Annotated in this window: 106 protein-coding genes, 3 tRNA genes, 1 pseudogene and 1 riboswitch (2 of these 111 cut by a window edge); of the genes and pseudogenes, 68 read left to right on the top strand and 42 right to left on the bottom strand. The window is 59.3% G+C overall.

Annotated elements, in window-relative coordinates:
- From OC605_RS09265 to OC605_RS09245, 5 genes are all read left to right on the top strand, one after another.
- Positions 1 to 497 carry the 3' portion of a carbohydrate ABC transporter permease gene (locus OC605_RS09265; RefSeq protein ID WP_016773533.1) on the top strand. 412 nt of this gene lie to the left of the window's left edge, so only the last 497 of its 909 coding nucleotides appear in the window; its start codon lies beyond the left edge, outside the window; it ends in the stop codon at positions 495 to 497.
- Positions 490 to 1335, top strand: a complete 846-nt coding sequence (locus OC605_RS09260) for a carbohydrate ABC transporter permease (protein WP_039758116.1) — start codon at positions 490 to 492, stop codon at positions 1333 to 1335. Before OC605_RS09265 ends, OC605_RS09260 begins: the two co-directional genes overlap by 8 nt.
- Before the next feature lie 2 nt (positions 1336 to 1337).
- Positions 1338 to 2498, top strand: a complete 1161-nt coding sequence (locus OC605_RS09255; RefSeq protein ID WP_262136735.1) for an ABC transporter ATP-binding protein — start codon at positions 1338 to 1340, stop codon at positions 2496 to 2498.
- A gap of 194 nt (positions 2499 to 2692) precedes the next feature.
- The gene (locus tag OC605_RS09250) at positions 2693 to 4042 is read left to right on the top strand and encodes a carbohydrate porin (protein ID WP_262136734.1); all 1350 of its coding nucleotides are present in this window, start codon (positions 2693 to 2695) and stop codon (positions 4040 to 4042) included.
- Between the two features lie 323 nt (positions 4043 to 4365).
- A complete protein-coding gene (locus tag OC605_RS09245) occupies positions 4366 to 5220 on the top strand; it encodes a D-hexose-6-phosphate mutarotase (RefSeq protein ID WP_262136733.1) in 855 nt (284 codons plus the stop codon).
- Positions 5221 to 5346: 126 nt separating this feature from the next.
- Here OC605_RS09245 and OC605_RS09240 read toward each other — a convergent pair whose 3' ends face one another.
- Positions 5347 to 6207, bottom strand: a complete 861-nt coding sequence (locus OC605_RS09240) for a MurR/RpiR family transcriptional regulator (protein ID WP_169842436.1) — start codon at positions 6205 to 6207, stop codon at positions 5347 to 5349.
- A gap of 226 nt (positions 6208 to 6433) precedes the next feature.
- Here OC605_RS09240 and zwf point away from each other — a divergent pair, with 226 nt between their 5' ends.
- The 4 genes from zwf to OC605_RS09220 all read left to right on the top strand — a co-directional run bounded on the left by zwf (position 6434) and on the right by OC605_RS09220 (position 10027).
- Complete coding sequence (gene zwf / locus OC605_RS09235; RefSeq protein WP_016773537.1) at positions 6434 to 7900, top strand: glucose-6-phosphate dehydrogenase; 1467 nt, start codon at positions 6434 to 6436, stop codon at positions 7898 to 7900.
- Positions 7887 to 8600 carry a 6-phosphogluconolactonase gene (pgl, locus tag OC605_RS09230; RefSeq protein WP_024014058.1) on the top strand — a complete coding sequence of 238 codons (714 nt, stop codon included), beginning with the start codon at positions 7887 to 7889 and terminating at the stop codon, positions 8598 to 8600. The genes zwf and pgl overlap by 14 nt, the downstream gene beginning before the upstream one ends.
- Positions 8601 to 8617: 17 nt before the next feature.
- Positions 8618 to 9283, top strand: a complete 666-nt coding sequence (locus OC605_RS09225) for a bifunctional 4-hydroxy-2-oxoglutarate aldolase/2-dehydro-3-deoxy-phosphogluconate aldolase (protein WP_016773539.1) — start codon at positions 8618 to 8620, stop codon at positions 9281 to 9283.
- Between the two features lie 171 nt (positions 9284 to 9454).
- Positions 9455 to 10027, top strand: coding sequence for a hypothetical protein (locus OC605_RS09220; RefSeq protein ID WP_262136732.1), 573 nt, complete (start codon positions 9455 to 9457; stop codon positions 10025 to 10027).
- Here the strand turns inward: OC605_RS09220 and OC605_RS09215 are convergent.
- Positions 10024 to 11205, bottom strand: coding sequence for an aminotransferase class V-fold PLP-dependent enzyme (locus OC605_RS09215; RefSeq protein WP_262136731.1), 1182 nt, complete (start codon positions 11203 to 11205; stop codon positions 10024 to 10026). The two genes, OC605_RS09220 and OC605_RS09215, sit on opposite strands and share 4 nt — an antisense overlap.
- 30 nt (positions 11206 to 11235) lie before the next feature.
- Positions 11236 to 11472, bottom strand: coding sequence for a DUF3820 family protein (locus tag OC605_RS09210; RefSeq protein WP_003227425.1), 237 nt, complete (start codon positions 11470 to 11472; stop codon positions 11236 to 11238).
- A gap of 206 nt (positions 11473 to 11678) precedes the next feature.
- Here OC605_RS09210 and OC605_RS09205 point away from each other — a divergent pair, with 206 nt between their 5' ends.
- Complete coding sequence (locus OC605_RS09205; RefSeq protein ID WP_016773542.1) at positions 11679 to 12146, top strand: ferritin-like domain-containing protein; 468 nt, start codon at positions 11679 to 11681, stop codon at positions 12144 to 12146.
- Between the two features lie 292 nt (positions 12147 to 12438).
- On the opposite strand, the gene OC605_RS09200 is transcribed toward OC605_RS09205, so the two are convergent.
- Positions 12439 to 12909 carry a MaoC family dehydratase gene (locus OC605_RS09200; RefSeq protein ID WP_003227420.1) on the bottom strand — a complete coding sequence of 157 codons (471 nt, stop codon included), beginning with the start codon at positions 12907 to 12909 and terminating at the stop codon, positions 12439 to 12441.
- Between the two features lie 42 nt (positions 12910 to 12951).
- A complete protein-coding gene (locus tag OC605_RS09195) occupies positions 12952 to 13896 on the bottom strand; it encodes an alpha/beta hydrolase (RefSeq protein WP_262136730.1) in 945 nt (314 codons plus the stop codon).
- A gap of 225 nt (positions 13897 to 14121) precedes the next feature.
- Between OC605_RS09195 and fadD2 the strand changes: the two genes are divergently transcribed.
- Positions 14122 to 15810 carry a long-chain-fatty-acid--CoA ligase FadD2 gene (gene fadD2 / locus OC605_RS09190; protein ID WP_024014054.1) on the top strand — a complete coding sequence of 563 codons (1689 nt, stop codon included), beginning with the start codon at positions 14122 to 14124 and terminating at the stop codon, positions 15808 to 15810.
- 347 nt (positions 15811 to 16157) lie between these two features.
- Positions 16158 to 17855 carry a long-chain-fatty-acid--CoA ligase FadD1 gene (gene fadD1 / locus OC605_RS09185; RefSeq protein ID WP_024014053.1) on the top strand — a complete coding sequence of 566 codons (1698 nt, stop codon included), beginning with the start codon at positions 16158 to 16160 and terminating at the stop codon, positions 17853 to 17855.
- Between the two features lie 162 nt (positions 17856 to 18017).
- Here the strand turns inward: fadD1 and OC605_RS09180 are convergent, their stop codons facing one another.
- Positions 18018 to 18395 carry a hypothetical protein gene (locus OC605_RS09180; RefSeq protein WP_016775519.1) on the bottom strand — a complete coding sequence of 126 codons (378 nt, stop codon included), beginning with the start codon at positions 18393 to 18395 and terminating at the stop codon, positions 18018 to 18020.
- Between the two features lie 194 nt (positions 18396 to 18589).
- Here OC605_RS09180 and OC605_RS09175 point away from each other — a divergent pair, with 194 nt between their 5' ends.
- The 3 genes from OC605_RS09175 to def all read left to right on the top strand — a co-directional run bounded on the left by OC605_RS09175 (position 18590) and on the right by def (position 20437).
- A complete protein-coding gene (locus tag OC605_RS09175) occupies positions 18590 to 18781 on the top strand; it encodes a CsbD family protein (RefSeq protein WP_042607250.1) in 192 nt (63 codons plus the stop codon).
- 163 nt (positions 18782 to 18944) lie between these two features.
- Positions 18945 to 19901 carry a YihY/virulence factor BrkB family protein gene (locus OC605_RS09170; protein ID WP_123443670.1) on the top strand — a complete coding sequence of 319 codons (957 nt, stop codon included), beginning with the start codon at positions 18945 to 18947 and terminating at the stop codon, positions 19899 to 19901.
- Positions 19898 to 20437, top strand: coding sequence for a peptide deformylase (gene def / locus OC605_RS09165; protein ID WP_041479189.1), 540 nt, complete (start codon positions 19898 to 19900; stop codon positions 20435 to 20437). The genes OC605_RS09170 and def overlap by 4 nt, the downstream gene beginning before the upstream one ends.
- Positions 20438 to 20552: 115 nt before the next feature.
- Here the strand turns inward: def and OC605_RS09160 are convergent, their stop codons facing one another.
- A complete protein-coding gene (locus OC605_RS09160) occupies positions 20553 to 20975 on the bottom strand; it encodes a GNAT family N-acetyltransferase (protein ID WP_186567678.1) in 423 nt (140 codons plus the stop codon).
- 721 nt (positions 20976 to 21696) lie between these two features.
- Here OC605_RS09160 and OC605_RS28145 point away from each other — a divergent pair.
- A pseudogene (locus OC605_RS28145) lies at positions 21697 to 22470 on the top strand (PAS domain-containing protein); the annotation flags it as partial.
- A gap of 6 nt (positions 22471 to 22476) precedes the next feature.
- Positions 22477 to 23016: a methyl-accepting chemotaxis protein gene (locus OC605_RS28140; protein ID WP_223259141.1), complete on the top strand. Its 540-nt coding sequence runs from the start codon at positions 22477 to 22479 to the stop codon at positions 23014 to 23016.
- A 65-nt stretch (positions 23017 to 23081) separates the two neighbouring features.
- Here the strand turns inward: OC605_RS28140 and OC605_RS09145 are convergent, their stop codons facing one another.
- Both OC605_RS09145 and OC605_RS09140 read right to left on the bottom strand, forming a co-directional pair.
- Positions 23082 to 23510, bottom strand: coding sequence for a hypothetical protein (locus OC605_RS09145; RefSeq protein ID WP_186567679.1), 429 nt, complete (start codon positions 23508 to 23510; stop codon positions 23082 to 23084).
- Between the two features lie 299 nt (positions 23511 to 23809).
- Complete coding sequence (locus OC605_RS09140; protein ID WP_262136729.1) at positions 23810 to 24247, bottom strand: PACE efflux transporter; 438 nt, start codon at positions 24245 to 24247, stop codon at positions 23810 to 23812.
- Between the two features lie 122 nt (positions 24248 to 24369).
- Between OC605_RS09140 and OC605_RS09135 the strand changes: the two genes are divergently transcribed.
- Positions 24370 to 25242, top strand: coding sequence for a LysR family transcriptional regulator (locus OC605_RS09135; RefSeq protein WP_262136728.1), 873 nt, complete (start codon positions 24370 to 24372; stop codon positions 25240 to 25242).
- Between the two features lie 139 nt (positions 25243 to 25381).
- On the opposite strand, the gene OC605_RS09130 is transcribed toward OC605_RS09135, so the two are convergent.
- Entirely contained in the window at positions 25382 to 26413 is a 1032-nt protein-coding gene (locus OC605_RS09130) for a LacI family DNA-binding transcriptional regulator (RefSeq protein WP_186567682.1), read from the bottom strand.
- Between the two features lie 216 nt (positions 26414 to 26629).
- Here OC605_RS09130 and OC605_RS09125 point away from each other — a divergent pair, with 216 nt between their 5' ends.
- On the top strand, positions 26630 to 27163 hold the full coding sequence (locus OC605_RS09125; protein WP_016773550.1) for a gluconokinase: 534 nt from the start codon (positions 26630 to 26632) through the stop codon (positions 27161 to 27163).
- A gap of 82 nt (positions 27164 to 27245) precedes the next feature.
- The gene (locus OC605_RS09120; RefSeq protein ID WP_016773551.1) at positions 27246 to 28598 is read left to right on the top strand and encodes a GntP family permease; all 1353 of its coding nucleotides are present in this window, start codon (positions 27246 to 27248) and stop codon (positions 28596 to 28598) included.
- 186 nt (positions 28599 to 28784) lie between these two features.
- Here OC605_RS09120 and alaC read toward each other — a convergent pair whose 3' ends face one another.
- On the bottom strand, positions 28785 to 29993 hold the full coding sequence (gene alaC, locus OC605_RS09115; protein ID WP_016773552.1) for an alanine transaminase: 1209 nt from the start codon (positions 29991 to 29993) through the stop codon (positions 28785 to 28787).
- A 138-nt stretch (positions 29994 to 30131) separates the two neighbouring features.
- On the opposite strand from alaC, the gene OC605_RS09110 reads away from it, so the two are divergent.
- The 3 genes from OC605_RS09110 to OC605_RS09100 all read left to right on the top strand — a co-directional run bounded on the left by OC605_RS09110 (position 30132) and on the right by OC605_RS09100 (position 31926).
- Positions 30132 to 30794, top strand: coding sequence for a LysE family translocator (locus OC605_RS09110; protein ID WP_016773553.1), 663 nt, complete (start codon positions 30132 to 30134; stop codon positions 30792 to 30794).
- 69 nt (positions 30795 to 30863) lie between these two features.
- Positions 30864 to 31349: a GyrI-like domain-containing protein gene (locus tag OC605_RS09105; RefSeq protein ID WP_186567683.1), complete on the top strand. Its 486-nt coding sequence runs from the start codon at positions 30864 to 30866 to the stop codon at positions 31347 to 31349.
- An 88-nt stretch (positions 31350 to 31437) separates the two neighbouring features.
- Positions 31438 to 31926 (top strand): GNAT family N-acetyltransferase, encoded by a 489-nt coding sequence (locus OC605_RS09100; protein WP_024014042.1) that lies wholly within the window; start codon positions 31438 to 31440, stop codon positions 31924 to 31926.
- Between the two features lie 131 nt (positions 31927 to 32057).
- On the opposite strand, the gene OC605_RS09095 is transcribed toward OC605_RS09100, so the two are convergent.
- Entirely contained in the window at positions 32058 to 32663 is a 606-nt protein-coding gene (locus OC605_RS09095; protein ID WP_110602454.1) for a pyridoxamine 5'-phosphate oxidase family protein, read from the bottom strand.
- A gap of 18 nt (positions 32664 to 32681) precedes the next feature.
- Positions 32682 to 33167, bottom strand: a complete 486-nt coding sequence (locus OC605_RS09090) for a GNAT family N-acetyltransferase (RefSeq protein WP_262136727.1) — start codon at positions 33165 to 33167, stop codon at positions 32682 to 32684.
- A gap of 142 nt (positions 33168 to 33309) precedes the next feature.
- Here OC605_RS09090 and OC605_RS09085 point away from each other — a divergent pair, with 142 nt between their 5' ends.
- From OC605_RS09085 to OC605_RS09075, 3 genes are read left to right on the top strand one after another with little or no spacing between them, the layout of a single operon-like run.
- The gene (locus tag OC605_RS09085; RefSeq protein WP_262136726.1) at positions 33310 to 33735 is read left to right on the top strand and encodes a YybH family protein; all 426 of its coding nucleotides are present in this window, start codon (positions 33310 to 33312) and stop codon (positions 33733 to 33735) included.
- 40 nt (positions 33736 to 33775) lie between these two features.
- The gene (locus tag OC605_RS09080) at positions 33776 to 34120 is read left to right on the top strand and encodes a YciI family protein (RefSeq protein ID WP_110646584.1); all 345 of its coding nucleotides are present in this window, start codon (positions 33776 to 33778) and stop codon (positions 34118 to 34120) included.
- The gene (locus OC605_RS09075) at positions 34113 to 35348 is read left to right on the top strand and encodes an RNA polymerase sigma factor (RefSeq protein WP_262136725.1); all 1236 of its coding nucleotides are present in this window, start codon (positions 34113 to 34115) and stop codon (positions 35346 to 35348) included. Before OC605_RS09080 ends, OC605_RS09075 begins: the two co-directional genes overlap by 8 nt.
- A gap of 232 nt (positions 35349 to 35580) precedes the next feature.
- Here OC605_RS09075 and OC605_RS09070 read toward each other — a convergent pair whose 3' ends face one another.
- The gene (locus OC605_RS09070; protein WP_262136724.1) at positions 35581 to 36435 is read right to left on the bottom strand and encodes a LysR family transcriptional regulator; all 855 of its coding nucleotides are present in this window, start codon (positions 36433 to 36435) and stop codon (positions 35581 to 35583) included.
- 89 nt (positions 36436 to 36524) lie between these two features.
- On the opposite strand from OC605_RS09070, the gene OC605_RS09065 reads away from it, so the two are divergent.
- On the top strand, positions 36525 to 36962 hold the full coding sequence (locus OC605_RS09065) for a multidrug/biocide efflux PACE transporter (RefSeq protein ID WP_016773561.1): 438 nt from the start codon (positions 36525 to 36527) through the stop codon (positions 36960 to 36962).
- Between the two features lie 119 nt (positions 36963 to 37081).
- Here the strand turns inward: OC605_RS09065 and OC605_RS09060 are convergent, their stop codons facing one another.
- The gene (locus tag OC605_RS09060; RefSeq protein ID WP_076563899.1) at positions 37082 to 37840 is read right to left on the bottom strand and encodes an SDR family NAD(P)-dependent oxidoreductase; all 759 of its coding nucleotides are present in this window, start codon (positions 37838 to 37840) and stop codon (positions 37082 to 37084) included.
- A 121-nt stretch (positions 37841 to 37961) separates the two neighbouring features.
- Between OC605_RS09060 and OC605_RS09055 the strand changes: the two genes are divergently transcribed.
- A complete protein-coding gene (locus tag OC605_RS09055; RefSeq protein ID WP_024014036.1) occupies positions 37962 to 38858 on the top strand; it encodes a LysR family transcriptional regulator in 897 nt (298 codons plus the stop codon).
- A gap of 137 nt (positions 38859 to 38995) precedes the next feature.
- Here OC605_RS09055 and OC605_RS09050 read toward each other — a convergent pair whose 3' ends face one another.
- Positions 38996 to 40018 (bottom strand): transporter, encoded by a 1023-nt coding sequence (locus OC605_RS09050; protein WP_262136723.1) that lies wholly within the window; start codon positions 40016 to 40018, stop codon positions 38996 to 38998.
- A 276-nt stretch (positions 40019 to 40294) separates the two neighbouring features.
- On the opposite strand from OC605_RS09050, the gene OC605_RS09045 reads away from it, so the two are divergent.
- Positions 40295 to 41917 (top strand): methyl-accepting chemotaxis protein, encoded by a 1623-nt coding sequence (locus OC605_RS09045; protein WP_262136722.1) that lies wholly within the window; start codon positions 40295 to 40297, stop codon positions 41915 to 41917.
- A 301-nt stretch (positions 41918 to 42218) separates the two neighbouring features.
- On the opposite strand, the gene OC605_RS09040 is transcribed toward OC605_RS09045, so the two are convergent.
- Positions 42219 to 42524, bottom strand: a complete 306-nt coding sequence (locus tag OC605_RS09040) for a PepSY domain-containing protein (protein ID WP_016773566.1) — start codon at positions 42522 to 42524, stop codon at positions 42219 to 42221.
- A gap of 156 nt (positions 42525 to 42680) precedes the next feature.
- Positions 42681 to 43808, bottom strand: a complete 1128-nt coding sequence (locus OC605_RS09035) for a glycerophosphodiester phosphodiesterase (RefSeq protein WP_262136721.1) — start codon at positions 43806 to 43808, stop codon at positions 42681 to 42683.
- 220 nt (positions 43809 to 44028) lie between these two features.
- Here OC605_RS09035 and OC605_RS09030 point away from each other — a divergent pair, with 220 nt between their 5' ends.
- On the top strand, positions 44029 to 44355 hold the full coding sequence (locus tag OC605_RS09030) for a DUF2025 family protein (protein ID WP_262136720.1): 327 nt from the start codon (positions 44029 to 44031) through the stop codon (positions 44353 to 44355).
- A gap of 147 nt (positions 44356 to 44502) precedes the next feature.
- Here OC605_RS09030 and OC605_RS09025 read toward each other — a convergent pair whose 3' ends face one another.
- From OC605_RS09025 to OC605_RS09015, 3 genes are all read right to left on the bottom strand, one after another.
- Complete coding sequence (locus OC605_RS09025) at positions 44503 to 45207, bottom strand: CTP synthase (RefSeq protein WP_262136719.1); 705 nt, start codon at positions 45205 to 45207, stop codon at positions 44503 to 44505.
- Positions 45208 to 45306: 99 nt separating this feature from the next.
- Entirely contained in the window at positions 45307 to 46626 is a 1320-nt protein-coding gene (locus OC605_RS09020) for a methyl-accepting chemotaxis protein (protein ID WP_133339658.1), read from the bottom strand.
- Positions 46627 to 46858: 232 nt separating this feature from the next.
- Entirely contained in the window at positions 46859 to 47467 is a 609-nt protein-coding gene (locus OC605_RS09015; RefSeq protein WP_016773570.1) for a TetR/AcrR family transcriptional regulator, read from the bottom strand.
- Between the two features lie 210 nt (positions 47468 to 47677).
- On the opposite strand from OC605_RS09015, the gene OC605_RS09010 reads away from it, so the two are divergent.
- Entirely contained in the window at positions 47678 to 48733 is a 1056-nt protein-coding gene (locus OC605_RS09010) for an MBL fold metallo-hydrolase (RefSeq protein ID WP_262136718.1), read from the top strand.
- 10 nt (positions 48734 to 48743) lie between these two features.
- On the opposite strand, the gene OC605_RS09005 is transcribed toward OC605_RS09010, so the two are convergent.
- The 4 genes from OC605_RS09005 to OC605_RS08990 all read right to left on the bottom strand — a co-directional run bounded on the left by OC605_RS09005 (position 48744) and on the right by OC605_RS08990 (position 50639).
- A complete protein-coding gene (locus OC605_RS09005) occupies positions 48744 to 49061 on the bottom strand; it encodes a helix-turn-helix domain-containing protein (protein ID WP_186567694.1) in 318 nt (105 codons plus the stop codon).
- Positions 49051 to 49398 carry a type II toxin-antitoxin system RelE/ParE family toxin gene (locus OC605_RS09000; RefSeq protein WP_262136717.1) on the bottom strand — a complete coding sequence of 116 codons (348 nt, stop codon included), beginning with the start codon at positions 49396 to 49398 and terminating at the stop codon, positions 49051 to 49053. The genes OC605_RS09005 and OC605_RS09000 overlap by 11 nt, the downstream gene beginning before the upstream one ends.
- A 62-nt stretch (positions 49399 to 49460) precedes the next feature.
- A complete protein-coding gene (locus tag OC605_RS08995) occupies positions 49461 to 49778 on the bottom strand; it encodes an XRE family transcriptional regulator (protein WP_262136716.1) in 318 nt (105 codons plus the stop codon).
- Between the two features lie 93 nt (positions 49779 to 49871).
- Positions 49872 to 50639 (bottom strand): AraC family transcriptional regulator, encoded by a 768-nt coding sequence (locus OC605_RS08990; protein ID WP_262136715.1) that lies wholly within the window; start codon positions 50637 to 50639, stop codon positions 49872 to 49874.
- 112 nt (positions 50640 to 50751) lie between these two features.
- On the opposite strand from OC605_RS08990, the gene OC605_RS08985 reads away from it, so the two are divergent.
- The 4 genes from OC605_RS08985 (at position 50752) to OC605_RS08970 (ending at position 53946) form a co-directional block, all read left to right on the top strand.
- Positions 50752 to 51567: a sulfite exporter TauE/SafE family protein gene (locus OC605_RS08985; RefSeq protein ID WP_262136714.1), complete on the top strand. Its 816-nt coding sequence runs from the start codon at positions 50752 to 50754 to the stop codon at positions 51565 to 51567.
- 59 nt (positions 51568 to 51626) lie between these two features.
- A complete protein-coding gene (locus tag OC605_RS08980; RefSeq protein ID WP_039758005.1) occupies positions 51627 to 51989 on the top strand; it encodes a hypothetical protein in 363 nt (120 codons plus the stop codon).
- Between the two features lie 31 nt (positions 51990 to 52020).
- Positions 52021 to 52740, top strand: a complete 720-nt coding sequence (locus OC605_RS08975; protein ID WP_262136713.1) for a DUF6933 domain-containing protein — start codon at positions 52021 to 52023, stop codon at positions 52738 to 52740.
- A 66-nt stretch (positions 52741 to 52806) separates the two neighbouring features.
- Complete coding sequence (locus tag OC605_RS08970; RefSeq protein ID WP_262136712.1) at positions 52807 to 53946, top strand: hypothetical protein; 1140 nt, start codon at positions 52807 to 52809, stop codon at positions 53944 to 53946.
- Between the two features lie 3 nt (positions 53947 to 53949).
- Here the strand turns inward: OC605_RS08970 and OC605_RS08965 are convergent, their stop codons facing one another.
- The 5 genes from OC605_RS08965 to OC605_RS08945 all read right to left on the bottom strand — a co-directional run bounded on the left by OC605_RS08965 (position 53950) and on the right by OC605_RS08945 (position 58896).
- Complete coding sequence (locus tag OC605_RS08965) at positions 53950 to 54936, bottom strand: hypothetical protein (protein ID WP_262136711.1); 987 nt, start codon at positions 54934 to 54936, stop codon at positions 53950 to 53952.
- Between the two features lie 184 nt (positions 54937 to 55120).
- A complete protein-coding gene (locus OC605_RS08960) occupies positions 55121 to 55837 on the bottom strand; it encodes an HNH endonuclease (RefSeq protein ID WP_262136710.1) in 717 nt (238 codons plus the stop codon).
- 113 nt (positions 55838 to 55950) lie between these two features.
- Positions 55951 to 56484: a Bro-N domain-containing protein gene (locus OC605_RS08955; protein WP_186567701.1), complete on the bottom strand. Its 534-nt coding sequence runs from the start codon at positions 56482 to 56484 to the stop codon at positions 55951 to 55953.
- A 350-nt stretch (positions 56485 to 56834) separates the two neighbouring features.
- Complete coding sequence (locus OC605_RS08950; RefSeq protein ID WP_016773579.1) at positions 56835 to 58085, bottom strand: ribonucleotide-diphosphate reductase subunit beta; 1251 nt, start codon at positions 58083 to 58085, stop codon at positions 56835 to 56837.
- Positions 58086 to 58635: 550 nt separating this feature from the next.
- The gene (locus OC605_RS08945; RefSeq protein ID WP_016773580.1) at positions 58636 to 58896 is read right to left on the bottom strand and encodes a DUF2790 domain-containing protein; all 261 of its coding nucleotides are present in this window, start codon (positions 58894 to 58896) and stop codon (positions 58636 to 58638) included.
- A 423-nt stretch (positions 58897 to 59319) separates the two neighbouring features.
- On the opposite strand from OC605_RS08945, the gene acs reads away from it, so the two are divergent.
- From acs to argR, 7 genes are all read left to right on the top strand, one after another.
- Positions 59320 to 61275 (top strand): acetate--CoA ligase, encoded by a 1956-nt coding sequence (gene acs, locus OC605_RS08940; protein ID WP_262136709.1) that lies wholly within the window; start codon positions 59320 to 59322, stop codon positions 61273 to 61275.
- A 708-nt stretch (positions 61276 to 61983) separates the two neighbouring features.
- Positions 61984 to 62757, top strand: a complete 774-nt coding sequence (locus OC605_RS08935; protein WP_024014020.1) for an ABC transporter substrate-binding protein — start codon at positions 61984 to 61986, stop codon at positions 62755 to 62757.
- Positions 62758 to 62848: 91 nt separating this feature from the next.
- Positions 62849 to 63538: an ABC transporter permease gene (locus OC605_RS08930; protein ID WP_016773583.1), complete on the top strand. Its 690-nt coding sequence runs from the start codon at positions 62849 to 62851 to the stop codon at positions 63536 to 63538.
- Positions 63535 to 64233 (top strand): ABC transporter permease, encoded by a 699-nt coding sequence (locus OC605_RS08925; protein WP_122507650.1) that lies wholly within the window; start codon positions 63535 to 63537, stop codon positions 64231 to 64233. The genes OC605_RS08930 and OC605_RS08925 overlap by 4 nt, the downstream gene beginning before the upstream one ends.
- A 1-nt stretch (position 64234) precedes the next feature.
- A complete protein-coding gene (locus OC605_RS08920; protein WP_262136708.1) occupies positions 64235 to 65347 on the top strand; it encodes a succinylglutamate desuccinylase/aspartoacylase family protein in 1113 nt (370 codons plus the stop codon).
- Between the two features lie 27 nt (positions 65348 to 65374).
- Entirely contained in the window at positions 65375 to 66139 is a 765-nt protein-coding gene (locus OC605_RS08915) for an ABC transporter ATP-binding protein (protein WP_007912705.1), read from the top strand.
- 250 nt (positions 66140 to 66389) lie between these two features.
- A complete protein-coding gene (gene argR / locus OC605_RS08910) occupies positions 66390 to 67370 on the top strand; it encodes a transcriptional regulator ArgR (protein WP_024014018.1) in 981 nt (326 codons plus the stop codon).
- A gap of 7 nt (positions 67371 to 67377) precedes the next feature.
- Here argR and OC605_RS08905 read toward each other — a convergent pair whose 3' ends face one another.
- Complete coding sequence (locus OC605_RS08905) at positions 67378 to 75165, bottom strand: dermonecrotic toxin domain-containing protein (RefSeq protein WP_262136707.1); 7788 nt, start codon at positions 75163 to 75165, stop codon at positions 67378 to 67380.
- Positions 75166 to 75468: 303 nt separating this feature from the next.
- On the opposite strand from OC605_RS08905, the gene OC605_RS08900 reads away from it, so the two are divergent.
- The 7 genes from OC605_RS08900 (at position 75469) to astE (ending at position 83351) form a co-directional block, all read left to right on the top strand.
- Positions 75469 to 76689: an aspartate aminotransferase family protein gene (locus tag OC605_RS08900; RefSeq protein ID WP_071173305.1), complete on the top strand. Its 1221-nt coding sequence runs from the start codon at positions 75469 to 75471 to the stop codon at positions 76687 to 76689.
- A 246-nt stretch (positions 76690 to 76935) separates the two neighbouring features.
- Complete coding sequence (gene aruF / locus OC605_RS08895) at positions 76936 to 77955, top strand: arginine/ornithine succinyltransferase subunit alpha (protein ID WP_016773587.1); 1020 nt, start codon at positions 76936 to 76938, stop codon at positions 77953 to 77955.
- Between the two features lie 51 nt (positions 77956 to 78006).
- Complete coding sequence (gene astA, locus OC605_RS08890; protein WP_024014014.1) at positions 78007 to 79032, top strand: arginine N-succinyltransferase; 1026 nt, start codon at positions 78007 to 78009, stop codon at positions 79030 to 79032.
- Positions 79029 to 80498, top strand: coding sequence for a succinylglutamate-semialdehyde dehydrogenase (astD, locus tag OC605_RS08885; protein ID WP_262136875.1), 1470 nt, complete (start codon positions 79029 to 79031; stop codon positions 80496 to 80498). Before astA ends, astD begins: the two co-directional genes overlap by 4 nt.
- A 139-nt stretch (positions 80499 to 80637) precedes the next feature.
- Complete coding sequence (gene astB, locus OC605_RS08880) at positions 80638 to 81984, top strand: N-succinylarginine dihydrolase (protein WP_262136706.1); 1347 nt, start codon at positions 80638 to 80640, stop codon at positions 81982 to 81984.
- 56 nt (positions 81985 to 82040) lie between these two features.
- Positions 82041 to 82331 carry a hypothetical protein gene (locus OC605_RS08875; protein ID WP_016773591.1) on the top strand — a complete coding sequence of 97 codons (291 nt, stop codon included), beginning with the start codon at positions 82041 to 82043 and terminating at the stop codon, positions 82329 to 82331.
- A 12-nt stretch (positions 82332 to 82343) separates the two neighbouring features.
- Positions 82344 to 83351: a succinylglutamate desuccinylase gene (gene astE, locus OC605_RS08870; RefSeq protein WP_262136705.1), complete on the top strand. Its 1008-nt coding sequence runs from the start codon at positions 82344 to 82346 to the stop codon at positions 83349 to 83351.
- A 156-nt stretch (positions 83352 to 83507) separates the two neighbouring features.
- Here astE and OC605_RS08865 read toward each other — a convergent pair whose 3' ends face one another.
- Positions 83508 to 84017 carry a 6,7-dimethyl-8-ribityllumazine synthase gene (locus tag OC605_RS08865; RefSeq protein ID WP_016773593.1) on the bottom strand — a complete coding sequence of 170 codons (510 nt, stop codon included), beginning with the start codon at positions 84015 to 84017 and terminating at the stop codon, positions 83508 to 83510.
- A 103-nt stretch (positions 84018 to 84120) separates the two neighbouring features.
- Positions 84121 to 84292: riboswitch (FMN riboswitch) on the bottom strand.
- Between the two features lie 276 nt (positions 84293 to 84568).
- On the opposite strand from OC605_RS08865, the gene ltaE reads away from it, so the two are divergent.
- The 6 genes from ltaE to OC605_RS08835 all read left to right on the top strand — a co-directional run bounded on the left by ltaE (position 84569) and on the right by OC605_RS08835 (position 90380).
- Positions 84569 to 85573: a low-specificity L-threonine aldolase gene (gene ltaE / locus OC605_RS08860; RefSeq protein WP_206421708.1), complete on the top strand. Its 1005-nt coding sequence runs from the start codon at positions 84569 to 84571 to the stop codon at positions 85571 to 85573.
- A gap of 146 nt (positions 85574 to 85719) precedes the next feature.
- Complete coding sequence (gene alaS / locus OC605_RS08855) at positions 85720 to 88335, top strand: alanine--tRNA ligase (protein ID WP_262136704.1); 2616 nt, start codon at positions 85720 to 85722, stop codon at positions 88333 to 88335.
- Positions 88336 to 88425: 90 nt separating this feature from the next.
- Entirely contained in the window at positions 88426 to 89667 is a 1242-nt protein-coding gene (locus OC605_RS08850) for an aspartate kinase (RefSeq protein WP_016773595.1), read from the top strand.
- A gap of 187 nt (positions 89668 to 89854) precedes the next feature.
- Positions 89855 to 90043 carry a carbon storage regulator CsrA gene (gene csrA / locus OC605_RS08845; protein ID WP_002554426.1) on the top strand — a complete coding sequence of 63 codons (189 nt, stop codon included), beginning with the start codon at positions 89855 to 89857 and terminating at the stop codon, positions 90041 to 90043.
- Positions 90044 to 90105: 62 nt separating this feature from the next.
- Positions 90106 to 90196 (top strand) — tRNA-Ser (locus OC605_RS08840).
- Between the two features lie 107 nt (positions 90197 to 90303).
- Positions 90304 to 90380, top strand: a tRNA-Arg gene (locus tag OC605_RS08835).
- 19 nt (positions 90381 to 90399) lie between these two features.
- Here OC605_RS08835 and OC605_RS08830 read toward each other — a convergent pair.
- Positions 90400 to 90912 carry a cell envelope protein SmpA gene (locus tag OC605_RS08830; RefSeq protein WP_186567706.1) on the bottom strand — a complete coding sequence of 171 codons (513 nt, stop codon included), beginning with the start codon at positions 90910 to 90912 and terminating at the stop codon, positions 90400 to 90402.
- A 321-nt stretch (positions 90913 to 91233) separates the two neighbouring features.
- Between OC605_RS08830 and mgtE the strand changes: the two genes are divergently transcribed.
- A complete protein-coding gene (mgtE, locus tag OC605_RS08825; protein WP_016773597.1) occupies positions 91234 to 92676 on the top strand; it encodes a magnesium transporter in 1443 nt (480 codons plus the stop codon).
- Positions 92677 to 92811: 135 nt separating this feature from the next.
- Here mgtE and OC605_RS08820 read toward each other — a convergent pair whose 3' ends face one another.
- On the bottom strand, positions 92812 to 93138 hold the full coding sequence (locus OC605_RS08820; protein WP_003178899.1) for an Arc family DNA-binding protein: 327 nt from the start codon (positions 93136 to 93138) through the stop codon (positions 92812 to 92814).
- A gap of 388 nt (positions 93139 to 93526) precedes the next feature.
- Between OC605_RS08820 and phnN the strand changes: the two genes are divergently transcribed.
- Complete coding sequence (phnN, locus tag OC605_RS08815; RefSeq protein ID WP_262136703.1) at positions 93527 to 94096, top strand: phosphonate metabolism protein/1,5-bisphosphokinase (PRPP-forming) PhnN; 570 nt, start codon at positions 93527 to 93529, stop codon at positions 94094 to 94096.
- Here the strand turns inward: phnN and OC605_RS08810 are convergent.
- Both OC605_RS08810 and OC605_RS08805 read right to left on the bottom strand, forming a co-directional pair.
- On the bottom strand, positions 94071 to 94250 hold the full coding sequence (locus OC605_RS08810) for a PA3371 family protein (protein WP_016773599.1): 180 nt from the start codon (positions 94248 to 94250) through the stop codon (positions 94071 to 94073). The two genes, phnN and OC605_RS08810, sit on opposite strands and share 26 nt — an antisense overlap.
- A gap of 20 nt (positions 94251 to 94270) precedes the next feature.
- Complete coding sequence (locus OC605_RS08805) at positions 94271 to 94504, bottom strand: hypothetical protein (RefSeq protein ID WP_041479268.1); 234 nt, start codon at positions 94502 to 94504, stop codon at positions 94271 to 94273.
- A gap of 298 nt (positions 94505 to 94802) precedes the next feature.
- Here OC605_RS08805 and OC605_RS08800 point away from each other — a divergent pair.
- Positions 94803 to 94879 (top strand) — tRNA-Arg (locus OC605_RS08800).
- Between the two features lie 74 nt (positions 94880 to 94953).
- On the opposite strand, the gene OC605_RS08795 is transcribed toward OC605_RS08800, so the two are convergent.
- Together OC605_RS08795 and OC605_RS08790 are read right to left on the bottom strand one after the other, a co-directional pair.
- On the bottom strand, positions 94954 to 99090 hold the full coding sequence (locus OC605_RS08795) for a CheR family methyltransferase (RefSeq protein ID WP_262136702.1): 4137 nt from the start codon (positions 99088 to 99090) through the stop codon (positions 94954 to 94956).
- 185 nt (positions 99091 to 99275) lie between these two features.
- The gene (locus OC605_RS08790) at positions 99276 to 100628 is read right to left on the bottom strand and encodes a lysozyme inhibitor LprI family protein (protein WP_186567708.1); all 1353 of its coding nucleotides are present in this window, start codon (positions 100626 to 100628) and stop codon (positions 99276 to 99278) included.
- Positions 100629 to 100845: 217 nt separating this feature from the next.
- Here OC605_RS08790 and OC605_RS08785 point away from each other — a divergent pair, with 217 nt between their 5' ends.
- The 4 genes from OC605_RS08785 to OC605_RS08770 all read left to right on the top strand — a co-directional run bounded on the left by OC605_RS08785 (position 100846) and on the right by OC605_RS08770 (position 106032).
- Positions 100846 to 102450: a tetratricopeptide repeat-containing response regulator gene (locus OC605_RS08785; RefSeq protein ID WP_262136701.1), complete on the top strand. Its 1605-nt coding sequence runs from the start codon at positions 100846 to 100848 to the stop codon at positions 102448 to 102450.
- The gene (locus tag OC605_RS08780; RefSeq protein WP_262136700.1) at positions 102447 to 103139 is read left to right on the top strand and encodes a sensor histidine kinase; all 693 of its coding nucleotides are present in this window, start codon (positions 102447 to 102449) and stop codon (positions 103137 to 103139) included. Before OC605_RS08785 ends, OC605_RS08780 begins: the two co-directional genes overlap by 4 nt.
- Before the next feature lie 199 nt (positions 103140 to 103338).
- Positions 103339 to 104580, top strand: a complete 1242-nt coding sequence (locus tag OC605_RS08775; RefSeq protein ID WP_262136874.1) for a glutamine synthetase family protein — start codon at positions 103339 to 103341, stop codon at positions 104578 to 104580.
- 69 nt (positions 104581 to 104649) lie between these two features.
- Positions 104650 to 106032, top strand: a complete 1383-nt coding sequence (locus tag OC605_RS08770; protein WP_262136699.1) for an MFS transporter — start codon at positions 104650 to 104652, stop codon at positions 106030 to 106032.
- Between the two features lie 73 nt (positions 106033 to 106105).
- Here the strand turns inward: OC605_RS08770 and OC605_RS08765 are convergent, their stop codons facing one another.
- From OC605_RS08765 to flgA, 4 genes are all read right to left on the bottom strand, one after another.
- Positions 106106 to 106852: a flagellar brake protein gene (locus OC605_RS08765; RefSeq protein WP_041479276.1), complete on the bottom strand. Its 747-nt coding sequence runs from the start codon at positions 106850 to 106852 to the stop codon at positions 106106 to 106108.
- Positions 106853 to 106944: 92 nt separating this feature from the next.
- Positions 106945 to 107412: a flagella synthesis protein FlgN gene (locus tag OC605_RS08760; protein WP_262136698.1), complete on the bottom strand. Its 468-nt coding sequence runs from the start codon at positions 107410 to 107412 to the stop codon at positions 106945 to 106947.
- 48 nt (positions 107413 to 107460) lie between these two features.
- On the bottom strand, positions 107461 to 107787 hold the full coding sequence (gene flgM / locus OC605_RS08755; RefSeq protein ID WP_133339606.1) for a flagellar biosynthesis anti-sigma factor FlgM: 327 nt from the start codon (positions 107785 to 107787) through the stop codon (positions 107461 to 107463).
- Positions 107788 to 107949: 162 nt separating this feature from the next.
- The gene (gene flgA / locus OC605_RS08750; RefSeq protein ID WP_073472167.1) at positions 107950 to 108711 is read right to left on the bottom strand and encodes a flagellar basal body P-ring formation chaperone FlgA; all 762 of its coding nucleotides are present in this window, start codon (positions 108709 to 108711) and stop codon (positions 107950 to 107952) included.
- A gap of 82 nt (positions 108712 to 108793) precedes the next feature.
- On the opposite strand from flgA, the gene OC605_RS08745 reads away from it, so the two are divergent.
- The 6 genes from OC605_RS08745 to flgE form a co-directional block, all read left to right on the top strand.
- A complete protein-coding gene (locus OC605_RS08745; RefSeq protein ID WP_016773611.1) occupies positions 108794 to 109726 on the top strand; it encodes a chemotaxis protein CheV in 933 nt (310 codons plus the stop codon).
- Positions 109727 to 109772: 46 nt separating this feature from the next.
- Complete coding sequence (cheR, locus tag OC605_RS08740) at positions 109773 to 110600, top strand: protein-glutamate O-methyltransferase CheR (protein ID WP_016773612.1); 828 nt, start codon at positions 109773 to 109775, stop codon at positions 110598 to 110600.
- Positions 110601 to 110969: 369 nt separating this feature from the next.
- Positions 110970 to 111380, top strand: a complete 411-nt coding sequence (gene flgB / locus OC605_RS08735; RefSeq protein WP_016773613.1) for a flagellar basal body rod protein FlgB — start codon at positions 110970 to 110972, stop codon at positions 111378 to 111380.
- A gap of 3 nt (positions 111381 to 111383) precedes the next feature.
- On the top strand, positions 111384 to 111827 hold the full coding sequence (gene flgC, locus OC605_RS08730; protein WP_016773614.1) for a flagellar basal body rod protein FlgC: 444 nt from the start codon (positions 111384 to 111386) through the stop codon (positions 111825 to 111827).
- 15 nt (positions 111828 to 111842) lie between these two features.
- Positions 111843 to 112571 carry a flagellar hook assembly protein FlgD gene (flgD, locus tag OC605_RS08725; protein WP_016773615.1) on the top strand — a complete coding sequence of 243 codons (729 nt, stop codon included), beginning with the start codon at positions 111843 to 111845 and terminating at the stop codon, positions 112569 to 112571.
- Between the two features lie 31 nt (positions 112572 to 112602).
- Positions 112603 to 112760, top strand: partial view of a flagellar hook protein FlgE gene (gene flgE / locus OC605_RS08720; protein WP_125926494.1) — the beginning only. Its footprint extends 1177 nt past the window's final position; only the first 158 of its 1335 coding nucleotides appear in the window; it begins with the start codon at positions 112603 to 112605; its stop codon lies off the right edge, out of view.

The raw sequence follows: 112760 nt of genomic DNA, 5'->3' as shown, positions 1-112760 counted from the left end.
CGGGCATGGGCCTGGACAAATTGTTGCGTGACTGGGGCTGGGAAGGCTTCCGTCTGGACTGGCTGATCGACCCTGATCGCGTGGTCTACTGCCTGGTGATCGCCGCTGTGTGGCAAGCCTCGGGCTTCATCATGGCGATGTTCCTCGCCGGCCTGCGCGGCGTCGACCAATCGATCATCCGTGCCGCGCAGATCGACGGCGCGAGCATGCCGCGCATCTACTGGAAAGTCGTGCTGCCAAGCCTGCGTCCGGTGTTCTTCAGTGCGGTGATGATCCTCGCGCACATCGCGATCAAGAGCTTCGACCTCGTTGCGGCAATGACCGCCGGCGGCCCGGGTTATTCCTCCGACCTGCCAGCGATGTTCATGTATTCCTTCACCTTCAGTCGCGGCCAGATGGGCATGGGCTCGGCCAGTGCGATTCTGATGCTCGGTGCGATCCTCGCGATCATCGTGCCTTACCTGTATTCCGAGCTGAGGACCAAGCGTCATGACTAGTCTCGCTGCCAAACCTGCGATCAGCTTGAGCCGCATCGCGATCTACGCGGTGCTGATCCTCGCGGTGTTCCTCTATCTGGTGCCGCTGGTGGTGATGTTGCTGACCAGCTTCAAGACCCCGGAAGATATCAGCACCGGCAACCTGCTGAGCTGGCCGACCGTGGTCAGCGGCATTGGCTGGGTCAAGGCCTGGGCCACGGTTGACGGCTACTTCTGGAACTCGATCAAGATCACCGTACCGGCGGTAATCATCTCCACCGCCATCGGTGCGTTGAACGGTTACGTGCTGTCGATGTGGCGCTTCCGTGGTTCGCAGTTGTTCTTCGGTCTGTTGCTGTTCGGCTGCTTCCTGCCGTTCCAGACCGTGCTGCTGCCAGCCTCGTTCACCCTCGGCAAGATGGGCCTGGCGAGCACCACCACCGGCCTGGTCTTCGTGCACGTGGTCTACGGTCTGGCGTTCACCACGCTGTTCTTCCGCAACTACTACGTGAGCATTCCCGATGCGCTGGTCAAGGCTGCGCGTCTGGATGGCGCGGGTTTCTTCACGATTTTCCGCCGCATCATTCTGCCGATGTCGACGCCGATCATCATGGTCTGCCTGATCTGGCAGTTCACCCAGATCTGGAACGACTTCCTCTTCGGGGTGGTGTTCTCCAGCGGTGATTCGCAACCGATCACCGTGGCGCTGAACAATCTGGTCAACACCAGCACCGGCGCCAAGGAATACAACGTGGATATGGCAGCGGCGATGATCGCCGGCCTGCCGACCCTGCTGGTCTATGTGGTCGCAGGCAAGTATTTCGTGCGCGGGCTGACGGCCGGCGCGGTCAAGGGGTAATCATGGCTACGCTTGAACTTCGCAACGTAAACAAGACCTACGGGGCCGGCCTGCCGGACACCCTGAAGAACATCGAACTGTCGATCAAGGACGGTGAATTCCTGATCCTCGTCGGCCCGTCGGGCTGCGGTAAATCGACCTTGATGAACTGCATCGCCGGGCTGGAAACCATCACCGGCGGCGCGATCATGATCGGTGATCAGGACGTCAGCGGCATGAGCCCCAAGGATCGCGACATCGCCATGGTGTTTCAGTCCTACGCGCTGTACCCGACCATGAGCGTGCGCGAGAACATCGAGTTCGGCCTGAAAATCCGCAAGATGCCGCAGGCAGCGATCGACGAAGAAGTCGCCCGCGTCGCCAAGCTGTTGCAGATCGAACACCTGCTCAACCGCAAGCCGGGCCAGCTCTCCGGTGGTCAGCAACAGCGCGTGGCGATGGGTCGTGCTTTGGCGCGGCGGCCGAAGATCTATCTGTTCGACGAACCGCTGTCGAACCTCGACGCCAAGCTGCGCGTCGAGATGCGCACCGAAATGAAACTGATGCACCAGCGCCTCAAAACCACCACGGTCTACGTGACCCACGACCAGATCGAAGCGATGACCCTGGGCGACAAGGTCGCGGTGATGAAGGACGGCATCATTCAGCAGTTCGGTACGCCGAAAGACATCTACAACAACCCGGCCAACCTGTTCGTGGCGAGCTTCATCGGTTCGCCGCCGATGAACTTCATTCCCCTGCGTTTGCAGCGCAAGGACGGTCGTCTGCTGGCGCTGCTCGACAGCGGCCAGGCGCGCTGCGAATTGCCGATGAGCATGCAGGACGCCGGGCTTGAAGACCGCGAAGTGATCCTCGGCCTGCGCCCGGAGCAGATCGTGCTGGCGAACGGCGAGGGCAATGGTCTGCCGAGCATCCGCGCCGAAGTGCAGGTCACTGAACCGACCGGTCCGGACACGCTGGTGTTCGTCAATCTGAACGACACCAAGGTCTGCTGCCGACTGGCGCCGGATGTGGCACCGCAGGTAGGCGAAAGCCTGACGCTGCAGTTCGATCCATCGAAAGTGTTGTTGTTCGATGCCAATACCGGTGAGCGTCTGGGCGTTGCGGGCCAGGTGCAGGCAGAAAACCGGTCGGCGAATGTGGCGCAGTTCAAAGGCCGCTGAAGTACAAAATGTGGGAGCGAGCCTGCTCGCGAAAGCGGTCTGACATCCAGCATTGATGTCGCCTGATACACCGCATTCGCGAGCAGGCTCGCTCCCACAAAGGAGCACGCGGTGTCCGGCCTGTCGAGCACCGCACTTTATGTAAACCGCGTAAGATAAAAACAGTTAATAACAATAAAGACGAGGATGTAGGGATGAAAAAGAAACACGTCAATGCCCGGTTGATCTGCCAGGTTTCTGCGGCAGCTGCACTGGTGCTGGCCGGCAATGCGATGGCGGCGGATGCGTTCAGCTCCGACTCCAAGTGGATGACCGGCGACTGGGGCGGCGAGCGCACCAAGCTGATCGAGCAGGGTATCGACATCAAGGCCGACTACGTTGGCGAGATGGGCGCCAACCTGAACGGCGGCTACAACGACGACAAGACCGCGCGTTACGCCGACCAGTTCGGTCTCGGCGTGGCCCTCGACCTGCAGAAACTGTGGGGCTGGGACAACACCCAAGCGAAGATCCAGCTGACCAACCGAAACGGCTACAACATCTCCAACGACCGCGTTGGCGATCCGCGTGCCGGCACTCTCAGCTCGTCGCAGGAAGTCTACGGCCGTGGCCACATGGTGCGTCTGACCCAGTTGTGGATCCAGCACCAGTTCTTCGACAACAAGCTCGACGTCAAGGCCGGTTACTTCGGCGAAGGCGAAGACTTCAACACCTTCCCGTGCGACTTCCAGAACCTGGCGTTCTGCGGTTCGCAAGTGGGTAACTGGGCGACCAACATCTGGTACAACTGGCCCGTCAGCCAGGCCGCGATCCGTGTGAAGTACAACATCAACGACGAGCTCTACGCGCAAATCGGTGCGTACAACCAGAACCCGTCGCAACTGGAACACGGCAACGGCTTCAAGCTCAGCGGCAGCGGCACCAAAGGTACCGTGCTGCCGGTTGAGTTGGTCTGGTCGCCGAAGGTCAACAGCCTGCCGGGCGAATACCGCGTCGGTTACTACAAGAGCACGGCCGATGCCGACGACGTTCGCGAAGACGTCAACGGTCTCGATGCGGCAACCACCGGTGACGACTACAAGTCGCACAACAGCAAAAGCGGTTACTGGTTCGTCGCGCAACAGCAACTCACCAGCCACAACGGTGATGCGACTCGCGGTCTGAACATCGCCGCCAACGCGACCTTCCACGACAAGGACACCAACTTCATCGACAACTACCAGTCGGTGATGTTTGTCTACAAAGGCCCGTTCGATGCGCGTCCGAAAGATGACATCGGTATCGGCGCTGCGCGTATCCACGTCAATAAGGACGTCAAGCGCAACGCTGAACTGCTGAACGCTGCGAACGGTGTGTCCGACTACGACAACGCCGCGTTCTCGCCGATTCGTGAAACCGAATACAACTACGAACTCAACTACGGCATCCATATCACCAACTGGCTGACCGTGCGTCCCAACCTGCAATACATCACCCATCCGGGCGGTGTGGATGAAGTCGATAACGCTTTGGTCGCTGGCCTGAAAATTCAGTCAACGTTCTGACGCGTCTGCGATAAGCTCCTCTCTATGTGCGCATTTTGCGGACAGCCAAGGCTGTCCGCTTTTTTTTGTGACACAGGTCAGATGTGTTGCTTGATGATTTTTTGTGGCTGGAGAGTTTTTTGTGGCGAGGGGATTTAGCGAAACGTCGCACCGCCCCGCTGGGCTGCGAAGCGGCCCCAAAGCCATCCACTGAGGTGTATCAGCGAGAGGCCGTTTTCCAGGTTTGCGACTGCTTCGCAGTCGAACGGGGATAAATCCCCTCGCCACAGTATTCAAGGGTCACAAAGGTAATTGTACCCCCATGATTTTCAGGACCGTAGCCAATGCATGAGCATCCGCTGCAACGCTTCTTCAAATCCCTGCGCGAGCGACCGGTGTTCGCCTGGGAGCGCTATCAGCTGCGCGACGTGTTGGTGATCGATCATCCGCTGTGTCAGGCGGTGTTCAGTCGGCAGGGCGCGCAATTGCTGCACTTTCAGCCGCGCGGGCAGAAGCCGTGGTTGTGGTGCGCGGCGAAGTGGCCGCATGTCGGCGCGATTCGCGGTGGCGTGCCGGTGTGCTGGCCGTGGTATGGCCGTCATCCGAGCGAAAACGCGTGGCCGTCCCATGGTTGGGCGCGACTGCTCGATTGGAAACTGCTCGACAGCAGCAGCGCCGAAGACGGCGTGCGCCTGCACTGGCAATTGCAGCTGTGCGACTGGCAGGTCGACCTGCACGCGCACCTTGGCGAACGCATGGAATTACGCTTGAGCACCGAGCATCAGGACGACATGCCGTGCCAGTTGAGTCAGGCTTTGCACGCTTACTGGCGTATTGGCGATGTTGGTGAGATAGCGCTGTCTGGGCTCGAAGGCGCGCAGGGTTATGACCAGTTGAATCGTCAGGTTTGCCAGCAGGAAGGCGAGTTGCGCGTTGATGGCGGCTGTCAGCGGGTGTTCCAGCATGACGGCGAATTGCAGCTCAAGGATCACGCCTGGCAGCGCGAGTTGTGCATCGATACCGGTGACAGCGGCGACACCGTCGTCTGGCATCCCGGCGCGCGGCCGTTGCTGGGGGTGAGCTGGGACGAGGTATCGGAATTCGTTTGCGTAGAAGCAGCAGCGGGCGGCACCGACAGCCTGCACCTGGCGCCGGGGGAGAAGGCGCATTTGAGTTTGCAGGCGTGGGCGGCGGCCTGATCGAAAGCCCTACGGCAAGTCGGCTGGCCCTTTCGCGAGCAGGCTCGCTCCCACATTTGAACTGCATTCCCCTGTGGGAGCGAGCCTGCTCGCGAAGAGGGCCGAACAGTCAGCCGAGATCTGGCATCAATTGAATTCGTCACCCACCGGATACCGGCTGGCATTCAAACTCTCTTTGATCTTGCGCAAATGCGGCTGGAAATCCACCCCGCGGCGCAAGGTCATCCCCGTCGCCAGCACATCCAGCACCGTCAACTGAATGATCCGCGACGTCATCGGCATATAAATGTCGGTGTCTTCCGGCAACGGAATGTTCAGGCTCAAGGTACTGGCCTTGGCCAGCGGCGAATTCTCCGCCGTCAGGCCCAGCACCGAAGCACCGTTCTCGCGAGCGATCCGCGCCACTTCCACCAATTCGCGCGTACGCCCGGTGTAGGAAATGATCACGAACAGCTCGCCGGTGTGCGCCACCGAAGCAATCATCCGCTGCATCAGCACATCGGCGTGCGCGGTAACCGCTAGGTTGAAGCGGAAGAACTTGTGCTGAGCATCCAGCGCCACCGGGGCAGAGGCGCCGAGGCCGAAAAAGTGGATCTGCCGGGCCTGAATCAACAGGTCGACGGCGCGGCTGATCAGGTTCGGGTCCAGCGCCTGGCAAGCGCTATCCAGGGAGGCGATCGCGCTGCCGAAAATCTTCTGCGTGTACGCCTCGGGATTGTCGTCAGCCTCGACCGCGCGGCTGACATACGCCGCGCCACTGGCCAGGCTCTGCGCCAATTGCAGCTTGAGTTCGGGGTAACCGCTGACACCGAACGAACGGCAGAAACGGTTGACCGTCGGTTCGCTCACCGAGGCGGCCTGGGCGAGGGCGGCGATGCTGAAGCGGGTGGCCTGCTGCGGGTTGAGCAGGATCACCTCGGCGACCTTACGTTCGGCCTTGTTCAGCTCTTCAAGGCGACTCTGGATCTGTTCCAGTAAATTTCGCACGCGGTCCATATGGAATTCCTGATTCACCGACGCAGAGTTGCGTCGGGCTATGCAAATTGGGCCTTTGATATGGCCCGTGACGGTGGCCTATCCTACTGATGCGTCCGGGCGACCACCACTCGGATTGAGTATTCTGCGAAAATGTTGTGGTTATTACTACATTTTCCCTTGAGTGATGCCTTGAAAAAAGGTATTTGTAGCTTAACTTGATAAAAGAACAAACATCATGCCTTCCATTACGGTTGAACCGTGCACCTTTGCCTTGTTCGGCGCGCTGGGCGATCTGGCCCTGCGCAAGCTGTTTCCTGCCCTGTATCACCTTGACGGTGCCGACCTGCTGCACGAGGACACGCGAATCATCGCGCTGGCCCGTGAGCCCGGCAGCGAGCAGCAGCACATGGCGTTCATCGCCGCCGAATTGCGCCGGTACGTCGGCAAAGAGCTGAACGAAACCGTGGCCGAGCGCTTCCTCGCGCGCCTGACCTATCTGCACGTCGACTTCCTCAAGGCTGAAGATTACGTGGCGCTGGCGGAACTGGCCGGCAGCAGCCAACGCATGATTGCCTACTTCGCCACTCCGGCGGCGGTCTACGGCGCGATCTGCGAGAACCTCGAGAAAGTCGGTCTGGCCGAGAACACTCGCGTGGTGCTGGAAAAACCGATCGGCTCTGACCTGGAATCGTCGCGCAAGGTCAACGACGCCGTCGCGCAGTTCTTCCCGGAAGACCGCACCTACCGCATCGACCACTACCTGGGCAAAGAAACCGTTCAGAACCTGATCGCCCTGCGTTTCGCCAACAGTCTGTTCGAAACCCAGTGGAACCAGAATTACATCTCCCACGTGGAAATCACCGTGGCCGAGAAGGTCGGCATCGAAGGCCGTTGGGGCTATTTCGACAAGGCCGGCCAGCTGCGCGACATGATCCAGAATCACCTGTTGCAGCTGCTCTGCCTGATTGCCATGGACCCCCCGGCCGACCTGTCCGCCGACAGCATTCGTGATGAAAAGGTAAAAGTGCTCAAGGCGCTGGCGCCGATCAGCCCGGAAGGCCTGACCACGCAAGTGGTGCGCGGCCAGTACATCGCTGGCCACAGCGAAGGCAAATCCGTTCCGGGATATCTCGAAGAACCGAATTCCAATACCCAGAGCGACACCGAAACCTTCGTCGCCCTGCGTGCCGACATCCGCAACTGGCGCTGGGCCGGCGTGCCGTTCTACCTGCGTACCGGCAAGCGCATGCCGCAGAAGCTGTCGCAGATCGTCATCCACTTCAAGGAACCGTCGCACTACATCTTCGCCCCGGAGCAGCGTCTGCAAATCAGCAACAAACTGATCATCCGCCTGCAACCGGACGAAGGCATTTCCTTGCGCGTGATGACCAAGGAGCAGGGCCTGGACAAGGGCATGCAACTGCGCAGCGGCCCGCTGCAATTGAATTTCTCCGACACCTGGCGTAGCGCGCGGATCCCCGATGCCTATGAGCGGTTGTTGCTGGAAGTGATGAACGGCAATCAGAACCTGTTTGTCCGTAAAGATGAAATCGAAGCCGCGTGGAAGTGGTGTGACCAGCTGATCGCCGGGTGGAAGAAATCCGGTGACGCGCCCAAGCCGTATGCGGCCGGGTCGTGGGGGCCGATGAGCTCCATTGCTTTGATCACGCGGGACGGGAGGTCGTGGTATGGCGATATCTGATGTGCAACTGCCGACGGGCGTGACTGCCCGCGAATTCAACAGCCCGGTGCTGCTCGCCGAAGGCCTGGCGCTGAACGTTGCCAAGCAACTGAGCGACGCCATCGCGGCGCGCGGCAACGCGGTGCTGGTGGTGTCCGGCGGACGCAGCCCGGTAGCGTTTTTCCAACACCTGGCCAAGCAGGAGCTGGACTGGTCGAAGGTCGTCGTGACCCTCGCCGACGAACGCTGGGTACCGGTTGAACATGCCGACAGCAATGCCGGCCTGCTCAAACAGTATCTGCTCAAAGGCCCGGCAGCCAAGGCACAGTTCCTCAGCCTCTACAGCGCGGCGGCCAATGTCGAGCAGGCTGCGGAACAGGCCGATCGTCTGCTCGGCGAACTGCCGCCGATCGACGTCCTGGTATTGGGCATGGGCGATGACGGTCACACCGCGTCGCTGTTCCCCGACAGCCCGAACCTCGCCGAAGCCCTGCAAGCCGATGGCACACGCCGTTGCTGGCCGATGCTGGCGCCCAGCGTGCCGCGTCAGCGCCTGACCATGAGCCGCGCGCTGCTGGCCTCGGCCCGGCACAAGATTCTGTCGATTTCCGGTCAATCGAAACTGACCACCCTGAATGCCGCGCTGGCATCCGATGACGTTGCGGCCATGCCGGTGCGCGCGTTTCTGCAACCTACGTTAGAGATTTACTGGTGCCCATGAGCCAAGGAACAGCCGCTATGACAACCCCATCCCCGACCGTTTCCATGGCGGACAAAGTTGCCCTGATCGACAGTCTCTGCGCCAAGGCGCGGATCCTGCCAGTGATCACCATCGCCCGCGAACAGGACGTGCTGCCACTGGCCGACGCCCTCGCCGCCGGTGGCCTGACCGCGCTGGAAGTGACCCTGCGTTCGCAGTTCGGCCTCAAGGCGATTCAGATCCTGCGCGAACAGCGCCCGGAACTGATGACCGGTGCCGGCACCGTGCTCGACCGCAACATGCTCGCAGCGGCGGAAGCGGCAGGCTCGCAATTCATCGTCACCCCGGGCATCACCCGCGACCTGCTCGAAGCCAGCGTCGACAGCCCGATTCCGCTGTTGCCGGGCATCAGCAACGCCTCGGGGATCATGGAAGGCTACGGTCTGGGCTATCGCCGCTTCAAGCTGTTCCCGGCGGAAGTCAGCGGTGGCGTGGCGGCAATCAAGGCGCTCGGCGGCCCGTTCGGCGAAGTGAAATTCTGCCCGACTGGCGGCGTCGGCCCGGCCAATATCAAGAGCTACATGGCGCTGAAAAACGTCATGTGCGTGGGCGGTAGCTGGATGCTTGATCCGGAGTGGATCAAGAACGGCGACTGGGCGCGCATTCAGGAATGCACTGCCGAAGCCTTGGCGCTGCTGGACTGATCTTTACCCCTACACCTCGTTGTGTGCTTTACGGCTTTATGGTGCGCTTGGTCGGCGCACCTTTTTTTTGCGCCGAAGAAAGTAAACATACATGCCGCGATACATAGTTAACGCACGCGGTCCGTTTGCCGGGGTTAACCTGCGTTCTTCTTATGGAAGAGAGAACGCCTCATGGACGACCGTCAGTCTCTGACCCTTACACCACAATCCCGTTATCAACCGCAGCAACTTTCCCTCGGCCGCCCCGCAGCCGATTCCCAAGTGCGCAATATCAGCCAGGGAGTCGAAGGCCTGCCGCTGATCCTGCGTCTGTCGCTGGTCGATGCGATGACCAGCGAGCCGGTCATCGGCGCGCTGGTGCGCATTCAACAGCGTGTCGATGGCGACACCAGCCTGGGCGGCAGTCAATCGACCGACAGCCATGGCATCGTCCGTTTCACCAGCGTCTATCCGGATCGGCCGGCGCACGGCGCTGCTTGCCTGAAGCTGAACGTATTCATTCCCGGCGACGAAGCAGGAGCGCAAGCTCACCACGAGGCCTGGGCCGGCACCTTGCACCTCCCAGGCCGCTGCGGCTGTGAAGCTGCCGCCGAGGACGCCTTGCAGTTGCTATTGCAGCCGATCGCCGGCGCCGATCTTGAAGACGGCGCCTTCGCCAGCCAGACCCTCGGCATCGACACGTTCGCCGTGTCGTCGCAGCTTGGTCTTGAAGGCTACGAAAAAAACTCCGGTGTGCCGTTCTAGCGCAGCTGGTTCAATGCGTGGACCAACTGCTCCATCTCGCCAGCCGTGGTGGTCAGCCCCGGGGTGATGCGAATGCACGGCCCGCATGCGGCGCCGGTGCGCACCACGGTGAACAGGTTGAATTCGCTGAGCAGCCGCTCGGCCATGGCCTGTTGATCGGCATGCCGGGTGAAGCGCAGCGCGGTGATCCCGCAATACAGTTGCGGGTCGTCCGGCGTCAGCACCTCGATGCCCGGCAGGTGTCGCACGGCGCTGACCCACAGGTTGCGCAGGTAATTCAGGCGTGGGCTTTTGGCTGCGGCGCCGCCGAGCGCGTCGTGCTCTTCGAACACCAGCGGCAAGGTCATCAGCGCCGGGATGTTCGGCGTGCTGTACGAGGTGCGCGCGCGAATATCGCTGACCGGGTAATGCATCTCGCCCATGTCCGGATCGATATCAGCCAGACGCTGCGGGGCGATATAGATGAAGCCAAGGGTCAGCGGTGCGCCGATCCATTTGTGCAGGTTGTAACCGGCGAAAGCGATGCCCAACGCTTGCAGGTCAAATTCAATCTGGCCGAGGGCGTGGGCACCGTCGAGGATGATGTCGACGCCGTGCTCTCTGGCCAGCGCGGCGATGGCTTGCACCGGCATGACCAGGCCGGTGCGATGGGTGACATGGGTCAGCGCCATCAGTTTGAGTTTCGGGTGGCGGATGAAAGCTTTGCGGTAGCTTTCCAGCAGGCTGTCGAAACTGGCGGGATGGTGGTGGGTAATCTCGATGACCTCAACGCCACGCTGTTGCGCCAGCCAGCGCATGGCGCCCTTGACCGTGTCGTACTCGAGGTCACAGATCAGCACCTGATCGCCCGGTTGCAGGCGATTGTAATTGCGGATCAGCGACTGCAGGCCTTCAGTGGCATTGCGCGTCAGCGCCACGCTTTGCGCGCGCACGCCGATCAGTTCGGCCAGTTGCGCGCGGATCTCAAGGTTGTCGTGCTGTTCAAAGCGCTGGCGCACATAAATCGAGTTGCTGGTGTTGATCAGCTCGATATTGCGCTGGTACTCCTCGATCACCGTTCGCGACATGCGCCCGAAGTAACCGTTTTCCAGATTGACCGGGCCGGGCTGCACGTCGTATCGGTCGGCGAATGTCTGCCAGAAGGCTTCGTCACGGGCGCGGCGGGTGTTGTCAGGCATGGTCGGCAAGGCTCAAGAGGGAAGGGCGCGTCAGTGGCGCGGGGCGGGTTTGCCGTGTTTGGCGCGCAGCGGTTCGAGCAGGTCGGACAGGCCGTTGTGGTCGATCTCCTGCATCAACGCCAACAGGCCACCGAGTTCACCGTGGGGAAAGCCTTCGCGGGCGAACCAGTTCAGATAGGGGCCAGGCAAGTCGGCAATGATCCGCCCTTTGTATTTGCCGAAGGGCATCTCGCGGGTGATCAGCAGTTCGAGTTTTTCCGGATTCATCAGCACGCTTCATCGATTCACAGGACAGCCTGGAAAATACAGGCATTCTGCATGCAGGCCAAATGACAGATCATGCAAAAAACCAGCATACAGATGGTTCAATCTTTCTTAACTCATTGAAAATAAAGATATTTTTTCGTAAAGCGAAGCTGGCACGCACACTGCAATATCCCTTGCATCTTCAACCCATCGCAAGGAATTGAAAAATGACCGACATGAATAAAGAAGCCATTTCTGTACTCAACGACCTGATTGAAACCTGCAAGGACGGTCAGGAAGGGTTCAAGACTTGCGCCGAAGACATCAAGCACCCAGAACTGAAAACCCTGTTCGTGCAGCGCTCCGCCGATTGCGCCACCGCAGCAGCCGAGCTGCAGGCTCAGGTACGTTCGCTGGGCGGTGATCCGGAAACTTCGACCAGCGTTGCCGGTGATCTGCACCGTCGCTGGGTCGACGTCAAATCCATGTTCACCGGTAAAGACGAAGAGGCTGTCCTGAACGAAGCCGAGCGCGGTGAAGACCATGCGCTGAAGGCTTATCGTGAAGCGATCGAGAAGATCAACAAGCACAATCTGGTTGGCATCAAGGATCTGGTTGAGCGTCAGTACCACGGCGTACAACGCAACCACGACCAGGTGAAAGCCCTGCGTAACCAGGCTCGTGCCAACTCGTAAGAGTTAGTCGGCTGATAAAAAACGCCAGCTTGTCTGGCGTTTTTTTGTGCCCGCAGGAAAAGCCCCTCACCCTAGCCCTCTCCCGGAGGGAGAGGGGACTGACCGAGGTGAATGCCGGAGTTACGCCGACTTGAGCGATCTGAGTTGAACTCTGGTTCTGGAAGGTCTTGAAGATCGCCCGCGCCGAGCGCAGGATTTGAATCCGATGCAGATCAGCTCCCTTTTCCCCTCGCCCCCTTGGGGGAGAGGGCTGGGGTGAGGGGGTAGCAATCTACCTGACACTTCCCAATCATCAACCAATACTGATCGCCGGCAATGTCGGCAACGTCACCGTCTGCTGTTTGCGCGGTGCGAGAATTTCGGCCTCGCCATCCACTACCAACTCATCACGCTGATTGAATACGCGAGTGGCAATGCGCACGCGGAATTTCGGCAGTTTCTCCAGAATCTCCAGGCGCACCGTCAACGTGTCGCCGATCTTCACCGGCTTCTGAAAGCTCATCTGCTGACCGATATAAATAGTGCCCGGCCCTGGCAGTTCGCAGGCAACGGCGGCGCTGATCAGCGCACCGCTGAACATGCCGTGGGCGATGCGTTCCTTGAACATGCTGGCGGCGGCAAACTCGGCGTCCAGGTGCACCGGGTTGTGGTCGCCCGACATCGCGGCGAACAGCTGAATGTCGCGCTCTTCGACAGTCTTGCTGTAGCTGGCGGTCTGGCCGACTTCAAGGGCTTCGTAAGGGATGTTGGTAACCTGGGTCATCGGTCTCGATTCCTGTGACGGATTTCAGTCAATCCACAAAAATTATTCGCTGCGCTGTGGGCGCCGGTGGCTCAGGGCCTGGTCGATCCAGGCGAGCACATCGGTAGTCACTTCGTCGCGATTGCTTTCATTGAACAATTCGTGCCGGGCCTGCGGGTAGATCTTCAGTTGCAGGTGCTGGCCGCCGGCCCTGCGCAAGGCATTGGCCAGATCTGTCAGACGCTTGCCCTCGCTCACCGGATCACATTCGCCGCCAATTACCAGCAGCGGCAGGCCCGGATCGATCTGCGCGAGATTGGACGCTTTGCTGATTTGCTGCAAGCCGCCGAACAGGTCGATCCACAGCTGATTGGTGCAGCGAAAGCCGCACAACGGGTCGGCGGCGTACTTGTCGACCTCGGCCGGGTCGCGGCTCAGCCAGTCGAAACGGGTGCGCACCGGTTTGAATTTATTGTTGAACGAGCCGAACGACAGCCACTCGATCAATGCACTGCGGCCCTTGCCGCCCTGGCGCAGTTTTTCCAGCCGGGCAATCTGCCGGGCGACGCGATACAGCGCCCCTGGCTGGTAATTCGAGCCGCTGAGAATCGCCCCGTGCAGACTGGCGCTGTGGTGCAGCAGATAGGCCTGGGCGATGTAGCTGCCCATGCTGTGGCCGAGCAGGATGATCGGCACGCCGGGATGTTGCTGGCCGATGTGCTGGTTGAGGCTGGCCAGATCGCCGACGACCTTGCACCAACCGTCGTCATCGGCGAAATGGCCGAGAGTGCCGTTGTCGGCGGTGCGACCATGGCCACGCAGATCCGGGGCGTAGACGCCATAGTCTTTGTCGCAAAACGTGTCAGCGAGCCGCGTGTAGCGAGCGCTGTGTTCGGCCATGCCATGGGCCAGCAGAATCACCGCTTTCAATGGCGTGGCCGGCAGCCAGCGGTTGACGTACAGGCGGCTGCGGTCACTCGCGTCCAGCCAGAAGGTGTCGTGGGTCATGGCGCTTCCTTTGCTCAGCATCGCCACAGTGTATAGCGCGTCTGATCAGCTCACGCCACGGCAGGAAGATTCACGGGATCAATGAGGGCTTGCGTCATATTTGCCTCAATGGCCATAGCTGCTAGTGTCCGTGAAGCTCCGCTTTGTGCTTTTCGCCTTCCATGGACGAAGCAGAAACGACAGAAAGCGGCTCCCGGATCGGCTCAGGTAACGAGGACAAGAACAATGCAACCTGATTTCTGGAATGACAAACGCCCGGCCGGCGTACCGCTGGACATCGACATGGGCGAGTTCAAGTCGGTCATCGAAGTGTTTGAGCGTTCCTGCAAGAAGTTCGCTGACCGCCCGGCGTTCAGCAGCATGGGCATCACCCTGACCTACGCTGAACTCGAGCGCCAGAGCGCGGCGTTCGCCGGTTACCTGCAGGCCCATACCGATCTGGTGCCGGGGGATCGCATTGCGGTGCAGATGCCCAACGTTCTGCATTATCCGATTGCCGTGTTCGGCGCCCTGCGCGCCGGGCTGATCGTGGTCAACACCAACCCGCTGTACACGCCACGGGAAATGCGCCACCAGTTCAAGGATTCCGGTGCACGCGCGTTGGTCTACCTGAATCTGTTCGGGCAGAAAGTCCAGGAAGTGCTGCCCGACACCGACATCCAATACTTGATCGAAGCGAAGATGGGCGACCTGATGCCCACCGCCAAAGGCTGGCTGGTCAACACCGTGGTCAGCAAAGTGAAGAAACTGGTTCCCGAGTATTCGCTGCCGCAAGCCACTTCGTTCAAAAGCGCGCTGCGCATGGGGCGTGGTCTGGGCATCAAACCGCTGAACGTCGGCCTCGATGACATCGCCGTGCTGCAATACACCGGCGGCACCACCGGCCTGGCCAAGGGCGCGATGCTCACCCACGGCAATCTGGTGGCGAACATGCAGCAGGTGCGCGCCTGTCTGGCTCAGCTCGGCCCGGACGGTCAGCCGCTGTTGCGCGAAGGCCAGGAGGTGATGATCGCGCCGCTGCCGCTGTACCACATCTATGCCTTCACTGCGAATTGCATGTGCATGATGGTGTCGGGCAACCACAACGTGTTGATCTCCAATCCGCGCGACATCGCCGGCTTCATCAAGGAACTGAAGAACTGGCGCTTCTCGGCGCTGCTGGGTTTGAACACCTTGTTCGTCGCGCTGATGGATCACCCTGACTTCAAGACCCTGGATTTCTCCAGCCTCAAGCTCACCAACTCCGGCGGCACCGCGCTGGTCAAGGCCACCGCCGAGCGCTGGGAGCAGATGACCGGTTGCCGTATCACCGAAGGCTACGGCCTGACCGAAACCTCGCCAGTGGCCTGCACCAACCCTTACGGCGATCAGTCGCGGCTGGGCACTGTCGGCCTGCCGGTGCCGGGCACGCTGGTGAAAATCATCAACGATGACGGCGTCGAACAGCCGCTGGGCGAGCGCGGCGAGCTATGCATCAAAGGCCCGCAGATCATGAAGGGCTACTGGAACAAGCCCGAAGCCACCGCCGAAGTGCTGGATGCCGAGGGCTGGTTCAAGTCCGGTGATATCGCCGTGATCGACCCGGACGGTTTCGTGCGCATCGTCGATCGCAAGAAGGACATGATCATCGTCTCCGGCTTCAACGTGTACCCCAACGAAATCGAAGACGTGGTCATGGCCCACCCGAAAGTCGCCAACTGCGCGGTTATCGGCGTGCCGGACGAACGTTCGGGAGAGGCGGTGAAGCTGTTTGTCGTGGCGCGGGAGAGCGGGGTCAGCCTGGAAGAGCTGAAGGCGTACTGCAAAGAGAATTTCACGGCCTACAAGGTGCCGAAACACATCGTGCTGCGTGAGTCGTTGCCGATGACGCCTGTAGGCAAAATTCTGCGGCGCGAGTTGCGGGATATCGCCTAGGCCTGAACCGCAGCGCGCGTGACATTCGCGAGCAGGCTCGCTCCCACAGGTATCGATGCTTTCTGTGGGAGCGAGCCTGCTCGCGAATCTTTTGTGCCCGCTGAATTCGGGGGTTTTAGGGGGTTATAGGATTTTTGCTCTAAAATGACCGCTGGCAAGTCTTGAGTCATCAATATGACTGTAGGGGCCTCTTTTGGCTCTGGTCGACCCTTGGCAAAGCTGCTACTCTCGGCGCGCTTTGTGACTTCTCGGCCTGTAAAACGCCGGATTCACCAATACAAAACACACACCAATAATAATCGCATCAAATGCGGTGAAGAATTCGCGTTGCTGAGGAGTGGGCTTCCATGATCGAAGACTTTTGGAAGGATAAGTACCCGGCTGGAATCGCAGCCGAGATCAATCCAGACGAGTATCCGAACATTCAGGCAGTGTTGAAGCAATCCTGCCAACGCTTCGCCAACAAACCGGCTTTCAGCAACCTCGGCAAGACAATCACCTACGGTGAGCTGTACGAGCTGTCCGGTGCCTTTGCCGCGTATCTGCAACAGCATACCGACTTGCAGCCCGGTGATCGAATCGCCGTGCAACTGCCCAACGTCCTGCAGTATCCGGTCGCGGTCTTCGGTGCCATTCGCGCCGGGTTGATCGTGGTCAACACCAACCCGCTGTACACCGCGCGGGAAATGGAACACCAATTCAACGACTCCGGCGCCAAAGCCCTGGTGTGCCTGGCGAACATGGCGCACCTGGCCGAAGCCGTGGTGCCGAAGACCGGCGTCAAGCACGTCATCGTCACCGAAGTCGCCGACCTGCTGCCGCCGATCAAGCGCCTGCTGATCAACAGCGTCATCAAGTACGTGAAGAAAATGGTCCCGGCCTATCACTTGCCCAAAGCCATCAAATTCAACGACGTCCTGAGCAAGGGCCACGGCCAGCCAGTGGCCGAAGCCAACCCGGACAGCGGCGATGTCGCGGTGCTGCAATACACCGGCGGCACCACCGGCGTGGCCAAGGGCGCGATGCTCACGCACCGCAACCTGGTCGCCAACATGCTGCAATGCAAGGCGCTGATGGGCTCCAACCTCAACGAAGGCTGCGAGATCCTGATCACGCCGCTGCCGCTGTATCACATCTATGCGTTCACCTTTCATTGCATGGCGATGATGCTGATCGGCAACCACAACATCCTGATCAGCAACCCGCGCGACCTGCCGGCGATGGTCAAGGAACTGTCGAAGTGGAAGTTCAGCGGTTTTGTTGGTCTGAACACGCTGTTCGTGGCGCTGTGCAACAACGAAGGTTTCCGCAAGCTGGATTTCTCCGCGCTGAAAGTCACCCTGTCCGGCGGCATGGCCCTGCAACTGGCTGCGGCCGAGCGCTGGAAAGCCGTGACCGGTTGCGCCATCTGCGAAGGCTACGGCATGACCGAAACCAGCCCGGTGGCCACGGTCAACCCGATCCAGCACATCCAGATCGGCACCATTGGCATTCCGGTACCGTCGACCCTGTGCAAAGTCATCGACGATGCCGGTGTCGAGCAGCCGCTAGGCGAAATCGGCGAGTTGTGCGTCAAAGGCCCGCAGGTGATGAAGGGCTACTGGCAGCGTCAGGAAGCCACCGATGAAATGCTCGACAGCGACGGCTGGCTGAAAACCGGTGACATCGCGCTGATCCAGCCGGACGGCTACATGCGCATCGTCGATCGCAAGAAAGACATGATTCTGGTATCCGGCTTCAACGTTTATCCGAACGAGCTGGAAGACGTGCTGGCCACTTTGCCGGGCGTGTTGCAGTGTGCGGCGATCGGCGTACCGGACGAGAAGTCGGGCGAGGCGATCAAGATTTTCATCGTTGCCAAACCGGGCGTGACCCTGACCAAAGAGCAGGTCATGGACCACATGCGCGCCAACGTCACCGGCTACAAAGTGCCGCGTTCGGTGGAGTTCCGCGATGCGCTGCCGACCACCAACGTCGGCAAGATCCTGCGCCGCGAATTGCGGGATGAAGAACTGAAGAAGATCAAGGCCAAGTCTGCCGCGTAAACAAAAAGCCCCGCAGATGCGGGGCTTTTTGTTGGTGAACTGATCGTTCCCACGCTCCGCGTGGGAATGCCGCCCCGGACGCTCCGCGTCCAGCACTGCAGGGACGCAGAGCGTCCCGAGATGCGTTCCCACGCAGAGCGTGGGAACGATCAAGTGCAAATCCTACTGACGAAACGGCGCAAAATTCACATTGGTCCCCGCCGGTCGCATGTCCTGCAGATACGAATCCTTGTCCGCACTCAATTCCAGGCTCAGCGCCGCCTTGCGTTTGCCTTCGTTGCGAATCACCAGGCCCTCGAGCTTTTCGCGCAGGAACACCGTCGGCACTTTCAGGTGCAGCAACTCATCGGTGGCCGGGGTGTGCAGCAGCAAGTGAATCCACTCGTACTGACCGATGGCCAAGCGCGATACCGGCAGGTCGAACCACCAGATATTGCGGTTACGGTTCAGTTCGGCGAAGTGGCAGTTGTTGGTGCCGAGCACGGCGCCGCCCAGTTCCTGGTTGCGACGGGCGATGGCCTGGGTTTTATTGAGCTTCATGACATTCCTGCGAATCGGTGTGCCGGGCTCAGCGCCCGTAGGCTGAGCATTCTCGGGGCAACGCCGGCAAACATAAAGCGCAACCTGCATGCCACGACGAAATGCTGGCAAAATAAATGAAACTCGGCGCAAAGCGCACCGGTCAATCGTTACGTAATGACTTTTCTTCCCTTTATGCTTCACGGAGAAACACCATGAGTAGCACAGGCGATAAAGTAAAAGGCATGGCCAACGAAGCCGTCGGCAACGTCAAACAAGGCGTCGGCAAAGCTACTGACAACGACAAGCTGCGGGCTGAAGGCAAAGTCCAAGAGAAAAAAGGCGAAGCCCAGCAAGCGGTCGGCAACGCCAAGGACGCTGTGAAAAAGGGCGTCGACAAGGCGTAAGCGAGCCTTGAACGAATCACACGAGCGGCCATCCAAGGATGGCCGTTTTTGTATCAGAACCCTGCGGTCATCCGCCGAAGGCTCGTCAAACAGGCTACCTTGAGGTAAAAAACGGCCCCTGAGTCGCCACGACTTCAACCTTTTGCGGCGCAAGGAGACGCGAATGATATTCCCGGACATGAAAGGTCTGCCCCTGCACCGGGTGATGGTGCGCACGGTCACTGAATTCGTCGATGACGAAATGTCGACCTACGCCTCGGCATTGGCCTACCAAATGCTGTTCTCGCTCTTCCCGTTCATTCTTTTCCTGATCGCCCTGATCGGTTTCCTGCACCTGCCGGATTTCTTCTCGTGGCTGCGTCTGCAATCCGAACTGGTGCTGCCGCCGCAGGCGCTGGAGCAGGTCAATCCGGTGATCGATCAGTTGCAGCAATCCAAGGGTGGCCTGCTCTCCATCGGTATCGTCATCGCCCTGTACACCGCGTCCGCCGGCGTGCGCCTGATGATGAGCGCGATGAACGCCGCTTACGACGTGGTCGAAGGCCGGCCGATCTGGAAGCGTTTCCCTTTGTCGATCGTCTACACCGTCGGCATCGCCGGCATGCTGCTGATCGCCGCCGCGCTGATGGTGCTCGGGCCGCAGGTGATGGGCTGGATTGCCGCACAAGTGGGGCTGGAAGACTTCATCGTCACGGTGTGGACGATTGCGCGCTGGCCGGTGATCGTGATTCTGATGATGGTCGCGGTGGCGTTGATCTATTACGTGATGCCCGACGTCAAACAGGACTTCCGCTTCATCACCCCAGGTTCGGTGCTGGCTGTAGTGGTGTGGATCCTAGCCTCGTTGGGGTTTGCCTTCTACGTGAAAACCTTCGCCAACTACAACGCGATGTATGGCAGCATCGGGGCGATCATCGTGCTCTTGCTGTATTTCTATATTTCCGCGGCGGTGCTGTTGCTCGGCGCAGAAATGAATGCGGTGATTGAGCACATGTCCGCCGAAGGCAAGGACAAGGGCGAAAAGGCCCCTGGCGAGCCCGACGAATCGACCAAACAACACGTCTCGGGCCTGGGCCGCGATCATTCGCTCAAGCCGGACACTGACGAAGCGCGACCATGATTCGTGAAATTCTGAAAATGGGTGATGAGCGCCTGCTGCGCATCGCCGCGCCGGTACCACCGGAAATGTTCAACAGCGCCGAGCTCTGGCAATTGATCGATGACATGTTCCAGACCATGGAAAGCGTCGGCGGCGTTGGCTTGGCGGCGCCGCAGATCGGCGTCGACCTGCAACTGGTGATCTTCGGCTTCGAACACAGCGAGCGTTACCCGGACGCTGAAGCAGTGCCGCAGACGATCCTGATCAATCCGCTGATCACGCCGTTGAATCCGCTGATGGAAGAGGGCTTTGAAGGTTGTCTGTCGGTGCCGGGCCTGCGCGGTGCGGTGGATCGCTATCAGCAGATCCGCTACGAAGGCTTTGATCCCAAGGGCGAGCCAATCGTGCGCGTGGCCTCGGGGTTTCATGCGCGAGTGGTGCAGCATGAATGCGATCACCTGATCGGCCGGCTGTATCCGTCGCGGATCACCGATTTCAGCAAGTTCGGCTTTACCGAAGTGCTGTTCCCGGACCTTGATCCCAACGCTGACGACTGATTGTCAGAACACCATCAATCCCTGTGGGAGCGAGCCTGCTCGCGAACGCGGAGTATCAGAACCAACTTCGGCGCTGACACACCGCATTCGCGAGCAGGCTCGCTCCCACACGGATTCAGCGTATATCTGCGGGATTAAGTTCCATCGCAATCATCGGCTTGCTCCGCGCATACCGGCTCAACCGCTCGGCCATCGCCTGCGGCAGCGGCGGATCGAAGCTGAATCCGCGTCGCTCATAAAACACGCGCAGGTCCGGATGGCAGAACAGCCACACCGGCTCGTCCACTTGGGCTACCGCCGCCGCGATCAACTGCGCAGCGACGCCCTGCTCACGACACTGCGGATCAACAAACAACCCCGTCAGCCAATGCCCGCCCGCTACCGGACGCAGGCACAGCGCCGCTACAATCTCGCCGCGCTTTGCGACCCACAGCTGCGCCTCGCGCACGGCTTTCATCGACGACTGGTGGCTGCGGTAGAACTTGTTCATCAACGGCCACAACGATTCGTCGAGCTGGCTGTAGTGGATATCGGACATGGTTCGGGCTGTCGCTGCGAAAAGCGCCGATTATAAAAGAACGCGCGCCACGGGATAGGTGTATACCTGAACTCACACCCCTGTGAGTGGAGTACCGATCATGTCCAAAGGTATGGATTCAAAGAAAGCCGCGAAGAAGAAACCGGCCAAGACCGCGATTGAAAAACGTGCCGAGAAGAAAGCCAAGAAGGTCGACATCTTCGGCCATTAAGCAATCTCTACGGGAGCCCGTTTCGCGGGCTTCCGCTGCGCTGGCGAAAACGCCCGTTTTCACCACACTGTTTCCCGCGCTGAACCGTTTCTTGTGCAAAAAATGCCAGATACTGGCCGACTAGTGGCCTTGCGCCCGGCGTCGGGATGGCTATGCTTTGCAAGTAACTAACCATGTCGACCGTCATCCCAACAGGGCGGCGGTGCCAGGTTGGACCGTGATTCATGCTGCCAGAGTGCGCAATCCAAGGCACCGACACTGAACCAACAAGGAGCGTCATCTAAATGGAAGTTCTTCTACGCGTTAGGGCTGGCCCGCTTGCGGGCTATCAAGAAAAGGATGTCTTGATCAGAGCGTCGCTGCAGGGACCCTCCGATTGATCATCATTTATCACCTGACAACTTCCTCCCGTGGAGGAAGGCGTGTGCCTGTTCTGTGGAACGTAGTGATGGATCTTGCAAGACCTGAACTTTCATCAAATCAAAAGAACGCGCGGAAGGTGATACAACCATGTTCAACCTACATCACAAGGCTGACCTGCGGGAAATCGAGCGTTTCAGCTGTGCGCTGACCGAGGCCAACGCGAAAATAGAGGCCATCAGCCGCTCGATGGCGATGATCGAGTTTACCCCGGACGGCATCGTTCTCGACGCCAACGAGAACTTCTGCAAGACCATGGGCTACAGCGCCGAAGAAGTGCGCGGCAAACACCATCGGATCTTTTGTGAAGAAAGCTTCTACCGCAGCGAGGACTACGCGAAGTTGTGGCGCGACCTGGCCCGTGGTGAACCGCTCAGCGGCACTTTTCTGCGCCTGAACAAGAGCGGCCGGGAGATCTGGCTTGAAGCCAGTTACATGCCGGTGTTCGGGCCCGACAAACAGGTCAGAAGTGTGATCAAGGTCGCGGCGGACATCACCGCGCGCATCAACAAAGAACATGAAGAAGAAGCCATGCTGGCGGCGATCGGCCGTTCCATGGCGGTGATCGAGTTCACCCCCGAAGGCAATGTCATCCGCGCCAACGACAACTTCCTGCAAACCATGCAGTACGCGCATCCTGAAATTGTCGGCCAGCACCACAGCCTGTTCTGTCACCGCGCCGAAGCGGAGTCCGCCCAATACAAAGCGTTCTGGGCTTCGCTCAATCGCGGCGAATATCACTCGCACCGTTTCGAGCGCAAGAACAAGTCTGGGCAGATGGTTTACCTGGAAGCCTCGTACAACCCGCTGTTCGACGCCAAGGGCCGCCTGTACAAAGTGGTCAAGTTCGCCAGCGACATCACCCGGCAGATGACCACCCTGCAAAACGCTGCGGAATCCGCCCACAGCACCTCGGTACAAAACGACGCCTGCGCGCAGAAAGGCTCCCAGGTGGTGCAGCAAACCGTGCAGATCATCCAGGACATTTCCCGCGACTTGAACGAAGCCGCGGTGAGCATCGATGCGGTCAGCAAACAGTCGGACATCATCGGCACCATCGTCCAGACCATTCGCGGCATTGCCGACCAGACCAACCTGCTGGCGCTCAACGCAGCGATCGAAGCGGCGCGCGCCGGTGAGCATGGGCGAGGTTTTGCCGTGGTCGCCGATGAAGTGCGCAGCCTCGCCGCGCGGACCAGTCAGGCCACTCTGGAAATCGTCGATGTGGTGCGCAAGAACCATGACCTGTCGCTGAGCGCGGTATCGAGCATGCAGTCAAGCCTGAGCCGGACAGGGCTGGGCGTGGAACTGGCGAACGAGGCGGGCGAGGTGATCCTCGAGATTCAGCAGGGCTCGCGGCATGTGGTGGATGCGATCAGTCAGTTCAATGAAACCCTGCAATTGAACTGACGAACCCTACAACTGCCCCGACTGCAGGGTGGGGCAGTTTCACGCGGCTTGCTCGAGGCTTTCGTTTATTTTCTTAAATTAAAGTTGCCGCGGACCTGAGCAGTTTTTGTCCCATCTGGTGATGCCGCGGTGTACTCGAAACTGCCTTTTACAGTTTGGTTAGCGACGTCGACTTCATCGATGGTGATCTTTCCGCCAGGCGACAGTGCAGTCCAGGAACTTTTCTCCCATACCTTGGGAATGTAGTTGCCACCATTTGGCCGTGATTCGAAAATATAAGTAGTACCGGCCTCAATTGCGGCATTGATATAGATATCCGCTCCGTGGGAGGTCACGTCGTTGCGTACATTTCCAGCGATATACAGGCTATCGGAGTCCAACGACAACACACGTCGTGTGATGGACAGGCTTTCCTCTCCTTGAGCTTCCTCATTGGCAAATATAGCGATGTGCCCTATGGCCGTCGTGGCTTTGTTTTGCAGATCTTTAGACATGATTTCCTTCCTTGCTGGTGAGTGACAAAGAGCCAGCCATGCTGTCGCATGACCCGTTCCATGGTTCTTCAAGCAAAGCTCAGCGTCTACTGTCAGAAATTACAGGTTCGGTATCGTTTCCGACAAACGGTCTAAGGACGTTTGCCCTCAAATGCCGTTCAGCAGGTGTTTATCGCGAACTGCATTAGCGATGCGCCATATTCGCCCACGCCAGTTCCGCATGAGCAGGCCGAATCAGCAATGGTCAACATCACGATCAACAGGTTGCTGGCACGTCACGCTAGTAGCGCGACGTACCGTTATGCTGTTGCCGAGTCCGGCAGCGCCGAGTTCGGCAAACCGAAGAACCGGTCAAACAGCCAGTTGAACACGAACGTGTAGCACGGGATGAAAATGATCAGCGCCAGATCCAGCAGGAACGCCTGCACCAGACTGATGTTCATCCACCACGCGATCAGCGGAATCAGAAACACGATCAGCGTCAGTTGAAAGCCGACCGCATGGGCGATGCGCCGTTTCACGGTGCGGGTGCGCGAGACCTGGCGGCTTTCCCAGCGTTCGAACAGCGAGGTGTAGATGATATTCCAGGTCACCGCGATGCTGGTGATGATCACCGCGAGCGGCCCGGTGCTGCCCGGCGACGTGCCCGAGAGCAACGCCAGGCCGAGGGCCGAGAAGGTCATCCCAATCACTTCGTAGAGCGACACGTAGACCAGTTTGCGTTTCACGCCTTGCATGCAGATTTGCCTCTTTCTTGCCGAATGTTGGCCAGCAGGGCTGGCGAAGGCGGCGAAAGATAGCTTCAATAGACCTGACAGAAAAAGTCGGAAGCTTTCAGTTTTATTGATAGGTGAGGCATTTGAATTTCAGCAGCGACAGCATCGAATTGTTTCTCGCGGTGATCGAACGCGGCTCGTTCTCCGCTGCCGCGCGGCAGTTGGGCAAGGTGCCCTCCGCGGTGAGCATGGGCATTGCCAATCTTGAAGCGGAACTCGGTTACCCGTTGTTCGACCGCAGTCATCGCGAGCCGCAACCCACGGCGATGGCGCAGTCGTTGGTGCCGCACGCGCGGCTGATCGCCGAGCAGCTCAAGCAACTGCAAGTGCACGCGGTGGAGCTGTCGTTGGGACTGGAAAGCAGATTGTCGGTCGGCGTGGTCGCGGACATCGATCGACGGCGCTTGCTGGCAGCGATCAAGGTGATTGCCGAGCGGCATCCGTTGCTCGACATCGAAGTGCTGACTGCGCCGCAGGATGATGTGCTGGCGATGTTGCACACTGGCAGGGTCAGCGTGTGCCTGGCGTTCGCCGGTTTGAGCGTGAATGCGCTGGAGCGGTTTCAGTTCGTCGGCAGCGAACGCATGATCGCCACGCTGGCGGCGGACAGCCCGTTGTTGCAGGGGCGGGATGTGTTTCTCGAAGATCTGGTGCAAGTGCGGCAGATCATCGTCGCCAGCCGCGACTTGCCGATCAGCGAGACGCGGCCATTGGTGGCTGAATCCTACTGGCGTACGGACAATCTTGAGACGGCTATGGAGATGGTCGAAGCGGGATTGGGTTGGGGGAATTTTCCGCTGTCGGTGGTGCAGCCGTGGCTGGAGGCGGGACGCTTGAAGCGGCTGAATTTTCGCAACATCGAAAATGGCCTGGTGCTGCCTGTGCACGCGGTGTGGCTCAAGAGCCAGCCATTGCAGAAGGGTGCGCAGGCGTTGGTTGACCTGCTCAGCCATTGAATTTGGTAGAGATCCCCTGTGGGAGCGAGCCTGCTCGCGAAGGCATTGTGTCGGCTGCATCAATGCTGACTGACCGACCGCTTTCGCGAGCAGGCTCGCTCCCACAAGGGTTGTGTTTCAACTCAGCATTTGTGAGGGATCAGGTACTCTCGCGCACCTTCAGCTCAAACCCCATATCCTCCACCGGCCGCGCCACTTTGTTGCCCGCCATCAACGTGAGCATCTGCTCTGCCGCGCGCCGGCCGATCGCCTCACGGGGGGTGTTGATGCTGCTCAGGCGCGGCACCATGTGTTCGGACATCGGCAAATCGTTGAAACCGAGGATCGCCACCTGCTCGGGAATCTTGATGCCGTTACGCAAGGCTTCAAGCAGCGCACCCTGGGCCAGGTCATCGTTGCCAAAGAAGATCGCATCGACATCCGGATGCGTCGCCAGCAACTGCAAAAACAACTCGCCACCCAAGCCCACAGACGAAGCACGCGGTGTCAGCACTTCCAGATCCGGGTCGTAGCGGCCCGCCTTATGCAACGCCTTGCGGAAGCCCTCACCGCGCAACAACGTGCGCTGGTCCAGCTGCGCACCAATGTAAGCCAGACGTTTACGCCCGCGAGACAGAAGGTGTTCGGCGGCAGTTTCCCCCGCGCTCAACTGCGAGAAACCCACGCAATTGACTCCTGCAGCACTGTCCAGCTCCATCATGTACACGCAGGGAATGTTGCTGGCCTCGATCATCCGCCGCGAACTTTCCGTGCGATCAAAACCGGTCAACAGAAAGCCGCGCGGCTGATAAGCCATGTAGTTGCGCAGCAGATTTTCTTCTTCATCGCGCGAGTAGTGGAAGTTGCCGATCAGCACTTCGAAGCCCTTGGGCGTCAGCACCCGATGAATGGCTTCCAGGGTGTCGATGAACAGCAGGTTGGACAGCGACGGCACGAGTACCACTACCGAATGGCTCTGCGCCGAGGCCAGTGCGCGGGCGGCGGGGTTGACCACGTAGTTGAGTTCGAGCGCGGCTTTCTGCACTTTTTCCACCAGTTCGGTGGCTACCGTGCTCACCCCGCGCAAGGCGCGCGAGGCAGTGATCGGGCTGACGCCGGCCAGGCGGGCTACTTCGTTGAGGGTCGGACGGCCGGTGGTGCGGGTATTTTTATCGTTCTTGGGGGAGGTCATCGGGCGGCTTGCCAAACAAAAATCAAGGCACTAAGGTAGCGCTGTCCTGATGCAGCTGCAAATGCGTGAGCGCGGTCCTGCCTGATCTGTGCTTTTTGGCGTCGGGAACAAACCTGCTGCAACCCAAAAAAACGACAAGAAGGCGTCGGCAACTTCTGCCTGTGCACTAGAGTCATAGCTAGCAAAGGTAGCGCTGTCTGCGCGCTGAGGTGTTATATGAGTCATCCCATCACCGCCCTGGTCATCATGGGCGTTGCCGGTTGCGGCAAGACGTGCGTCAGCCAGGCCCTGTGCCAATTGAGCGGCGCCACTGCCATTGAAGGCGATACTTTTCATCCGGCCGCGAACATCGAAAAGATGAGCGCGGGGATCCCCCTGAACGACGAAGACCGCGCCGGCTGGCTCGACAGCCTGTGCGATGAACTGCGTCGCGTCGATGCCCAAGGCCAACGCCCGGTGTTGACCTGCTCCGCCCTTAAACACAGCTATCGCGAACGTCTGCGCAGTGCCTTGCCGGGCCTCGGTTTCGTGTTTCTTGAATTGACTCCGGAAGTCGCCGCCGAGCGTGTATCGCACCGCCCGGGCCACTTCATGCCGGCAACGTTGATCGAAAGCCAGTTCGCCACCCTCGAATCGCCCAAGGGCGAGCCGCTGACTCTGCCGCTCAATGCCTCGATTCACAGCGTCGAAGAGCTGGCCCTGCAGGCTCACGTCTGGTGGCAGGCCAACGGTCTGAAACAGGCGGTATGAGAATGTTGAAAAAGACAGCGCTGTCCTTCCGACTTCTGTTCAACCCGCTTTAATAACAACAACAATCCAGGAGACACCCCCCATGTTTGGCATGTCCCACGAGACGTTCCTGCTGCTCGATGCGGTGGTCACGGTAATCGGCCTGATTATCCTGATCACCAAATTCAAGATTCACCCGTTCATTGCCCTGACCATCGCCGCCGCTTTCCTCGGCCTGACTTCAGGCATGCCGATCAACACCATCATCAAGGCGTTCCAGGACGGCTTCGGTGGCGTGCTCGGTTTCGTCGGCATCATCCTCGCCCTGGGCACCATGCTCGGCAAAATGATGGCCGAATCCGGCGGCGCCGATCAGATCGCCCAGACCCTGATCCGCGCCTTCGGCAAGGACAAAGTCCAATGGGCAATGATGTTCGCCGCGTTTCTGGTGGGCATCCCGCTGTTCTTCGAAATCGGCTTCGTGCTGCTGATTCCGCTGGTGTTCATCGTTGCGCGTCGCACTGGCGTATCGATCATCAAAATCGGTATCCCGCTGCTCGCCGGCCTCTCTGCCGTGCACGGTCTGGTGCCGCCGCACCCGGGTCCGCTGCTGGCCATCGGCGTGTTCGGCGCTGACATCGGCAAGACCATTCTCTACGGTCTGATCGTCGCACTGCCGACCGCTATCATTGCCGGTCCGATCTTCGGTACTTTCATCGCCAAGCACATCCCGGGTCACCCGAATCAGGAGCTGGTCGATCAACTGGCCCGTGAAAACGATTCGGCCAACCTGCCAAGCTTCAGCATTACTCTGGTCACCGTGCTGCTGCCGGTGTTCCTGATGCTGCTGAAAACCTTCGCGGACGTGGCACTGCCGGATGGCAACTTCTTCCGCATCTGGATGGACATGATCGGCCACCCGATCTCCGCACTGCTGCTGGCGTTGCTGCTGTCGCTGTACACCTTTGGCTACAAGCAGGGCATCGGTTCCAACCAGATGCTCAAGTGGCTCGACGCAAGCCTGGCGCCTACCGCTGCGATCATTCTGATCATCGGTGCCGGCGGTGGCTTCAAGCAGATGCTGGTGACCAGCGGCGTGGGTGACGTGATCGGCCACATGGCGGTCAGCGCGCAGATCTCGCCGATCCTGCTGGCCTGGCTGGTGGCGGCGGTGATCCGTATTGCAACCGGTTCGGCGACCGTGGCGACCATCACTGGCGCTGGCATTGTGGTGCCGGTTGTCGGCATGATTCCGGGCGTCAACCGTGAGCTGCTGGTGCTGGCCACCGGCGCCGGTTCGCTGATTCTGTCCCACGTCAACGACGCCGGTTTCTGGCTGGTCAAGCAGTACTTCAACATGACCGTGGCCGAAACCTTCAAGACCTGGACCGCGATGGAAACCATCCTCTCGGTGGTCGGCCTGGGCTTTATCCTGCTGCTGTCGCTGTTCGTATAAGCGGCAGTTTGCAGGCACAAAAAAACCGCAGTGATGCGGTTTTTTTGTGGGCGTGGACTTCCTGCTTGATCGTTCCCACGCTCCGCGTGGGAATGCCTCAATGGACGCTCTGCGTCCGCTTTGAGACGCAGAGCGTCTCTGGCTGCATTCCCACGCAGAGCGTGGGAACGATCAGAGGCGTGTCAGTTATTTGGTAACCAAGCCATCCGCGCGGAACATCCCGCGAATGCCGCGTACAGCCTGACGAATACGGTCCTGGTTTTCGATCAGCGCGAAGCGCACGTGGTCATCACCGTACTCACCAAAGCCAACCCCGGGCGAGACGCAAACCTTGGCCTCGGCCAGCAATTTCTTGGCGAACTCCAGCGAACCCAGATGCGCATACGCCTGGGGAATCTTCGCCCAGACGTACATCGACGCTTTCGGATTCTCGACCATCCAGCCCAGCTCATGCAGGCCCTTGACCAGCACGTTGCGACGCTGACGATACTGCTCGGCGATGTCGCGCACGCATTGCTGATCGCCTTCCAGCGCGGCAATCGCCGCCACTTGCAGCGGGGTGAAAGTGCCGTAGTCGTGGTAGCTCTTGATCCGCGCCAGGGCGCTGACCAATTCCGGGTTGCCGACCATGAAACCGATGCGCCAGCCGGCCATGTTGTAGCTCTTGGACAGGGTAAAAAACTCCACCGCAATGTCCTTGGCCCCCGGCACCTGCATGATCGACGGGGCTTTCCAGCCGTCGTAGACGATGTCGGCATAAGCCAGGTCGTGGATGACCAACACGTCGTATTGCTTGGCGAGGGCGATCACCCGCTCGAAGAAATCCAGCTCCACGCACTGCGCGGTCGGATTGGACGGGAAACCGAGGATCATCATTTTCGGCTTGGGGATCGAGCCGCGAATGGCCCGCTCCAGCTCATCGAAGAAATCCACCCCCGGCACCAGCGGCACCGAACGCACCTGAGCGCCGGCAATCACTGCGCCGTAGATGTGAATCGGATAGCTCGGGTTCGGCACCAGTACGGTGTCGCCCTGGTCAAGGGTCGCCAGCATCAAATGCGCCAGGCCTTCCTTGGAACCGATGGTGACAATGGCTTCGCTTTCCGGGTCGATATCGACTTCGTAGCGCTGCTTGTACCAGTTGGAAATTGCCCGGCGCAGGCGCGGAATGCCTTTGGACGTCGAGTAACCGTGGGTGTCCTCACGTTGGGCGACCTGCACCAGTTTTTCGACAATGTGCGGCGGCGTGGCGCCGTCGGGATTGCCCATGCTCAGGTCGATGATGTCTTCACCACGGCGGCGAGCGGCCATTTTCAGCTCGGCGGTGATGTTGAACACGTAAGGGGGGAGTCGATCTATGCGCGCAAAGCGGCGCGGCGAACCTTGTTCGGCCATTGTTGCCTCGGATAACGTAAGCGCCCGGAACCGTCCGAGCGACGCTGGTCACTGCGGTGACCTGTGGCGGAAGATAAGGGCAGTGATGGCATACTGTCCAGCGCGGTTGTAAACATTTTATTCAAGGAAAATCGGTCAATGGAATTCACCAGCGGCTTCTTGCTGAGCCTTTCGCTGTGCCTGGATATCGGCGTAGCCAACATCGCGATGATCACCCTGGCCATGCAGCGCGGCTACTTTCAAGGCTTCGCCCTGGGCCTGGGCACCTGTGTCGGCGACCTGATCTACGCGGTGCTGGCACTGGCCGGCATGACCGTCCTGCTGCAATACGAAACCGTGCGCTGGGTCCTGTGGATTGGCGGTTCGGCGCTGCTGATCTACTTCGCGGCGAAGATGATTTATTCGGCAATTCACCACGAAGCGCTGTTGGCGGAAACGGCGGAAGTGGGGCAGAACTCCCATCGCAAGGAATTCTTTCGCGGCATCTTTCTCGCCATGTCATCGCCGAGTGCGATTCTCTGGTTTGCTGCTGTCGGCGGTACGTTGATCGCCCGGTCCGGTGGCGGTGGTCCGTTGAGTTCGGCGCTGTTTCTCGGTGGTTTTCTCTGCGCCGGGCTGCTGTGGTCGGCCGGTCTGTGCTTCGCTGCGAGCCACGGCGGCAAGCTGCTGGGCGACAAGCTACTGCGCTACTCCTATCTGGCATCGGCGGCGATCTTCTGTTATTTCGCAGTGTACGTGATCGTTTCTGGCTACAACGAGTTTGTCGGCTCGGGCGCCGTCGAGCAGTTGCACTCGCTGTAAACGTGCGAAACGGGTCGGGCTTTCTATACTCCCAGCCGAATCCACTTTTCCGTTCTGAGGAGTCGCGTCATGGATGAACAACAACGCGTCGAGATAACCGAGCCTCGCTTCGAACACGGGCAGTTCTTGCTGATTGCAGGTTTCGGTGGGCGATTCACTCAGCAAACCACCGAAGACATTCCCGCGTTGTGGGAAAAACTGATCCCGCACTTGGGAAAAATCCCCGCGCAAGTCAACGAAATAACCTACGGCGTTTGCTGCAATGCGGATGGCGAGGGCGGTTTCGAATACATCGCCGGGGTGCAGATCGACAAGCTCGACGACCTGCCGGAAAAGTACCGCTGGGTTGAAATCCAGCCGCAGAAATATGCCGTGTTCGAGCACAAGGGGTCACTGGCGCAACTCCCTGACACCTTCCAGTACATCTGGAACACTTGGCTGCCGCAGTCCGGCCACGAAGCGGCGGACGCCCCGGAATTCGAGCGCTACAGCGAGGATTACAACCCGAAACTCAATACCGGCACGCTGGAAATCTGGCTGCCGATCAGGGCCTGAGCGGCGTACTAATCGAGGCGGAGCATGTCCGCCTCGGTGGTTGTGCTTTATGCTGGCGGGCCTTGTTTCCACAGATTTTTGAGCTGCCATGAACACCGTGATCCGCAACGTCAGCGCCGCCGACCTCGACCGCTGCTACGCCATCGAAACCGTCGCCTACGAAGGCGACGAAGCCGCCACCCGTGAAAAGATCGCCACGCGCATCGCCACCTGGCCGGACGGCTTCATCGTCGCCGAGGTGGACGGCGTGGTCGCCGGTTTCATCAATTCCGGCGCGGCGTTCGACGTGCAGATGTCCGACGAAGCCTTCAAGGAACTGATCGGCCACGACCCGAAAGGCCCGAACGTGGTGATCATGTCGGTGGTCGTGCACCCGGATTACCAAGGGCAGGGCCTGGCCAAGCGCCTGCTCGCCGAATTCATCGAGCGCATGCGCGCCATGGACAAAGCGACGATTCACCTGATGTGCAAAGAGCAGCACATTGCGCTGTATGCCGGCTTCGGCTTTGCCTACATCAAACCGTCCGAGTCCGACCACGGCGGCATGGCGTGGCACGAGATGATCCTCACTCTCTAAGCCTCAATCAAAATTGTGGGAGCGAGCCTGCTCGCGAAAGCGGTATTTCAGCCAAGCAAGTGTCGACTGACACGACGCCTTCGCGAGCAGGCTCGCTCCCACAGGGTTTTGAGGTGTCTGTAGTAGCGCGGTTAGTAAAGGCTTTCGCGCACCCGTTTCGGCGCTTCCCGATCGTAGGTGTCGGCGTCGAACTGGCCGTCATTCAGGCGCTTGTGAAATGCGCCGGCAGATGGCAAGGCCGAGCGCGGCAGGTGCGTTTCGGGATTCCACGCATCCGAGCGGACAAAGGCTTTCGAGCAGTGAAAAAACGCCGCGTCCACCGTCACCAGCAACACAGTTTTCGCCGGTTTGCCATTCACCGCGAAACTCTCCAGCAACGCCGGTTCATCGCTGATCAGGGCCGTGCCATTGACCCGCAATGTTTCGCCGATCCCGGGAATGATGAACAGCAGCGACACCCGCGAATCGTGCAGCACATTGCGCAAGGTATCGATGCGGTTGTTGCCCGGGCGATCCGGCAGGGCCAACGTGTTTTGATCAATGATCCGAACAAACCCCGGCGCATCACCGCGCGGCGAGTTATCGAGGCCATCGGTCCCCACCGAGCTGACGATCACTAGCGGCGACAGGCGCACCATCGCCTGATAATCCTCGTTGAGAAAGCCGATCTGCTTGCGCACGGCGCGTTCGTGGGGCCGGCCGTAAATGGCTTCCAATGCTTCTATCGAATCGATCATCGTTTATCCCTCTACGATTTAAAAAAACAGCCCCATCCGCCGCTCGTACCCAATCCGGCCCTTGTACGCTTCGCCGCTGTCGACGTAGCCATGCCTGGCATACAGCGCAATTGCCGCCTCGTTATCAGCGTCCACCGACAATTCCAGCCCCTTGATCTCCGGCCACGCCTCGCGGGCGACAGCGGGCAGCGCTTGCAGGCACGCCTTGCCGTAACCCTTGCCCTGCGCGCGCCGATCGACCTGCAGAGCATGCAACGTGGCGCTGTGTTCATCGGCCCAGTCGGGCAACACCGGCGGGCGCTTGAGCAGCAGAAACGCCACAGGCACTTCGTCCGCCAGCAGGGCAAAACCTTTCACGCCGGGGCCGGGTTTCGACAGCAGGGTGTGCAGGGCACCGTGGATGTCGCCGGAGAATTTGATCTGCTCGGGGTGAATTTCAATCGACTCGACTTGCTCACGCTGCAAAGGGCTGAGGCTGTCGTAAGGCACGAGTTGGGCTGACACGGGAATTTCCTTTTTCCTACAAGGATTGAAGCTCGGATTCTAGCGACATTGTTGTCGGCGAAATTTTTTTGTTTGCCCTGTCGATCTGCACAAAGGGCAAACGACTAAGGGTGTCTTCACAACAAAAACCACGGAGAACACCATGAGCGCACAAAGCGAAATCCAGAGCCTGATCAACACCTATCGCGAAGCAGTAATGGCCAAGGACGTCGAAAAAGTCATGGCCCTGTACGCCGACGACATCGTCTCGTTCGATGCGATCAAGGCCCTGCAATTCAAAGGCAAAGCGGCGTACCGCGCGCACTGGGTCGAGTGCATGGAAATGTGCCCCGGCCCGCACATCTTCGAGTTCCACGAAATCGCCATCGAAAGCGCCGACAACATCGCTTTCGCCCACTGGGTGGCCAATTGCGGCGGCACCAACGACAAGGGCGAAACCCAGAGTTGCTGGATGCGTGTGACCGCCTGTTATCGGCAGGTCGGCGGGGCGTGGAAGATTGCCCATGAGCACTGGTCGGCACCGTTCGATCCGATGAGCGGCTCGACGCTGTTCGATGTAACCCCCTGATCTTCAGCCATAGTTGATCCGTTCGAATCAGGAGATCGCCATGAAATACCTATGCCTGGTCTACAGCGATGAACGCTTGCTGCACACCTCGCCTGACAGCCCGGAGGACGCTGAATGCTGGGCCTACGCCGAGTCGGTGCAGGGCAGCGGGCGGATGATCGCTGCCGAAGCGCTGGAATCGGTGGAGACCGCCACCACGGTACGCATGCGCAACGGCAAGGTGTCGATCACCGACGGGCCTTTCGCTGAAACCAAGGAGCAACTGGCCGGTTTTTACCTGATCGATGCCAAGGATCTCAACGAAGCGATTCAGGTGGCCGGCAACATTCCGGCAGCGCGGGTCGGCAGCGTTGAAGTGCGCCCGGTGCGGCAGTTGAATGTCTGACGTCAGGGCGCGGGTCGAGCAGGTCTACCGCGAGGACTCGCGGCGGATTCTGGCCACGCTGATCCGCCTGCTCGGTGATTTCGACCTCGCCGAAGAAGCCTTGCACGAGGCGTTCTTCGTCGCGGTCGAGCGCTGGCAGCGCGATGGCGTGCCGGACAACCCGCGCACCTGGCTGGTCTCCACCGGACGTTTCAAAGCCATCGATGTGCTGCGCCGGCGCGCGCGGTTCAAGGCGTCGCAACCGTTGCTGCTGGCACAACTCGATGAGCTGGAACAGGCTGACTGGAGTGGCGAAGACGTGGAAGACGATCGCTTGCGGCTGATCTTCACCTGCTGCCACCCGGCGCTGGCGGCAGATGCGCAAGTGCCGCTGACCTTGCGCGAAGTCTGCGACCTCACCACCGAGGAAATCGCCCGCGCTTTTCTCTCGGCGCCGGCGGCGATTGCCCAGCGCATCGTCCGCGCCAAGGCGAAGATCCGCGACGCGAAAATCCCTTATCAAGTGCCCACGCTGAACGAATTACCCGAGCGCCTCGACAGCGTGTTGCGGGTGATTTATCTGGTGTTCAACGAAGGCTATTCGGCCTCGGTCGGTGCCGAGCTGACCCGCGAGGATCTGACGCGCGAAGCGATTCGGCTGGGGCGCTTGTTGATGGAGTTGCTGCCGGAGCCGGAAGTCATGGGTCTGCTGGCGCTGATGCTGCTGCATGAATCACGTCGACCGGCGCGCACTTCGCCCAGCGGTGAACTGGTGTTGCTCGACGATCAGGATCGCTCGTTGTGGCACGCCGGGCTGATGGCCGAGGGCTGCGCGCTGGTCGAGCGCGCGCTGAGTACGCGGCGCTTCGGGCCATATTGCCTGCAAGCGGCGATTGCAGCGGTGCATGCGGAAGCGCCGTCGGCGGCGCAAACGGACTGGGAGCAGATTGTCGGTCTGTATGACGTATTGCTGCGCGCGGTGCCGTCGCCGGTGATCGAGCTGAACCGCGCGGTGGCGGTGGCCAAACGGGATGGAGCGTTGGCCGGGTTGTTGTTGGTTGAAGGGATTCTGGCGCGTGGCGAGTTGCAGGATTACCACTTGGTCCATTCGGCGCGGGCGGAGTTTTGCCGGCAGTTGGGTCGGGTGGAGCAGGCGCGCGCGGCGTATCAGCGGGCGCTGGAGCTGACGCGGCAGGAGCCGGAGCGGCGGTTTATTCGAGCACGTATCATGGCGCTCGAAATGCTCTGACCTTGGCGCTCTGGCTAGTGTGGGCAGCCTGTGGATTGCCCTCACCCTAACCCTCTCCCAAAGGGAGAGGGGACTGATTGGGGGATATTGGAGGGATTCACCGACTTGAACGAATTGTCTTGAATCCATAATCGATAAGGTTTTTCAGGTCGATGCATAACGCCAGACACCTCGGTCGGCCCCCTCTCCCACCGGGAGAGGGCTGGGGTGAGGGGCTTTTGATTTCAAGCGCTTATTCGAGCATCTTGCTGAGCAACCAGCTCCCCGCCGGCCCCGGCGGATACAAGCGCGACCACAACGCATCGACAAACACCGGTTTCGGCCAGCCGCGCACATTCAGCTCAATCAGCAAATCATTGGCATAACGCTGCACCAGCCACCTCGGCAGTGGTGCCCAGCCAAAACCCTTTTCCGCCATTTCCAGCAGCATCAGATAACTCGGCGCCGACCACACCCGGCCTTTGCCGCGACTGTCGTAGGGATTGACGATGGTCGCCAGCCGCAATTCGCGATGTTGCTCGAGAATCTGCTGATCGACATGCTCAAGCTTGGCCAACGGATGCTCACGGCTGACGAACAATGCAATCTCCGTGCGCTCGGCCACAGTGGAGGTCACAAGATCCGGCGGGTAGTTATCCTGCATTTCCGCGAAGGCCAGATGCGCCCGGCCGCGCTGGACCAGTTCGATCAGGTCTTCGCATTCGGCAATCAGGCATTCCAGCTCAAGCTCCGGATAACGCTGCTCGAAATCCACCAGCGCCGCCTCGAAACGATAGGACTGATAAGTGTCGGAAATCGCCACGGTCAGTTTCGGTTCCACACCTTGGGCCAATTGCCGCGCGCTCATCTCCAAGCGACTGGTGGCGGCCAGAATCGCCTCGGCTTTTTGCAGCATGACGTGGCCGGCGGGGGTGAGCGTGGGCTTGCGGCTGCTGCGGTCGAATAGCTGCAAATCCAGATCAATCTCCAGACTGGCGACCGCCGCGCTGATGGTCGACTGACTGCGCCCCAGTTTGCGCGCCGCTGCGGAAAATGAGCCTTGCGTCGCTGCCTGCACAAATGCCAACAGTACTTCCTGCGAAGCCATGAACTATCGCCTTGATCGATGGTTATTGGTTATGAAGTATCGGTATTCAGTCGGATCATGGCAACCATCGTCAAACAAGGAGTCAGGCCATGACTGCCCACAAGTCCATTACCGAACGTGTTTTCCAGGCGGTTGGTTTCGAGTTTCTTGCGATCCTGATCTGCACGCCGCTGCTCGCCTGGATCATGCAAAAGCCGCTGCTCGACATGGGCGCGGTGACCGTGTTGATCGCGCTGTTGGCGCTGGCGTGGAACGTGGTGTTCAACCGTTTTTTCGACCGTGCTCTGGCGCGGATGAATCTGCCGCACAACGCCTGGGTCCGTGTAGTGCATGCGCTGTTGTTCGAAGGTGGACTGATCGTGATGGGCGTGCCGCTGATAGCCTGGTGGCTGTCGGTCAGCCTGTGGCAGGCGTTGTTGCTCGACATTGGCGTGCTGCTGTTCTTCCTGCCGTACACCTATGTCTACCACTGGGGTTATGACGTCCTGCGCGAGCGCTTCATGGCCCGCCGCGCATATGAAAGCTGAGATAAACCTGTGGCGAGGGGATTTATCCCCGTTGGGCTGCGGAGCAGACCCGATTTTGGGGCCGCTCCGCAGCCCAGCGGGGATAAATCCCCTCGCCACGAAAAGTCTGTTGGTTGAGTTCAGAGAAACATGCCGCCAGATGCCTCGACCCGCTGACCGTTGATCCACTGTCCACCCTCCGACAGCAGCAGCGCCAGTGCACCGCCAATATCATCCGGCAGCCCTACACGACCCAGCGCAGTATTGCTGGCGACCATCGCGTTGACCGCGCTGTTGTCGCGCACCGTGCCACCGCCAAAATCGGTTTCAATCGCACCCGGCGCCAGAACGTTCACGCCAATCTGCCGCGCCCCCAGCTCTTTCGCCTGATAACGCGTCAGCACTTCCATAGCACCTTTCATCGCCGCATAAGCGCCGTAACCCGGCAGGCTGAAGCGGGTCAGGCCGCTGGAAATATTAACGATGCGCCCACCGTCATTGATCAGCGGCAGCAATTGCTGAGTCAGGAAAAACGGCCCTTTCAACTGCACGTTCATCAGCAGATCGAACTGCTCCGGGGTGGTTTCGCTGAACAGCGCATGCACGCCGACCCCGGCGTTGTTGATCAGGAAATCAAAGCGCTGACGCTCAAAGGTTTGCCCCAATACCTGTTCAACCTGCGCGGCAAACGCGGCGAAGTTTTCGCTGTGGCCGACGTCCAGTTGCAGCATCGCCGCTTTCGCGCCGAGCGCCTGCAATTCAGTGACCAGCGCTTGGGCCTCGTCGGCGCGGCTGTTGTAGGTGCCGATAATGTCAATGCCTTGCGCGGCGAGGTGCAGGGCGGCGCTGCGGCCGAGGCCACGACTGGCGCCAGTGATCAGTGCGATTTTGCGGTTCATGCTGACTTCCTCGATTGCATTGATTGGGGATGGAAGAAGTTTATTTATTCGCCCTGAGGTGATAAACACGGCAAAAGCGGAATCACTGATCGGCTCAGCCGAACAATCACCGGGGCTTGTCATGAACAAACTGGAACTGCTGCGCACCTTCGTCCGGGTCAGCGAACTGTCGAGTTTCACCCTCGCCGGTGAAAGCCTCGGCCTGCCGCGCTCCACGGTCTCCGAACAGGTGCAGGCGCTCGAAGCCTTGCTCGGCACGCGGCTGTTGCAGCGCACTACGCGCAAGGTGCAGGCCACTCAGGATGGACTGGTGCTGTACGAGCGCAGCAAAGATCTGCTCTCGCACATGGACGAGATCGAAGGGCTGTTCCGTCAGGACGAGGCTTCGCTGACCGGGCGCATCCGCGTCGATATGCCGAACATCCTCGCGCGACGCTTGATCATGCCGCGCCTGCCGGAATTCATGGATCGCCACCCGAATCTGCAGATGGAAATCAGCAGTACCGACCGGCGCGTCGATCTGCTCAGCGAGGGTTTCGACTGCGTATTGCGCATCGGCGCGCAGCCGGATCAGTCGGTGGTCGCCCGGCATCTCGGCGACTTCCCGATGGTCAATTGCGCCAGCCCGGCTTACCTGCAACGTTACGGCGTGCCGCAGACCATCGAGGATCTGGCGCAGCATCGGCTGGTGCATTACGTCGGCGTACTGGGCTCGCGTTCGGAGGGGTTCGTCTATGAGGAAAACGGCGAGGTGCGGCGCGTGGCGATGGCCGGCAGTGTCACGGTCAACAGCACCGATGCCTATGAAGCGGCGTGCCTGGGCGGCTTCGGCCTGACGCAGGTACCGCGCACCGGCATGCAGCCGCATCTGGAGAATGGCGAACTGGTGACCGTACTGCCACAACACACCGCACCGCCGATGGCGATTTCGTTGTTGTACGCGCGGCAACGGCATTTGCCGCTGCGGGTGCGGGTGTTTATGGATTGGCTCGGCGATGTCGTACGTTCAACGCTCTGACATTGAGCACATTGCCCCTGTGGGAGCGAGCCTGCTCGCGAAAGCGCCATGTCATTCAACATTGATTTATCTGACACACCGACTTCGCGATCAGGCTCGCTCCCACATTTGCCCTACGGTGGCATTGCGTTTTGCGCTCAGTAATCCCCACGCTTGCGAAACGCCCAGCGCCCGGCAATCACGGTGAACGTGGCCACCAACGCGACCAGCACCCAAAATCCGTGCGGGTCTTGGGACAGCGGCACACCGCCGACATTCATCCCAAAAAAACCGGCAATGATGTTGATCGGCAAGGCCAGGACCGTCACCACCGTCAGGGTGAACAGCGTGCGGTTGCTCTGTTCGTTGAGGTTGGCGGCGATTTCTTCCTGCAACAGTTTGATCCGTTCGCCGAGGGCGGTGAGGTCGTTGATGATCAGCGCAAACTCCTCGGTGGATTTGCGCAACTCCTTGACGTCCTCCTTCTGCAACCACGGCGGCGGACGATTGAGCAAGCGCAGCAGCGAACCCGGCTCCAGCGCCAACAGCCGTTGCAAACGCACCAGCACGCGACGGTTGGCGCCAAGTTCGGCGCGGTTGGTCGACAGGCGCGAGGAGAGCAGTTCGTCTTCGACCTGATCGACACTCAGGCTGGTCTTGCGCACGATCTGTGTCAGCACTTCGCCCTGATCGCGCAGCAGATGCACGAGCAATTCCGAGGGCGAGCGAAAGCACTCGCCGGCTTTCACCGACGAGCGCAACTTGTCCACCGAGTGCAGCGGTTGCAGGCGTGCGCTGACGATCAGTTTGCTGCGCACGCAAACCCACAGCGTCGACACGTCGGACGAGAACATGCTGCTGAGGTTGAACACCACATCGTTGACCACCGCCAGCAGCGCCGAATCGACATGCTCGATGCGCGTCGAACGCGAACCTTCGTGCAGCGCTTCGAAAAACTCCTCGGGCAATTGCAGATGACTTTTCATCCAGCGCTCGCACGCGGCATGGGCCAGGTTCAGGTGCAGCCAGAGAAATTCTTCGCTGTCACCGTCGTCCTGCAAACAGCGCAAAGCCGTCGCCGAATCGATCTCGCGCCCGCGCTCACCGGGCAGGAAGCGAAAGCCGTAGAGCAAGCCAAACAGGTCCGGGGCGCGATGGCTGATATCGAGGCTGTGGTTCATGGCGGCTCGCTGCGAGGAGGGTGTCTGGTGGGGAATTTTCAGGTTCACCTGAGCGGCATCATCGCAAGCCGATATGACCGTTTTGTGACAGTAAAGTGACTGCAAATCAACGCGTTACCGACTGTCGGAAGATTTTCAAGAAGCGCTCTGGCGCGCCGATCTCGGTTGAGTTAGGTTGCGCGCCATCGGCCCTTGGCCATGGTACGTCGACAGGGAAGTCCGGCCATTTTTCACGTCCGCTCGGGCGTGCCTCATCCCTGCTTCGAGTACCTTGCAATGTTGCAAAAATCCCTGAGAACGCAAATTCTCGCCCTGCTGAGCGGCAGTCTGCTGGCGATATTGTTGATCGCGCTGGCCTGCTTTCATTTCCTCTCCAACGGCGTGCAAAGCTATAGCCAGTTGATCGCCGGCCCGTTGCACACTTCGCAACTGATCGATGAAGCCAACCTGCAATTCAAAGTGCAGGTGCAGGAATGGAAAAACGTTCTGCTGCGCGGCAAGCAACCGGCGGATCTGGCGAAATACTGGAGCCAGTTCGAAGAGCGCCAGCGCGACGTGCAGAACATTCTCGGTGAACTGGCCGGCCAGAAAGGCATCGATGCCAATCTCAAATCCCGCATCGAACGTTTGCGCGAGGAGCATCGCCAGTTGGGCGCGGCCTACCAGAAAGGCCGCGATGCCTACGTCGCTGCCGGTGGTGATCCGAGCGCCGGCGACGCAGCGGTCAAAGGCGTTGATCGCGCCACCAGCGAGCAGATGAGCGCACTGGTCGCCGAACTGCGGGAGCAGGGCACCGCGCAATCGGCGTTGATCAGCGCCAGCGCTGAGCGCACCGTGTGGCTGGGGCTGTTGGTGATGCTCGCGTCAGGCTTGTTGATCGGTCTGCTGAGCCTGTGGCTGGTCAGCCGCAACCTGATCGAGCCGATCCGCAACCTCATCGATTACGTCACCCGCTTGAGCCGTGGCCAGTTGGCCGAACGCGTAGTCAGCGAGCGTCGCGATGAACTGGGCAACCTCGCCGCCGCAGCGAACACTCTGCGCGATTTTCTGGCGGACACCTTCACTCGCTTGCAACGCAGCGCCGGTGATCTGGACAGCGCCAGCGGCGAGTTGAACGCCATTGCCACGACCATGGCCGGCGGCACCAGCGAGCAATTCAACCGCACTGATCAAGTGGCCACGGCGATGAATGAAATGTCCGCCACGGCCCAGGAAGTCGCCCGTCACGCCGCCGATGCCGCGCGTGCTGCCGACGATGCCGATCAGTCGGCGCAGCAGGGTGAAAAGGTCATGCAAACCACCATTCACTCGATCACGCAGATGCGCGGCGAAATCGCCAACACCGCCACGGTGATCCGTCGCCTGGAAACCGACAGCGGTCGTATCGGCAAGGTGCTGGAAGTGATTCGTGGCATCGCCGAACAGACCAACCTGCTGGCGCTCAACGCAGCCATCGAAGCGGCGCGGGCGGGTGAGGCCGGGCGTGGTTTTGCCGTGGTCGCCGATGAGGTGCGCAACCTCGCTCAGCGCACGGCGGAGTCGATCATCGAGATCAACCAGATCATTCAGAACGTGCAGACCGGCGCTGTCGATGCCGCGCAGGCTATCGAGAGCGGCCAGGCGCGCAGTGATGAAAGTGTCGAGCAAGTGACCCAGGCCGGCGCGATGCTGGAGCGCATCACCTTGGCGGTTGAGGCGATTCGCGACATGAACCGGCAGATCGCCACGGCGGCAGAAGAGCAGACTTCAGTGGCCGAGGATATCTCGCGCAACCTGACTGAAATCACCGCGATTGCCAGCACCAACCTGGACAACGTGCAGCGCACCGAGAGTGCCAGTCAGAACCTGCATGGATTGTCGGGACAGTTGAATGAGGTGACGGCGCGGTTGAGTGCTTGATTGGTTTGGGTCGTGGTATGTCAGTGTTTTCGGTGTGATGGCTTGGCCCTCACCCTAGCCCTCTCCCACGGGAGAGGGGACTGACCGTGTTGATTGTTAGAGATACGTCGACCGGAAATGTCGAGGTGAACTCTGGTCTTGAAAAGCCCCCGATCTGCTCCCTTTCCCCCTCGCCCCCCTTGGGGGAGAGGGCTGGGGTGAGGGGGAATCGATTTCCCAGTCACCCCAAACCTCACGCCAAACGGCAGCCACAAAAAAGCCGCACGATCGTTAAATCGTGCGGCTCTTTAACAGCGGTCTATCAAGTGTCTTGCTTGTCGCTCAGCACTTTACCGGTGGTGGCATCAAAGTCCACGTCGAACTCTTTGCCGTCAGCAGTTTTAAGTTCAACTTCATACTCGTAACCATTGAAGTGGTTATCCAGATCGGTGTCGGTAATCGTTGCGCCCGGGTGCAGTTTCAGTGCTTCGGCGTTCATCGATTCCAGCGACTTGATCTTGCCGTCCTTGACCAGTTGCGGGATCTGGTCGATGCGAACATCAGCCTGAGCCAGGCCAGCGGTGAGGGTCAGGGCAGCGGCGGTAAACAGGGCAGTCAAAGTTTTCATCGGTTCATTCCTTGGCAGTGCGTTGAAGTGGTTGATCTGTGTAAGTGGGTTCAGATTAACCAGCGCAACTTAACTCACCCTTAAATCTCTGCTTTGCGATAAAACTGCTCTTTGTGGGAGCGAGCCTGCTCGCGAAGCAGGCGACTCGATAACAACTTAGAAACGGTTCTTCTTCAGAACCTCATCAACACTGCCAACAGCAGGACGCTTATAAAACTTCAACAGTTCACTGGCGCGGTTGGTAAAGATACCGTCGACACCCGCCGCCATGACTTTCTCGTAGTCCACCGCCTCGTCGACCGTATAAACATGCACCAGCATGCCCTGATCGTGGGTGTACTGATTCATCCACGGTTGCACCAGGTCGGAGTAGCTCTGATCTCCACCCTGAGTCAGCTTCGCCGAAGGGCCGGTGCCGATCGCGCCCTGGGCCTTGGCGTAGTCGACCCATTGCTTGAATTCCGCTTCTGACTTGGGTTCCTGCTTGCCGTAGAACACGTTTTTGTCTTTCTCGCCGGACGCGGCAAACGTCACGGCGGATTTCGGCTCGATGCTGCCTTCGCCGACCCACAACAGCAGGATCTTCGGCACTTGCGGCATTTCCTTTTCCAGCAATTGCAGGCTGTTCTTATCGAAGGTCTGCAGGATCACCTTGCCTTTGCCCTGACCGACGCCCAGCGCACTTTTCGCCAGTTTCGAACCGGCCGGGCTCAGCCAACCGCGATCCTGCAGTTTTTCCTTCAGGTCATGTTCGATGCCGGGAAACAGCTGCGGCTCTTTGGTTTCAATGTACAGGCCCGGCTTGTGCTGCGGGTTGGCGCGGGCAATGTCGATGATTTCATCGAGGGTGAGAATTTTCAGCCCGGCGTAGGACGGGCGTGCGCGGTCAGGATATTTGCTGTTGAACCAGCTGCCGGCATCGAGGGTTTTCAGTTCGGCCATGGTGAACGCGGTGGCCGGGCTGTCCTTGCGCTCGGGGAATTTGCTGGCAACGTCGGTGGTGCGTTGCAGGTTGTCGTCGTGCAGGGCGAAGAGCACGCCGTCCTTGCTGCGCTGCAAATCCATTTCCAGGTAATCGGCGCCGAGGTCACGGGCCAGTTTGTAGGCCGCAGCGGTGGATTCCGGAGCATCGAACGACGCGCCACGGTGGGCGATGACCGCCGGATGCGGAATGCCGTGGGCGGCAGCGATTGCCTTGGGCTCGGGGTGGCTGGCGGCATGCGCCTGACCGAGGCCGAACAACAGACTCAGCACCAGAGCGCTTCGGGTAAAAGTGGCAGGCATGGTCGAGTTCCTTTCGCAGGTTTTTTTCGAGACGTACCTTTTAACAATTGAAGCGCCGCAGGGCTATCGCCAGACCGACATAAACCGAGCAAAACGGAAATTTCCTGCACTTTTGTGGCGCTGTTTGCAGTACGCTTGCCCTCGGCAGACGCCCCGGCAGAGGGCGCGCCGCTGCGATGCCCTGCGTGTAAACCATCGATCATCTTTCGTGAGGTTTACCATGCGCATCACCTCCCAACTCATCTGCCATGCCGCCGACGATCTCAAAGGCTTCGTCGGCCTCAACCGCAAGACCGGCCAGTACATCGTGCGCTTCAGCGAAGATTCATTCGGCATGGACGTGGCCGACGACGGCATCATCCCGGCCAGTGAATTCGTCTGGGCGAAGGCGTCGGAAACCACCATGACCCTCAAGCGCGACTTGATTCAGCTGCTGCTCGATCAACACATCGACGACCGCATCAACATCACCGAGCCGCTGCGGGTTTACATGAGCAAGGTTGAAGTGCCGGAGATTGTGGCGGTGCGGAGTCTAATGCGGGGTTGAGGTTTGCAGTGGGGTTGCGGGCCTCTTCGCGAGCCGGCTCGCTCCCACAGGGATTTCGTGAACGCCACAGATCCAATGTGGGAGCGAGCCTGCTCACGAAGGTGGCGTTGGGGGCGCCGCCAACCTCAATGGCCGAGTGCATAACGCTCAATCCCGCAATCCGCAGGCTTCGATAAATGCGCGAACCAGCGGTGGCATTTTTCCTTTTGGGGCGGCGCGTTCCGGCTGGAACAGCGTGGCGACGAAAAACGGATGTTTTTTCAATTCGATAGCGCGCAGATCCCACGCTGAATCACGGCCTACTGCTTGTAACTGATCGCTCATCAAATGCTGTTCGAACTGCGGATTCACGCCGTAGCGGCAGCGATAGCCTTCTTCAATTTCAGACTTTTCGTACGCCTTGACGATCAACGAGCCGGGCTGGAGATGAATGACGTCGATGGCTTCAACCAGCGAGCAGCTCAGCGGCGTTAGCACAGCGCGTTCGGATTCTGGCGAGGTTTCCCCATGTTCGGCGTCGGCCCAGCCCAGCACATTGCGCGAATATTCCAGAACCGCGTGCTGGAAACCGCCACAGGTGCCGAGGAAAGGTCGCCCTTGCTCGCGGGCAAAGCGGATTGCTCTTAGCGCACCGTCTTCACTTTTATAAGGGCTGGCGGGTACACACCAGAATCCATCGAATTGAGTCAGCGCAGTGTCGGTGCCGATCTCTTCAGTGGCCAGCCACTCGAACTGCACGGTGCGTTGCAGGTGTTCGGCGACCAGGCCGAGTGCAACCGGAATCGCTTGGTGGGCGGTGACTTGGGGGTCGTAATCGCCAACCAGGGCGATGCGGACGGCGCGATTTTCCATGGGATTTCCCTGCGCTTGCTGATGGATGGCCGTCACTATAGATCGCGTGATTGCCATCCCACTATCCCGAGTTTTACTTGGTGACTGAGACTACCGCCATTACCCCGACACCCGCTCATTGGCAAACATGCTCACCGCATCCACCGCCTCACTGGCGCCGTCGCGAATCTGCAGAATCACCGTGCCGGCCTGATTGGCCAGTTCCACGCCTTCTGCGGCGCGGTCGCGGGTGCCTTGCATGCTTTTGATCGCCTGCCGTGTTTCGCTCTGGATCAGACTGATCATGGTGGAGATCTCGGCGGTGGAACCGCTGGTGCGCGCCGCCAGTTGCCGTACTTCATCGGCCACCACGGCAAAGCCGCGGCCCTGTTCACCGGCGCGCGCGGCTTCGATGGCGGCGTTGAGGGCGAGCAGGTTGGTCTGATCGGCGATCGCGCGGATGGTGTTGACGATGGCGGTGATCTGCTCGGAGCGGTCGCCCAGTTGTGCGATCAGCGTTGAGGACTGGCTGATGTCCTCGGCGATTTCGCGCATTTCGCTGGCAGCCTGTTGAATCACCTGCGTACCTTGCTCGGCGACTTTTCGCGTCGCTACCGAGATGTGATAAGCGGTGCTGGCACTGCGCGCGTCCTGCTCGTGTTGCTCGACACGGGCGGTAACGTCAGACGCGAACTTCACGACTTTGTACAAGCGCCCCGAAGCGTCGTAGACCGGGTTGTAGTTAGCCTCCAGCCAGACGATCTGACCGCGTTTATCCACGCGCTCGAACTGCCCGTGGAAGAACTCGCCCTGATTCAGGCGGCGCCAGAAATCCTGATAGGCGCCGCTGTTGACCAGCGCCGGGGTGCAGAACAGGCGGTGATGCTGGCCCTTGAGCTCTGCGAGGCTGTAACCCATGCGCGTGAGAAAATTCTGGTTGGCGGTAAGAATATTGCCGTCGAGATCGAACTCGATCACCGCCATCGCGCGATCAATCGCCTGCAGCTTGGCGTTGGCCTCGTTCTCCTGCTGCACCTTGGCGGTGACATCCATCGCGTACTTGACCACTTTGATCACCCGTCCCGACGCATCCTTGATCGGGTTGTAACTGGCCTCCAGCCAGATCGGCTGGCCTTTGCTGTTGACCCGTTCAAAGGTGCCGGACTGGAACTGACCGTTTTTCAGGCGCGACCACAGCTCAGTGTACTGGGCACTGCGACCGAACTCTGGTGTGCAGAAATGCCGGTGCGGCTGGCCGATCGCCTGGGCAGCCGTGTAACCCATGGTCTTGAGGAAATTGTCATTGGCACGCAACACCACGCCATCAAGATCGAACTCGATCACCGCCATCGAACGGTTGATCGCTTCGAGCATCGCAGCTTGGTCAAAAACGGTGTGTTGCAATTCAGCGAGGGCGGCTTTCTGGCGATTGAAGAACATGCTTGCGGTACTCGGGAAGTGGGGAAAATCAAAAGGATTCAGTCCCTATTCCTGCGCCGGCAGACCGAAATGCACAGACGGCATTCGGTGGTGACTGCTCAATGCCAGCGTTCCGTTACTGGCAGATGGCTACTTATACAAAACTTAATAAAGTTGTACAAGAAAGGAATTTTTCACGAGTTTGTATAACTTTTTACGAAATTAGTTGTACGCGGCTCGCCGCGCCAGTGATTCACCGCTGATACAGTGCCAGGAACATCTCCAGCGCCGACTCGGCAACTGCATTCTGCGCGTCTGGATCAAGGGCCGCGCGACCCAGCGAGATCTGCGGCCAGAACGCGAATGCCTTGAGCAAACCTTGTACTTGATGCGCGGCAAATTCTGGATCCACCGGTTTGAGCCGTCCGTCGGCTTGCGCCGCGCGTATCCAGACAGTCAGTCCTTCCTCGCGCTCGCCCATGCGCTCGATCATGTTCTGCGCACGTTCGGGAGAATGAATGGTTGCGGCAATCGCCACCCGGGCGAGGGTGAGAAAATTCTCGTCAGCCATCATCTGCACTTTTTCTCGCAGCATCAGGCGCAGCTGCTCATGCAGCGGTTGCTCGCGGTCGTAGCTCACCGATGGCTCGGCAATGATCCGCGCCCACAGCTGATTAAGGATCTCGGCGAACAGCTCTTCCTTGCTCGGGAAGTGGTTGTACACCGTCCGCTTCGACACCCCGGCCGTGGCGGCGATCTTGTCCATGCTGGTGATTTCGAACCCGTGGGCACGGAATTCGGCGATCGCCGCCTGGATGATGGCTTCGCGTTTGCGGTCAGTGAGGCGTTGTGGAGCGGTCATGAGCGGGCTTCGGCAGAGAGGAATGAATTTACACTCGGCAGTTTACTTGGCGTCGGCTTTGATGCAACCTAGAAACTACACCGCTCAGTGTAATGTTGCGTTAATCCTCGCACCTTACAAACCAGAGCGTTTGGCCTTTGCGTGCAGCTTGGCCATTTTCCTTTCCCGTGGAATACCGTGCAGCACACGGTTTTTCGGAGTCGTTCAGTCATGGCCAATCCAGTCTCACTCCCGGATAACACTCCCACGCCTGAAGCCTCGCGCCAGGATCAAGGGCTGTTTCGCAATCATGCGCCGGTGCAGCGCGAAGGGGTACGCAAAATGCTGCGGATCATGTGGAACATGATTTTCCACAAACCGCGCGACACCCGTCCGAGCGCCGACATTCCTGTGCAGCCGCTTACTCGCGAAGATCTGCTCGCAGCGCCCAATCACAGCGTTTACCGCTTGGGACACTCGACGCTGTTGCTGAAGATGCGCGACAAATTCTGGATCACCGACCCGGTCTTCGCCGAGCGCGCCTCGCCAGTGCAATGGGCTGGCCCGAAACGCTTCCACCAACCACCGATCAGCATTGACGAGCTGCCACCGATCGAAGCGGTGATCCTCTCCCACAATCATTACGACCATCTCGACTACGAAGCGGTGCTCAAACTCGCCGCCAAAACCACTTACTTCCTGACTCCGCTGGGCGTGGGCGACACCCTGATCAAGTGGGGCATCGACGCCAGCAAGGTGCGCCAGTACGACTGGTGGCAGGGCACCGAAATCGCCCGTATCCGCTTCGTCGCCACCCCTTCGCAGCACTTCTCCGGCCGTGGCCTGTTCGACGGCAACAGCACGCTGTGGGCGTCGTGGGTGATGATCGACGCCGACACACGAATCTTTTTCAGCGGCGACAGCGGTTACTTCGACGGCTTCAAACGCATCGGCGAACAATACGGCCCGTTCGACCTGACCCTGATGGAAACCGGCGCCTACAACGTCGAATGGCCCCACGTGCACATGCAACCGGAAGAAACCCTGCAAGCCCACATCGACCTCAAGGGCCGCTGGCTCTTCCCGATCCACAACGGCACCTTCGACCTGGCCATGCACGCCTGGCATGAACCGTTCGACCGCATCCTTGCCCTCGCGTGGGAACGCAGTATTGCGATTACCACACCGCGAATGGGGGAGGCGTTCAACCTTGCGCATCCACAACGGGGGAGTGCGTGGTGGATGGCGGTTGAAGAGGAGGGGGAGGCGCTTGCTCAGAATGCCTGACGCGTTCGCCTCAAGCGAATACCACCTCAATACGGCCCTCTTTCCGTGATCGGGGGGCCGATTTGACTACAATTTGCACATCTCGTCCGAGACGTGAAAGGCATTCCATCATTTTGGCCTCACTGATTCCGCGAAATTTGCCACGCAACATTTCGGAAAGCTTGGGTTGTGAGAGTCCCAAGATTTCTGACGCCTGAACCTGAGTGAGATGACGCGCCTTAATGATTGCGCCAATTTTCGCTGCGAGCTGCGACTTCACCTGCATTTCACTTGCATTGGGTAAGTCCAGATCGTGATAGACGTTTCCGCTACCTACTTCAATCTCCATGGTTTTCTGATCCTTTCGCATGTTCCTGGGCGGCTCGAAGTCTGTTTCTGATCAGATCAATGTCCGATTGGGCGGTTTTAATCCCGCTTTTCGACTTTTTCTGAAAGCAGTGCAAAACGTAAATTGCACTGCCAAAACGAACCGTATAAATGGCGCGGTAGGTGTCGGTGTCGAAGTCTTCTATCAACTCCAGGACACCTGCGCCTCCGAACCCTTTCAATGGCTTTGCATCTGAATACTTCAGGCCACATTGAGCCAGATCCAGTGCGTGACCAAAAACGTCTTGGACCTCTGTGGGCATCTGCTTGAGATCTTTTTTACTACTGCAGACCCACATAAGCGGCTTCCTTGCACTCATGCGAAATATACCTATTTTGGAATAATTATCAAATTGCCATTTCAGTCAGCCATCGCAAAATCCCCACGCCCCACCGATTCCCCCGCCATACCCTCCGCCCTGACACTGCGCCCCGGTGCAAACCCCGGGAAGAACACCAACCCCTGCGCTTCAAACCGATAAGCCAGTGCCAGTCTTGCGGCGTCCGCCACGTCCTGCTGCGCTTCGAACCGCTGGATATCTGCCACCGCCACTTCGGCCTCGCGCGACAGTTGTTCAACGCTCCAGCCCAGCATGGCGCGGGCCTGGACGCAGTGGGTCGGGGTGAACTGGAAAAGGGCAATGCGTTCGAGGACGTGGTTCATCGCAAGAGAGGCCATGGTGTGCTCCGGGCTCAAAAGTGCTGATTGAAAATGTACTGTGTTTTTGTACAGTTGTTTTCGGCCGGGATCAAACGCATTTTTCGAATTTGCCTAGTTCGTGGGCTCCAACCAGACGGACGGTGCCTGTCCCAGCACACGCCGAAACATCGTCGAAAACGCCGCCGGGCTCTCGTAGCCGAAGTCCAGGGCAATCCGCGTCACCGCTTCCCCCGCCGCCAACCGTGCCAACGCCTGCACGACGCACGCCTGTTGGCGCCACTGACGAAAGCTGAGCCCGGTCTGCTGCCGAAACAATCTGTTAAAGGTACGCAAGCTTATGTGTAACTGATCGGCCCAATCCTGCGGGGATTGATGGGTGTTTGGCATGTTCAGAAAGGTCTGACACAGACTGAGGAGCTTTCCTTCGGCGGGCATGGGAATGTGTAGGGCAAGGGGCGCGCTGCGTGCCAGTTCATGCAACAGCAAGTTGATAAGCACGCCGTCGCGTCCGGCCTGGTCGTACATCAGTGGCACGTCCACCGCTTCCATCAGCAAATGCCGCAGCAGCGGCGACACATTGAGCACTTGGCAGTCCGGCCCCAGATCCATGTTGCCCGGTTCGACATACACACTGCGCGTGCTCACCCCGAGCATCAACACCTCATGGGCCACGCCCGGCGGAATCCACACCGCGCGCTGGGGCGGCACCACCCAATTACCGTTCCGGGTGCTGACCTGCATCACGCCGGTGGCGCCGTAGAGCAATTGCCCACGGCGATGCGTATGAAACGGGAGTAGGTGGCCGTGGGAATAATCGGTACCGATGGCCACGACCGGGCGAGGCGTGTCATCGAGCTGATTGATCGAAATATTGCGCATCAGGCGTGTTCCAGCGATTGGCGTAAACGCGAACATTATTGGCCCAACTACTGAAGCCGGCCAGTGCATCACGCTCTAATGTCCTGGGCTCCCCCGATCCTGGACGCCCACCATGTTCTACCTCCAGCTTACACTGTTCGGTTGCCTCACCGGCATCAGCGCCGTGCTCTTCGGTTTCGGCGGCGGCTTCGTCATCGTGCCGCTGCTCTATCGCATGCTCACCGCCAGCCACGCAGCCGACGACCCCATCGCGCAATCGGCCATGCACATCGCCGTGGCCACCTCGACCTGCGTGATGATCGTCAACGCCCTGATCGCCACACGCAAACACCAGCGCGCTGGCAATCTGCTCCGGGACTACCTCTGGCCATTGGGCGGGTTTATCGGCGTGGGTGCGGTCGTCGGTGCCATCGCTGCGATGTGGGTCAGCGGCGAAGTGATCCGCTACGCCTTCATCGCCTACCTGGGCGTGACCATCGTCGATTGCCTGCTGCGCCGAGGATTTCTCACACAGTCCCAAACCACATTCCCGCGGCGACTGACCATGACGGAAACATCCGCCGGCGGCGTAGGCATCGGCGCCATCGCGACCTTCCTAGGTGTAGGAGGAAGCGTCATGACCGTTCCGCTGCTGCGCCGCTGCGGGCTGAGCATGTCGCAAGCGACCTCCATGGCCAATCCGCTCAGCGTACCGGTAGCGTCGGCCGGGACGCTGACGTACATGGCGCTTGCCGGTTTCACCGGGGCTGATTTGGGCGTTTGGTATATCGGGTATGTCGATGTGCTGGCGTTTGCAGTGCTGACGGTTGGCTCGTTGCTAGGGATCAGATTGGCTGCGCGGTGGATTGGGCGGATACCGGATAGAATGCATGCCCAAATCTATGTTGGCTTACTTATGCTAGTGATGCTGGGTATGTGGACGAGATGAGCTAATGCGGTTAACCGGGTTAATCTTGCTGAGGTCAAACAGAACACACGGGGAACGTCATGTCGATCAGTGAAAGTGACTGGAAGAAATTCAAGCAACTGCGCAAAATCGCGCTCGACCGTTTTTGCCAAGGTGTGCTCGCCGATACCAAGACAATCACACAGCACGGTGCGCTGTCGGCCCATGCCCGCTACGGCATGATCTACGGCTTGATCAATGATCGAAACCGCGACATGGCTCGCATGTTCGATGGTCTGGCTCGTTCCTCCGCGCTTTGGAAACTGACGCTCATGGTCTCGCATGATTTATTGACCCATGCGGAGTTGTCGATTCTGAGCGAGGAAGTGCAGAAGCTGACTTCTGATATTGAACGTCGGGCTTACGAAATTGAGTGGGTCGAAGAGATCGTTCGAGATGACTGACCCAATGTCACCCGCTTGCAAGAGAACCTGAATGTTGATCTTCAATTGCACCGAAGCCGCCAGTAAGTTCTTCAGCCGTGTTCATAAAGGCCAAACGATCACGCCGGTGGACACCAAGCCGCCGTCATCAGTTATTGAGGGTGATGAGCTGAACGGCGCGGACGAACAGTGGTTGGTTCATGCGATCACTGTGCAGCGCAAACATGTGTTGTTGGTCCTGCACATCAAAACCCGCTATTGCGTGATCCTGGCTGACGCGAAAAAAGCCGACGATCACGAGTTCGTTCTGCGCTTCACCGAGCGTTGGGTGAATGGCCTGATGATCAATGCCCAAAACCATGGCCTCGGACAATGGCTAGACCCCGAGGTGATGTTGGCGCGGATGCAAAAGACTTGTGAGCACCAGCGATTCTATCGGCGCGGCCATCGCAGCGCGCAAAAACACATTGATGAAATTGCCTGGTGTTTCCGCAACAAGGTCGCTGGAACAGGGTGCTTGCCACCCAATGAAGTCACGGCGATGGTTTTCGACGAACAAATGAACGACACGCCAAGAAACAGCAAGGGAGCCAAGTCCTATTACTTCCCGGACGAGGAAATGACGCTTCACTGGCTGCGCCATTATTGCTTCCTCGATGATGTCCAGCTGCATGCTGCGAAAGAGCGTCGGCGTCAAGTCGCGAGGGAAATAGCGGAGATGGAGCGCAAGGCTTTTATGGAAGAGTATGAGAGGCAGAATTCGAAGAATTGAGTCTGGCCCGTCACCATCTGCGACGCTTTTTTACGGGCAACGGCCCGCTCATTCAAGGATGAAACGATGCATCTTGGACTGTTGCGCATCAACTTGGCTTTAGCACTTGTAGCTTTATGTCTCTCACCGCGCGTCTGGGCCGAAGACAGTAGGCAAGTCTTCACCGGCACCTTGGGTAAAGCCGCGATTGTTGTTGAGCTCGATGCGCGCTACAACGAAGGACGTTACTTTTACCGAAAATACCGAACCGACCTTGCGCTGGAAACTAGTAAAGAGGGCGACGCGTTGGTGATGCTGGAAGGCGCTGCAATGGACGGTGACTCGCGCCCGACCTTGCGCTTGCTGCCCACACTCAGCGGTTGGAGCGGCGAGTGGAAGGCCCCTTCCGGAAAAACGCTAAAAGTGGACTTACAACCCGCCAGGCTTCCTGACGTTCCTGCAGATGCCGCGCCTTATCTGGCGCAACTGCACGACACACAGCCCTACGAATACCTGCGGCTTGAGGGTTTGCTGTTGAAGAAAGGCACGACCGAAACCTTCATGGGCTACACCCTGCAATGGTGGCGCGAGCCGAAGTCGGGGGCTTCGCTGTTTGAAGTGGTATCGGGTTACGCCCCGGCAGCGCAGGAACGCATCAATCAATATTTGAGGGCGCGGTTATGGAGCGAAGTGTCGCAGTATTACGGTTGTTCGGGGAGTTACGCGCAATCCGCGCAGCCGCTGTGGATGTCCTCTTCAGTCATGAGCGTGCGAGTTTCCACCGAGTATTATTGCGGCGGTGCGTATCCTGATCAAAATAATGAATCGCTGAACTTCGATACGCGGACTGGGCAACTGTTGAGCCTTGAAGATGTGCTGTGGGTGGGCCAGGGCGAGCCGCTGCATCGTGAAGAATTACCAGACGCATCTTCGGAGGAAAACTCCAATTACCGCGCCAAAGAACTCGCCCCTTGGCTCGTCGAACAATTGTCGAAGCGTTACCCTACCGAAATGAGCGTTGTCGCTGAGGGCGAAAATGATTGCGGCTATGACGAGCCAGAACCCTGGCAATTTCCTATGTGGCAGTTTGGAGAAAAAGGCGTCACCTTTTTTCCGTCCTATCCGCATGTCATGGCAGTTTGCGGATACGTCGAATGGGGCGTTCTACCCTACGGTCTGCTCAAGCAGCATCCGGGTGCCGTGAAACTGCAACTGCCCGAAAGCTAACTCTCATTCCAGCCCCGGCGCTTCACGAATAATGAAGTGATCCAGGTTCTCGATATCGGCATTGAAGACCTCGAAAGGTTTTTCGGGGTTCTTCTTGCCGGGCACCTGCTTCAGCTCCGGCGTCACCCCATAGAAGAAACAGAACAACGCCTTGTCGCTATCCACCGCATGCTTGATCTCTTCCAGAAACGCCCTGCGCTTGCGGTAGTTGTCGATCAGCTTTTTGTTCAGATAAACGCTGACCGGATATGGCTTCTTCTTGCTGTCTTCGGGCTTCTTGAACCAGACCTTGTCCTCGAAATCGATCCGAAAACTGGCACTGTGGAAGTCCTCGATCTTCTTGATCCGCCCCCAGTAAATCAGCCCCTTGTTGTCCGTCAGATACTCGATCTTCTTGAAGAACGAACTGTACGGCGCCGAATGCTCGCCGACCTTCAACGGCATGCGCTTGAGCAAATCCTTGTCAGCGAAGTTGGAAACAAAACACTCCACCGGATGCGCAAACACACTGGTCTTGTCCGGCGCCGACTCACGACTCGCCGACTCTTTACCAGCGTCCGCCGCCACCCGCACCGGATCATCCCGCAACACATCCGCCGCCCCCGCTGGCGCGACAGGCTTGCGCACATACTCACGCCGGGTCAGTAGCAACTCCGATGGGAAGTGTTCCTCACGCCCGTCATCCACCTCGCCATCCGCCGTCTCAACGCCAGACGCCGACGCCTTCAAACTCACATACGGACAACCCGCCACATGCTGCGTAGTGGGCAGATTCTTAAAGTGCGGCGTGCGCACGTAGTTCACGTTCTTGGCGTTGAACGTACCCAACTCATTGGAAGCCTCGAACGCCGAGCGACAGGCATCGTTGGGGCACTTGAAGTGTTCCTTCGCCGAGTCAAACGCCACCGTCTCATCGAAATTGAGATCGCGAACGTCATAGATCGACAACTTGTCGTCGAGGCTGAGGCAGTAGGCGAGATCGAATTTCATGGTGGGGCTCGGATCCTTGAGTGGGGGAGGGGTATTAATAGCGGGAGGCGGCGCGGGTTGCACTGATTGTTTTCGGGGTGAGGCGGAATCTGTGGGAGACAGCCTGCTGGCGACTCTCGGCATCGACTCATCACCGAATCCAGACACCCAGTCAGTAGCAAAAACTCTCCCTAGTGACAGAGCTTTATCCCTCTGGAATCAGCCTTTTCACCCTTGTATAAAGCGAAGCTGTAAACGCCACGCGATCATTTGAATGGTGACAACGACGATGGCAATTCGGACAAAGTGCTACAGCGTTCGAAACTTGATCCGAACCCTTATCTGCAAGTGGTTTGACATGGTGGACTTCAAGAAACGGCAGATCATGCATCTGAAACGGAGCCGGGTCGCCACAGCCTTCGCAATGCCCCTCGGCTTCATTTCGAACCCAAGCTCTAACCTCGGGATCGCGAACGTAAACTGTGCGAGTACTCGACGCTTTCTTTGGTTTCTTTATGCCTCTCGGCGGCTCTTTTATGTGCTTCTTCTGAATTGCAGCAGCGCGACGCTCTAGTGTTTCTTCGTCGGCTGTCGGAATAGCAGGGTCGCCCGGCTGGAAGCCGCGATTTGTGAGAGCTATTCGAATTAACTGCTCAACGTTCGAACCAACGTTTTCCGCCGGTTTGTAACCCTTAATGGGTTTCCGATCCATCGTCATCAGGACTTTGGAAATGTTCTGCATTCGGAATTCGACAGAGCCTTTTGTACGAGTCGACAAGGCTGATGCGCGTAGTTCGCGATTCTCATGTGCCTTGTTGAATTTGTGACCCGCGAGCTCTAAATCAAGCATTCTGAGATAGGTGTCAACCGCTGCCTCAATCTCAGCAACAGTCCAGTCAGTGTCTTTTTTCTTGTCGCTCATAAAATCGCCGAGGGTTGAAAACCCTCGGACGATACTGAGTGGCCATCACGGCTGTCTAGGAAAATTCCTACAGAAAATAGCGACGGATCTCTCGAGATCCGACAACCACATCGCTAACCCATCGAATGCTTCGAAGACTGAAACACCTGCGTGACCCTTCGCCACCAGGAGTTCTCTACCGAAGCTCGACGTGGATTTTGATCATTTAACAGATAAGGCATATCCCGAAGCCGAATCCAGCCCTCATCCTGCCAATGCAGCAAACTCAAAGACATTTCCGGCCAATCCAACAAACTCAACATTGGCCGATGTGAATCCCCCGAATCCTGCGCATCGCGCAATGTCGGCACTACCTCATTGGTCAACCACTCACGCAGCAACCGATTTCCCGGTACGTAGTGATAGATCAATAGCGCATACACCCCCGATTCACTGAGCATCAGATGCTGTTCTGGTTCTCGAAAGTACTCGATCCGCATGACGCGGCGTTGATCGCTATCTAGCTTGTGGACCACCCGATCATTCAGGTGAAAGCCCATCAAACGGCCAACATCCCGGGCGGAGAACCATGGCTGGTTTTCGAGTAGAAGGGCATGTAGAGAAAGGTTATGGCGAGAGAAAACAGTTACCGAGCATGGATCAGACATATCTATGACCTCTACGTTATGGATTTTGGGAGGACCTGACCCCCAACGTAGAGCGGACATAAGAAATCCCAACGAGCAGAGCAGTTACCACCGACGAATTCCACGTCTGTGTCACTGACCAAGCTTTCTACGTTGGGCGTTTCTTAGGCACCTGCCACAGAGCTTAGTAGTGCTCGCAGCAGGCTTCAATGGGAAGCGACTGTAAGTGCTGTAGGAGATTGAGCGCTGTGACGTAGGCGTAAAAAGGCTCACCGATCGCCCATAAAAAAGCCCCGATCAGATCGGGGCTTTTTTGCTTTCTCGATTCGCCGACTCAAACCGCAATCGTCAAATCATGCCAAGCGAGACTATTAGTCCCAGCTCAGAGCACCACCAGTCTGATACTCAATAACCCGCGTCTCAAAGAAATTCTTCTCTTTCTTCAAGTCCATAATCTCGCTCATCCAAGGGAACGGGTTAGTCGTCCCTGGGTACTCTTCCTTCAAACCAATCTGGCTCAAACGACGGTTAGCGATGAACTTCAGGTAGTCCTCCATCATCGCCGCGTTCATGCCCAGTACGCCGCGAGGCATGGTGTCACGCGCGTATTCGATCTCCAGCTGCGTGCCCTGCAGGATCATCTGGGTTGCTTCTTCCTTCATTTCGGCATCCCACAGGTGTGGGTTTTCGATTTTGATCTGGTTGATCACGTCGATGCCGAAGTTCAGGTGCATGGATTCGTCGCGCAGGATGTATTGGAACTGCTCGGCGACGCCGGTCATTTTGTTGCGGCGGCCCATGGAGAGGATCTGGGTGAAGCCGCAGTAGAAGAAGATGCCTTCCAGAACGCAGTAGTAGGCGATCAGGTTGCGCAGCAACTCTTTGTCGGTTTCCGGGGTGCCGGTTTCGAACTTTGGATCGGAGATCGAACGGGTGTACTTCAGGCCCCAGGCTGCTTTCTTCGCGACCGATGGGATCTCGTGGTACATGTTGAAGATTTCGCCTTCATCCATGGCCAGCGATTCGATGCAGTACTGGTAGGCGTGGGTGTGGATCGCTTCTTCGAAAGCCTGGCGCAGGATGTACTGGCGGCATTCCGGGTTGGTGATCAGGCGGTACACGGCCAGCACCAGGTTGTTGGCAACCAGGGAGTCGGCGGTGGAGAAGAAGCCGAGGTTGCGCATGACGATGCGGCGCTCGTCGTCGGTCAGGCCTTCCGGGTTTTTCCAGAGGGCGATGTCGGCGGTCATGTTGACTTCTTGCGGCATCCAGTGGTTTGCGCAACCGTCCAGATACTTCTGCCAAGCCCAGTCGTACTTGAATGGCACGAGTTGGTTGAGGTCGGCGCGGCAGTTGATCATGCGCTTTTCGTCAACGGCGACACGGGCGGAGGCGCCTTCGAGTTCGGCGAGGCCTTCGGCGACGTCGAGGGAGTTCAGTGCAGCCTTGGCGCGGGCCACGGCGGCCGAGTCGTCGGCGGTGACGGCGCGGGCTTCCAGCGCTGCGGCGCCGCCAGCGTTGTCGAGGCGGTCCATGTTGGCTTCGCTTGCGTGGCCGGCGTTGGCGCCTTTCACGGTTGCGACTTCACTGTCTTCTTTATCGAATTCGTCCCAGCTCAGCATGACGTGTCGTCTCCTGCGTGAGGGCTTGTGCCCGTGTGAAACCTGAAGGGTTGGTTTTTCACACGGCCAAACAAGCCGCGTTGGATGTCGTTTTTTGCAGCGCTGCACGCAGGCAAATAAACAGAAATTTTGACGGGTTCCGAGAGCCTCTGATGGGCGCAATCAGCGTCGGGCACTGTTGCGGGGCTTCAGAATGGCTTTTGCTCCCTGTAAGGGAATATTGCTGACCCGTATAGGGCGGCATTATAGGGAAATTTTTACCGGCGTGGTGCGGCGAATCGGCTCATGGCGAGGCCGAGGAGGGGGTGGATTTCGATCCGACCGAGGGATTACAGGGCTTTGCGCGGAATCGACCCGAGCAGATTTTTTTTCGTTAATTTTTTGGCAGGTGGTTTTTTGTTTAAAAAATAGCCAGAAAAGCAGGTTTTTCACTATATCTAGTGTTTTGCAAGCGTTTTTCACGGCTCCAGACACAACTGAGCCCGACCGAAGCCGGGCTGGAATCGACCCTCAATGTAGCGCTGAGCGCTCCGATTCGGTGCAGTCTGATTCAGTTCGTGCAGCCGTTGCCCATGATGCTGTAGCGCAAGATGTGGCGTTGACCTTTGGAGTCGTCGTATTCCATTTTTGCCGGTACAACTTCGCAGACATTTGGAATTTCGCTCATCGATACAACTTTGGCGATGTCCAGATGTGTGGAGTAAGTGTATTCCTCGATGACCGGTTGTTGCTGTGCGACATCAGTCGGGACCTCGTCTGCCATGGCGGTTGCGCACAGACTGCTGAGGGCCAGAACCAATAAAGCTTTCATTTCTAATTCACCTTTTTGAGGTCGAGTGGGGTCACGCAACCTTTTTAGGGTTGCGTGTGCAGCTTGAGTATTTGATGCGTTACTTGGAGAGCTGGATTAACGGCCTTCGTGGGGGCTGTAACGTTGTTAATCGCGGTTGCCTTGTTGGCGAGGTGAATTTTAGGGCGGTGGGATGCAGGTAAACAGGGGCGGTTTTGATAAACACTTTTGATAGATTTGGTAACAATCGATTGAGGTCTTGGTGTCCGGCCGGATGGGGTTTGCCTGACGGACCGCGTTGACTGCATCGCTGGCAAGCCAGCTCCCACATGGAATGCGGACATTTTGTAGGGGCTTGTTACTACCATCGTCGAATGGTTCTATGGCCCCCACCCGGCTACAACGGGGTCATACAAAAACAACTATTACACCGAGGTAGGAAAGATGAGTGCGGCTTCTCTGTATCCCGTTCGTCCCGAGGTTCTGGCAAACACGCTGACTGACGAGGCGACCTACAAAGCCATGTACCAGCAGTCGGTCGTCAACCCTGACGGCTTCTGGCGCGAGCAAGCCAAGCGTCTGGACTGGATCAAGCCTTTCACCACGGTGAAGCAGACGTCGTTCGACGATCACCATGTCGACATCAAGTGGTTTGCCGACGGCACACTGAACGTTTCCTACAACTGCCTCGACCGTCATCTGGCCGAGCGCGGCGATCAAGTCGCGATCATCTGGGAAGGCGACGATCCTTCCGAAAGCCGCAACATCACCTACCGCGAACTGCACGAGCAAGTGTGCAAACTGGCCAACGCCCTGCGCGGTCAGGACGTACACCGTGGCGACGTGGTGACCATTTACATGCCGATGATTCCCGAAGCCGTGGTCGCCATGCTGGCCTGCACCCGGATCGGCGCGATTCACTCGGTGGTGTTCGGCGGTTTCTCGCCGGAGGCCCTGGCCGGTCGCATCATCGACTGCCGTTCGAAAGTGGTGATCACCGCTGACGAAGGCATCCGTGCCGGCAAAAAGATTTCCCTCAAGGCCAACGTCGACGACGCGCTGACCAACCCGGAAACCAGCAGCATCCAGAAAGTCATCGTGTGCAAGCGCACCGGTGGAGACATCAAGTGGAACCAGCATCGCGACATCTGGTACGAAGACCTGATGAAGGTCGCAGGCACTGTTTGCGCGCCGAAAGAGATGGGCGCCGAAGAAGCGTTGTTCATCCTTTATACCTCCGGCTCCACCGGCAAGCCGAAGGGCGTGCAGCACACCACCGGCGGTTATCTGCTGTATGCGGCGATGACCCACGAACGCGTGTTCGACTACCGTCCGGGCGAAATCTACTGGTGCACCGCCGACGTCGGCTGGGTTACCGGCCACAGTTACATCGTCTATGGCCCGCTGGCCAACGGCGCGACCACCGTGCTGTTCGAAGGTGTGCCGAACTACCCGGACATCACCCGGGTGGCGAAGATCATCGACAAGCACAAGGTCAACATCCTCTACACCGCGCCGACCGCGATCCGCGCGATGATGGCCTCGGGTCAGGCCGCCGTGGAAGGCGCCGATGGCAGCAGCCTGCGTCTGCTCGGTTCGGTGGGCGAGCCGATCAACCCGGAAGCCTGGGACTGGTACTACAAGAATGTCGGCAAGTCGCGTTGCCCGATCGTCGATACCTGGTGGCAGACCGAGACTGGCGGCAACATGATGAGCCCGCTGCCGGGTGCTCACGCGCTGAAGCCGGGTTCGGCGGCGCGTCCGTTCTTCGGTGTGGTGCCGGCGCTGGTCGACAACCTCGGCAACATCATCGAGGGCGAGGCTGAAGGCAACCTGGTGATTCTCGATTCGTGGCCAGGTCAGGCGCGCACGCTGTATGGCGATCACGATCGTTTCGTCGATACCTACTTCAAGACCTTCCGTGGCATGTACTTCACCGGTGACGGCGCGCGTCGCGATGCCGACGGTTACTACTGGATCACCGGGCGCGTGGACGACGTGCTCAACGTCTCCGGCCACCGCATGGGTACCGCCGAGATCGAAAGCGCGATGGTCGCGCATCCGAAGGTGGCCGAAGCTGCGGTGGTGGGTGTGCCGCATGACATCAAAGGGCAGGGTATCTATGTCTATGTGACCTTGAAGAACGGCGAGGAGCCGACCGAGCAACTGCGTCTGGAGTTGAAGAACTGGGTGCGCAAGGAGATCGGCCCGATTGCTTCGCCGGACGTGATCCAGTGGGCGCCGGGGCTGCCGAAGACCCGTTCGGGCAAGATCATGCGCCGCATCCTGCGCAAGATCGCCACGGCGGAATATGACGGCTTGGGCGATATCTCGACCCTGGCGGATCCGGGTGTGGTGCAGCATTTGATTGATACGCACAAGACTATGAGTGTTGCTTAAGCGCTAGAAGCATAGGAGCCCCGTCCGGTGATGCCGGATGGGGCTTTTTTGTGCCTGGTGGATTTGTGTTGATCGGGCTGGCCTCTTCGCGAGCAGGCTCGCTCCCACAGTTTGACCGAGTCCCTTCAGACAAATGCTGATCCCTGTGGGAGCGAGCCTGCTCGCGAAGGCGATCTGTCAGACACCGCAGTAGTCAGCTGTAGGAACCCGCAACACCCCAACCAATAATTATCGATCTGCACCGTCAGACCTTTCCTGCTGTTACCCGCCACAACCCAATGTGTAACCGCCCGCGCCAAACCGGGGCGAAGGGAAACGCGGTGCGCCGTTTTAGAGCCTCCAAAGATCCGCTGAAAAATAAGACACAACGCTGCGCTTGCCGGATTAGAAGGGTTTGCGAATAATGGGCCCGCAACTTGCAATATGTATCGGTTCACTGTCTTTCGCTCTTGCATGAAATTGCAGGGCTGTCAATGAGCTCAAACCGCTTTCTCGGTGCATCTGTAATTAGTTGTCGCATTGAAGAAATATCGGCTTCGGGCCTGTCGTTAGAATGCCGATCACTCGCTCATCGTGGCTGACGTTGAAATCGCCTGCGGTTTCAACGGGAAATTTCCGCCGATGCGCAACCGATTTCCGATTCACCCATTCGCATATTGGGCTGTCGCTCACTCTGCCGTTTTTGCCCTTTACCGATGGAGTCCCAAGATGAAGAAACTTGTGCTGCTTGGCGCCCTGGCACTGTCCGTGCTGTCGCTGAATGCCGTCGCTGACGAAAAACCTGTGAAGATCGGCATCGAAGCGGCTTACCCTCCATTCGCTTCGAAAGCACCGGACGGCAGCATCGTCGGTTTCGACTACGACATCGGCAACGCGCTGTGCGAAGAGATGAAAGTCAAGTGTGTGTGGGTCGAGCAAGAGTTCGACGGTCTGATCCCGGCTCTGAAAGTACGCAAGATCGACGCCATCCTGTCGTCGATGTCGATCACCGAAGATCGCAAGAAGTCGGTCGACTTCACCAACAAGTACTACAACACCCCGGCGCGTCTGGTCATGAAGGCCGGCACTCAGGTCAGCGAAGGTCTGGCTGAGCTGAAAGGCAAGAACATCGGCGTACAGCGTGGTTCGATCCACGAGCGTTTCGCCCGCGAAGTTCTGGCTCCATTGGGCGCCGAGATCAAGCCGTACGGCTCGCAGAACGAAATCTACCTCGACGTGGCTGCCGGTCGCCTCGACGGTACCGTGGCTGACGCTACCCTGCTCGACGACGGTTTCCTGAAAACCGACGCCGGCAAAGGCTTCGCGTTCGTTGGCCCGGCCTTCACCGATGTCAAATACTTCGGCGACGGCGTAGGTATTGCGGTGCGCAAGGGCGACGCCCTGAAAGACAAGATCAACACTGCCATCGCGGCCATCCGCGAAAACGGCAAATACAAAGCAATCCAGGACAAGTACTTCGCCTTCGACATCTACGGCAAGTAAGACGTCTCTGCGACAAGTCCGAAATGGCGCAAGCAACAGAATCTCTGCGGTTTGCGCCATTTTTTCATCCCAACTTTCGAGGACCTGAATCATGTTGAAAGGCTACGGGGCTGTCATCCTCGATGGCGCATGGCTGACGCTTCAGCTCGCCTTGTCGTCCATGGCTCTGGCCATCGTTCTCGGGCTGATCGGTGTCGCGTTGCGCCTGTCGCCGGTGCGCTGGCTGGCGTGGCTGGGCGACCTGTATTCGACGGTGATCCGCGGCATTCCCGATCTGGTGCTGATCCTGCTGATCTTCTACGGCGGCCAGGACTTGCTCAACCGCGTCGCGCCGATGCTCGGCTATGACGACTACATCGACCTGAACCCGCTGGCCGCCGGTATCGGCACCCTCGGTTTCATCTTCGGTGCGTACCTCTCGGAGACCTTCCGTGGCGCGTTCATGGCGATCCCCAAGGGCCAGGCCGAAGCGGGCATGGCGTACGGCATGAGCAGTTTTCAGGTGTTCTTCCGGGTGATGGTGCCGCAGATGATTCGCTTGGCGATTCCCGGCTTCACCAACAACTGGCTGGTACTGACCAAGGCCACCGCGCTGATTTCCGTGGTCGGTCTGCAAGACATGATGTTCAAGGCCAAGCAGGCGGCGGATGCCACGCGCGAGCCTTTCACCTTCTTCCTCGCAGTGGCGGCGATGTACCTGGTGATCACCAGTGTTTCGTTGCTGGCATTGCGTCACCTTGAGAAGCGCTACTCGGTAGGCGTAAGGGCGGCTGATCTATGATCTTCGACTACAACGTCATCTGGGAGGCACTGCCGCTGTACTTCGGCGGCCTGCTGACCACCCTCAAACTGCTCGCGCTGTCGCTGTTCTTCGGTTTGCTCGCGGCGTTGCCGCTGGGGCTGATGCGCGTCTCGAAAAACCCGTTCGTCAACGGCGCCGCATGGCTGTACACCTACGTGATTCGCGGCACGCCGATGCTGGTGCAGCTGTTCCTGATCTACTACGGTCTGGCCCAGTTCGAAGCGGTACGCGAAAGCTTCCTGTGGCCGTGGCTGTCCAGCGCAACGTTCTGTGCCTGCCTGGCGTTTGCCGTGAACACCAGCGCCTACACCGCAGAAATCATTGCCGGCAGCCTCAAGGCCACGCCGAACGGTGAGATCGAAGCGGCCAAGGCCATGGGCATGTCGCGCTTCAAACTGTACAAGCGCATCCTGCTGCCGTCGGCCCTGCGCCGCGCGCTGCCGCAGTACAGCAACGAAGTGATCATGATGCTGCAGACCACCAGTCTGGCGTCGATCGTGACCCTGATCGACATCACTGGCGCGGCACGTACCGTCAATGCGCAGTTCTACCTGCCGTTCGAGGCGTACATCACCGCTGGCGTGTTCTACCTGTGCCTGACCTTCATTCTGGTCAAGCTGTTCAAACTGGCCGAGCGTCGCTGGTTGAGCTACCTCGCGCCACGGAAGCACTGATATGCAACGCATCGACCACGTATTGCCGTGGAGCCACCTGGGCAGCGAGCGCAAGGTTTCGGTTTTCCGTTTCGGTGAGGGCGAGCGCAAGGCCTACATTCAGGCCAGCCTGCACGCCGATGAACTGCCGGGCATGCGCACTGCCTGGGAGCTGAAAAAGCGCCTCGGCGAACTCGAAGCGCAAGGCTTGCTCAACGGTGTGATCGAGCTGGTGCCGGTGGCCAATCCGATCGGTCTCGGGCAATTGCTGCAAGGCAATTTCCAAGGCCGTTTCGAGGCGGGCAGCGGCAAGAATTTCAACCGTGATTTCGTCGAGCTCAGCGCGCCGGTCGCGGCGGCGCTGGGCGAAAAACTCGGTGATGATCCGCATGCCAACGTGCGCCTGATCCGCCAGGCAATGGCCGACCACCTGGCCGGCTTGCCTGAAGCGAGCAGCCAGTTGCAGGGCATGCAGCGTGTGCTGCTCAGCCACGCCTGCACCGCCGATGTGGTGCTGGATCTGCACTGCGATGCCGAAGCCGCGCTGCACATGTACGCGCTGCCGCAGCACTGGCCGCAGTGGCGTTCGCTGTCGGCACACCTGCACGTCAAGGTTGGTTTGCTCGCCGAAGATTCCGGCGGCAGCTCGTTCGATGAAGCTTGCTCGTTGCCGTGGCTGCGCCTGTCGCGGCAGTTTCCCGATGCGCAGATTCCGCTGGCGTGTCTGGCGACGACCATCGAGCTGGGCGGGCAGGCCGACACTGGCCGTGTCGAAGCCGAGGCTTATGCTGAAGGCATTCTGGCGTTCCTTGCCGAGCAAGGCCTGATCACCGGCGAGTGGCCGGACCCGGCCTTCGAACCGTGCGAAGGCATGCCGTTCGAAGGCACCGAATTGCTGTTTGCGCCACACCCCGGTGTGGTGAGTTTTTCCCGCAAGCCCGGCGAATGGGTCGAGGCGGGCGATGAGATTTTTCAAGTGATCGACCCTGTGTCCGATCGGGTCAGCACGGTATGTGCTGGTACGTCCGGGGTGCTGTTTGCCATTGAACGGCTGCGCTATGCCCAACCCGGTTTCTGGCTGGCCAAGGTGGCGGGGCGCGAAGCGCTGCGTCACGGGCGCTTGCTCAACGACTGACTGACTGTTTTTGTGAGAACCGACCGCATGTACAAACTTGAAGTCCAAGACCTGCATAAACGCTATGGCAGTCACGAAGTGCTCAAGGGCGTGTCCCTGAAAGCCGCCGCCGGCGATGTGATCAGCATCATCGGCTCCAGTGGCTCCGGCAAAAGTACTTTCCTGCGCTGCATCAACCTGCTCGAGCAGCCGCACGCCGGCAAGATCCTGCTCAACAACGAAGAGCTGAAACTGGTGGCGAACAAGGACGGCGCGCTGAAAGCCGCTGATCCGAAGCAGCTGCAACGCATGCGTTCGCGCCTGTCGATGGTGTTCCAGCATTTCAATCTGTGGTCGCACATGACCGCGATTGAAAACATCATGGAAGCGCCGGTGCACGTGCTTGGCGTACCCAAGTACGAAGCCCGGGAGAAAGCCGAGTACTACCTGAACAAGGTTGGCGTGGCCCATCGCAAAGACGCGTTCCCGGGGCACATGTCCGGTGGCGAGCAGCAGCGCGTGGCGATCGCTCGTGCGCTGGCGATGGAACCGGAAGTGATGCTGTTCGACGAACCGACCTCGGCCCTCGACCCGGAACTGGTCGGCGACGTGTTGAAAGTCATGCAGGCGCTGGCGCAGGAAGGCCGCACCATGGTCGTGGTGACCCACGAAATGGGCTTCGCCCGTGAAGTGTCGAACCAGTTGGTGTTCCTGCACAAAGGCGTCGTCGAAGAAAGCGGCAACCCGCGCGAAGTGCTGGTCAACCCGCAGTCTGAGCGCTTGCAGCAATTCCTGTCGGGTAGCCTGAAATAAATCAGGGCTGCCGTTGTGCACCAGATTAGGTCATGCTTCGCGATCTTCTGGCTGGCTCAGATCCCCTGTGGGAGCGAGCCTGCTCGCGAAAGCGGTAGAACAGCCAGCAATTATGTTGACTGGTACACCGCCTTCGCGAGCAGGCTCGCTCCCACATTCTGATCTTCACCGGTTTCAGGATTTGTGTTCATTTCCGGGCTAGCATTGGCCCATGCCTTCATCACCGTTGTTCGTTTCGGATTGCCCGCCCATGACTGCCCATCGAATTGGTTTCCTGATTTGGCCCAGCACTAAAGCGTTGACGCTGGCGCTGGCGGAGGAGGCCTTGCGTGTTGCGCAGCGGGTGCACCCGGACGTGGTTTACGAACTGTCGTTCTTGCAGGCGGAGCCGCAGAGCGAAGGGGCCTGGCAATTGCCAGGCGAACCCTGGGCCGGCAAGCTCGAGAACTTCCAGAAACTGTTCCTGCTCGCCGACGAGCCGCCGACCACCCTGGCGCCGGCGCTGAGCAGTGCGCTCAAACAACTGGTGCGTGCCGGTTGCGTGATCGGTGGTCTGTCGGCCGGTGTCTATCCGTTGGCCCAGCTCGGTTTGCTCGACGGTTATCGCGCCGCCGTGCACTGGCGCTGGCAGGACGATTTCGCTGAGCGCTTCCCGAAAGTCATCGCCACCAGTCATTTGTTCGACTGGGACCGCGATCGCCTGACCGCTTGCGGTGGCATGTCGGTGCTCGACCTGTTGCTGGCGGTGCTGGCCCGCGATCACGGTGCGGAGCTGGCCGGTGCGGTGTCGGAAGAACTGGTCGTTGAGCGCATCCGCGAGGGCGGTGAGCGTCAGCGCATTCCGTTGCAGAATCGCCTCGGCTCCAGCCATCCGAAGCTCACCCAGGCGGTGTTGCTGATGGAAGCCAACATCGAAGAGCCGCTGACTACCGACGAAATCGCCCAGCACGTGTGCGTATCCCGTCGGCAGTTGGAGCGGATCTTCAAGCAATACCTCAACCGCGTGCCGAGCCAGTACTACCTGGAATTGCGCCTGAACAAGGCCCGGCAGATGTTGATGCAGACCAGCAAGTCGATCATCCAGATCGGCCTGTCGTGTGGCTTCTCCTCGGGGCCGCACTTCTCCAGCGCCTATCGCAATTTCTTCGGTGCCACGCCGCGGGAAGATCGCAACCAGCGACGCAGCAGCAGCCCGTTCGAATTGTCATCAGTGCCGCCGGAGCGTGGCTGACGGCAGGTCAGCTATTGTCGGCCGGTGGTAACGGTCGCTCTTCGCCATCGGAAAAGTCCGAATCGACAAAGTCGTCAAGTTCGTGCCAGACGCTGGTCGATGGTACCCGTGTCTCGATTCTGTGCTCTCGACGCGCCGTGTTGTACGCGTCCAGAAGTCGCTGGCTTTCCGCTCTCAACGGATTTCCACTGAAATCGTACTCGGTCATCATGATGTCGGGACGGGACGGAAATCCCGAAGGCAAACCCTTGATTCTGTTATTGGACAAGTCGGCCTTGCGCAACCGGGTGAGCCTGAACAAGCCAGCGGGTGCCTTGGTGAGGCCGGTGTTGCGCAGGTTCAGCATCTGCAGGTCGGGAAAGTGGACCATATCCGGGACTGCCCAAAGTCGTTCATTGTTACTCAGATCCAGAGAGCCGAGGTTTTTCAGGCTGGTGAAAGCCTCGGCTGTTCGCGGCGTCAGGGCGATCTGGCAGCCTGACAGGCTCAGGCTGCTGAGGTTTTCGAGGGCAAAGATCGCCGGGGGAATACGGTTTAACTGGTAATCGCGGATATCCAGCACCCTCAGTCGGGGAAACAGTGCCAGCAGGACATCTACTGGCGGGGGCGCGTTTACCGTGGTGGTCAGGCGCAACTGGTCGATGTGATCGAAGCGTCCGGTCAGTGGCGGCAGTTCGCCGGTGAAGGACATATCGCAGATGAACTCGCCATCCAGGGCATTGACCGGGTACTGCCGCAGGCGTTTTTCGAGGCTGTCCTTGAAGCGCTGGCGCTGAGTCATTTCGGCGCGCCACGCTTCACTGTTCGGCACGCCCTGGGTAATCGCTTCATCGGGCGACGCATTGACCCAGGTATCAAGCGTGCCCAGCAACGTGGCCAGCTCGGTTTGCCGACGCAACAGCTCGGTGCGTCCGTCCGCCAATGTCCCGGGTAGACCATAGATCAGGTCGTTGGCGTCGAAACCGGACAATCGGGGATACAGCGCCTGTGCCAGATCGATGTCGGCCTGTTCGACCCAAACGCCAAAGTTGTCCGCTTTCAACAGGTAGCAAGCCTTGATCTGTTCCCGGGAGGTTGCAGACAGTGGGTTGGCGCCCACATCCACGCCACGGTTGGCAAGCGCCGTCAGGTCATCAGGCAGTTCGATAATGTTGTTGTCGCTCAGCAGCGCGTTTTGCAGATGGGGGAGTTCCTCCAGCCCGGCGGGGACTCGATCTATCCCCGTGCGGATCAGGTCGATGAAGGCCAGGTTTCGGAGTGTCGAGACATCGGGTGTCTGGCCCAATGGATTATTGAACAGATCCAGCGATGTCAGGCGGCTCAGTGTCGACAAGGTCAATTGTCCGGCAGTATCTAGGGTGATATTGCAACGGCTCAACAAGAGCGTTTCGAGTGATGGCATGCGCTCCAGCGCCTGCGGAATTCGGCCCAGTGCGAAGCCAGGCAATTCAAGTGCCTGCAGTCCAGTGAAGCCATCGAGAAAACCATCGGGAACACTCGACTGTGGATTACCCTGAATCTCCATCTGTGTTATCTGGCTGAAGTCAGCGGTCAGCTTTGGCAGCTCGCCGGCGAATGTGGCCTTGGCTCTGAAAATTTCCTCGCGCAGGTCCGGCGTATCGATACGGCTGCTGCGCCAGAGACTTTCAAGCTCTTGCCTGAATTTGTAGCGGGCATCAAGCTGCGCGGCTCTTTGCTGCGCATCCCACATTTGACCGGTTGTCGGGTCATGGCTCGGTATGCGCTCTTGCCATGCGTTGAGGTCGCCGAGCAGGCGGGTCATTTCGGCTTCCCAGCTGATCAACTGCGCCGCGCCTGCCTGCAAGGTGCCGGGCAGACGATAGATCATGTCGCTGGCCACGTGGTCGCTCAGATGCGGGAACAGTCGACGCGCCCTCGCCATGTCGTCCGCAGCGGGCATTATTCCAAAGTTGCGATTGTGCTCAGCATAGTAAGTCTTGATCCGTTCACGAGCCGCTTCAGACAACGGGTTACCAGTCAGTCGCACGCCTTCTGCTTGATTGGGGGCGAGGTTGAAGAAACCTTCCGGCAACTGGGTAATGTTGTTGTCGTTGAGGTAGAGGGTCTGCAGAGCCGGGTGTCCCGCAATGCCGTCGGGCGGTGATGTGAGGCCGCTGTTGATCAGAAAAACGTCCAGCAAGGTCGGCAACGTCTGCAGATCGGGGGCCACGGCCAGCGGGTTATTGCTCAGATCCAGACGCTTGAGCGCGGGCAGAGACGTGAGCACATCAAGTCCGGCAGTGTTGAAAGTCAGGGCGCAGCCGTCCAGGCGAAGCTCTTTGAGCTTGCGCAGGCGACCGATGAAGGACGGAATCTCTTGCAGCGCGAAATCCTTCAACTGTACAGCCTGAAGCTTGGGGAATAGTTCCACGAACGTCCCGATGCCATCGATCATGGCGTTGCCCGTCAGCCTCAGGCTTGAGACGTGACTGAAATCGGCGGTCAGGCGAGGCATTTGTCCAGCGAACTTGACGTCTGCCGCAAATAACGCGTCGCGCTTTCCGGTCTCGCTGGATGTCTGACGCCAGAAGGTTTCCAGGTCTTGCTTGAAAGCGGTTCGTGCCAAACGCTGTTGCCCGCGCTGTTTGTCCGAAATCTCACGCCCTGTGGCCGGATCTGTGGCTGGGGTTTGCAATATCCAGAGGTCGAGATCGCGCTGCATTTGCGCAAGCTCTGCCTGCCAGCGCAGCAGTTGCGCATGACTGTCGGTCAGGTTGCCGGGCAGGTCGTAGATCATGTCGCTGGCTTCTTGCTGATCCAGCCTCGGAAACAGTTCCCGAGCCAGGGCGATATCCCCCTCGTCCGCGCGCACGTCGAAGTCGTTGTGATGGCTGCGGTAGTAGGCTTTGATGTTGTCGCGCGCCGTTGCCGACAGTGGATTATCGGAAAGATAAATGCCGTCGCTGCGTTCGGCAGGCAGGGTGAAAAGGACGTCAGGTAATTGCGTGATGCGGTTACCGGTCAGGACGGCGGTGAGCAGTTTCGGGTGGCTGGCCACGCCATCCGGGACAATGCTGAGGCCGCTGTTGGACAGGTCGATGTGCGTCAGCTCGGGCAACAGGTTGAGGTCGGGCACGGTTCCTAACGGGTTATCGCTCAGATCCAGCGTACGCAAATGATTGAGCGCCAGCAGCGCCGCCTGATTTTCCGGCGTCAGCAGCACGCCGCAGTTTTTCATCTGCAGTTCGAGCAGTCTGGACAGCTTGCTCACCGGCAAAGCCAGTGGTTCGATTTCCACGTTATCCAGCTTGAGTGAAGTCAGATTGGCGAAGCGTCGCAGAAACGGCGCAATCGCCGAAATCTGTCGATTACCGGTGAGGTCCACTCCGAAAACATGCTCGAAATTTGCACTGAGCGTGGGCATGTCACCGCTGAATGCAAGCTTGGCCTTGAATGCTCCCGCGCGACTGAACGCGGACCGGCGGCGCCAGAACTGCTCAAGTTGCCGCGCAAAAGCACGCCTTGCATCAAGTTCGCGCGTTTGTTGAGCGAGGGTCAGACTTTCGCCAGTATCAGGGTGATATGTCGCAACCTGGCTGGTCCATTGGCTGAGCTCCAGATTCAACTGAGCAACCTCTGCTTCCCAGCGTGACAGTTGCGCGCGGCCCTCGACCAATGTCCCGGGCAAACGATACAGCATGGTGGTGGCTTGTTCCGCGCCGAGTTCGGGGAACAACGTGGTGGCTCGTTGCAGGTCTGCAGGTTCCGGGCGGATGCCGAAGTGTCTGCCCGTATGCTCATGGAAGCGTTTCACCCGTTCACGCGCGACGGCGCTCAAAGGGTTGTCAGCGAAGGTGAATCCATCGCTGAGCGAGGTGGGAAGCCTGAGAAAGGCTTCCGGCACCGCTGCGAGGCGGTTGCCATCGAACTGACCGGAAATCAGCCGCGGGTGCGTCAGTATGTCGTCGGGCAGGGTATGGATGCCGGTGTTCGACAGGTTGACGTAACGCAGCGAAGGCATCGTGTGCAGGTCGGGCGCCAGACCCAGGGCGTTGCCCTGCAGATCGAGCAGCGTGAGCTGCGGCATCGAGGCGAGTACCGATTGCGTGGTGATCGACAGGCTGAGGCCGCAGTTGCGCATTCTCAGTTCACGCAGCGAGGGCATTGAACCGAGCACTTGGGGCAGAGCCGGCAGATTCAGGTTGCGCGCATCCAGTTGTTGCAGATTTGGAAAGTGTTGCAGCAACACGTCCAGAGAACCTGGTGTAGCACTGCGATCCAGGGCAAGGGACGTGATATGGCTGAGGTCGGCCGATAGCGTCGGCAGATCGCCCATGACCGGATGCGTCAGCCGCATCGCGTGTCCTGTAGCCATCCCCTGGTGATCGAACCCGGTCGGGTATTCCCGACGCCAGCCCTGAAGTATCTGCTCCCTGAGCAGTCGGCGGTTCTGGATTTCAGCTCGTCTTTGCAGCGATGTGAGCGTAATGCCTGTTTCTGGATGGCGGACAGGCGGGGTGTTGGCCCATACATGCAGATCGTTCTGCAATTGCAGATATTCGTTCTGCAGTTGCTGGATCTGCGCTCGTGGGCCGTCCGGACTGGCCCGCATGGCTCGCGCCAGAGAGCGGATTTGCTGATCCGTCATTCTCGGATAAAGCGCCCTTATATCCTGCTCGTGGGAGCGCGGAGGGCCTTCCACCTGTTCAGAACGTTCGACCAGCGGAAAACCGTCGGTGCCCAGCAGTCGTAGCGTGTCGATGGCCGGTGGTTGAATCGGCGAGTCGTGCAGCACGACTCGCAACTCGTCGCGTTGCAGTGTGTGTTCGCGAATTGCCGCTCTGAGCATTTGACCCTGGCCGATCCCGATGCTCAGGCTGGTGCGCTCACTGTCGGGCAATGCGTACAACAGGCTCGAATAAAAATCGCTGATCGAGTGCAGCTCCTGGCCTCGGTCATCGAAGGCTTGATAACGACCGGCTTTGCGTCTGACCAATACCTTGTGTTCGGGGGCGTCCTCGCGACCAACACTGTCGAGTACCGGCCCTTCGTAGCGACTGTCGCGAATGTCGATCCGCACATCGCCGCTCCAGCCCGGCAACAGTTTCAGGCTGTGCAGGGCCAGCGAGTCGGAGTCGGGATTGTTCACCGAGTCGAGTTCCAGCCCTTCATAAGCGCGGGTCACGCGTACTTCCTGGCTGGCCAGTTGCATGAGTTCCTGCTGGCGCGGTGGCAGTTGTCCTTCGTTGATCAGCAGTAGTTCGTCGCCGGTGGCGGTGTCGAGAAGTTCGCGGGTGATGCTCGCCGGCAGCTCAGGGTTGTGAACCTTGAGCTGCTGCGCCAGCGGATCGTCGATGTGCTGCAAGGCTTGATAGCGGGATTTGAATAGCGTGCTTCTGTGGATTTTGGCGAGACCGACCAGTTGCTTGCGCAGGGTCCGGCTGCGAACGTCCAGCGGCGGCTTGGCGGTGAAGGGTTCTGCCAGCAGCGCCTTGATTTGCGCTTCGTCGAGAATGGCAAGCAGGGTCTTGAGCAGGTCGCCACCGATCAGCCGGTCCTGGTGCAGCTCGGTCAATTGCAGGCTTTCGTCTGCAGAGGATTGCCAGAGCAGATCACCGTTGCGATCCGTCAGGCGCAGGCGTTGGTTGCTCGGCCAGCGGCCATGTTCGCTGAGCAGTTGCAGTTGCGTGACCTGATCGGCGCGCAGAAATTCTTCCGCCATATCACTGTCGAGCTGGTCGATGAAGCGCTGCAACTGCTGATCGATCTTGAAGCGCTGGATGCTGTCGGCAAGCAGCGGCGGGACTTTTTCCTGATTGACATGCATCTTGCGCAGGGCATCTTCGCGGGTGCCGCTGACCTTCAGAATGGTTTCGCGCTCGGCCGGGCTGAAAGTCTCGACCGCAGGACCAATGCGTCGCAGCGCGGTTTCGCCATCCCACTCCAGCGGTTGTTCGAGTTCGGTGTGCCAGGCACCGTCACCGTTGTGCCGCACCACGGGTTGGTATGCTTCGGAGCGGGTCGGGTGTTCGATGCGGTACTGGCCGGGAACCTCGTGCTCTTTGACAGAGAAATGTGCGTCCGCAAGGGGCAGCAGTTGCTTGTCCTGATGCGCGTGCAGGCCCAGTGCATCGGGTTGCGAATCGGCTGGCGGCAGCGCCGGATGTTTGTAGCGTTCAAGATCGGGTTCCCAATAGCGAGTTTCGCCATTGGCCAGTTTCACCGGTTTGAAGCGGTCGATGAATGCCACGACTTCCCTGGGCAAGACCTTGCGAAACTCGGCGGCAGCAATCGCGCCACCGACGGCAAACATGCCCAGCTGGATCATCGACTCCACGGTGCCCATCAGGTGTCCGAAGGCTTCGGTGGTCCGCCCTTGCGCCCATTCGACGATGCCTTCGAAGGCTTCGTCGAGCATCTGATAGGCCATGTACGCCATCATCGCTTCGCCCAGCACCGGCACGAATGGCGCGACGATCAACGCGGCGGTCTGGGCGATGGTCGAGAGAATGTTGACCACTGAATCCCAGAACGCCCAGCGTGCCTTCTGATCGACGACGGCGGTCGGTACGGCGATGGTTCGGGCGTCGTTGAAGATCTTGTTCAGTTTGGCCTGATAGAAGTGCTGCCACAGATCGTCATGGAAGGGCGCCAGCGCGGTCTGCAGGTCGGGCCGCTCCACCGCTGCCTCGCGCCACGCCGGCAGAGAACTGCCGGGCTCGTGCGGGTGCCATTTGATTTCGCTGAGGCGGCTGTTGAGGGTGCTGAAGAAAAATCCGCGCTGCTCGTGATTGACGAAGCGGCTGAAGAATTGCTGGTACTCCTTCGAGCGCAACTGGCGCGTCAGTTCGACGACCATTTCCAGTGGCGAGGCGTACTCCTTGAACGGGTGCTCCGGATCATCCGGTACGTAGGCCACCACGCGGGCGGCGTTCTGCGTGATGTACAGATCCGGCGCGAAGACGACGATGCCGGTCAGTGGCGCGCACAGCATGCTGACGTCGTGACAGAGTACGGGCGCGCCGTGGGCGTAGATACCCTTCATGCCGTCAAGCAGGGCCTCGACCAGACGCACGGCATTAGCCGACACATCGCGCTTCATCAGTGCCCATTGCAGAGCGGCTTTCATCGCCGCTTTCTGGCTGGCATCGAGCTTGCCGCGCAAGACCGAAGCGACCATCGGGTCGGAGTAGCCCAGATTTTCTTCGAGGCTGGCTTTGTACTTCGCGCCGATGTCGAGTCGGCGGCAAAGTTGGGTGAATGCCGGAATACTCATTTTGCCGCTGATGGCCGGCAGAGGCTCGAATTGCCCGGTCGCTGTTGGCGCCGTGATGTAGGTTGCGTCAGCGCCGAAGGCGTCTTCGTGCGTTTCCTTTTCCTCAAAGTTATGCAGCGCGGCGTCTAGCAGCGAGACGTTCCACACGCGAGTGCCTTTGATGGGGAACTGCAACCAGGCAGAGGGGATGTACAAGCGCACGAAGGTATTGCGGACGTCCAGGTCCAGATCGAAACAGCTCTTCAGTTCGGCCTTGAGCAAGGGCTCGGCGAACGCGGCGGCGTCCTGCAGATGCTCCAGACTTTTATCCACACCACTCTGCGCGGCAAGATGCACGGCGTTGAGGTTTTTCATCAGCATATGCTGGTCGGCTGGCGCTTCCCTGACTTGCGCTGGCACCTGCGGAGTAACGTTTTTCAGTGTTTCGCGGCGTGTCGACGAGGCGGTACCCAGCCAGTCCGCAATCGCCTTTTTCAGTGGTTGATAGTGATCGTCCGCATGGAGCGCGTCGTTGCTGTCGGTCGGAGTCGTTGTTGAGTGTTCTTCAGACAAATGCATGGCCATTCCTTGGCGTTGGGAAGAACTCTCAGCAAATCAGCAAGCAAGGTTCGCCGTGCGGTACATATTCATGTCTGCGCCATGAGGCTGACTTGGTATCCTGCGCGGCCTGCCGCAAATCGGCCGCGCCCGGTAAACTGCGCCTTTGCGACGCTATATGTCGCATTGCCGTAAACCCGGGAAAATCCGGGGTTTGCGCTATAAGAAGTTGTCGCTTGGCGACAAGGCCGGGCACCCAACTGTCCTTACAATCCCCTCATCGCTCGCCAGTTCCAGGCGGGTGTTCCTCTTCAGGAGACTCCGATGTCCGTTGAGCACGCTGCGGTACAACGCGCCGATTTCGACCAGGTAATGGTTCCCAACTACGCGCCTGCCGCTTTCATTCCGGTGCGTGGCGCCGGTTCCCGGGTCTGGGATCAGGCCGGCCGCGAGCTGATCGACTTCGCTGGCGGGATTGCCGTCAACGTCCTGGGCCACGCGCATCCGGCGCTGGTCGGTGCGTTGACCGAACAGGCGAACAAGCTGTGGCACGTGTCCAACGTGTTCACCAACGAACCGGCCCTGCGTCTGGCGCACAAGCTGATCGACGCCACGTTTGCCGAGCGCGTGTTCTTCTGCAACTCCGGCGCCGAAGCCAACGAGGCCGCATTCAAGCTGGCCCGTCGCGTCGCATTCGACCGTTTCGGCTCCGAGAAGTACGAAATCATCGCCGCTCTGAACAGCTTCCACGGCCGTACCCTGTTCACCGTCAACGTCGGTGGCCAGTCGAAGTACTCCGACGGTTTCGGCCCGAAAATCACTGGCATCACCCACGTTCCCTACAACGATCTGGCCGCACTGAAAGCCGCGGTGTCCGAGAAGACCTGCGCGGTCGTGCTGGAACCGATCCAGGGCGAGGGCGGCGTACTGCCGGCCGAGCTGGCTTACCTGCAAGGTGCCCGCGAACTGTGCGACGCGAACAACGCGCTGCTGGTGTTCGACGAAGTGCAGACCGGCATGGGCCGCAGCGGCAAGCTGTTTGCCTACCAGCATTACGGCGTGACCCCGGACATCCTCACCAGCGCCAAGAGCCTGGGCGGTGGTTTCCCGATCGCGGCGATGATGACCACCGAAGCGCTGGCCAAACATCTGGTCGTCGGCACCCACGGCACCACCTACGGCGGCAACCCGCTGGCCTGCGCCGTTGCCGAAGCGGTGATCGACGTGGTGAACACCCCTGAAGTGTTGAACGGCGTGAACGCCAAGCACGACAAGTTCAAGACTCGCCTGCAACAGATCGGCGAGAAATACGGCCTGTTCACTCAGGTGCGTGGTCTCGGTCTGCTGATCGGTTGCGTGCTCAGCGAAGCGTGGAAAGGCAAGGCCAAGGACATCTTCAACGCCGCTGAACAGGAAGGCCTGATGATTCTCCAGGCAGGTCCGGACGTGATCCGTTTCGCCCCGAGCCTGGTGGTGGAAGATGCCGATATCGACGCCGGTCTCGACCGCTTCGAACGTGCCGCAGCGAAGTTGACGCAAGCCTGATGGACCTTTCGGCGCCTGGAGTTTTTCCGGCGCCGAACCAATTTTTGATACCGGGCACATTCACCTGTTGGATTGAACCTGTGGTGAGGGGATTTATCCCCGATGGGCTGCGCAGCGGCCCTGGATTTTTGGGGGTGCTTCGCCCCCCAGGGGGGATAAATCCCCTCGCCACAAGTCCCATTCCTGCATCGATCTTTATGTGGGCCCGGTTTTTTCTGTGAATATTGAAGAGAAAGGAGTGACACCATGCTGGTGATGCGCCCCGCGCAAATGGCTGATCTGGGCGAGGTACAGCGTCTGGCTGCGGACAGCCCGATTGGTGTCACTTCCTTGCCGGATGACGTGGAACGTCTGAGCGACAAGATCGCCGCGAGCGAAGCTTCGTTTGCCGCCGAAGTGAGCTTCAACGGTGAAGAGAGTTACTTCTTTGTCCTCGAAGATTCCACTACCGGCAAACTGGTCGGCTGCTCGGCCATCGTCGCTTCCGCCGGTTATTCGGAGCCGTTCTACAGCTTCCGCAACGAGACCTTCGTCCACGCCTCGCGCGAACTGAAGATCCATAACAAGATCCACGTGCTCTCGCAGTGTCACGACCTGACCGGCAACAGCTTGCTGACCAGTTTCTACGTGCAGCGCGAACTGGTCGGATCGCCCTGGGCCGAGCTCAATTCCCGAGGTCGCCTGCTGTTCGTTGCCAGCCACCCGGAGCGTTTCGCCGATTCGGTGGTGACCGAGATTGTCGGTTACAGCGATGAAAACGGTGACTCGCCGTTCTGGGATGCCATCGGGCGCAACTTCTTCGACCTCAACTACGCCGAAGCCGAACGCCTGTGCGGGCTGAAAAGCCGCACGTTCCTCGCCGAGCTGATGCCGCATTACCCGATCTACGTGCCGTTGCTGCCGGATTCCGCCCAAGAGGCGATGGGCCAGGTGCACCCGCGTGCGCAGATCACCTTCGACATCCTGATGCGCGAAGGTTTCGAGACTGATCACTACATCGACATCTTCGACGGCGGCCCGACCCTGCATGCGCGGGTTTCCGGGATCCGTTCGATCGCCCAGAGCCGCGTGGTGCCGGTGAAAATCGGCGAGCCGGTCAAAGGCGCTGGACGCCAGTACTTGGTAGCCAACGCGCAGTTGCAGGATTACCGCGCGGTGTTGCTGGAGCTGGATTACGCGCCGGGCAAACCGGTGACGCTGGATATGGAAGCAGCCGAAGCCCTGGGCGTCGGTGAAGGTGCCAGCGTGCGCCTGGTGGCGGTTTAACGCCTTAGCGAGTTTCACGGGTGGCGCGAGCGGCCCGTTTGAGGAGATAGCATGATTGTTCGTCCCGTACGCAGCAGCGATTTATCCGCGCTGATCGACCTGGCCCGCAGCACCGGCACCGGCCTGACTACCTTGCCGGCCAATGAAGAGCGCCTGACCCACCGGGTCGGCTGGGCCGAGAAGACCTTTCGCGGCGAAGCCGGGCGTGGCGATGCCGACTATCTGTTCGTGCTCGAAGACGATGACGGCCGCGTGGTGGGGATTTCCGCCATCGCCGGCGCGGTCGGCCTGCGTGAGCCCTGGTACAACTTCCGCGTCGGTCTGACGGTCAGCGCTTCGCAAGAGCTGAACATCTACCGCGAAATCCCGACGCTGTTTCTGGCCAACGACCTGACCGGCAATTCCGAGCTGTGCTCACTGTTCCTGCACGCCGATTACCGCAACGGCTTGAACGGTCGCATGCTGTCCAAGGCGCGCATGCTGTTCATCGCCGAGTTCCCGGAGCTGTTCGGCAACAAGATCATCGCTGAAATGCGCGGTGTGTCCGATGACGCCGGGCGCTCGCCGTTCTGGGAAAGCCTCGGCCGCCATTTCTTCAAGATGGAATTCAGCCAGGCCGATTACCTGACCGGCGTCGGCAACAAGGCATTCATCGCCGAACTGATGCCGAAATTCCCGCTGTACACCTGCTTCCTGTCGCCGGACGCGCGCAACGTCATCGGCCAGGTGCACCCGGACACCGAGCCGGCACTGGCGATGCTCAAAAGCGAAGGCTTCAGCTACCAGGGTTACGTCGACATCTTCGACGCCGGCCCGGCCATCGAATGCGAAACCAGCAAGATCCGCGCGGTGCGTGACAGCGAAGCGCTGGTGCTGGCCGTCGGCACGCCGGGCGATGACGCCACGCCGTTCATCATCCACAACCGCAAGCGCGAGGATTGCCGCATCACGGCTGCCCCAGCGCGTCTGGCTGCGGGCACCCTGGTGGTCGATCCGCAGACCGCGAAACGTCTTCAACTCAGCGCCGGCGATCAGGTTCGCGCCGTGGCGTTGTCCGCTGCACGGGAGTCGAAATAATGAATTCGCTATACATCGCAGGTGAGTGGCTGGCCGGTCAGGGCGAAGCCTTTCAATCTTTGAACCCGATGACCCAGCAAGTGCTGTGGGCGGGCGAGGGCGCCACTGCCGCGCAGGTCGAATCGGCGGTTCAGGCTGCTCGCCAGGCGTTTCCTCAGTGGGCACGTCGCACCCTCGAGGAGCGCATCAGCGTCCTCGAAGCTTTTGCTGCTGCGTTGAAAAACCACGCTGACGAACTGGCTCGCACCATCGGCGAAGAAACCGGCAAACCGCTTTGGGAAGCCGCGACCGAAGTGACCAGCATGGTCAACAAGATCGCGATTTCGGTGCAAAGCTACCGCGAGCGCACCGGCGAGAAGAGCGGCCCATTGGGCGACGCCACCGCCGTATTGCGCCACAAGCCGCACGGCGTGGTCGCGGTGTTTGGTCCTTACAACTTCCCCGGCCACCTGCCCAACGGTCATATCGTCCCGGCGCTGCTGGCCGGTAACAGTGTGCTGTTCAAGCCCAGCGAACTGACGCCGAAAGTCGCCGAGCTGACGGTCAAGTGCTGGATCGAAGCCGGTCTGCCGGCAGGCGTGTTGAACCTGCTGCAAGGCGCGCGGGAAACCGGTATCGCTCTGGCGGCGAACCCGGGTATCGACGGTCTGTTCTTCACTGGTTCGAGCCGCACCGGCAATCACCTGCACCAGCAATTCGCCGGGCGTCCGGACAAGATTCTGGCGCTGGAGATGGGCGGCAACAACCCGCTGGTGGTCGATCAGGTCGCTGATCTGGACGCGGCGGTGTACACGATCATTCAGTCGGCGTTCATTTCCGCCGGCCAGCGCTGCACCTGCGCCCGGCGTCTGCTGGTGCCGCAAGGCGCGTGGGGCGACAGCCTGCTCAAGCGTCTGGTGGAAGTCAGTTCGACCATTGAAGTCGGTGCCTTCGATCAGCAACCGGCACCGTTCATGGGCTCGGTGATTTCCCTCGGCGCGGCGAAAGCGCTGATGGATGCGCAGGAGCAACTGCTGGCCAACGGCGCGGTGGCGCTGCTGGAAATGACTCAGCCACAAGCGCAGTCGGCTTTGCTGACCCCGGGCATTGTCGATGTGACGGCCGTAGCCGAGCGTCCGGACGAAGAACTGTTCGGGCCGCTGCTGCAAGTGATCCGCTATGCCGATTTCGGCGCGGCGATCACTGAAGCCAACAACACCGCTTATGGACTGGCCGCCGGTTTGCTCTCCGATTCCGAAGCGCGATACCAGCAGTTCTGGCTGGAAAGCCGCGCCGGCATCGTCAACTGGAACAAACAGCTGACCGGCGCCGCGAGCAGCGCGCCGTTCGGCGGCGTCGGCGCCTCGGGCAACCACCGCGCCAGCGCCTACTACGCAGCGGATTACTGCGCATACCCGGTGGCGTCGCTGGAAACCCCGAGCCTGATGCTGCCATCGGCTCTGACGCCCGGCGTGAAAATGGCGTGATGCCCATTCGCGAGCAGGCTCGCTCCCACATAGGAATGCATTTCCCTGTGGGAGCGAGCCTGCTCGCGAAGGCCGCACCGCGGTCTTACCTAATTGTTACTCGATGCCTATAACAACAGATTCTCGTGGAGCCTCGCTGATGAAATCCTATGAAGTCAATTTTGACGGTCTAGTGGGGCCGACCCATAACTACGGTGGTCTGTCCTACGGCAACGTCGCCTCGCAGAGCAACAGTCAGCAATCCTCGAATCCGAAGGAAGCGGCGCTGCAAGGTCTGGCCAAAATGAAAGCGCTGACGGACATGGGCTTTCAGCAAGGCGTGCTGGCTCCGCAGGAGCGTCCCGACGTGGCCGCGCTGCGCCGTCTGGGCTTCAGTGGCACTGACGCGCAGGTGATCGAGCGCGCCGCCAAGGAAGCGATGCCGCTGCTGGTCGCCAGTTGCTCGGCGTCGAGCATGTGGGTGGCCAACGCCGCCACGGTAAGCCCAAGTGCCGACACCGCTGACGGCCGCGTGCACTTCACCGCTGCCAACCTCAATTGCAAATACCACCGCAGCATCGAACACCCGACCACCAGTCGCGTGCTCGGCGCGATGTTCGCCAATCAACAGCACTTCGCCCATCACGCCGCTTTGCCGGCAGTGGCGCAGTTCGGCGACGAGGGCGCGGCCAACCACACGCGTTTCTGCCGTGAGTACGGCGAAGCGGGCGTCGAGTTCTTCGTGTTCGGCCGCAGCGCCTTCGACAATCGCTTCCCGGCGCCGCAGAAATACCCGGCACGCCAGACCCTCGAAGCCTCGCAAGCCGTGGCGCGTCTGCACGGTCTGCGTGACGAAGGCGTGGTCTACGCGCAGCAGAATCCCAACGTCATCGATCAGGGCGTGTTCCATAACGACGTGATCGCCGTGGGCAACGGTGAAGTGCTGTTCTATCACGAGGACGCGTTCCTCGAGACCGACAAGATGCTCGCCGAACTGCAAGGCAAACTGGCCAAGGTCGGCGGCAACTTCCAGTCTGTTTGCGTGCCGCGTTCGGCGGTCACCGTGGATGACGCGGTGCGTTCGTACCTGTTCAACAGCCAGTTGCTCTCGCGCCCTGACGGTTCGATGCTGCTGATCGTGCCGCAGGAATGCCAGGCGAACGAACGCGTCTGGACTTATCTGCAGAGCCTGACCAGTTCCGGCGGGCTGATCCGCGAAGTGAAGGTCTTCGATCTCAAGCAAAGCATGCAGAACGGCGGTGGCCCGGCATGCCTGCGTCTGCGCGTGGCGCTGAATGAAACCGAACTGGCGGCGGTCAACCCAGGGGTTATCATGACGGCCCCGTTGTACGGTTCGTTGACCGCATGGGTTGAAAAGCACTATCGCGACCGCCTGAGCGAAACCGATCTGGCGGACCCGCAGTTGCTGCTTGAATGCCGGACGGCACTGGATGAACTGACGCAAATCCTTAAACTGGGCGCGGTTTATCCCTTCCAGATCAATTGATCGCCAGCGCGCTGCCTGAACGCGGCGCGCGGCGTGTCACCCAAGAGAGTAAAAACATGAGCGATTCCCTGCAGCTGATCCTTGAAGACACCGACGGCACGCAATTGCAAACCTCGTGCACCCGCGTTGCGGTCATGTGGCAAGGCAAAGAGCTGTGGATCCAGCAGGACGGCCGTGGCCAGCTGCTGATCGGCGTCGACGTCGAGGAAGGTGACGAAGAGTACGCCAACCTGCTGCTGCGCCCATTGGCGACTAATCTGGTAAGTCTGCAACTGGAAATGGAACCGGCTGACCTCGGCGCTGACGAGGATCACGTGCACGGCCCGGATTGCAACCACGACCACTAAGGAAACCGCTCTATGCTCGCCCTCGGCAAACTGCTTGAACTGACCCTCGCCGGCCGCGAACCGGCGGAGAAGACTCAACTGACTGTCGAAGGCGTGCGCATGCGCTGGTTGAGCGAAGGGGCGCTGGAAGTGCGGCCCCCGGAAGCGCGCGACAATGGCCTGGACCTGCTGCTGTCGGCAGGCATCCATGGCAACGAAACGGCACCGATCGAGTTGCTTGATCGGCTGCTGCACGACATCGCACGCGGCGATCTCAAGCCGCGCGCACGCATTCTGTTCCTGTTCGGCAACCCGGAAGCGATTCGCAAGGGCGAGCGTTTCGTCGAGCAGGATGTCAATCGGCTGTTCAACGGCCGCCACGAACAAAGCAGCGGCTCGGAAGCGTTGCGCGCCTGTGAGCTGGAACGGCTGGCGGCGAGTTTCTTCAGCAAGCCCGAGCGCCAGCGTCTGCACTACGACCTGCACACCGCGATTCGTGGGTCGAAGATCGAACAGTTCGCCTTGTACCCGTGGAAGGAAGGGCGCCAGCATTCCCGTCGCGAACTGGCGCGCCTGCGCGCCGCCGGCATGGAAGCAGTGCTGTTGCAGAACAAGCCATCCATCGTCTTCAGTTCGTACACCTACGACAAACTCGACGCCGAGGCTTTCACCCTGGAACTGGGCAAGGCGCGGCCGTTCGGGCAGAACGACGGCGTTAACGTTTCACTGCTGGAAACCCGTCTGAAGCAGATCATCGAAGGCACTGAGCCGGAGACAGAAGAAGAGCTGGACGGTTTGCAGCTGTTCAGCGTGGCGCGGGAAATCATCAAGCACAGCGATGCGTTCCGCCTGAACCTGCCGGCGGACATCGAGAACTTTTCCGAGCTGGAACCGGGTTATGTGCTGGCCGAAGACCTGGCCAATACCCGCTGGGTGATCGAAGAGCAGGGCGCGCGGATCATTTTCCCCAACCCCAAGGTCAAGAACGGCCTGCGCGCTGGCATCCTCATCGTCCCGAGCACCGACGAAAACCTCGCCTGACGTGCCGGTTAACGCAAACAACTGTGGGAGCGAGCCTGCTCGCGAATGCTGACTGTCTGCCAACATCTATGGAGGCTGACACAGCGCCTTCGCGAGCAGGCTCGCTCCCACAGTTGAATCCGGGTGGGGCTTGAGTCCCCACCCGGCCTGGTGCAGTCAGACCGCTACAGCGCGCGGCTCGGTTCGACGCAACGCGCGAATCTTCTGCAACGTATCGGCGCAAGTCCGCGCTGCTTCCTGACCCTTGTGCACAAAGTGCTCGAAGAAGAACTTCTGATGCTCTTCGCCCGAATGGAAGTGGTGCGGGGTCAGCGACACCGAGAACACCGGCACTTCGGTTTCCAACTGCACCTGCATCAGGCCGCTGACCACCGATTGCGCAACGAACTCGTGGCGATAAATGCCGCCGTCCACCACCAGGGCGGCGGCGACGATGCCGGCGTAACGGCCGGACTTGGCCAGCAGCTTGGCGTGCAGCGGCATTTCAAAGGCGCCGCCGACTTCGAAGAAATCGATGTCCGATTCCTGATAACCCTGCACCAGCATTTCAGCGACGAAGCCTTTGCGGCTCTGGTCGACGATTTCCTTGTGCCAGCAGGCCTGGATGAACGCGACGCGCTCGCCCTGTGGGTGTTTGCTTTTGCTGTCGATTGCGGTGGGTTGCATGTTCTGACTCCTGTTTGTGTGAAAAACAGGGCGTTATGAATCGAAAGGGATGCAAGGGTGCGAACGCAGGCACGGATGCACGCGGACGGCCCTTTGGCGTCGATCCCGTTCTCTCTTCATCCGGACTATGACCGTCGGCCCCGGGATCACACCGGGTCTGCTGACCTTGCCGACGCACCCGACTCAAGTCGTGTGCAACGCCAAGCGCTCGCGGGCTATGCGCATTGCGCGCAATTACCGCCGGTGGGGAATTGCACCCCGCCCTGAGAACGTTTGTGCCGCCCATAGGCGGGCGGCGGCAAGTTTGTAACACATATTTCCCGGCCATGCACATGACACTGTGGGAGCGAGCCTGCTCGCGAAAGCGGCTTCACATTCAACGCATATGCTGACTGTTACTGCGCTTTCGCGAGCAGGCTCGCTCCCACATGGATTGTGCTTTTTCCTGAGGGCGGTGATTTTTCCTCGGTCGAGGGTTGATTAATCTGCGCGATGACCGCAGTAATTCCACTTCACAAGGGGATTTCCCCATCTGACCAGAGGCCAGGTTCATGAGCGTTATCGATCTTCGCAGCGACACCGTCACCCAACCGACTCCCGCCATGCTCGATGCGATGACCGCAGCCGATACCGGCGACGACGTGTATGGCGAAGATCCGACGGTCAATCACCTCGAGGCCGAGCTGGCCAAACGCCTGGGCTTTGCTGCTGCGCTGTTCGTGCCGACCGGGACCATGAGCAACCTGCTCGGCCTGATGGCGCATTGCGAACGGGGCGACGAGTACATCGTCGGTCAGCAGGCGCACACCTATAAGTACGAAGGTGGCGGGGCGGCGGTGCTCGGTTCGATTCAGCCGCAGCCGCTGGAAGTGCAGGCCGACGGTTCACTGGATCTGGATCAGGTTGCGGCCGCGATCAAACCGGACGATTTCCATTTCGCCCGCACGCGTTTGCTGGCGCTGGAAAACACCATGCAGGGCAAAGTGCTGCCGCTGGAATATCTGGCGCGCGCGCGACGCTTTACGCAGGAGCATGGCCTGCAATTGCACCTGGACGGCGCGCGGTTGTACAACGCGGCGGTCAAGCTCGGCGTCGATGCCCGGGAGATCACCCAGCATTTCGATTCGGTGTCGGTGTGCCTGTCCAAAGGCCTCGGCGCGCCGGTCGGCTCGGTGCTGTGCGGGTCCGAGCAACTGATCGGCAAGGCGCGGCGTTTGCGCAAAATGGTCGGTGGCGGCATGCGTCAGGCCGGGTTGCTCGCGGCGGCTGGCTTGTACGCGCTGGATCATCACGTCGAACGGCTGGCGGATGACCATGCCAACGCGCAGTTGCTCGCCGAGGGGCTGCGTGAGGCCGGTTTCGTCGTCGAACCCGTGCAAACCAACATGGTTTATGTGCAGATGGGTGACAAGGCCGCAGCACTCAAGGACTTTGCCGGCGAACGCGGGATCAGGCTCAGCGCCGCTGCGCGCTTGCGCATGGTCACGCACATGGACGTCAGCCGCGCGCAAATCGAACAAGTGATCGCGACATTCGTCGAGTTTTCACGCAAGTGACTGCGTCAGCCGTCCAATTGACCGTTTCTATCGTATAAACACGCTGTACCCCGCGCGCAGGGCCGATATAATGCGGCCCTTTGCCGTCGCTTCGTCTCACGACGTTTCGAACAGGCCTTTGGCCGCAGCCTCCGTGGAAGAACCTAATGAAAAGCGCAGAAATCCGTGAAGCCTTCCTTCGCTTCTTCGAAGAGCAAGGCCACACCCGTGTAGCCTCCAGCTCTTTGATTCCGGGCAACGACCCAACCCTGCTGTTCACCAACGCGGGGATGAACCAGTTCAAGGACTGCTTCCTGGGCCAGGAAAAACGTGCGTACACCCGTGCCACCAGCAGCCAGAAATGCGTGCGCGCCGGCGGCAAGAACAGTGACCTGGAAAACGTCGGTTATACCGCGCGTCACCACACGTTCTTCGAAATGCTCGGTAACTTCAGCTTCGGCGACTACTTCAAGCACGACGCGATCACCTTCGCCTGGACCTTCCTCACTGGCGTGCTCAAGCTGCCGAAGGAAAAGCTCTGGGTCACCGTCTACGCCACCGACGACGAAGCGTATGACATCTGGACACAGAAAATCGGTGTGCCAGCCGAGCGCATGATCCGCATCGGCGACAACAAGGGCGCGCCGTACGCTTCCGACAACTTCTGGACCATGGGTGATACCGGCCCGTGCGGCCCGTGCACCGAGATTTTCTACGACCACGGCGAGCACATCTGGGGCGGCCCGCCGGGCTCGCCGGAAGAAGATGGCGACCGCTACATCGAAATCTGGAACAACGTGTTCATGCAGTTCAACCGCACCGCCGATGGCGTGTTGCATCCGTTGCCAGCGCCGTCGGTGGACACCGGCATGGGCCTGGAGCGGATCAGTGCGGTGATGCAGCACGTCAACTCCAACTACGACATCGACCTGTTCAAGAACCTGCTCAAGGCTTCGGCTGAAGCGATCGGCTGCGAAAACGGCGATCAGTCGTCGCTCAAAGTCGTCTCCGACCACATCCGTTCCTGCGGTTTCCTGATCGCCGACGGCGTGCTGCCTTCCAACGAAGGTCGCGGTTACGTGCTGCGCCGGATCATCCGTCGCGCCTGCCGTCACGGCAACAAGCTCGGCGCCACCGGCAGCTTCTTCTACAAGATCGTCGCGGCGCTGGTTGCCGAGATGGGCGAAGCCTTCCCGGAACTGAAGAAGCAGCAAAGCAATATCGAGCGCGTGCTCAAGGCTGAAGAAGAGCAGTTCTCCAAGACCCTGGAGCACGGCCTGAAAATCCTCGAGCAGGATCTGGCCGAGCTCAAAGGCACCGTGGTGCCAGGCGACGTGGTGTTCAAACTCTACGACACCTACGGTTTCCCGATGGACCTGACCGCCGACATCGCCCGCGAGCGCGGCCTGACCGTCGACGAAGCCGGTTTCGAACGTGAGATGGAAGCGCAGCGTGTTCGCGCGCGTTCGGCCAGCTCGTTCGGTCTGGACTACAACACTCTGGTCAAGGTCGACGTGGCCACCGAGTTCACCGGTTACGCCGCCACCAGCGGCTCGGCGAAAATCGTTGCCATCTATAAGGATGGTCAGTCGGTCGACGTGCTGAGCGAAGGTCAGGAAGGCGTGATCGTGCTCAACCAGACGCCGTTCTACGCCGAGTCCGGTGGCCAGATCGGCGACTGCGGTTTCATTCAGGCCGGCAGCAGCCGCTTCGACGTGCGCGACACCACCAAGACCGGCGGCGCATTCCTGCACCACGGTGTGCTGGCCTCGGGCAGCCTGACCATTGGCGCACCGGTGGAAACCCACGTCGACGCCGAAGTGCGTCACGCCACCGCGCTGAACCACTCGGCTACGCACTTGCTGCACGCCGCGCTGCGTCAGGTGCTCGGTGAGCATGTGCAGCAGAAAGGTTCGTTGGTCGACAGTCAGCGCCTGCGTTTCGACTTCAGCCACTTCGAAGCGATCAAGCCAGAACAGATCAAGCAGCTGGAAGACATCGTCAACGCCGAGATTCGCAAGAACTCCGCCGTTGAAACCGAAGAAACCGACATCGAAACCGCGAAGAACAAAGGCGCCATGGCGCTGTTCGGCGAGAAGTACGGCGACAGCGTGCGCGTGCTGAGCATGGGCGACTTCTCGGTTGAACTGTGCGGCGGTATCCACGCCAACCGTACCGGCGACATCGGCCTGCTGAAAATCATCAGCGAAGGCGGTGTGGCATCGGGCGTGCGTCGTATCGAGGCAGTCACCGGTGCTGCGGCGCTGGCTTACTTGAACGCGGCGGAAGAACAACTCAAGGAAGCGGCCAGCCTGGTCAAGGGCAGCCGCGACAACCTGATCGACAAGCTCTCGGCGGTACTGGAGCGCAACCGTCTGCTGGAGAAACAACTCGAGCAGTTGCAGGCCAAGGCAGCCAGCGCTGCGGGCGACGATCTGTCGGCCTCGGCGGGGGACGTCAAGGGTGTGAAGGTTTTGGCCGCCCGTCTGGACGGTCAGGATGGCAAGGCGCTGCTGGCGCTGGTCGATCAGCTGAAAAACAAACTCGGCCGCGCAGTGATCCTGCTCGGCGGTGTCCATGAGGAAAAGGTCGTACTGGTTGCAGGCGTAACCAAGGACCTGACTGGCCAACTCAAAGCCGGTGATTTGATGAAACAGGCTGCTGCGGCAGTGGGCGGGAAGGGCGGTGGTCGTCCGGATATGGCGCAGGGCGGCGGTGTCGATGCCGCTGCGCTGGATGGCGCGCTGGCGCTGACCGTTCCATTCGTCGAGCAGGCTTTATAAGACGGCTCGCCAGGCCCGCAGTCTAGTGGCGGGTCTGGCGACTGTTCGAAAGATTATTGGGCGCCCTTCATGGGCAGAGGCGGCTTTGAAATGGCTTTGATCGTACAGAAATTTGGAGGCACCTCGGTCGGCACTGTCGAGAGAATCGAGCAGGTCGCCGACAAGGTTAAGAAATTCCGCGATGCCGGCGATGACCTGGTGGTTGTGCTGTCTGCAATGAGCGGCGAAACCAACCGTCTGATCGATCTGGCCAAGCAAATCAGTGGCGAGGCGCAACCGGTTCCGCGCGAACTGGACGTGATCGTGTCCACCGGTGAGCAGGTGACGATTGCCCTGTTGGCCATGGCGCTGATCAAGCGCGGTGTGCCGGCGGTGTCGTACACCGGTAATCAGGTACGGATCCTGACTGACAGTGCGCACAATAAAGCGCGTATCTTGCAGATTGATGACCAGAAGATTCGCGGTGATCTGAAGGCTGGTCGCGTGGTGGTTGTCGCCGGTTTCCAGGGCGTCGATGAGCACGGCAACATCACCACCCTCGGTCGCGGCGGTTCCGATACCACCGGCGTGGCACTGGCGGCGGCCTTGAAGGCGGATGAATGCCAGATCTACACCGACGTCGACGGTGTCTACACCACCGACCCGCGTGTGGTGCCGGTCGCTCAGCGTCTGGACAAGATCACCTTCGAAGAGATGCTGGAAATGGCCAGCCTCGGTTCCAAGGTGTTGCAGATCCGTGCGGTGGAATTCGCCGGCAAGTACAACGTTCCGCTGCGCGTACTGCACAGCTTCAAGGAGGGTCCGGGCACCCTCATTACTATTGATGAAGAGGAAACCATGGAACAGCCGATCATTTCCGGCATCGCTTTCAACCGCGATGAAGCCAAGCTGACCATCCGTGGCGTGCCAGACACCCCGGGCGTGGCGTTCAAGATTCTCGGCCCGATCAGTGCCGCGAACATCGAAGTCGACATGATCGTGCAGAACGTCGCGCACGATAACACCACCGACTTCACCTTCACCGTGCACCGCAACGACTACCAGGCCGCACAGACCGTGCTGGAAAACACCGCTCGCGAGATCGGTGCCCGTGAAGTCGTCGGCGACACCAAAATTGCCAAGGTCTCGATCGTCGGCGTCGGCATGCGTTCCCACGCAGGCGTGGCCAGCCGCATGTTCGAATCCCTGGCGAAAGAAAGCATCAACATCCAGATGATCTCGACTTCGGAAATCAAGGTGTCCGTAGTGATCGAAGAGAAGTACCTGGAACTGGCCGTGCGCGCGCTGCACACGGCTTTCGAACTGGATGCTCCGGCCCGTCAGGGCGAGTAATCCGCTTCTGTGAAGGGCGCGGTCTGACCGCGCCCTTTATTTTTGAATGGCGCGAGCCCCGGAACTGTTCTTTTGCTCGCGCTGGTCAATACTCAGGCATGTAGGGCTACGATCGCTGCGGTTGTAGGTCGGGTGCCTTTTTTTTGCAGACTGTTGTCCCTGAAATGAATGGCGTAAGGAGAAAGGTATGCTGATTCTGACTCGTCGGTGCGCGGAAAGCCTGATTATCGGTGACGGCGAAATCACCGTGACCGTGCTCGGCGTCAAAGGAAACCAGGTGCGTATCGGCGTCAACGCTCCGAAAGAGGTTGCGGTGCACCGTGAGGAAATTTACCTGCGTATAAAGAAAGAGAAGGACGAAGAACCAAGCCATTAATTTTTATCGATTTTTATGTTTGCAAACGGGGAAGAAGCTGGTTAATATACGCCCCGTGTTGCGGAGAGCTGGCCGAGTGGCCGAAGGCGCTCCCCTGCTAAGGGAGTACACCTCAAAAGGGTGTCGGGGGTTCGAATCCCCCGTTCTCCGCCATTATTTGCTTAGTACGTCGTAATCTGGCTTCTTCTGTAAGTTGTTGAAATTACTAGAAAAAGTGTTTGACATAGAGATTAGACGGCCTATAATGCGCGGCAACAAATGCACTCGTAGCTCAGCTGGATAGAGTACTCGGCTACGAACCGAGCGGTCACAGGTTCGAATCCTGTCGAGTGCACCATATACCAAGAAGCCCGCGTTTAACGCGGGCTTTTTGCTGTCCGGGATTTGGCTTTTCCCTTCACGCAGCCTCGTTCATCAAAATCAATTTGAGCACTGCGGCCTCGCTTGAGGTCGTAACGATAGCTCGTTGTCGATGTGCGCGTGTTGATCTTGTCGGGCTTGCCCAGTGCGCTTTCGACGTCCCGCTGGCTCATGCCGGCAATCACTCGCCGATTGATGATCGCTTCGCGCCGCTGCCTGTTATCGATCAGGTTTCCACATTTGTGTTCGGTGCCGCCGACGATGCCCGGTTCGCGCCCGCTGTCTTTCATGCCGGAAACAGCTTCGTGATTGAACTCCGGCATGATTGCGACCCAGCCAGGTGAGTAGGGATGAACCTCCTGAATTGAGAGCTGCTCCCCGGTTGCGCAGCTCATCGACGTGAATGTGACGCTGCCGTCACCGGCCTGGCAACGATGAAGTGTGGTGGCGTTGGCAGGCGTGAAGTGGAGCAGGGCGGTCAGTAGATATAGCGCGGGTTTTGCCGGCATTCGATGTCCTCCATGACGATCTAAGCTCAAGGGTAGTCGCTGCTTTTTGCATTGCCGGTGTGTTTTCTTTTCAAGATGAGTCGTCGCATTTGCACGGGTCAGGCAGGTGCTCAGGTTTGTTTCGCAAGCGCTTGTTTCAGCCGTGATTTTTTCAACGTTTTAAACCGTCAGGCGTGTATCATTGCGCCCGTCAGCCCCGCCGGGGCTTATGGAAAACCTCCATGGACTTACCCAGTAGTTGTTCAGTAAACCGTTTCACCAATCATGAATTGACTGATTGATCCTTCCGGCGTGCCCCGCTGCTGGGAGTGGAGTTCGCCTATGTCCGAAATCGAAGTAAAGAAAACACAGGAAAGCCTGCAGGACCGCCTGGCTCAGGTCGTCGAGTTGCTGCAGCGCCAACGTGTCGTTGAAGACCTGACTCATCGCCAGGAAGGTCCGCACCACGACCGCGTGGAAAACCTGGTTCACCGGCAAAACCTCGTCGAGCTGCAACGCAAGCTCGATGATCTGCACTCCGCCGACGTCGCCTACATTCTCGAAGCCTTGCCGCTGGACGATCGTCTGACGCTCTGGCAACTGGTCAAGGCCGATCGCGACGGCGACATTCTTCTTGAAGTATCCGATTCCGTCCGTGAGACGCTGATCGCCGACATGGACGATCACGAGCTCCTGGCTGCGGCCAAGGACATGGACGCCGACGAACTCGCTGACCTGGCCTCCGAGCTGCCGCGCGACGTTGTCCATGAGCTGATGGAAAGTCTGGATAACCAGCAGCGCGAACGCGTGCGCTCGGCCCTCTCCTATGACGAGGATCAGGTCGGAGCGCTGATGGACTTCGAGATGGTGACGATCCGTGAGGACGTCAGCCTTGAAGTGGTTCTGCGTTACCTGCGTCGCCTCAAAGAGCTTCCCGGTCACACCGACAAACTGTTCGTGGTCGATTACGACGGCGTGCTCAAGGGCGTGCTGCCGATCAAGCGCCTGCTGGTCAACGATCCGGAGAAGCAGGTGGCCGAAGTGATGGCCAGCGATCCGGTGAGTTTCCACCCGGACGAAGATGCCTACGACGCCGCTCAGGCATTCGAGCGTTACGACTTGATCTCGGCGCCGGTGGTCGACAAGAACGGCAAACTGATCGGCCGTCTGACCATCGACGAAATGGTCGACCTGATCCGTGAGGAAAGCGAAAGCGAAGTCCTCAACATGGCCGGTCTGCGCGAAGAGGAAGATATCTTCGCCTCGGTGTGGAAGTCCCTGCGTAACCGTTGGGCGTGGCTGGCGGTGAACCTGATCACTGCGTTCGTGGCATCGCGGGTTATCGGTCTGTTTGAGGGCTCCATCGAGAAATTGGTAGCACTGGCGGCGCTGATGCCGATCGTGGCGGGTATCGGTGGCAACTCCGGTAACCAGACCATCACCATGATCGTGCGCGCCATGGCGCTGGATCAGGTCAGCACCGGCAACACCTCGCGCTTGATGCGCAAAGAACTGGCGGTCGGTTTGATCAACGGTCTGGTCTGGGGCGGGGTGATCGGTGTGGTCGCGTACATGCTCTACGGCAGTTGGTCACTCGGCGTGGTAATGACGGCGGCGATGACGCTCAATCTGTTGCTGGCGGCGTTGATGGGCGTGTTGATCCCGATGACGCTGGCGAAAATGGGTCGCGATCCGGCGATGGGCGCCAGCGTCATGATCACGGCAATGACCGACAGCGGTGGCTTCTTTATCTTCCTCGGGTTGGCGACAATCTTCCTGCTCTGATCTTGTGCAATGAAAAGCCCGTCAAATCGACGGGCTTTTTTGTGCCTGCCACACTCAATTGCCAAGCGGCCATCTGTCATATTTCGGGCAAAAAAAAGCCAGCAATCATGCTGGCTTCAATATGTTCGGTATAACTCAGGACGCGTCTGCGGCCATTTCTGCGTCGTGTGCGATCAGCGACACCAGGGCGTTCTGCTGACGGTGCGACAGCTGACGGAAGCGTTGCAACAGCTCGCGCTCGTGCAGCGACAGCTCCGGGCTGTCCAGGCGCATGCTCAGCTCTTCGCCCAGTGCGCCTTCCTGAATAAGACTCTGCTCAAGGCGCGCAATGATCTCGGAGTTCATGCTGCGATGATGATTGCGAGCCACCTCGGCAATGCGTTCACGCATTCCGTCTGGCAGACGTACGACAAACTTGTCAGCCGTACGGCTGGAATAAATTGCCTGTTTCAATGGGCGCATATATTTAACCGGTTAGTTCAGGGGAGCGGTTCTCGGGATTGGCCGCAGGATGTGTGGTAGGACAAGCATCCGGACCAATTGGTTCAACCTGAATTGTTAAGAGGCCGGCATCATGCCTCAAAATTGCCAGATCATTGGCGTCAATTCTGTGACAAATATTGAGCCGGGTAAAGGCGTAATGCCAGCACCAGTTGTCAGAAATGCGGACTGGTTGGAAAACTTTCCATCCTTCCGTATCGCTGCCCGCTTTCGAATGCATATCCGTTGATGCCCGAAGACTTCGGAACGTGCATGCTATGCGGCTCGCTATTCTTGATCCCTATGTGTACAGGATAGTGGCAATTTGCCGATTTACTAGAGGCAGGACCCGTCGGAGGGCGTTTTCGGGATGGATGGCAAGCTTTTTTACCTGATGGGGCCGTCCGGTTCGGGCAAGGACAGCCTGATTGATGCATCACGTGGGCCACTGCGGGCGTTGAACTGTGAAGTAATGCGCCGGGTGATTACCCGCTCGGCGGAGTCCGTCGGCGAAGATGCAATTGGCGTGACGCCTGAAGAGTTCGAGCGGCGACAGCACGCCGGCGCTTTTTCCTTGGCCTGGCAAGCCAACGGCCTCTCCTACGGCATTCCAAGGGAAATGGATGAATGGTTGCAAGCGGGCCGGCACGTACTGGTTAACGGGTCAAGAGCGAACCTGCGTCAAGCAATGGAGAGGTATCCAACCCTGGTGCCGATTCTGCTGACAGTCAACGATGATGTCCTGCGCAAGCGCTTGCTCAGCCGAGGCCGGGAAACCTCTGGGCAGATCGATGCGAGGCTGGCTCGCAACGCACTGTTCAAAGACCGAAGATCCAGCGACAGCCCCGTTCATCAGATCGACAATTCTGCTGATCTTGCTGCAGCTGTCTCTGCATTACTCGAGGTGATCCGGCTCAACGCAGAACCGGATCGAACTTGATCTTGCGCCCTGCAATCAGCGCCAGCACGAACAGCACCGCAAACACGCCACAGCCAACCAGAGGCAAGGTGACTTCCGTCTCCTCGAACAGCGCCAGGTGGGTAACGCCACTCAGTAAAGCGAGGATCAGAAATCCTGTCGCCGATTTGGACATGTTGTACTCCTGAAGATATTTCAAAAAACCAGACGTTCGGTGATTGGCGCCGAGGCTTGCTCAGGCTCGCTGACCATTTGTGTAGAAGCGTCGCTGCGTTCACTCAACACTGCCCACTGCGGCGCTTTCTGCACTTGCAGGTAATGCGGCATGCGCTGCGCCACTGGCTGCTCAACGTCAGCCTTGGGAAAAAAATGCGATCCGAGCAAGAAAGCCAATGCCGCTGCGTTTGCAAGCAAGAGGGTGCTGTTCATGGCACGACGCTCCAAATTGTTCTTTTTGATAGAACAGGCATAGCAGCCGCCGTGCCAACAGTGTAACGGCTGATAAGTCCTTTAAAAACAAGGGTTTGGTATGTTTTTTCCGGCGACGCTGATTGCAATCTGCAATGACCGCATTTCCGCGTAGTGCAATTTGCCCGGTAAAAGTTCCCGCAATCTTCCAGGGCGTTTGCCTACACTTAAAAAGCCCTACGGACGACATGACAAAACAGGGGCCGGCCGTTAACATGCACGCCGTCTGTCGCGCCGCATACAGCCCGCGTCAATCAGTGTCTCAGTAGCTCAATTGGATAGAGCATCCCCCTCCTAAGGGGAAGGTTGCAGGTTCGAACCCCGCCTGGGACACCACCTCTTCAAAAACGAAAAGCCCCGCCTCACTTGATTGTGTGGCGGGGCTTTTTGCGTTGGAGCGCTGGCGAGCTCTACAGCAACTCCGAGCGGCGCAACGCCTCGATGGTTTCAATCAGGTCGTCGTACGCCACCGGTTTGCCCAGATGCTGATCGAATCCGGCTTCACGGGACTTCTGCATGTCGCTCTGAGTGCCATAACCGGTGAGGGCGATCGCCGGTACGTTTTTCACCAGTGGCAGCTTGCGCAGGGCAGCCATCAGTTCATAGCCGGTCATGACCGGCATGCCGAGGTCTGAGATGATCAGATCGAAGCGCGTGCTCTCAGCGGCTTTCAGCGCTGCCACCGGATGATCGAAGGCCGTTACGTCGGCGTCTTCCATCTCCAGCAGCAGCTTCAAGGTCTCCAGCACTTCCGGCGAGTCGTCGACCAGCAGAATGCTCAAGCCATCGAGCTTGCCGGAAACCGGTTCAACCTCGGCTGTTGCAGCGGTTTCTTCGACATCAGTCGACAGCGGCAGGCGAACGGTAAAGGTACAACCGGCGCCCAGCCCCGGCGAAGCAACCTTCACCGTGCCGTGCTGGGCTTCGGTCAGTTGCCGCACCAGTGACAGGCCGATGCCCAAGCCTTCACGTTGATGGTTGGTGTGCTGTTTTTCTGCCTGGCCGAACAGATCGAAGACGTGTTCGAGGTTTTCCGCAGCGATGCCGACGCCGTTATCCTTGACGTCCAGTTGCGCCATTTTCCCGCTCTTGCTGGCGATCAACTCAATGCGCCCGCTCGGTGGGGTGAACTTCAGCGCATTGTTGACCAGATTCCAGATGATCTGCTCGACCCGTGTCGGGTCGGCATGAATGATCAACGGTGCTTCAGGCAATTGCAGGTCGATGCGCGTGGCGTGCTGCTCATTGAGCACTACCGTGTGTATGTCACGCAGAACCGCGCTCAGATCGACACGCGCCAATTGCAGTTTGAGCTTGCCGGTGCGCACCCGTGCTACATCAAGCAGGTCGTCGATGATCCGCGCCTGACTGTTCACCGCATCGCAAATGGTATTGACCGCTTTGGTCGCCGGTCCGGCGGTGCGGATCATTGGCAAACGGCGCAACAGTTCGGCGTTGAGCTGGATCAGGTTGAGCGGGTGCTTGAGTTCGTGGGACATGACCGCGAAGAACTCATCACGCAGGGACACCGTATTGCGCGTCTGCGCCAGTTCCTTGCTCTGTTCATCCTGCTGGCGCTTGTGCCCGGTCAGGTCGCGGGCGATTTTCACATAGCCTTGCAAGCGATCGCCGCTGAGCAGGGTGACCTCGCCGCTGCAGAAGAAACGGCTGCCATCCTTGCGCACATGCCAACGCTCATCCTCCGAGCGGCCGTGCTGGCGGGCGGTGGACAATTCGCTTTCAGCCATGCCGGCAGCACGGTCTTCGGCTGTGAAGATGAAATCGTAGTACTGACCTTCGGCCTCGTTTTTGCTGTGGCCAAAGATCAGTTCAGCGCCTTTGTTCCAACTGGTGATCGCACCCATTTCATCGAGGATGATAATCGCGTAATCACGCGTACTCTCAGCGACCAGACGCATGCGTTCTTCGCCCAGGCGCAGCTCTTCCTCGGCTTCGCGGCGTTTGCTGATGTCGATGAAGGTCAACACGGTGCCGTCGATGTGGTCTTCGCTGGAGCGATAAGGCAGCAAGCGGGCGATGTACCAGCGGTTATCGGTACTGTTGACCTCGCGTTCGATCATGTTCAGCGATTCGAACACTTGCGCCGCGTCCTCGGTCATCGCCGGGTAATTCAGGCGATGAGTGATATCCAGCAGTGAACGGCCGGTGTCTACCGGCAGCATGCTGAAGATGTCGGTGGCGCGCGGCGTGAACCATTTGATGCGCATGCTGCGATCGACAAACACCGTAGCGATGTCGGTAGAAGCGATCAGATTAGTCAGATAATCGTTGATCTTGTCGGTTTCTTCGACTTTGGTCTTCAGCTCGTAGTTGACCGTCAACAGCTCTTCATTGATTGACTGCAACTCTTCCTTGCTGGTCTCGAGCTCTTCTGTGGCCGAGCGCAGTTCTTCGTTGATCGCCTGCATCTCCTCGTTGGAAGCCTTGAGCTCTTCGCTGGAGATTTCCGACTGTTCGATGGTGTCCTGCAAATGCAATTTGGTGCGTTGCAGCTCACGTTCGAGGTTGGAGAGCACTTGGCTTTCAGTCTGCAGCACGGTGGTCAGCGCATGCTCGTGCGCGTCGATCTCCGTTTCATCGAAGGTCACCAGCACGCACTCGCTGTCGAAGTCGTCGTCCTTGTACGGCTGCGCAATCAGCGTGATGCGGTATTGGCGCTCCTCGCGCTTGAGCAGCACTTCACGCGAGCGCACGGTGAGGTTGCTTTGCTGCACCTGGAACAGCGTCGTGCGGATTTCCAGGCGCAACTCCGGCAGGATCAGCGTCAGCAAGTTGCGTGACAGCTCGCCGCCGACATGCCGCAGGAAGCGCCCGGCGGCTTCGCTCATGTGAAGGATATCGGCATTGGTGTCGACGATAATGCTCGGCGGGGCGAAGCGTTCTATGGCGCGGCGGTGGATATCGGCAAACGACAGCTTGACGGGCTCTATGGCTTTCGATGGCGGTCGGGAAACGCTGGTGCGCATGTAACCGCCACGCGGCATGGTCGGAGTGCGGCGGCTGTTCGCGGTACCGGTCTTGGCGCGGAAGATGCGGTTGCGCTTGTCCACGGGCGCGAACAGTTCGTGGCAGGCATCGGCGCTTTCCGAAGTGCCGAGAAACAGGAAACCACCCGGTCGCAGGGCGAAGTGGAACATCTGCAGGATTTCCCGCTGCACCTCGCGATCCAGGTAAATCAGCAGATTGCGGCAAACGATCAGGTCGATCTGCGAGAACGGCGGATCGGACAACAGGCTGTGCTTGGCAAACAGCACTTTCTCGCGGATTTCCTTGCGAATCCGGTAATGCTCATTGTCCTTGACGAAATAATGCCGCAGGCGTGTTGGCGGTACGTCGGTGACGATGGCTTGCGGATAGGTGCCGGCGCGGCCGGTGGTGATCGCGCGTTCGTCGATATCGGTGGCGAACACTTGCAGGTTGGCCTTGCTGCTTTGTACCTGCATCTGATCATCGAGCAGGATCGCCAGGCTGTAGGCTTCTTCGCCGGTCGAGCAGCCGGCAGACCAGACGCGCAGCTCTTCTTTTTCCGACGAGTCGGCAACCGATTGCACCAGTTGCGGCAGCACATCGCGCTCAAGGGCTTCGAAGGCTTCGCGGTCACGGAAGAAATTGGTCACGCCGATCAGCATGTCGCCGAGCAAGGCCTTGGCTTCTTCCGGGGTATTTTGCAGGTAGTTGTAGTAAGCGCTGAGGTCAGACTGGCTGGTGACCTGCATGCGCCGCTCGATGCGGCGCAGCACGGTGGCGCGCTTGTAGTGTTTGAAATCGTGACCGGTGCTGCTGCGCAGGTACAACAGGATTTCATGCAGGCGTTGTTCGGCGATCGACGCTTCGTGTTCGTTTGCAGGCTTCAAGGCTTTCAAGTCGGGATCATTGGCGCTGGGTAATTTGATGTTCTGAGAGTTGCGCCACAGCTCCATCAGTTTCTGCGGCATCTCGACCACTGGCAGCACCAGATCGACCATGCGCGTCTCGATGGCGGCGCGCGGCATGCCGTCGAACTCGGCGTCTTCCGGCACTTGTACCAGCGTCACGCCACCCTGTTCCTTGATTCGCGACAAGCCCACCGCACCATCGGAACCGGTGCCTGAAAGCACCAGGCAAAAAGCCCGCTCGCGATGCACATCGGCCAGATCGCGGAAGAACAGGTCGATGGCCGTGTGGCGCACCTGCGGCGAACCGGCCGTGCTGACCCGCAGATAACCGTCGTTCATCGACAGCGAATGCGTTGGCGAGATCACGTACACACAGTTCTTTTCGATCGGCACCGGCTGCGTCACTTGCAGCACCGGCATGCGCGTCGATTCCTGAATGATCTGGTCGGCGATGCTCTGGTGATCGGGCGAGAGGTGCAGAATGATCACGAACGCCATGCCGCTGTCCTTCGGCATATGCTCGAAAAACAGCTTGATCGCTTGCAGGCCGCCCGCCGAGGCGCCGATGCCCACCACCGGGAAATTCAGGTGGCTGGGGGTCACATCCTTGCGCTCGGGCGCAGAGGGCGAGGCAGGGGTTTTCGAGGTCATCATTTCGGCCTTTTTTTGTGGCGGTACAAGCGTATCGCGGACGTCCGGGGGCGCAGGTAATTGAGCAGAATAAACCTCATTTGCGGATCTGCCTTCATTTTTGCAAGACAAACGCCTTGTCTGAGCTTGTGACATTCCTGAAGCGGCGAGCGTGCCGATTATTTTGCCGGTGTGATGATCGGTGGTCAGTCGTCGTTGATTTCGACTTTGCCAAGGCTTCCGCTGACCTCGGTTACATGCCGACGGCCGAAGACTTCGTAGGTAGTCCCGCTGGCCTCTACGCCCGGCTTGCGCACGGCCAGTTGGGCGAATAACCCAGTCTTTTCGCTGTAACTGCCGAACCAGTCAATCAGCGCCCCGATGTAGCATTCGCCGCCGATCATTACCGGCAAATCGGTGATCTTTTCGATGGTGTAGTGCCCTGGACCGTAGCTGTAGTAATCGTCTTCGCCGGCGCCCGTCGGAGGAATGGGGCAAAGGGGCGCGTCAGGGTTTGAGCCCGATGCGACTTTCATTGCCTGAGTGATGGCGTGGTCGAGTGCCGCGCGCAAATCCGCTTCGAGCTCATAGGTGCTGGTGTCGTCTTCTTTATGTTGCGTAGTTGGCACTTGCAGCGAGTAAGCGTAACGCACAGACACCGTCGGTACCTGACGGTTGATCTTCAGCGGATTGAGCAGGTACAGATTATCGACGCCATAGGCGCCGTTTCGGTAAGCGGCGTAAATTCTGTGGTGAAGCCTGATCCAGCTGATTGCCTGATTGGCGCCACGGTCGTTGGTGTAGAACAGCGAACTTTCCGGCTCGACCGATCTTTTGACAAACCGCTCGCCCGTTCGGCGCCAGGTTTCCACGTAGGTGAACAAGCCGGTGCCGCCTGCGTATGTGTCGACGATAAGGTCGCGCTGGCCATCATTGTCCAGATCCAGCAGTGCGTACGACGTCCGTCCGGTCTCGGCGGCGCCTCCGATGCTTGAGCCTTTCAATGCTTGCCACTCATCCTCGCTCACGCCTTTGGGACGGGACTTGGGGAAGTTGGTTTGCTCGCCGTAACTGTCGACTGGATCGCCCGCGAACGATGTCTGCGAAGACTCGAAAGTCCGTGCGGCCAAGGCGCGCTCCAGCGCAAATTCCGGGTGGTTTTTGCTCTCGGCACGAATGCTTTCCTGCAGATCGTTCATCGCCTGAAGATCCACGGCGTCCGGCTGCCACATTGCCGCTTGCGTCCACTGTGCCTGTAATGCCTGCAGGCGCTGGCGGTAGCTGCCATCCAGGCAAGCGACATCGTCTGCGCAGGCGTTGCGGGTTTTTAGCCAGGCGCGCTGGGTGCGCTTGAGCTCAGGTTGCGTCGCTGTGGCAGTTGTCATCAGTTGGCGATACAGCGTGCCCATCTGCGCGTCGAGCTCATAAAGCGGTTTATTCGCGCAAATCGTGTTTTCCACGTCGTTCGCCGCTTTGGTGCAGTCCATTGCCGCCGCACTCATTGGCTGGATAAACAGCAGCAAAAAGGCCGACAGGATGTAGCGTCCCTTGATGTACACGATTCAGTCCCTATGAAAATCCTTGAGCAGGCGCGCAGAGTAATACTCCAGGCAACATTCTTGAAGCGCCACCCTCAGGCCCGGGCATTTTTGGCCGATAACCCGAACGGTGAGTTCAGACTCCAGCGAAATCGCTTGATGGCGCATGGCCTCCAGCTATCATCTGCGCGCCTGAAATCGCCTCGGTTCGTTTTCTTCAATTGCCTGGAAATCTTCGATGTCGTCGTATCACCAAAAAAGCTTTCTGATCGTCGATGATTTTTCCGATTTCCGCAGTTCCGTGCGTTCGATGTTGCGTGAGCTCGGCGTCAAGGATGTCGATACTGCCGACACTGGCGAGCAGGCGCTGAAGATGTGCTCGCAGAAGTCCTACGATTTCATTCTTCAGGACTTCCACCTCGGCGACGGCAAGAAGAACGGCCAGCAGGTGCTCGAAGACCTGATGTCGGAAAAGCTCATCAGCCACGAAGCCGTTTTCGTCATGGTCACCGCCGAGACCAGTCAGGCGATGGTGCTCAGTGCGCTGGAGCATGAGCCGGATGCCTACCTGACCAAGCCGTTCAACCGTTCCGGACTGGCCCAGCGCCTTGAGCGTCTGGAGCAACGCAAGACCTTGCTCAAACCGATTCTGCAGGCCCTCGATCGCGGTAAGCCGGTCGAGGTGCTCAACGCCTGTATTGCGTTGTGCAAACAGGACATCCGCTATTCGCCGCTGTGCCTGCGCTACCGCGCCGACGCCCTGCGCGACATGAATCAGAACGAAGCGCTGGAGCGACTCTACGACGGCATCATTGCCGACCGTCCGTTGCCGTGGGCCTTCGCTGGATTGGGCAAGTTGCTGTTCAAACGCGGGCAGGTGTCGCAGGCCAAGGAAGTCTATGAAAAAGCCTTGAAAGTCTTCCCGATGATGCCGGCGCTGTATGACGGCATGGCCGATGTGCTGGTGGCCGAAGGCGACAGCAAAGGCGCGCAGGGAGTGCTGGAAGAAGCGATTCGCCTGTCGCCGCTGGCAGTGCGTCGTCAGGCCTTGCTCGGCAAACTGGCGATGGCCAACGAAGATTTCGAAACCGCCTCGCGTGCTTACCGTCAGGCCGTGGCGCAGGGCGCGCAGTCGCGTTTCAAGGACCCGGAAAGCAATCTCGGCCTGGCGCACGCGCTGATCAGCAAGGGCAGCGATCGCGGCCTCGACACGCGCACGCGGCTGGAGATCAACACTACGCTCAGTGCCGTGGCCAAGGAGAACCCGAGCGATCCCGGCCTGCAAATCCGTGCGCGGCTGATGAAAGCCACCAGCCTGTTGCTCAACGACGCCGAAACCGCCGACAAGCTCACCGAACAAGCACTGATGCGCCTTGATGGCATGGAGCAATTCATGAGCCCCGAGGCGGCATTGCTGGTGGCCAAGCAGTTGCAAATGCTCGGTCAGGCCGAGGCGGGCACTTCGATGCTCAAGAGCTGCGCGGAGATCTACGGTGATGATCCGGCGGTGATGAAAGACATCGCCAAGCTCACCGACGATCCGACCATTCTCAGCTCGAGTAACGCTGCAGCCGATCTCAACCGCCAGGGCGTGCGTGTGTACAAGACCGGCAATCTGGTCGAGGCCCGCGAGGTGTTCCGCAAGGCGCTCAAGCTGCAACCGAAAAACATCAGTATTGCGCTGAACCTGGCCCAGTCGCTGTTGCATGGCACCGACACCAGTGTGCCGTCGGCGGAGCTGGAAGAATGTCGGGCCTGCCTGAAACTGGTGGGCCTGATGCCCGACACCGACGCGCGGTTTGCGCGTTATCAGAAGCTGAAAAGCAAGGCGTTTGGCGAATGAACCCAATTGATCCGGCGCTGGATTTTTCCACGGTGATTGCCTCCACCGTCCACGACATGAAGAACTCCCTGGCCATGCTGATGCAGGCGCACAGCCAATGGCTGGCGCGTTTGCCGAAAGAGTTGCGCGAAGGCTCGGAGCAGGGCGTGATCGACTTCGAGTTCGCCCACCTCAATGGCATGCTGGTGCAGTTGCTCGGGCTGTACAAACTCGGCGTCAATCAGTTGCCGCTGCAGCCGGCGTATCACGAACTCGACGATTTCATCGAGGCGCAACTGGCCGCGCATCAGGAAGTGTTCGCCAGTCGCGGCATCATCGCCACTTATGAGGTCGATCCGTTGAGCCCGCTGGGTTTCTTCGATCGTGAGCTGATCGCTTCGGTGCTCGGCAACTGCATCAACAATGCGATCCGTTACGCCCGCGAGTCGCTGCTGATCACCGTCAGCGACGAAGCCGGGCAACTGGTGCTGAGCATCAATGACGATGGCGACGGCTATCCGGCGCAGATGCTCGAGCGTCAGGCCGATTATGTCCAGGGCATCAATCACAGCAGCGGCAGCACCGGGCTGGGACTGTATTTCGCCAATCGCATCGCCGCGCTGCACCAGCGCAACGGCGTGGAAGGGCGCACCGAAATCAGCAACGGCGGGCCGCTGGGTGGTGGGGTGTTCAGCCTCTATCTGCCATGACAGGCTTTTTGTTTGACGCTGCTTGATATTCCGAACAGCCGCAGCCTATTTTGTCCGGGTCGCCGTTCGCGGCTCGCACAACAACAAGGATTGCGTCATGACAACCGATGGCCAGGGTTCACTCGCGCAGCGATTGACCGGCATTGATGAGATTGAATGTGTCACCCCGGATCTGAACGGTGTGCCACGGGGCAAGGTGATGACCGCCGAGGGTTTTCTCGAAGGGCGGCGTTTGCAGTTGGCGCGGGGTGTGCTGCTGCAATGCATCATGGGCGGCTATCCGCCGGCGCGGTTCTACGGCAGCGATGACGGCGATCTGGCGCTGGTTGCCGATCCTGCGCAGATTCACCGTTTGCCCTGGAGCGACGAGCCGCGCGCCATGGCGATTTGCGACGCTGACGAACTGAGCGGGGAGAGCTCCAGTCTCTCGACCCGGGGCCAGCTCAAAGCGGTCATCGCCCGTTACGCCGCGCACGGTCTGGCGCCGGTGGTGGCGACCGAACTGGAATTTTTTGTCTTCGCACCCAATACCGATCCGACTCAGCCGTCCCGCCCGCCGGTCGGCCTCGACGGCCGTCGCGAGGACGGCCAGTCGGCCTTCAGCGTCAGTTCCAACAACGGTCTGCGGCCGTTCTTCAGCGAAGTGTATAAATGCATGGCCGCCCTCGGCCTGCCGCGCGACACCTTCATGCATGAGATGGGCGTCAGCCAGTTCGAGATCAATCTGCTGCACGGCGATCCGCTGCTGCTGGCCGATCAGACGTTCTTGTTCAAGCACCTGCTCAAGGAGGTCGCGCTCAAGCATGGCCTGAGCGTGGTGTGCATGGCCAAACCGCTGGCGCACACACCGGGCAGTTCGATGCATATTCACCAGAGCATCGTTGAAATCGGCAGCGGCAAGAATGTCTTTACCGACTCGAACGGCGAGCCGACGGCGATGTTCCGCCACTTCATCGGCGGGCAACAGGCAGGCCTCGCCGATTTCACCGCACTGTTTGCGCCCAACGTGAATTCCTATCAGCGCCTGTGTCATCCGTACGCGTCGCCGAACAATGCCTGCTGGTCCCATGACAATCGCGCCGCCGGCTTGCGTATTCCCGCCAGCTCGCCGGTCGCACGTCGGGTCGAAAACCGTTTGCCGGGCGCCGACGCCAACCCTTATCTGGCGATCGCCGCCAGTCTGGCTGCGGGTTTGCACGGCATCGAACAGGAACTGGAGCCGAGCGCGGCAATCCAGGGTGAGTTCGCCGTGCCGGATAATCTGGCCTTGCCGTGTACCTTGCACGCCGCGCTGGAGCGTCTGAAACGTAGCCAGTTGGCGAGGGAACTGTTCGGGTCGGAGTTCATCGAAGGCTACATCGCTTCGAAGACCATGGAGTTGACCAGTTTCTTTGATGAAATCACTCCCTGGGAGCGCCGTGTGCTGGCCGCCCAGGCCTGACGTATCGCTGCTGCCGGGCAGTCGTTCTGACTGCCCGGTATTTACTGCAAGGAGCCGCTCGGAACGCCGATGCGCCAAATCTGGAAATCCTTTCGAGCACTGTATTTCGCCTCGCTGATGATGTTGATCGGCTCAGGTCTTCTCTCTACTTATCTGGCTTTGCGTCTGGCCGCCGACAATGTCGATGGTTTGTGGGTCGGTGCGCTGATGGCGGCCAACTATTTCGGTCTGGTGCTGGGCGGCAAGATCGGCCATCGCCTGATTGCCCGGGTCGGGCATATCCGTGCCTACTCGGCGTGTGCCGGGATCGTCGGCGCGGCGGTGCTCGGCCATGGGCTGGTGGACTGGCTGCCGGCGTGGCTGGTGCTGCGGACGATCGTCGGTCTGGGCATGATGTGCCAGTACATGGTCATCGAGAGCTGGCTCAACGAGCAGGCCGAGGCTAAGCAGCGCGGCCTGGTGTTCAGCGGTTACATGATCGCGTCGTATCTGGGCCTGGTGCTCGGCCAACTGATTCTGGTCATGCACCCCGGCCTGGGGCTGGAACTGCTGATGCTGGTGGCGCTGTGCTTTGCCCTGTGTCTGGTGCCGGTGACGCTGACCCGACGGATTCACCCGGCGCCATTGCATCCGGCGCCGATGGAACCGCGCTTCTTCATCAAACGCGTGCCGCAGTCGTTGAGCACGGTGCTTGGCGCCGGTCTGATCATCGGTTCGTTTTATGGTCTGGCGCCGCTGTATGCCTCGCAGCAGGGGTTGTCGACCGAGCAGGTCGGTCTGTTCATGGGTAGCTGCATTTTTGCCGGCTTGCTGGTGCAGTGGCCGTTGGGCTGGTTGTCCGACCGTTATGACCGCGCATTGCTGATTCGCTGCTTTGCCGGGTTTCTGGCGGTGGCGGCGTTGCCGTTGGCGATCATGCCGCAGGTGCCGCTGGAGGTGTTGTTCGTCGTTGGTTTCTTCTGTTCGCTGGTGCAGTTCTGCCTTTATCCGCTGGCGGTGGCGTTTTCCAACGACCACGTCGAAGGCGATCGCCGCGTGTCGCTGACCGCCATGCTGCTGGTGACTTACGGCGTCGGCGCGAGCATTGGGCCGCTGCTCGCGGGCGTGCTGATGAAGTTTCTCGGCAGTCAGAGCCTGTATGCGTTCTTCAGTTTCTTTGCGTTGGTGCTGGTCTGGCGGATTCGTCCGAAAGCTGTCACCAACCTGCACCAGGTCGACGACGCACCGCTGCATCACGTGGCAATGCCGGACAGCATGTCGAGCTCGCCGCTGGTGGCGGCGCTTGACCCGCGTGTCGATGAGCAGGTGGTGCAGGAGCAGATGGTCCAAGACCCGGCGCCGGTCACTCCTGAGCCTGAGCCCGAAGCGCAGCCGGAAGCAGTCGTTGAAACTGAACTGGGCAGCGGCAATGACGACAAGCCTGCGCCGGATATCAGCGGTGGCAGGCCCTGAACCGAAGGTAAACATCGGCGCATAAAAAAGGGCAGTCCTGTGCGGGGCTGCCCTTTTTTTTGATCGCTGCGACTCAGAGATCGTCTTTGTCGAAACGCCGTGCTTCACGCTGCAACTGATAAACAAAACGCTCGACGTTGCGCGCAGCCTGGCCACTGATGTTGTGGAAACGCAGACCGGCGAAGGTGATGTTGAGTTTTTCTTCGAAATGCAGATAGCGCAGTTCGACCGATGTTGGCTGGTTGCCGAACAGCGGCGGGGCGATCAGGCGATCGTAGACCTGGCCCAGTTGCAGGCGATCAGTGATGTCGCCTTCGAAGCGGAATTTGCAGCCAGTGGCGGAGATGTCCAGCAGCTTGCCGTGCAGAGGAACCTTGAGCTTTTCGCCGCCCAGTTCAACGCTGACCAGGTCGGTAAGTTTCAACGCAGCGCGGAAGGCGTTACGGCGCTGGTGATAGACCACTTCGCTCGGCAGGTCGCCGGTGTAGAAACGGTCGCCGTCGGATTCTTCGATGTTCAGTGTGCCGTTGCATTCCCAGGCGATGCGTACGCCGTCATGGAAGCCTTCGACCTTGAACGGCTCGCCAGCCTGGAGGAAGCGCTCTCCATCGCGCGGGATCATTTCGTCCAGCGCAATCGTTGCGGTTTCGCGGTCGACCTTGATCAGGTAACTCTGAAAACGCTGGCTGCGTTCATGGAAGGTAATGATCAGCGGATCGTGGCTGTCTTGCAGCTGGCGCAGGTTGCTGGAGATTTCCAGTGGCGTGGTGAGCACCTTCGGAGGCTGCGGAGCATCATCCGCGCTTAGGGTGTTGGACACGGTTCTTTAATCTCCAGACAAAATAAGACTACGACTGGCCAGTATTTTGCCAGCATGTTGCGCAAGTGGATAGTGCAGGGCCAGCGAATGGCTCATGCCTGGCTGAGCGTTCGCGGCTTGACCGGTTTTGCAAAGGCCCCGCTGGCGTCGTACAGCGCTGGCGGCTCACCGCCGGTGAGGATCTTCAGCTGGTTGGCCGTAGTCGCCTGCTGGATCTGGATCGACTGGCCGTTCTTGATGTTGGCTGCCTGGCATTGGGCGATCAGCGCGGTCAGGGCATCGCCCTGGGTCAGCAACTGGTTGCCAATACTCGACTGGCTGGCCAGTTGCTCAAGACCTGTGCGATCAGTCGGCAGGTTGAGGCTGGCGAGGATTTCGCTGCGCTTGCGGCCATGCTGCTCGAGCAGAATGATCAACGCTTGCTTGGTCGCCAGAATTTCTTCCAGCAACGGCATGTCGCGACCATGCAAAGCGAGGGATTCGGTTTGCAATAACTCCAGCAATTGTTGCGCTGGAGCAAAGTCGTCGTTGATCAGTTGCAATAAGTTAGTGTCGTGCATGGCTGGCCTTGGGGTTTAAGCGTCCAAAAGCCTGGCGCCGGCAAAAGCCTAGCGCTGGGCTTCGAAGTTGAGCAGTTTGCTGGCTACACGGTTGCTGTCGACTTTATAGCTGCCATCGGCAATCGCGGCTTTCAACTCGGCCACACGGGCTTTGTCGACAGCAGGCTGATCGCGCAGCTTGTCAGTGACCTTCTGCAACTGTTGAGCCTCATTGCTGAGGTGTACCGACTCCCCGCTTTTGGCGACATTGGCCTGTTCGGCCTGGGTATTCAGCGGCGCGGAGGGGCTGGTTTCAGCGCTTTCCTTGGCGTTGCTGGTACGTGTGCTGCCGGTTAGTGACGAGGAACTGTTCAATCGGTTGAAATCGATAACCATGATAAAAAACCTCTGGGAATTTGGACGCTTGCCATGTTTTCGGCTATCCCCTGAAAAACTTTAGGCCCAATCAACCATAAGCTTGCATGCGCCGTTGCGAGACCTGCTGCGGCACAGTTTAGGGAAGCGACGGGATCGGCGCCAGTTTTCTCCACGAGGCTTTTACATGGCCACTTCGACCTGTCCCGGCGCAATCACCTGTGCCTTGATAACTCTTTGAGAATTAAGGTTTTTTACTCGAATCTGTTCTTTCATGCCGCCATTGGAGAGCGCTTCTCCCGGCATGCGTACCGCAAGGGTGCCGCTGCGCGCAGTGATCACCACCTGGTCACCCTTGCGCACCACTTCGGCCTGTTCCAGATGCACCAGTGTGATGACCTGATCGGCGACCGTTGGTCGGGTAAGTTTCTGCCCGATCGCTTCGTCGACCGAGGTCAGGAAACCCTGGTTGATCGTGCTGACGTCGCGCTCGCGCAAGGTCACATCCTGCGGCTCGATAATGCCGGCGCGTTTCAGCGGACGAGTGGTCGTCACGATCTCGCGAAACAGGCGGACTTGAGCGGGTACGAACACCGTCCAGGGCGAACTGCCTTCGCAGCGAACCTTCACCGTGACGCGGCCCAGCGGGCGTGCCGGGCTCTCCAGCGTGGCTGTCAATTCCTTGTCGCACATGGGCATGCGCATGCGCGGGTCGAGCTGGTTGACTTCGATTTCGTAGCGGCCTTCGGTTTGACTGGAAGCCAAATAGTCTTCTACGGTGAATTCAAGAAAGCCCTGAGTCACGCCGATAAGCATATCAGGCAAGGTAACCGCATCTGCATGGGCAGGACTGCCAGCAAGCAAGCAGCAAACGGCGGACACCGCGCAAAGCCCTTTGCGAAGGGAGGATGTCAGGCGTCGGGAAAATGTCGTTTGAGCGTTCATACGAGTTAAAAAGCAAGCGCCGTGCCGTTTAGCAATGAATGTGCGTCGCAACAACACTTGGCGTTGGTGTAGGAGTCTGGGCATGGCTGGTGTAATGGATTCGGTGAACCAGCGCACGCAACTGGTAGGGCAGAATCGCCTCGAGCTGCTGTTGTTCCGTCTCGACGGGCCGCAGCTCTATGGGATCAACGTGTTCAAGGTACGGGAAGTGTTGCAATGCCCGTCCCTGACGTTGATGCCCAAATCCAGTCCTGTCGTGTGCGGGGTAGCGAATATACGGGGAGCGACTATTCCGATCCTGGATCTGGCAATGGCAACGGGCTCCGGTGCGTTGAAAGACAAGAACAGTCCGTTCGTGATCATCACGGAGTACAACACCAAGACCCAGGGTTTCCTGGTCCGCTCGGTGGAGCGCATCGTCAACATGAACTGGGAAGAGATCCATCCGCCACCCAAGGGTACCGGTCGCGATCACTACCTGACCGCTGTGACCCGGGTCGACAATCAGTTGGTCGAAATCATCGACGTCGAGAAGGTACTGGCCGAAGTCGCGCCGACGCCGGAAGCGATTTCGGTGGGCGTGGTCGATGTCGAGACGCAGACCAAGGCATTGTCGCTGCGGGTGCTGACGGTCGATGACTCGTCGGTGGCGCGCAAGCAGGTCACCCGTTGTCTACAGACCATCGGTGTCGAAGTGGTGGCGCTGAACGACGGCAAGCAGGCGCTGGATTACCTGCGCAAGCTGGTCGACGAGGGCAAGAAGCCGGAAGAAGAGTTCCTGATGATGATTTCCGACATCGAGATGCCGGAGATGGACGGGTACACCCTGACGGCGGAAATCCGCGGCGACGCACGCATGCAAAAGCTCCATATCATCCTGCATACTTCGTTGTCGGGGGTATTCAATCAGGCGATGGTGAAGAAAGTCGGTGCTGATGACTTCCTGGCCAAATTCCGTCCTGATGACCTCGCATCCCGGGTAGTCGACCGGATCAAAGCAGCAGATATCAGCTAGGGGCCTTCTGCCCCTGGCGGTCAACACGATTTAAGAGGCGGCATCATTGTCTACGGGTAATTTGGATTTCGAACAGTTCCGGGTCTTCCTGGAAAAAGCCTGTGGCATTCTGCTCGGTGAAAACAAGCAGTATCTGGTCTCGAGCCGTCTCAACAAACTGATGGAGCAGCAAGGCATCAAGTCCCTGGGTGAGCTGGTACAGCGCATCCAGACCCAGCCGCGCAGCGGTTTGCGCGAGCAGGTGGTCGATGCCATGACGACCAACGAAACCCTGTGGTTTCGCGACACCTATCCGTTTGAAGTCTTGAAGAACAAGGTACTGCCGGAAGCGATCAAGGCCAGCCCCAACCAGCGTCTGCGGATCTGGTCGGCGGCCTGCTCGTCGGGACAGGAACCGTACTCGCTGTCGATGTCGATCGACGAGTTCGAGCGCAGCAACCTGGGTCAGTTGAAGATGGGCGTGCAGATCGTTGCCACCGATCTGTCGGGCCTGATGCTCAACAACTGCAAGACCGGCGAGTACGACAGCCTGGCGATCGGTCGCGGTCTGTCGCCGGAACGCCTGCAACGCTACTTCGACCCGAAAGGGCCGGGGCGCTGGGTGGTCAAGGCGCCGATCAAGAGCCGGGTGGAATTCCGCTCCTTCAACCTGCTCGACAGTTACGCAGCGCTGGGCAAGTTCGACATCGTGTTCTGCCGCAACGTGTTGATCTACTTCTCTGCCGAAGTGAAGAAGGACATTCTGCTGCGCATTCACAGCACGTTGAAGCCGGGTGGGTACCTGTTCCTTGGCGCTTCGGAAGCGCTGAACGGTTTGCCGGATCATTACCAGATGGTTCAGTGCAGCCCGGGGATTATTTACAAGGCGAAGTAATCGGTTTGCGGCGGTACAAAAAACGGGAGGCCCCAAAAGGCCTGCCGTTTTTTTGTGCCCGAATTATTGTCCACGAACACCACAACCCCCTGTGGGAGCGAGCCTGCTCGCGAAGCGGTCTGTCCGTAAGACAGTTGGCGCCTGACACGCCGCCTTCGCGAGCAGGCTCGCTCCCACAGGGATCTGCGCTGACATGGCAAGGACGGCAAGCGGCAGAAAAGCGGCATCCGGCGGTAACCGGTTGCCGCTTTTCTGGCATTGCCGCTTTGCCTGTCCGGCGCAAAGCCCCGGAATACGGGGGTTCTTCCATTTGGCACGGCGCTTGCTAAAGCTCAGATACGAAAAACCGGTCACCTGAAGGTTCCCGACATGAGCATCAGCTTCGACAAAGCGCTGGGCATTCACGAAAAGGCACTGGGCTTCCGCGCCCAGCGTGCCGAAGTGCTGGCCAACAACATCGCCAACGCCGACACCCCGAACTACAAGGCGCGGGATCTGGATTTCTCCAAAGTGCTCGAAGCACAGACCGAGAAGACCAAGACCGGCGGCCACTTTGCCCTGAACATGACCAACAGCCGGCACATCGAGGCTGAAGGGCTGGGCAACGGCGACGAGTCGCTGATGTATCGCACGCCGATGCAGCCTTCGATCGACCAGAACACCGTCGACGCTCAACTGGAACAGTCGAACTACGCGGAAAACGCCGTCGGCTTCCAGGCCAGCTTCACCCTGCTCAACAGCAAATTCAAAGGGCTGGTGTCAGCCCTGCGCGGAGAGTAATCCATGTCCCTGTCCAGCGTTTTCAACATTGCCGGCAGCGGCATGAGCGCGCAGACCACGCGTCTGAACACCGTGGCGTCGAACATCGCCAACGCCGAAACCGTTTCGTCGAGCATCGACCAGACCTACCGCGCGCGTCATCCGGTGTTCGCCACCATGTTCCAGGGCGGCCAGGCCGGCGGCAGCAATTCGCTGTTCCAGAACCAGGACGCGGCCGGGCAGGGCGTGCAGGTACTCGGCGTTGTCGAAGACCAGAGCAACCTCGAAGCGCGCTACGAGCCGAACCATCCGGCCGCCGACGCCAAGGGCTACGTCTACTACCCGAACGTCAACGTGGTGGAAGAAATGGCTGACATGATTTCCGCGAGCCGCTCGTTCCAGACCAACGCGGAAATGATGAACACCGCCAAAACCATGATGCAGAAGGTACTGACCCTCGGTCAGTAATAAGGGGCGACTGCCATGAGCGTTACGGATACCACCAGCAGCCTGAGCATGAACGACATCCTGGCCAACTCATCGAAGAAGGCCAGCAGCACTACGTCAGGCGGCATCGCTTCGGCGACCAACAGTGCCACCGGCGGCCAGGCGCTGGGCAAGGATGCTTTCCTGCAATTGCTGGTCACCCAGCTGAAAAACCAGAACCCGCTCGACCCGCAGGACAACAGCGCTTTCGTCGCGCAGTTGGCGCAGTTCAGCAGCCTTGAAGGCATCACCACGCTGAACTCCACCGTCAGCGGCCTTGCCGGCAACTACAACTCGTCGCAGGCGCTGCAAGCGTCGTCGCTGGTCGGTCGCAACGTGATCGTGCAGACCAATACCGCCCAGCTCGATGACCCGAGCAAAGGCCTGACCGGTTCGGTCACCGTGCCTTCGTCGATTGCCGGCGGCACCGTGACCATCACCGACAAGGACGGCAAAACCGTGCGCACCATCGACCTGGGCAGCCGCGCCGCCGGCGATGCCAGCTTCACTTGGGACGGCAAGGACACCGCGGGCACCGTGGTTCCGGTCGGCACTTACACATTCAAGGCCAACGCACCGATCAACGGCACCGCGACGGACCTGGCGACTTATCTGCCAGCGACCGTCAACAGCGTGACGATCAGCCAGACCGGTGGCGAGCTGATGCTCAACCTGGCCGGCAAGGGCACCGTTGCCCTGTCCAAAGTACAAACCATTGGTATATAGAGCCGACTAACCCGGCACGAAGGAGTGGAACATGTCTTTTAACATCGGCCTTAGCGGTCTCTATGCCGCCAACAAACAACTCGACGTAACCGGCAACAACATCGCCAACGTCGCTACCGCCGGTTTCAAATCCTCGCGGGCAGAATTCGCAGACGTGTACTCGGCCACTCGTTTGGGTACCGGTACCAA

The organism is Pseudomonas sp. Marseille-Q5117 (assembly GCF_946901175.1).
Lineage (GTDB): Bacteria > Pseudomonadota > Gammaproteobacteria > Pseudomonadales > Pseudomonadaceae > Aquipseudomonas > Aquipseudomonas iranensis.
This window is presented reverse-complemented; position numbering and strand designations above follow the sequence as displayed.

What these genes read in the sequence shown, in the direction of transcription:
- OC605_RS09260 (WP_039758116.1), top strand. Translation starts at nt 490, where the DNA reads ATGACTAGTCTCGCTGCCAAACCTGCGATCAGCTTGAGCCGCATCGCG.
- OC605_RS09255 (WP_262136735.1), top strand. Translation starts at nt 1,338, where the DNA reads ATGGCTACGCTTGAACTTCGCAACGTAAACAAGACCTACGGGGCCGGC.
- OC605_RS09250 (WP_262136734.1), top strand. Translation starts at nt 2,693, where the DNA reads ATGAAAAAGAAACACGTCAATGCCCGGTTGATCTGCCAGGTTTCTGCG.
- OC605_RS09245 (WP_262136733.1), top strand. Translation starts at nt 4,366, where the DNA reads ATGCATGAGCATCCGCTGCAACGCTTCTTCAAATCCCTGCGCGAGCGA.
- zwf (WP_016773537.1), top strand. Translation starts at nt 6,434, where the DNA reads ATGCCTTCCATTACGGTTGAACCGTGCACCTTTGCCTTGTTCGGCGCG.
- pgl (WP_024014058.1), top strand. Translation starts at nt 7,887, where the DNA reads ATGGCGATATCTGATGTGCAACTGCCGACGGGCGTGACTGCCCGCGAA.
- OC605_RS09225 (WP_016773539.1), top strand. Translation starts at nt 8,618, where the DNA reads ATGACAACCCCATCCCCGACCGTTTCCATGGCGGACAAAGTTGCCCTG.
- OC605_RS09220 (WP_262136732.1), top strand. Translation starts at nt 9,455, where the DNA reads ATGGACGACCGTCAGTCTCTGACCCTTACACCACAATCCCGTTATCAA.
- OC605_RS09215 (WP_262136731.1), bottom strand. Translation starts at nt 11,205, where the DNA reads ATGCCTGACAACACCCGCCGCGCCCGTGACGAAGCCTTCTGGCAGACA.
- OC605_RS09210 (WP_003227425.1), bottom strand. Translation starts at nt 11,472, where the DNA reads ATGAATCCGGAAAAACTCGAACTGCTGATCACCCGCGAGATGCCCTTC.
- OC605_RS09205 (WP_016773542.1), top strand. Translation starts at nt 11,679, where the DNA reads ATGACCGACATGAATAAAGAAGCCATTTCTGTACTCAACGACCTGATT.
- OC605_RS09200 (WP_003227420.1), bottom strand. Translation starts at nt 12,909, where the DNA reads ATGACCCAGGTTACCAACATCCCTTACGAAGCCCTTGAAGTCGGCCAG.
- OC605_RS09195 (WP_262136730.1), bottom strand. Translation starts at nt 13,896, where the DNA reads ATGACCCACGACACCTTCTGGCTGGACGCGAGTGACCGCAGCCGCCTG.
- fadD2 (WP_024014054.1), top strand. Translation starts at nt 14,122, where the DNA reads ATGCAACCTGATTTCTGGAATGACAAACGCCCGGCCGGCGTACCGCTG.
- fadD1 (WP_024014053.1), top strand. Translation starts at nt 16,158, where the DNA reads ATGATCGAAGACTTTTGGAAGGATAAGTACCCGGCTGGAATCGCAGCC.
- OC605_RS09180 (WP_016775519.1), bottom strand. Translation starts at nt 18,395, where the DNA reads ATGAAGCTCAATAAAACCCAGGCCATCGCCCGTCGCAACCAGGAACTG.
- OC605_RS09175 (WP_042607250.1), top strand. Translation starts at nt 18,590, where the DNA reads ATGAGTAGCACAGGCGATAAAGTAAAAGGCATGGCCAACGAAGCCGTC.
- OC605_RS09170 (WP_123443670.1), top strand. Translation starts at nt 18,945, where the DNA reads ATGATATTCCCGGACATGAAAGGTCTGCCCCTGCACCGGGTGATGGTG.
- def (WP_041479189.1), top strand. Translation starts at nt 19,898, where the DNA reads ATGATTCGTGAAATTCTGAAAATGGGTGATGAGCGCCTGCTGCGCATC.
- OC605_RS09160 (WP_186567678.1), bottom strand. Translation starts at nt 20,975, where the DNA reads ATGTCCGATATCCACTACAGCCAGCTCGACGAATCGTTGTGGCCGTTG.
- OC605_RS28140 (WP_223259141.1), top strand. Translation starts at nt 22,477, where the DNA reads ATGACCACCCTGCAAAACGCTGCGGAATCCGCCCACAGCACCTCGGTA.
- OC605_RS09145 (WP_186567679.1), bottom strand. Translation starts at nt 23,510, where the DNA reads ATGTCTAAAGATCTGCAAAACAAAGCCACGACGGCCATAGGGCACATC.
- OC605_RS09140 (WP_262136729.1), bottom strand. Translation starts at nt 24,247, where the DNA reads ATGCAAGGCGTGAAACGCAAACTGGTCTACGTGTCGCTCTACGAAGTG.
- OC605_RS09130 (WP_186567682.1), bottom strand. Translation starts at nt 26,413, where the DNA reads ATGACCTCCCCCAAGAACGATAAAAATACCCGCACCACCGGCCGTCCG.
- OC605_RS09125 (WP_016773550.1), top strand. Translation starts at nt 26,630, where the DNA reads ATGAGTCATCCCATCACCGCCCTGGTCATCATGGGCGTTGCCGGTTGC.
- OC605_RS09120 (WP_016773551.1), top strand. Translation starts at nt 27,246, where the DNA reads ATGTTTGGCATGTCCCACGAGACGTTCCTGCTGCTCGATGCGGTGGTC.
- alaC (WP_016773552.1), bottom strand. Translation starts at nt 29,993, where the DNA reads ATGGCCGAACAAGGTTCGCCGCGCCGCTTTGCGCGCATAGATCGACTC.
- OC605_RS09110 (WP_016773553.1), top strand. Translation starts at nt 30,132, where the DNA reads ATGGAATTCACCAGCGGCTTCTTGCTGAGCCTTTCGCTGTGCCTGGAT.
- OC605_RS09105 (WP_186567683.1), top strand. Translation starts at nt 30,864, where the DNA reads ATGGATGAACAACAACGCGTCGAGATAACCGAGCCTCGCTTCGAACAC.
- OC605_RS09100 (WP_024014042.1), top strand. Translation starts at nt 31,438, where the DNA reads ATGAACACCGTGATCCGCAACGTCAGCGCCGCCGACCTCGACCGCTGC.
- OC605_RS09095 (WP_110602454.1), bottom strand. Translation starts at nt 32,663, where the DNA reads ATGATCGATTCGATAGAAGCATTGGAAGCCATTTACGGCCGGCCCCAC.
- OC605_RS09085 (WP_262136726.1), top strand. Translation starts at nt 33,310, where the DNA reads ATGAGCGCACAAAGCGAAATCCAGAGCCTGATCAACACCTATCGCGAA.
- OC605_RS09080 (WP_110646584.1), top strand. Translation starts at nt 33,776, where the DNA reads ATGAAATACCTATGCCTGGTCTACAGCGATGAACGCTTGCTGCACACC.
- OC605_RS09075 (WP_262136725.1), top strand. Translation starts at nt 34,113, where the DNA reads ATGTCTGACGTCAGGGCGCGGGTCGAGCAGGTCTACCGCGAGGACTCG.
- OC605_RS09070 (WP_262136724.1), bottom strand. Translation starts at nt 36,435, where the DNA reads ATGGCTTCGCAGGAAGTACTGTTGGCATTTGTGCAGGCAGCGACGCAA.
- OC605_RS09065 (WP_016773561.1), top strand. Translation starts at nt 36,525, where the DNA reads ATGACTGCCCACAAGTCCATTACCGAACGTGTTTTCCAGGCGGTTGGT.
- OC605_RS09060 (WP_076563899.1), bottom strand. Translation starts at nt 37,840, where the DNA reads ATGAACCGCAAAATCGCACTGATCACTGGCGCCAGTCGTGGCCTCGGC.
- OC605_RS09055 (WP_024014036.1), top strand. Translation starts at nt 37,962, where the DNA reads ATGAACAAACTGGAACTGCTGCGCACCTTCGTCCGGGTCAGCGAACTG.
- OC605_RS09050 (WP_262136723.1), bottom strand. Translation starts at nt 40,018, where the DNA reads ATGAACCACAGCCTCGATATCAGCCATCGCGCCCCGGACCTGTTTGGC.
- OC605_RS09045 (WP_262136722.1), top strand. Translation starts at nt 40,295, where the DNA reads ATGTTGCAAAAATCCCTGAGAACGCAAATTCTCGCCCTGCTGAGCGGC.
- OC605_RS09040 (WP_016773566.1), bottom strand. Translation starts at nt 42,524, where the DNA reads ATGAAAACTTTGACTGCCCTGTTTACCGCCGCTGCCCTGACCCTCACC.
- OC605_RS09035 (WP_262136721.1), bottom strand. Translation starts at nt 43,808, where the DNA reads ATGCCTGCCACTTTTACCCGAAGCGCTCTGGTGCTGAGTCTGTTGTTC.
- OC605_RS09030 (WP_262136720.1), top strand. Translation starts at nt 44,029, where the DNA reads ATGCGCATCACCTCCCAACTCATCTGCCATGCCGCCGACGATCTCAAA.
- OC605_RS09025 (WP_262136719.1), bottom strand. Translation starts at nt 45,207, where the DNA reads ATGGAAAATCGCGCCGTCCGCATCGCCCTGGTTGGCGATTACGACCCC.
- OC605_RS09020 (WP_133339658.1), bottom strand. Translation starts at nt 46,626, where the DNA reads ATGTTCTTCAATCGCCAGAAAGCCGCCCTCGCTGAATTGCAACACACC.
- OC605_RS09015 (WP_016773570.1), bottom strand. Translation starts at nt 47,467, where the DNA reads ATGACCGCTCCACAACGCCTCACTGACCGCAAACGCGAAGCCATCATC.
- OC605_RS09010 (WP_262136718.1), top strand. Translation starts at nt 47,678, where the DNA reads ATGGCCAATCCAGTCTCACTCCCGGATAACACTCCCACGCCTGAAGCC.
- OC605_RS09005 (WP_186567694.1), bottom strand. Translation starts at nt 49,061, where the DNA reads ATGGAGATTGAAGTAGGTAGCGGAAACGTCTATCACGATCTGGACTTA.
- OC605_RS09000 (WP_262136717.1), bottom strand. Translation starts at nt 49,398, where the DNA reads ATGTGGGTCTGCAGTAGTAAAAAAGATCTCAAGCAGATGCCCACAGAG.
- OC605_RS08995 (WP_262136716.1), bottom strand. Translation starts at nt 49,778, where the DNA reads ATGGCCTCTCTTGCGATGAACCACGTCCTCGAACGCATTGCCCTTTTC.
- OC605_RS08990 (WP_262136715.1), bottom strand. Translation starts at nt 50,639, where the DNA reads ATGCGCAATATTTCGATCAATCAGCTCGATGACACGCCTCGCCCGGTC.
- OC605_RS08985 (WP_262136714.1), top strand. Translation starts at nt 50,752, where the DNA reads ATGTTCTACCTCCAGCTTACACTGTTCGGTTGCCTCACCGGCATCAGC.
- OC605_RS08980 (WP_039758005.1), top strand. Translation starts at nt 51,627, where the DNA reads ATGTCGATCAGTGAAAGTGACTGGAAGAAATTCAAGCAACTGCGCAAA.
- OC605_RS08975 (WP_262136713.1), top strand. Translation starts at nt 52,021, where the DNA reads ATGTTGATCTTCAATTGCACCGAAGCCGCCAGTAAGTTCTTCAGCCGT.
- OC605_RS08970 (WP_262136712.1), top strand. Translation starts at nt 52,807, where the DNA reads ATGCATCTTGGACTGTTGCGCATCAACTTGGCTTTAGCACTTGTAGCT.
- OC605_RS08965 (WP_262136711.1), bottom strand. Translation starts at nt 54,936, where the DNA reads ATGAAATTCGATCTCGCCTACTGCCTCAGCCTCGACGACAAGTTGTCG.
- OC605_RS08960 (WP_262136710.1), bottom strand. Translation starts at nt 55,837, where the DNA reads ATGAGCGACAAGAAAAAAGACACTGACTGGACTGTTGCTGAGATTGAG.
- OC605_RS08955 (WP_186567701.1), bottom strand. Translation starts at nt 56,484, where the DNA reads ATGTCTGATCCATGCTCGGTAACTGTTTTCTCTCGCCATAACCTTTCT.
- OC605_RS08950 (WP_016773579.1), bottom strand. Translation starts at nt 58,085, where the DNA reads ATGCTGAGCTGGGACGAATTCGATAAAGAAGACAGTGAAGTCGCAACC.
- OC605_RS08945 (WP_016773580.1), bottom strand. Translation starts at nt 58,896, where the DNA reads ATGAAAGCTTTATTGGTTCTGGCCCTCAGCAGTCTGTGCGCAACCGCC.
- acs (WP_262136709.1), top strand. Translation starts at nt 59,320, where the DNA reads ATGAGTGCGGCTTCTCTGTATCCCGTTCGTCCCGAGGTTCTGGCAAAC.
- OC605_RS08935 (WP_024014020.1), top strand. Translation starts at nt 61,984, where the DNA reads ATGAAGAAACTTGTGCTGCTTGGCGCCCTGGCACTGTCCGTGCTGTCG.
- OC605_RS08930 (WP_016773583.1), top strand. Translation starts at nt 62,849, where the DNA reads ATGTTGAAAGGCTACGGGGCTGTCATCCTCGATGGCGCATGGCTGACG.
- OC605_RS08925 (WP_122507650.1), top strand. Translation starts at nt 63,535, where the DNA reads ATGATCTTCGACTACAACGTCATCTGGGAGGCACTGCCGCTGTACTTC.
- OC605_RS08920 (WP_262136708.1), top strand. Translation starts at nt 64,235, where the DNA reads ATGCAACGCATCGACCACGTATTGCCGTGGAGCCACCTGGGCAGCGAG.
- OC605_RS08915 (WP_007912705.1), top strand. Translation starts at nt 65,375, where the DNA reads ATGTACAAACTTGAAGTCCAAGACCTGCATAAACGCTATGGCAGTCAC.
- argR (WP_024014018.1), top strand. Translation starts at nt 66,390, where the DNA reads ATGACTGCCCATCGAATTGGTTTCCTGATTTGGCCCAGCACTAAAGCG.
- OC605_RS08905 (WP_262136707.1), bottom strand. Translation starts at nt 75,165, where the DNA reads ATGCATTTGTCTGAAGAACACTCAACAACGACTCCGACCGACAGCAAC.
- OC605_RS08900 (WP_071173305.1), top strand. Translation starts at nt 75,469, where the DNA reads ATGTCCGTTGAGCACGCTGCGGTACAACGCGCCGATTTCGACCAGGTA.
- aruF (WP_016773587.1), top strand. Translation starts at nt 76,936, where the DNA reads ATGCTGGTGATGCGCCCCGCGCAAATGGCTGATCTGGGCGAGGTACAG.
- astA (WP_024014014.1), top strand. Translation starts at nt 78,007, where the DNA reads ATGATTGTTCGTCCCGTACGCAGCAGCGATTTATCCGCGCTGATCGAC.
- astB (WP_262136706.1), top strand. Translation starts at nt 80,638, where the DNA reads ATGAAATCCTATGAAGTCAATTTTGACGGTCTAGTGGGGCCGACCCAT.
- OC605_RS08875 (WP_016773591.1), top strand. Translation starts at nt 82,041, where the DNA reads ATGAGCGATTCCCTGCAGCTGATCCTTGAAGACACCGACGGCACGCAA.
- astE (WP_262136705.1), top strand. Translation starts at nt 82,344, where the DNA reads ATGCTCGCCCTCGGCAAACTGCTTGAACTGACCCTCGCCGGCCGCGAA.
- OC605_RS08865 (WP_016773593.1), bottom strand. Translation starts at nt 84,017, where the DNA reads ATGCAACCCACCGCAATCGACAGCAAAAGCAAACACCCACAGGGCGAG.
- ltaE (WP_206421708.1), top strand. Translation starts at nt 84,569, where the DNA reads ATGAGCGTTATCGATCTTCGCAGCGACACCGTCACCCAACCGACTCCC.
- alaS (WP_262136704.1), top strand. Translation starts at nt 85,720, where the DNA reads ATGAAAAGCGCAGAAATCCGTGAAGCCTTCCTTCGCTTCTTCGAAGAG.
- OC605_RS08850 (WP_016773595.1), top strand. Translation starts at nt 88,426, where the DNA reads ATGGCTTTGATCGTACAGAAATTTGGAGGCACCTCGGTCGGCACTGTC.
- csrA (WP_002554426.1), top strand. Translation starts at nt 89,855, where the DNA reads ATGCTGATTCTGACTCGTCGGTGCGCGGAAAGCCTGATTATCGGTGAC.
- OC605_RS08830 (WP_186567706.1), bottom strand. Translation starts at nt 90,912, where the DNA reads ATGCCGGCAAAACCCGCGCTATATCTACTGACCGCCCTGCTCCACTTC.
- mgtE (WP_016773597.1), top strand. Translation starts at nt 91,234, where the DNA reads ATGTCCGAAATCGAAGTAAAGAAAACACAGGAAAGCCTGCAGGACCGC.
- OC605_RS08820 (WP_003178899.1), bottom strand. Translation starts at nt 93,138, where the DNA reads ATGCGCCCATTGAAACAGGCAATTTATTCCAGCCGTACGGCTGACAAG.
- phnN (WP_262136703.1), top strand. Translation starts at nt 93,527, where the DNA reads ATGGATGGCAAGCTTTTTTACCTGATGGGGCCGTCCGGTTCGGGCAAG.
- OC605_RS08810 (WP_016773599.1), bottom strand. Translation starts at nt 94,250, where the DNA reads ATGTCCAAATCGGCGACAGGATTTCTGATCCTCGCTTTACTGAGTGGC.
- OC605_RS08805 (WP_041479268.1), bottom strand. Translation starts at nt 94,504, where the DNA reads ATGAACAGCACCCTCTTGCTTGCAAACGCAGCGGCATTGGCTTTCTTG.
- OC605_RS08795 (WP_262136702.1), bottom strand. Translation starts at nt 99,090, where the DNA reads ATGACCTCGAAAACCCCTGCCTCGCCCTCTGCGCCCGAGCGCAAGGAT.
- OC605_RS08785 (WP_262136701.1), top strand. Translation starts at nt 100,846, where the DNA reads ATGTCGTCGTATCACCAAAAAAGCTTTCTGATCGTCGATGATTTTTCC.
- OC605_RS08780 (WP_262136700.1), top strand. Translation starts at nt 102,447, where the DNA reads ATGAACCCAATTGATCCGGCGCTGGATTTTTCCACGGTGATTGCCTCC.
- OC605_RS08775 (WP_262136874.1), top strand. Translation starts at nt 103,339, where the DNA reads ATGACCGCCGAGGGTTTTCTCGAAGGGCGGCGTTTGCAGTTGGCGCGG.
- OC605_RS08770 (WP_262136699.1), top strand. Translation starts at nt 104,650, where the DNA reads ATGCGCCAAATCTGGAAATCCTTTCGAGCACTGTATTTCGCCTCGCTG.
- OC605_RS08760 (WP_262136698.1), bottom strand. Translation starts at nt 107,412, where the DNA reads ATGCACGACACTAACTTATTGCAACTGATCAACGACGACTTTGCTCCA.
- flgM (WP_133339606.1), bottom strand. Translation starts at nt 107,787, where the DNA reads ATGGTTATCGATTTCAACCGATTGAACAGTTCCTCGTCACTAACCGGC.
- flgA (WP_073472167.1), bottom strand. Translation starts at nt 108,711, where the DNA reads ATGAACGCTCAAACGACATTTTCCCGACGCCTGACATCCTCCCTTCGC.
- OC605_RS08745 (WP_016773611.1), top strand. Translation starts at nt 108,794, where the DNA reads ATGGCTGGTGTAATGGATTCGGTGAACCAGCGCACGCAACTGGTAGGG.
- flgB (WP_016773613.1), top strand. Translation starts at nt 110,970, where the DNA reads ATGAGCATCAGCTTCGACAAAGCGCTGGGCATTCACGAAAAGGCACTG.
- flgC (WP_016773614.1), top strand. Translation starts at nt 111,384, where the DNA reads ATGTCCCTGTCCAGCGTTTTCAACATTGCCGGCAGCGGCATGAGCGCG.
- flgD (WP_016773615.1), top strand. Translation starts at nt 111,843, where the DNA reads ATGAGCGTTACGGATACCACCAGCAGCCTGAGCATGAACGACATCCTG.